104 protein-coding genes and 2 tRNA genes (1 of these 106 running past the window's edge) are annotated in these 115,343 nt (G+C 68.0%); 62 read left to right on the top strand and 44 right to left on the bottom strand.

Going from position 1 to position 115,343, the window contains the following annotated elements; genetic code table 11:
* Positions 1-21, top strand: the 3' end of a protein-coding gene (locus VPH46_RS02210) for a hypothetical protein (RefSeq protein ID WP_416608508.1). Its footprint begins 273 nt before the window's first position; 21 of the gene's 294 nt are visible here — the last part of the coding sequence; its start codon lies off the left edge, out of view; its stop codon occupies positions 19-21.
* Here VPH46_RS02210 and VPH46_RS02205 read toward each other — a convergent pair.
* The 4 genes from VPH46_RS02205 to VPH46_RS02190 form a co-directional block, all read right to left on the bottom strand.
* A complete protein-coding gene (locus VPH46_RS02205; protein WP_416608506.1) occupies positions 15-731 on the bottom strand; it encodes an esterase/lipase family protein in 717 nt (238 codons plus the stop codon). The genes VPH46_RS02210 and VPH46_RS02205 overlap by 7 nt on opposite strands.
* Positions 719-1,336, bottom strand: a complete 618-nt coding sequence (locus VPH46_RS02200) for a TIGR02117 family protein (RefSeq protein ID WP_416608504.1) — start codon at positions 1,334-1,336, stop codon at positions 719-721. Before VPH46_RS02200 ends, VPH46_RS02205 begins: the two co-directional genes overlap by 13 nt.
* Before the next feature lie 71 nt (positions 1,337-1,407).
* Entirely contained in the window at positions 1,408-2,346 is a 939-nt protein-coding gene (locus VPH46_RS02195; RefSeq protein ID WP_416608502.1) for a 50S ribosomal protein L11 methyltransferase, read from the bottom strand.
* 126 nt (positions 2,347-2,472) lie between these two features.
* Positions 2,473-3,171 carry an SDR family NAD(P)-dependent oxidoreductase gene (locus VPH46_RS02190; RefSeq protein WP_416608500.1) on the bottom strand — a complete coding sequence of 233 codons (699 nt, stop codon included), beginning with the start codon at positions 3,169-3,171 and terminating at the stop codon, positions 2,473-2,475.
* Positions 3,172-3,381: 210 nt separating this feature from the next.
* On the opposite strand from VPH46_RS02190, the gene sdhC reads away from it, so the two are divergent.
* From sdhC to lpdA, 12 genes are all read left to right on the top strand, one after another.
* Positions 3,382-3,795 carry a succinate dehydrogenase, cytochrome b556 subunit gene (gene sdhC / locus VPH46_RS02185; protein WP_125961772.1) on the top strand — a complete coding sequence of 138 codons (414 nt, stop codon included), beginning with the start codon at positions 3,382-3,384 and terminating at the stop codon, positions 3,793-3,795.
* Positions 3,795-4,181, top strand: a complete 387-nt coding sequence (sdhD, locus tag VPH46_RS02180; protein ID WP_239436021.1) for a succinate dehydrogenase, hydrophobic membrane anchor protein — start codon at positions 3,795-3,797, stop codon at positions 4,179-4,181. Before sdhC ends, sdhD begins: the two co-directional genes overlap by 1 nt.
* Positions 4,181-5,983 (top strand): succinate dehydrogenase flavoprotein subunit, encoded by a 1,803-nt coding sequence (gene sdhA / locus VPH46_RS02175; RefSeq protein ID WP_239436022.1) that lies wholly within the window; start codon positions 4,181-4,183, stop codon positions 5,981-5,983. The genes sdhD and sdhA overlap by 1 nt, the downstream gene beginning before the upstream one ends.
* A gap of 114 nt (positions 5,984-6,097) precedes the next feature.
* Complete coding sequence (locus VPH46_RS02170; protein ID WP_239436023.1) at positions 6,098-6,661, top strand: ATP-dependent Clp protease proteolytic subunit; 564 nt, start codon at positions 6,098-6,100, stop codon at positions 6,659-6,661.
* Between the two features lie 274 nt (positions 6,662-6,935).
* Positions 6,936-7,721, top strand: a complete 786-nt coding sequence (locus tag VPH46_RS02165; protein WP_125961780.1) for a succinate dehydrogenase iron-sulfur subunit — start codon at positions 6,936-6,938, stop codon at positions 7,719-7,721.
* Positions 7,722-7,849: 128 nt separating this feature from the next.
* A complete protein-coding gene (zapE, locus tag VPH46_RS02160; RefSeq protein ID WP_416608495.1) occupies positions 7,850-8,974 on the top strand; it encodes a cell division protein ZapE in 1,125 nt (374 codons plus the stop codon).
* Between the two features lie 248 nt (positions 8,975-9,222).
* Entirely contained in the window at positions 9,223-10,185 is a 963-nt protein-coding gene (gene mdh / locus VPH46_RS02155) for a malate dehydrogenase (RefSeq protein WP_416608493.1), read from the top strand.
* Positions 10,186-10,258: 73 nt separating this feature from the next.
* Positions 10,259-10,555, top strand: a complete 297-nt coding sequence (locus VPH46_RS02150; RefSeq protein ID WP_229363435.1) for a GIY-YIG nuclease family protein — start codon at positions 10,259-10,261, stop codon at positions 10,553-10,555.
* 55 nt (positions 10,556-10,610) lie between these two features.
* The gene (gene sucD, locus VPH46_RS02145) at positions 10,611-11,495 is read left to right on the top strand and encodes a succinate--CoA ligase subunit alpha (protein WP_317892677.1); all 885 of its coding nucleotides are present in this window, start codon (positions 10,611-10,613) and stop codon (positions 11,493-11,495) included.
* A 106-nt stretch (positions 11,496-11,601) separates the two neighbouring features.
* Complete coding sequence (locus VPH46_RS02140) at positions 11,602-14,577, top strand: 2-oxoglutarate dehydrogenase E1 component (protein ID WP_416608490.1); 2,976 nt, start codon at positions 11,602-11,604, stop codon at positions 14,575-14,577.
* A 49-nt stretch (positions 14,578-14,626) separates the two neighbouring features.
* Positions 14,627-15,859, top strand: a complete 1,233-nt coding sequence (gene odhB / locus VPH46_RS02135; protein ID WP_416608488.1) for a 2-oxoglutarate dehydrogenase complex dihydrolipoyllysine-residue succinyltransferase — start codon at positions 14,627-14,629, stop codon at positions 15,857-15,859.
* A gap of 130 nt (positions 15,860-15,989) precedes the next feature.
* Complete coding sequence (gene lpdA / locus VPH46_RS02130) at positions 15,990-17,384, top strand: dihydrolipoyl dehydrogenase (protein WP_416608486.1); 1,395 nt, start codon at positions 15,990-15,992, stop codon at positions 17,382-17,384.
* Between the two features lie 413 nt (positions 17,385-17,797).
* On the opposite strand, the gene VPH46_RS02125 is transcribed toward lpdA, so the two are convergent.
* Positions 17,798-18,442 (bottom strand): DUF1275 family protein, encoded by a 645-nt coding sequence (locus tag VPH46_RS02125; protein ID WP_416608484.1) that lies wholly within the window; start codon positions 18,440-18,442, stop codon positions 17,798-17,800.
* Between the two features lie 87 nt (positions 18,443-18,529).
* Between VPH46_RS02125 and VPH46_RS02120 the strand changes: the two genes are divergently transcribed.
* Positions 18,530-19,153 (top strand): trimeric intracellular cation channel family protein, encoded by a 624-nt coding sequence (locus tag VPH46_RS02120; RefSeq protein ID WP_125961858.1) that lies wholly within the window; start codon positions 18,530-18,532, stop codon positions 19,151-19,153.
* A gap of 69 nt (positions 19,154-19,222) precedes the next feature.
* On the opposite strand, the gene VPH46_RS02115 is transcribed toward VPH46_RS02120, so the two are convergent.
* The gene (locus VPH46_RS02115; protein WP_317892681.1) at positions 19,223-19,798 is read right to left on the bottom strand and encodes a GNAT family N-acetyltransferase; all 576 of its coding nucleotides are present in this window, start codon (positions 19,796-19,798) and stop codon (positions 19,223-19,225) included.
* Positions 19,795-21,687, bottom strand: coding sequence for a signal peptide peptidase SppA (sppA, locus tag VPH46_RS02110; RefSeq protein ID WP_416608481.1), 1,893 nt, complete (start codon positions 21,685-21,687; stop codon positions 19,795-19,797). The genes VPH46_RS02115 and sppA overlap by 4 nt, the downstream gene beginning before the upstream one ends.
* Before the next feature lie 256 nt (positions 21,688-21,943).
* Here sppA and groES point away from each other — a divergent pair, with 256 nt between their 5' ends.
* The 3 genes from groES (at position 21,944) to pepF (ending at position 26,088) form a co-directional block, all read left to right on the top strand.
* A complete protein-coding gene (gene groES, locus VPH46_RS02105) occupies positions 21,944-22,231 on the top strand; it encodes a co-chaperone GroES (RefSeq protein ID WP_125961798.1) in 288 nt (95 codons plus the stop codon).
* Positions 22,232-22,338: 107 nt separating this feature from the next.
* Positions 22,339-23,976, top strand: a complete 1,638-nt coding sequence (groL, locus tag VPH46_RS02100) for a chaperonin GroEL (RefSeq protein ID WP_416608478.1) — start codon at positions 22,339-22,341, stop codon at positions 23,974-23,976.
* A 237-nt stretch (positions 23,977-24,213) separates the two neighbouring features.
* A complete protein-coding gene (gene pepF, locus VPH46_RS02095) occupies positions 24,214-26,088 on the top strand; it encodes an oligoendopeptidase F (RefSeq protein WP_416608476.1) in 1,875 nt (624 codons plus the stop codon).
* Positions 26,089-26,232: 144 nt separating this feature from the next.
* Here the strand turns inward: pepF and VPH46_RS02090 are convergent, their stop codons facing one another.
* The 4 genes from VPH46_RS02090 to VPH46_RS02075 form a co-directional block, all read right to left on the bottom strand.
* Positions 26,233-27,342 (bottom strand): lactonase family protein, encoded by a 1,110-nt coding sequence (locus tag VPH46_RS02090; RefSeq protein ID WP_416608474.1) that lies wholly within the window; start codon positions 27,340-27,342, stop codon positions 26,233-26,235.
* Between the two features lie 90 nt (positions 27,343-27,432).
* Positions 27,433-27,573, bottom strand: a complete 141-nt coding sequence (locus VPH46_RS02085) for a hypothetical protein (protein ID WP_317892686.1) — start codon at positions 27,571-27,573, stop codon at positions 27,433-27,435.
* Positions 27,574-27,576: 3 nt separating this feature from the next.
* Complete coding sequence (locus VPH46_RS02080; protein ID WP_416608472.1) at positions 27,577-28,407, bottom strand: SPFH domain-containing protein; 831 nt, start codon at positions 28,405-28,407, stop codon at positions 27,577-27,579.
* 288 nt (positions 28,408-28,695) lie between these two features.
* Positions 28,696-30,852, bottom strand: coding sequence for an AsmA family protein (locus tag VPH46_RS02075; protein WP_416608470.1), 2,157 nt, complete (start codon positions 30,850-30,852; stop codon positions 28,696-28,698).
* Between the two features lie 183 nt (positions 30,853-31,035).
* On the opposite strand from VPH46_RS02075, the gene rpmI reads away from it, so the two are divergent.
* The 7 genes from rpmI to VPH46_RS02040 all read left to right on the top strand — a co-directional run bounded on the left by rpmI (position 31,036) and on the right by VPH46_RS02040 (position 37,831).
* Positions 31,036-31,239: a 50S ribosomal protein L35 gene (gene rpmI / locus VPH46_RS02070; protein WP_125961808.1), complete on the top strand. Its 204-nt coding sequence runs from the start codon at positions 31,036-31,038 to the stop codon at positions 31,237-31,239.
* A gap of 13 nt (positions 31,240-31,252) precedes the next feature.
* Positions 31,253-31,618: a 50S ribosomal protein L20 gene (gene rplT / locus VPH46_RS02065; protein WP_125961809.1), complete on the top strand. Its 366-nt coding sequence runs from the start codon at positions 31,253-31,255 to the stop codon at positions 31,616-31,618.
* A 105-nt stretch (positions 31,619-31,723) separates the two neighbouring features.
* A complete protein-coding gene (locus tag VPH46_RS02060; protein WP_416608467.1) occupies positions 31,724-32,344 on the top strand; it encodes a LysE family translocator in 621 nt (206 codons plus the stop codon).
* Positions 32,345-32,416: 72 nt separating this feature from the next.
* Positions 32,417-33,493 (top strand): phenylalanine--tRNA ligase subunit alpha, encoded by a 1,077-nt coding sequence (gene pheS / locus VPH46_RS02055; protein WP_416608464.1) that lies wholly within the window; start codon positions 32,417-32,419, stop codon positions 33,491-33,493.
* Positions 33,490-35,868, top strand: coding sequence for a phenylalanine--tRNA ligase subunit beta (gene pheT / locus VPH46_RS02050; protein ID WP_416608463.1), 2,379 nt, complete (start codon positions 33,490-33,492; stop codon positions 35,866-35,868). The genes pheS and pheT overlap by 4 nt, the downstream gene beginning before the upstream one ends.
* Positions 35,861-36,733, top strand: a complete 873-nt coding sequence (locus VPH46_RS02045) for an aldose 1-epimerase family protein (protein WP_416608461.1) — start codon at positions 35,861-35,863, stop codon at positions 36,731-36,733. Before pheT ends, VPH46_RS02045 begins: the two co-directional genes overlap by 8 nt.
* 66 nt (positions 36,734-36,799) lie before the next feature.
* Positions 36,800-37,831, top strand: a complete 1,032-nt coding sequence (locus VPH46_RS02040; RefSeq protein ID WP_416608459.1) for a glycosyl hydrolase family 43 — start codon at positions 36,800-36,802, stop codon at positions 37,829-37,831.
* A gap of 4 nt (positions 37,832-37,835) precedes the next feature.
* Here the strand turns inward: VPH46_RS02040 and VPH46_RS02035 are convergent, their stop codons facing one another.
* Both VPH46_RS02035 and VPH46_RS02030 read right to left on the bottom strand, forming a co-directional pair.
* Positions 37,836-38,075, bottom strand: coding sequence for a hypothetical protein (locus VPH46_RS02035; RefSeq protein ID WP_317892693.1), 240 nt, complete (start codon positions 38,073-38,075; stop codon positions 37,836-37,838).
* Positions 38,076-38,080: 5 nt separating this feature from the next.
* The gene (locus tag VPH46_RS02030) at positions 38,081-38,650 is read right to left on the bottom strand and encodes a lysozyme inhibitor LprI family protein (RefSeq protein WP_416608457.1); all 570 of its coding nucleotides are present in this window, start codon (positions 38,648-38,650) and stop codon (positions 38,081-38,083) included.
* A gap of 193 nt (positions 38,651-38,843) precedes the next feature.
* Here VPH46_RS02030 and VPH46_RS02025 point away from each other — a divergent pair, with 193 nt between their 5' ends.
* The 7 genes from VPH46_RS02025 (at position 38,844) to VPH46_RS01995 (ending at position 48,638) form a co-directional block, all read left to right on the top strand.
* The gene (locus VPH46_RS02025) at positions 38,844-40,130 is read left to right on the top strand and encodes a 3-methyl-2-oxobutanoate dehydrogenase (2-methylpropanoyl-transferring) subunit alpha (RefSeq protein WP_416608455.1); all 1,287 of its coding nucleotides are present in this window, start codon (positions 38,844-38,846) and stop codon (positions 40,128-40,130) included.
* Positions 40,131-40,180: 50 nt separating this feature from the next.
* Positions 40,181-41,185, top strand: coding sequence for an alpha-ketoacid dehydrogenase subunit beta (locus VPH46_RS02020; protein ID WP_416608809.1), 1,005 nt, complete (start codon positions 40,181-40,183; stop codon positions 41,183-41,185).
* Positions 41,185-42,549, top strand: a complete 1,365-nt coding sequence (locus VPH46_RS02015; RefSeq protein ID WP_416608453.1) for a dihydrolipoamide acetyltransferase family protein — start codon at positions 41,185-41,187, stop codon at positions 42,547-42,549. Before VPH46_RS02020 ends, VPH46_RS02015 begins: the two co-directional genes overlap by 1 nt.
* 62 nt (positions 42,550-42,611) lie before the next feature.
* On the top strand, positions 42,612-43,850 hold the full coding sequence (locus VPH46_RS02010; RefSeq protein WP_416608451.1) for a class I SAM-dependent methyltransferase: 1,239 nt from the start codon (positions 42,612-42,614) through the stop codon (positions 43,848-43,850).
* Between the two features lie 375 nt (positions 43,851-44,225).
* Positions 44,226-45,569 carry an MATE family efflux transporter gene (locus VPH46_RS02005; RefSeq protein WP_416608449.1) on the top strand — a complete coding sequence of 448 codons (1,344 nt, stop codon included), beginning with the start codon at positions 44,226-44,228 and terminating at the stop codon, positions 45,567-45,569.
* Between the two features lie 91 nt (positions 45,570-45,660).
* Positions 45,661-46,878: an argininosuccinate synthase gene (locus tag VPH46_RS02000; protein WP_317892699.1), complete on the top strand. Its 1,218-nt coding sequence runs from the start codon at positions 45,661-45,663 to the stop codon at positions 46,876-46,878.
* 146 nt (positions 46,879-47,024) lie between these two features.
* Positions 47,025-48,638 carry a hypothetical protein gene (locus VPH46_RS01995; protein WP_416608447.1) on the top strand — a complete coding sequence of 538 codons (1,614 nt, stop codon included), beginning with the start codon at positions 47,025-47,027 and terminating at the stop codon, positions 48,636-48,638.
* Positions 48,639-48,733: 95 nt separating this feature from the next.
* On the opposite strand, the gene VPH46_RS01990 is transcribed toward VPH46_RS01995, so the two are convergent.
* The 4 genes from VPH46_RS01990 to VPH46_RS01975 form a co-directional block, all read right to left on the bottom strand.
* Positions 48,734-49,867, bottom strand: coding sequence for a GNAT family N-acetyltransferase (locus tag VPH46_RS01990; RefSeq protein ID WP_416608445.1), 1,134 nt, complete (start codon positions 49,865-49,867; stop codon positions 48,734-48,736).
* A 62-nt stretch (positions 49,868-49,929) separates the two neighbouring features.
* A complete protein-coding gene (locus VPH46_RS01985; protein ID WP_416608443.1) occupies positions 49,930-51,264 on the bottom strand; it encodes a mechanosensitive ion channel family protein in 1,335 nt (444 codons plus the stop codon).
* A 4-nt stretch (positions 51,265-51,268) separates the two neighbouring features.
* A complete protein-coding gene (metC, locus tag VPH46_RS01980; RefSeq protein ID WP_416608441.1) occupies positions 51,269-52,477 on the bottom strand; it encodes a cystathionine beta-lyase in 1,209 nt (402 codons plus the stop codon).
* Positions 52,474-53,298, bottom strand: coding sequence for a sulfurtransferase (locus VPH46_RS01975; RefSeq protein WP_416608439.1), 825 nt, complete (start codon positions 53,296-53,298; stop codon positions 52,474-52,476). Before VPH46_RS01975 ends, metC begins: the two co-directional genes overlap by 4 nt.
* 131 nt (positions 53,299-53,429) lie before the next feature.
* On the opposite strand from VPH46_RS01975, the gene queF reads away from it, so the two are divergent.
* From queF to VPH46_RS01960, 3 genes are all read left to right on the top strand, one after another.
* Positions 53,430-53,876, top strand: a complete 447-nt coding sequence (gene queF / locus VPH46_RS01970; RefSeq protein ID WP_125961835.1) for a preQ(1) synthase — start codon at positions 53,430-53,432, stop codon at positions 53,874-53,876.
* 160 nt (positions 53,877-54,036) lie between these two features.
* Positions 54,037-56,304 carry a glycosyltransferase gene (locus tag VPH46_RS01965; protein ID WP_416608437.1) on the top strand — a complete coding sequence of 756 codons (2,268 nt, stop codon included), beginning with the start codon at positions 54,037-54,039 and terminating at the stop codon, positions 56,302-56,304.
* A 43-nt stretch (positions 56,305-56,347) separates the two neighbouring features.
* Positions 56,348-57,628: a glycoside hydrolase family 130 protein gene (locus VPH46_RS01960; RefSeq protein ID WP_416608435.1), complete on the top strand. Its 1,281-nt coding sequence runs from the start codon at positions 56,348-56,350 to the stop codon at positions 57,626-57,628.
* 362 nt (positions 57,629-57,990) lie between these two features.
* Here the strand turns inward: VPH46_RS01960 and VPH46_RS01955 are convergent, their stop codons facing one another.
* From VPH46_RS01955 to hflK, 3 genes are all read right to left on the bottom strand, one after another.
* A complete protein-coding gene (locus VPH46_RS01955; RefSeq protein ID WP_132882328.1) occupies positions 57,991-59,505 on the bottom strand; it encodes a Do family serine endopeptidase in 1,515 nt (504 codons plus the stop codon).
* Between the two features lie 94 nt (positions 59,506-59,599).
* A complete protein-coding gene (gene hflC / locus VPH46_RS01950) occupies positions 59,600-60,457 on the bottom strand; it encodes a protease modulator HflC (RefSeq protein ID WP_125961841.1) in 858 nt (285 codons plus the stop codon).
* On the bottom strand, positions 60,454-61,584 hold the full coding sequence (hflK, locus tag VPH46_RS01945) for a protease modulator HflK (RefSeq protein WP_416608432.1): 1,131 nt from the start codon (positions 61,582-61,584) through the stop codon (positions 60,454-60,456). Before hflK ends, hflC begins: the two co-directional genes overlap by 4 nt.
* Before the next feature lie 70 nt (positions 61,585-61,654).
* Here hflK and VPH46_RS01940 point away from each other — a divergent pair, with 70 nt between their 5' ends.
* Both VPH46_RS01940 and VPH46_RS01935 read left to right on the top strand, forming a co-directional pair.
* Positions 61,655-62,620 carry an Mrp/NBP35 family ATP-binding protein gene (locus tag VPH46_RS01940; RefSeq protein WP_416608430.1) on the top strand — a complete coding sequence of 322 codons (966 nt, stop codon included), beginning with the start codon at positions 61,655-61,657 and terminating at the stop codon, positions 62,618-62,620.
* Positions 62,621-62,624: 4 nt separating this feature from the next.
* Complete coding sequence (locus VPH46_RS01935; protein WP_416608428.1) at positions 62,625-63,059, top strand: CoA-binding protein; 435 nt, start codon at positions 62,625-62,627, stop codon at positions 63,057-63,059.
* A 239-nt stretch (positions 63,060-63,298) separates the two neighbouring features.
* Here VPH46_RS01935 and dapD read toward each other — a convergent pair whose 3' ends face one another.
* Positions 63,299-64,120, bottom strand: a complete 822-nt coding sequence (gene dapD, locus VPH46_RS01930; RefSeq protein ID WP_416608426.1) for a 2,3,4,5-tetrahydropyridine-2,6-dicarboxylate N-succinyltransferase — start codon at positions 64,118-64,120, stop codon at positions 63,299-63,301.
* Positions 64,117-64,782, bottom strand: a complete 666-nt coding sequence (locus VPH46_RS01925; RefSeq protein WP_416608424.1) for a pyrimidine 5'-nucleotidase — start codon at positions 64,780-64,782, stop codon at positions 64,117-64,119. Before VPH46_RS01925 ends, dapD begins: the two co-directional genes overlap by 4 nt.
* Before the next feature lie 95 nt (positions 64,783-64,877).
* Here VPH46_RS01925 and VPH46_RS01920 point away from each other — a divergent pair, with 95 nt between their 5' ends.
* The 6 genes from VPH46_RS01920 (at position 64,878) to VPH46_RS01895 (ending at position 68,072) form a co-directional block, all read left to right on the top strand.
* Complete coding sequence (locus tag VPH46_RS01920) at positions 64,878-65,876, top strand: LLM class flavin-dependent oxidoreductase (RefSeq protein ID WP_416608422.1); 999 nt, start codon at positions 64,878-64,880, stop codon at positions 65,874-65,876.
* A 42-nt stretch (positions 65,877-65,918) separates the two neighbouring features.
* Positions 65,919-65,994 (top strand) — tRNA-Val (locus VPH46_RS01915).
* A gap of 82 nt (positions 65,995-66,076) precedes the next feature.
* Positions 66,077-66,253: a hypothetical protein gene (locus tag VPH46_RS01910; RefSeq protein ID WP_416608420.1), complete on the top strand. Its 177-nt coding sequence runs from the start codon at positions 66,077-66,079 to the stop codon at positions 66,251-66,253.
* A gap of 76 nt (positions 66,254-66,329) precedes the next feature.
* Entirely contained in the window at positions 66,330-67,127 is a 798-nt protein-coding gene (locus tag VPH46_RS01905; RefSeq protein ID WP_416608418.1) for an SDR family NAD(P)-dependent oxidoreductase, read from the top strand.
* A 13-nt stretch (positions 67,128-67,140) separates the two neighbouring features.
* A complete protein-coding gene (locus VPH46_RS01900) occupies positions 67,141-67,686 on the top strand; it encodes a hypothetical protein (RefSeq protein ID WP_416608416.1) in 546 nt (181 codons plus the stop codon).
* Between the two features lie 80 nt (positions 67,687-67,766).
* Positions 67,767-68,072, top strand: coding sequence for a hypothetical protein (locus VPH46_RS01895; RefSeq protein WP_416608414.1), 306 nt, complete (start codon positions 67,767-67,769; stop codon positions 68,070-68,072).
* A 131-nt stretch (positions 68,073-68,203) separates the two neighbouring features.
* Here the strand turns inward: VPH46_RS01895 and VPH46_RS01890 are convergent, their stop codons facing one another.
* The 6 genes from VPH46_RS01890 to VPH46_RS01865 form a co-directional block, all read right to left on the bottom strand.
* Positions 68,204-68,656: a hypothetical protein gene (locus tag VPH46_RS01890; protein WP_416608412.1), complete on the bottom strand. Its 453-nt coding sequence runs from the start codon at positions 68,654-68,656 to the stop codon at positions 68,204-68,206.
* A 182-nt stretch (positions 68,657-68,838) separates the two neighbouring features.
* On the bottom strand, positions 68,839-70,161 hold the full coding sequence (locus VPH46_RS01885; protein ID WP_416608410.1) for a c-type cytochrome: 1,323 nt from the start codon (positions 70,159-70,161) through the stop codon (positions 68,839-68,841).
* The gene (locus tag VPH46_RS01880; protein WP_416608408.1) at positions 70,158-72,497 is read right to left on the bottom strand and encodes a molybdopterin cofactor-binding domain-containing protein; all 2,340 of its coding nucleotides are present in this window, start codon (positions 72,495-72,497) and stop codon (positions 70,158-70,160) included. Before VPH46_RS01880 ends, VPH46_RS01885 begins: the two co-directional genes overlap by 4 nt.
* On the bottom strand, positions 72,497-72,964 hold the full coding sequence (locus tag VPH46_RS01875) for a (2Fe-2S)-binding protein (RefSeq protein WP_125961247.1): 468 nt from the start codon (positions 72,962-72,964) through the stop codon (positions 72,497-72,499). Before VPH46_RS01875 ends, VPH46_RS01880 begins: the two co-directional genes overlap by 1 nt.
* 87 nt (positions 72,965-73,051) lie before the next feature.
* Positions 73,052-73,549, bottom strand: a complete 498-nt coding sequence (locus VPH46_RS01870; RefSeq protein WP_125961343.1) for a ferritin-like domain-containing protein — start codon at positions 73,547-73,549, stop codon at positions 73,052-73,054.
* Positions 73,550-73,649: 100 nt separating this feature from the next.
* Positions 73,650-75,326, bottom strand: a complete 1,677-nt coding sequence (locus tag VPH46_RS01865) for a sulfatase-like hydrolase/transferase (RefSeq protein WP_416608405.1) — start codon at positions 75,324-75,326, stop codon at positions 73,650-73,652.
* 329 nt (positions 75,327-75,655) lie between these two features.
* Between VPH46_RS01865 and VPH46_RS01860 the strand changes: the two genes are divergently transcribed.
* Entirely contained in the window at positions 75,656-76,495 is an 840-nt protein-coding gene (locus VPH46_RS01860) for a hypothetical protein (protein WP_416608404.1), read from the top strand.
* Between the two features lie 261 nt (positions 76,496-76,756).
* Here VPH46_RS01860 and VPH46_RS01855 read toward each other — a convergent pair whose 3' ends face one another.
* Genes VPH46_RS01855 through VPH46_RS01845 form a run of 3 tightly spaced genes read right to left on the bottom strand, consistent with a single transcriptional unit; the run spans position 76,757 to position 82,391 of the window.
* Positions 76,757-80,038, bottom strand: a complete 3,282-nt coding sequence (locus tag VPH46_RS01855; protein WP_416608402.1) for a type I restriction endonuclease subunit R — start codon at positions 80,036-80,038, stop codon at positions 76,757-76,759.
* Positions 80,035-80,751 carry a restriction endonuclease subunit S gene (locus VPH46_RS01850; RefSeq protein ID WP_416608400.1) on the bottom strand — a complete coding sequence of 239 codons (717 nt, stop codon included), beginning with the start codon at positions 80,749-80,751 and terminating at the stop codon, positions 80,035-80,037. Before VPH46_RS01850 ends, VPH46_RS01855 begins: the two co-directional genes overlap by 4 nt.
* A complete protein-coding gene (locus VPH46_RS01845; protein ID WP_416608398.1) occupies positions 80,748-82,391 on the bottom strand; it encodes an N-6 DNA methylase in 1,644 nt (547 codons plus the stop codon). Before VPH46_RS01845 ends, VPH46_RS01850 begins: the two co-directional genes overlap by 4 nt.
* A gap of 33 nt (positions 82,392-82,424) precedes the next feature.
* Here VPH46_RS01845 and VPH46_RS01840 point away from each other — a divergent pair, with 33 nt between their 5' ends.
* The 3 genes from VPH46_RS01840 (at position 82,425) to VPH46_RS01830 (ending at position 85,560) form a co-directional block, all read left to right on the top strand.
* Positions 82,425-83,021, top strand: a complete 597-nt coding sequence (locus VPH46_RS01840) for a hypothetical protein (protein ID WP_416608396.1) — start codon at positions 82,425-82,427, stop codon at positions 83,019-83,021.
* 98 nt (positions 83,022-83,119) lie between these two features.
* Positions 83,120-83,311, top strand: a complete 192-nt coding sequence (locus tag VPH46_RS01835; protein ID WP_416608394.1) for a helix-turn-helix domain-containing protein — start codon at positions 83,120-83,122, stop codon at positions 83,309-83,311.
* A complete protein-coding gene (locus tag VPH46_RS01830; RefSeq protein WP_416608392.1) occupies positions 83,308-85,560 on the top strand; it encodes a phage/plasmid primase, P4 family in 2,253 nt (750 codons plus the stop codon). Before VPH46_RS01835 ends, VPH46_RS01830 begins: the two co-directional genes overlap by 4 nt.
* Positions 85,561-85,788: 228 nt before the next feature.
* Here VPH46_RS01830 and VPH46_RS01825 read toward each other — a convergent pair whose 3' ends face one another.
* From VPH46_RS01825 to VPH46_RS01805, 5 genes are all read right to left on the bottom strand, one after another.
* On the bottom strand, positions 85,789-86,718 hold the full coding sequence (locus VPH46_RS01825; protein WP_416608390.1) for a hypothetical protein: 930 nt from the start codon (positions 86,716-86,718) through the stop codon (positions 85,789-85,791).
* A 2-nt stretch (positions 86,719-86,720) separates the two neighbouring features.
* Complete coding sequence (locus VPH46_RS01820; RefSeq protein ID WP_416608388.1) at positions 86,721-87,902, bottom strand: DUF3696 domain-containing protein; 1,182 nt, start codon at positions 87,900-87,902, stop codon at positions 86,721-86,723.
* The gene (locus VPH46_RS01815; RefSeq protein WP_416608386.1) at positions 87,899-89,059 is read right to left on the bottom strand and encodes a DUF262 domain-containing protein; all 1,161 of its coding nucleotides are present in this window, start codon (positions 89,057-89,059) and stop codon (positions 87,899-87,901) included. The genes VPH46_RS01820 and VPH46_RS01815 overlap by 4 nt, the downstream gene beginning before the upstream one ends.
* A gap of 64 nt (positions 89,060-89,123) precedes the next feature.
* On the bottom strand, positions 89,124-90,320 hold the full coding sequence (locus VPH46_RS01810) for a tyrosine-type recombinase/integrase (RefSeq protein ID WP_416608384.1): 1,197 nt from the start codon (positions 90,318-90,320) through the stop codon (positions 89,124-89,126).
* A gap of 163 nt (positions 90,321-90,483) precedes the next feature.
* Positions 90,484-90,570: transfer RNA gene (locus tag VPH46_RS01805), tRNA-Leu, on the bottom strand.
* A gap of 173 nt (positions 90,571-90,743) precedes the next feature.
* On the opposite strand from VPH46_RS01805, the gene VPH46_RS01800 reads away from it, so the two are divergent.
* From VPH46_RS01800 to gltB, 5 genes are all read left to right on the top strand, one after another.
* Positions 90,744-91,673 carry a complex I NDUFA9 subunit family protein gene (locus tag VPH46_RS01800; protein ID WP_125961263.1) on the top strand — a complete coding sequence of 310 codons (930 nt, stop codon included), beginning with the start codon at positions 90,744-90,746 and terminating at the stop codon, positions 91,671-91,673.
* Between the two features lie 20 nt (positions 91,674-91,693).
* Positions 91,694-92,494, top strand: coding sequence for an undecaprenyl-diphosphate phosphatase (locus VPH46_RS01795; protein ID WP_416608381.1), 801 nt, complete (start codon positions 91,694-91,696; stop codon positions 92,492-92,494).
* Between the two features lie 154 nt (positions 92,495-92,648).
* The gene (locus tag VPH46_RS01790; RefSeq protein WP_416608379.1) at positions 92,649-94,130 is read left to right on the top strand and encodes an NAD(P)-dependent oxidoreductase; all 1,482 of its coding nucleotides are present in this window, start codon (positions 92,649-92,651) and stop codon (positions 94,128-94,130) included.
* Positions 94,127-94,756, top strand: coding sequence for a DUF2059 domain-containing protein (locus VPH46_RS01785; protein WP_416608377.1), 630 nt, complete (start codon positions 94,127-94,129; stop codon positions 94,754-94,756). Before VPH46_RS01790 ends, VPH46_RS01785 begins: the two co-directional genes overlap by 4 nt.
* Entirely contained in the window at positions 94,756-99,291 is a 4,536-nt protein-coding gene (gene gltB / locus VPH46_RS01780; RefSeq protein ID WP_416608375.1) for a glutamate synthase large subunit, read from the top strand. Before VPH46_RS01785 ends, gltB begins: the two co-directional genes overlap by 1 nt.
* 78 nt (positions 99,292-99,369) lie before the next feature.
* Here gltB and VPH46_RS01775 read toward each other — a convergent pair whose 3' ends face one another.
* Positions 99,370-100,377, bottom strand: a complete 1,008-nt coding sequence (locus tag VPH46_RS01775) for an alpha/beta hydrolase (RefSeq protein WP_416608373.1) — start codon at positions 100,375-100,377, stop codon at positions 99,370-99,372.
* Between the two features lie 422 nt (positions 100,378-100,799).
* Entirely contained in the window at positions 100,800-101,381 is a 582-nt protein-coding gene (locus tag VPH46_RS01770) for a TlpA family protein disulfide reductase (protein WP_416608371.1), read from the bottom strand.
* A gap of 16 nt (positions 101,382-101,397) precedes the next feature.
* Here VPH46_RS01770 and argH point away from each other — a divergent pair, with 16 nt between their 5' ends.
* From argH to VPH46_RS01745, 5 genes are read left to right on the top strand one after another with little or no spacing between them, the layout of a single operon-like run.
* Entirely contained in the window at positions 101,398-102,777 is a 1,380-nt protein-coding gene (gene argH / locus VPH46_RS01765; RefSeq protein ID WP_416608807.1) for an argininosuccinate lyase, read from the top strand.
* Positions 102,774-103,019 (top strand): hypothetical protein, encoded by a 246-nt coding sequence (locus VPH46_RS01760; RefSeq protein ID WP_129341552.1) that lies wholly within the window; start codon positions 102,774-102,776, stop codon positions 103,017-103,019. The genes argH and VPH46_RS01760 overlap by 4 nt, the downstream gene beginning before the upstream one ends.
* Before the next feature lie 12 nt (positions 103,020-103,031).
* On the top strand, positions 103,032-104,294 hold the full coding sequence (lysA, locus tag VPH46_RS01755) for a diaminopimelate decarboxylase (RefSeq protein ID WP_416608368.1): 1,263 nt from the start codon (positions 103,032-103,034) through the stop codon (positions 104,292-104,294).
* Position 104,295: 1 nt separating this feature from the next.
* Positions 104,296-105,060: a siroheme synthase gene (locus tag VPH46_RS01750; protein WP_416608366.1), complete on the top strand. Its 765-nt coding sequence runs from the start codon at positions 104,296-104,298 to the stop codon at positions 105,058-105,060.
* On the top strand, positions 105,057-106,016 hold the full coding sequence (locus VPH46_RS01745) for a CorA family divalent cation transporter (RefSeq protein WP_416608364.1): 960 nt from the start codon (positions 105,057-105,059) through the stop codon (positions 106,014-106,016). The genes VPH46_RS01750 and VPH46_RS01745 overlap by 4 nt, the downstream gene beginning before the upstream one ends.
* Before the next feature lie 28 nt (positions 106,017-106,044).
* Here VPH46_RS01745 and VPH46_RS01740 read toward each other — a convergent pair whose 3' ends face one another.
* From VPH46_RS01740 to VPH46_RS01730, 3 genes are all read right to left on the bottom strand, one after another.
* Complete coding sequence (locus VPH46_RS01740; protein WP_416608362.1) at positions 106,045-106,707, bottom strand: hypothetical protein; 663 nt, start codon at positions 106,705-106,707, stop codon at positions 106,045-106,047.
* Between the two features lie 153 nt (positions 106,708-106,860).
* The gene (locus VPH46_RS01735) at positions 106,861-107,208 is read right to left on the bottom strand and encodes a hypothetical protein (protein WP_416608360.1); all 348 of its coding nucleotides are present in this window, start codon (positions 107,206-107,208) and stop codon (positions 106,861-106,863) included.
* 73 nt (positions 107,209-107,281) lie between these two features.
* Complete coding sequence (locus VPH46_RS01730) at positions 107,282-107,566, bottom strand: hypothetical protein (RefSeq protein WP_317894370.1); 285 nt, start codon at positions 107,564-107,566, stop codon at positions 107,282-107,284.
* A gap of 405 nt (positions 107,567-107,971) precedes the next feature.
* Between VPH46_RS01730 and VPH46_RS01725 the strand changes: the two genes are divergently transcribed.
* Both VPH46_RS01725 and VPH46_RS01720 read left to right on the top strand, forming a co-directional pair.
* On the top strand, positions 107,972-108,145 hold the full coding sequence (locus tag VPH46_RS01725) for a DUF465 domain-containing protein (RefSeq protein WP_125961282.1): 174 nt from the start codon (positions 107,972-107,974) through the stop codon (positions 108,143-108,145).
* A gap of 97 nt (positions 108,146-108,242) precedes the next feature.
* Positions 108,243-108,677, top strand: coding sequence for a hypothetical protein (locus VPH46_RS01720; RefSeq protein ID WP_416608357.1), 435 nt, complete (start codon positions 108,243-108,245; stop codon positions 108,675-108,677).
* A gap of 52 nt (positions 108,678-108,729) precedes the next feature.
* Here VPH46_RS01720 and VPH46_RS01715 read toward each other — a convergent pair whose 3' ends face one another.
* Positions 108,730-109,956 carry a Gfo/Idh/MocA family protein gene (locus VPH46_RS01715; RefSeq protein ID WP_416608355.1) on the bottom strand — a complete coding sequence of 409 codons (1,227 nt, stop codon included), beginning with the start codon at positions 109,954-109,956 and terminating at the stop codon, positions 108,730-108,732.
* 80 nt (positions 109,957-110,036) lie between these two features.
* The gene (locus tag VPH46_RS01710) at positions 110,037-110,576 is read right to left on the bottom strand and encodes an NADPH-dependent FMN reductase (RefSeq protein WP_239436717.1); all 540 of its coding nucleotides are present in this window, start codon (positions 110,574-110,576) and stop codon (positions 110,037-110,039) included.
* A gap of 114 nt (positions 110,577-110,690) precedes the next feature.
* Here VPH46_RS01710 and VPH46_RS01705 point away from each other — a divergent pair, with 114 nt between their 5' ends.
* From VPH46_RS01705 to VPH46_RS01690, 4 genes are all read left to right on the top strand, one after another.
* A complete protein-coding gene (locus VPH46_RS01705; RefSeq protein ID WP_132883979.1) occupies positions 110,691-110,900 on the top strand; it encodes a ParD-like family protein in 210 nt (69 codons plus the stop codon).
* Position 110,901: 1 nt separating this feature from the next.
* Positions 110,902-111,714: a type I methionyl aminopeptidase gene (map, locus tag VPH46_RS01700; protein WP_416608353.1), complete on the top strand. Its 813-nt coding sequence runs from the start codon at positions 110,902-110,904 to the stop codon at positions 111,712-111,714.
* An 8-nt stretch (positions 111,715-111,722) separates the two neighbouring features.
* A complete protein-coding gene (locus tag VPH46_RS01695) occupies positions 111,723-112,634 on the top strand; it encodes a LysR family transcriptional regulator (RefSeq protein ID WP_416608351.1) in 912 nt (303 codons plus the stop codon).
* Between the two features lie 84 nt (positions 112,635-112,718).
* Positions 112,719-114,704, top strand: a complete 1,986-nt coding sequence (locus VPH46_RS01690; RefSeq protein ID WP_416608349.1) for a TonB-dependent receptor domain-containing protein — start codon at positions 112,719-112,721, stop codon at positions 114,702-114,704.
* Positions 114,705-114,771: 67 nt separating this feature from the next.
* Here the strand turns inward: VPH46_RS01690 and VPH46_RS01685 are convergent, their stop codons facing one another.
* Positions 114,772-115,077 (bottom strand): TonB-dependent receptor, encoded by a 306-nt coding sequence (locus tag VPH46_RS01685; RefSeq protein ID WP_165890046.1) that lies wholly within the window; start codon positions 115,075-115,077, stop codon positions 114,772-114,774.
* Positions 115,078-115,343: the final 266 nt, after the last annotated feature.

Below are 115,343 nucleotides of genomic sequence, written 5' to 3'. Positions count from 1 at the left end.
CAGCGCGACCAGCCCTACTGATCGGCACCCTCCGCCAGGATGCTGGCGATCGCCCGGAGCACGTCGGGCCGCAACTGAACGCCCAGGTGGCTGCTGCGGATCTCGATCGCGCGGCAGTCGTCGCTCCGGCACGCGAGCCCGTTCACCAGCCCATCGCTCCGGCTCCAGATCGCGGTGGCGGGCACCGGCAGCGGACTTCGCACCAGTTCCGCCAGCGCCAGCGTCTCCGCCGCATCGATCCGGTCGCCGGTGATCCGCTGATAGGCACGCCACACCCGCGTCGCACGCGCGGGCCCCGCATAGGGGGAGGAAACGGTGATCACCTCCCGCACTCGGCCCGGCATGCGGTGCGCGGCCAGCCGCGCCATGATCCCGCCCAGGCTGACGCCGATCAGCGTGACGGGCGCACCTGCCCCTTCGGCCAGTTCGTCCACCCGCGCGAACAGCCGCTCGCCCTCCGCACCGATGGTCCGGCGACCCAGGTTGCGCTCCAGCCCCCAGCCGCTCGCCCGGTAGCCGAGCGCCGTCAGATGACGGACCATCATCAGGTTCGATCGATCGGAATTGAACAGCCCGGGCAAAACCATCACGGGCCGACCATCGCCGGCGCTACCGGTCACCAGCGCTCGCCATTCGATCGCCAGCTGCGCCACACCCCAGGCGGCGCGCGGCCATTCGACCAGCGTGTGGCGAAGCGGCGGCGGCCCCAGCGGCGGCCTCACCGCAGCCACGGCATCACCGTTGCCGAAAACGGCGTCCACGCCCCCATGCGCACGCCCGCATGGCGCAGCGCCTCACCGGTCCAGCTGTTGCAGGTGCGGATCGCGTTGTAGCGGCCGTGCGCCGCGTAAAAGGCGTCCGACCGCCCATAGCCCGGCACGCTTCCGGCGCGCCCGTCCGGGCCCACTGCAAAGCTTCCGCGAATGAAGCCGGCCAGCCGGCGATACTCCTCGGGCCGCAGCAGCACGGACCGGACGCTCGCCTCCTCCACGGGCTCTGCGAGATGGCCGACATGGAGCACCGTGTCCTCGCTGCCGACTGCCGCGCGCAGCACCGTCTTCGGGCTCAGCTCGCCCCAGGTCGGCGTGCCGATATAGAAGGCGCGATCCCCCCAGCCAATCGACAGGTGGCTGTGCCCGGCAAAGCGCGGGTCGCGCAGGTCCTGCGGCCGTACCAGATCCCGCCAGTCCACCCCCTCCGCCGCTACCGGCACGATGATGCTGGTGTGGATGCCATTGTCCTCCACCCAGACGCGCACGCCTGCCTCGGGCGGCACCCAGCCGCGGTTGAGCGCAAAGGCGCCGCCGACCAGCCCCGCCACGCCATAGCCGACCACCAGCGCGCCCAGCCATGCCAGCAGGAGCAGCAGGCCGCGCCCGGTGCGGCCGAGCAGGGGCGGGCTGGCGGTCAGATGTCCAGCGCCCAGCCGTCGCGCCCGGCCGGATCGATCGGCGCGGTCGGGACATAGCGTTCCGCGCCCGCGCGCAGCCGCAGGATCGTCCAGTCACCGCGATCGTCGCGCGTCTCCAGCGTGCAGCCGCACGCCGTGTACGCGCCGATCACCTCGCTCGCCTGCCGGCCGAGCAGCCCCGCCAGCACCACCGTCGCGTGCGGCGCGGCGATCGCCGCCACCTCCGGCGCCATCGACACCAGCGGCCCCGCCAGGATGTTGGCGATCAGCAGGTCATAGGGGGCGCGGTCGGTGATCGCATCGGCGAGCGCCCCGTCGGCGACCACCAGGTCGATGCCGGGCACCCCATTCACCTCGGCATTCTCGCGCGTGACGTCGACCGCGACGGGATCGATGTCGGTCGCCAGCACCCGCGCCTCGGGCCAGAGCTCGCGCGCGGCAAAGGCGAGCAGGCCCGTGCCCGTGCCGATGTCGATCACGTCGGTGAAGCGCTCGCCTGCCAACCCGTCGAGCATCGCCAGGCACCCGCTGGTGGTCTCGTGATGCCCGGTTCCGAACGCACGCCCCGCCTCGATCCGGAACACGCGGGCGCCCTCCGGCGGCGGCGCGTCCTGGGCGGCGGTGTGGACATAGAAGCGACCAACGTGAAGCGGCTCCAGCCCGGCCTGGCTCATCGTCACCCAGTCCTCGTCGTCCAGCTGCTCGATCGCGGGCGCACGGCCCCGCGCGCTCGGCACCAGCGCCTGCACAGCCGCAACCGCCGCATTGTTGGGCTCGACCTCGAAATAAGCGTCGAGGTGCCAGCGCTCGGCGTCGTCCTCGACGTCCTCGGTGGTCATCAGCACGGGCGCGGAGTCGAGCCCCAGGTCCTCGGCGGCGTCGATCGCCTCGGCCTCGGCGCGGGTGCACGGCAGGGTCAGTTTCCAGCTAGGCATGGGAGTCCTTCTTGGCGGTCCGGCGGTGCCGGACCATGGCGGCACCAGCCCGCTCCCCCACCCGGCCACCCATAGGATACTGGCGTCGGGTGACCGGGTGGGGGAGCGGACTGGTGCCGAACATATTCAACGCACGTAGCTCGCGCCGTTGATGTCGAGCACCGCGCCCGTCATCGACGGCGGGGCCTCCAGCGCCAGGAATCGCGCGGCGGTCGCCACCTCTTCCGGCATGGCGACTCGGCCCAGCGGAATGTCGGCCAGCAGCGTGTCGCCGCCGCGGCTCTCCAGATAGTCGTCGGCCATGCCGGTCATGGTGAAGCCGGGGCAGATCGCGAACGCCAGGATGCCTTGCGCCGCATAGCCGCGCGCGATGGTCTTGGTCATCGCCACCATGCCCGCCTTGGCGGCGGCATAATGCCAGTGCGCCGGGCTGTCGCCGCGATAGGCGGCGCGGCTGGCGACGTTGACGATGCGACCGCCGGTGCCGCGCGCCTGCCAGTGACGCACCGCCAGCCGGCAGAGCTCCGCCGCCGCCGTCAGGTTGATGCGCATCGTCCGCTCCCAGCCGGCAACCCAGTCGTCGTGCGGCAGGTCGAGCGGCGTCGCCTCGAACACGCCGGCGTTGTTGACCAGCACGTCGATGCGCCCATCGAGAGCCTCGAGCGCCTGCTCCCACAGGCGCGCGGGCGCGGCAGGTTCGGAGAAGTCGGCCGGGATGCCGCTCGCGGTGCCATGGCCGATCACGCGCAGGCCCGGCGCATCGAGCGCCCCCGCGATCGCGGCGCCGATGCCGCGCGAGCTGCCGGTAAGGAGGATGTGCGTCATGCCCCGGCGATAGAGGCTGGCCGGCCACCACGCCAGAGCCGCGCGTTCGCCGATCCACATCGGCGCTTTGGCGCCGGCGCAACTTGCCGTACAGAATTGGCGCACCACGATATTCGCCGTCGGGCCGTTTACGTCGGCATACCCGGGCTCTTGCGTCTTGCATCACACCGCCCCCCGGGTAGATAGGCGCGGTTCGCGAAAGGAACTGACTTGGCTTCCAAACCATATGCGCGCCCGCTGTCGCCACACCTCGGCATCTGGCGCTGGGGCCCGCACATGCTGGTCTCGATTCTGCACCGCGCCACCGGCGTCGCCAATTCCGTGGGCCTCGGCCTGCTGGTCTGGTGGCTGGCGGCGATCGCCGGCGGCGAAGACAGCTATGCCACCTTTGTCGACGTCTTCACGGTGTCGGGCGGCGGGCTGAACGTGATCGGCTATGTGGTCGGCATCGGCCTGACCCTCACCGTGTTCCAGCACATGGCGAGCGGCGTCCGCCACCTCGTGCTCGACATCGGCGCCGGCTATGAGCTGCGCAAGGGCAAGATGACGGCAATGGCCACCATGGTCTTCTCGCCGCTCGCGACGATCGCCTTCTGGGCCTGGCTGCTGGTGGGGAAGCACTGATGGGTAACGGTACGAGCATCGGTCGCGTCCGCGGCCTGGGATCCGCCAAGCAGGGCACCCATCACTGGTGGCACCAGCGGCTGACGGCAGGGTCGAACCTGCTGCTGCTCCTGTGGTTCCTCTTCTCGATCGCGATGCTGCCGTCCTACGACGTCGCCAGCCTCACGAAATGGCTGAGCTCGGGCTGGGCGGCGCTGCCGATGGCGCTGCTGATCGCCACCCTCTTCTATCATGCGCGACTCGGCCTCCAGGTCGTGATCGAGGACTATCAGCATGACGAGACGCGAGTCGTTCTGCTCGTCGTGCTCAACCTGCTCACTGCGCTCGGGGCCGGCCTCGCCATCTTCTCGATCCTGCGCATCGCTTTCACGGGGACGCCCGCCTGATGTCTGAAGCCTACAAGATCATCGACCACACCTATGACGCGGTGGTGGTCGGCGCCGGCGGCTCCGGCCTGCGCGCCACCATGGGCATCGCCGAGTCGGGCCTGAAGACCGCCTGCATCACCAAGGTGTTCCCGACCCGCAGCCACACGGTCGCGGCGCAGGGCGGCATCGCCGCCTCGCTCGGCAACATGGGTCCGGACCACTGGACCTGGCACATGTACGACACCGTCAAGGGTTCCGACTGGCTCGGCGACCAGGACGCGATCGAATATCTCTGCCGTGAGGCGCCTGCCGCCGTGTACGAGCTGGAGCACGCCGGCGTGCCGTTCAGCCGCACGCAGGAAGGCAAGATCTACCAGCGCCCGTTCGGCGGCATGATGCAGAACATGGGCGAAGGCCCGCCCGCGCAGCGCACCTGCGCCGCGGCGGACCGCACCGGCCACGCGATGCTGCACGCGCTCTACCAGCAGAGCCTGAAGTACGACGCCGACTTCTTCATCGAGTATTTCGCGCTCGACCTGATCATGGAGAACGGTCAGTGCCGCGGCGTGATCGCGCTGTGCATGGAAGACGGCTCGATCCACCGCTTCCGCAGCCATGCGACGGTGCTCGCGACCGGCGGCTACGGCCGCTGCTATTTCTCAGCGACCTCGGCCCATACCTGCACCGGCGACGGCGGCGGCATGGTGCTGCGCGCAGGGCTGCCGCTCCAGGACATGGAGTTCGTGCAGTTCCACCCGACCGGCATCTACGGTGCCGGCGTCCTCATCACCGAGGGTGCGCGCGGCGAAGGCGGCTACCTCACCAACTCCGAGGGTGAGCGCTTCATGGAGCGCTATGCCCCGTCGGCCAAGGACCTGGCGTCGCGCGACGTCGTGTCGCGCTCGATGGCGATGGAGATCCGCGAGGGCCGCGGCGTCGGCAAGGAAGGCGACCACATCTTCCTGCACCTCGACCACATCGATCCCAAGGTGCTGGCCGAGCGGCTTCCGGGCATTACCGAAACCGGCAAGATCTTTGCCGGCGTCGACCTCACGCGCCAGCCGCTGCCGGTCGTCCCGACCGTCCACTACAACATGGGCGGCATCCCGACGAACTTCCACGGCGAAGTCGTGCACAAGCGCGACGGCAACCCGGATGCGGTCGTCCCCGGCCTGTTCGCGGTGGGCGAAGCGGCCTGCGTGTCGGTGCACGGCGCCAACCGCCTCGGCTCCAACTCGCTGATCGACCTCGTGGTGTTCGGCCGCGCGACCGGCCTGCGCATCAAGGAGACGATCAAGCCCGGCACCGCGCACAACCCGCTGCCCAAGGGCTCGGAGGAAATGGCGCTCGGCCGCCTCGACCACTTCCGCAATGCCAAGGGCGGCACGCCCACCGCGCAGCTGCGCCTCGACATGCAGAAGACGATGCAGCGCCACTGCGCCGTGTTCCGCACCGACGAGCTGATGGCCGAGGGTGTCACCAAGATGGAGGGCATCTATGCGGGCATGCAGGACATCGGCATCACCGATCGCTCGCTGATCTGGAACACCGATCTGGTCGAGACCATGGAGCTCGACAACCTGATCGGCCAGGCGTTGGTGACGATCCGCGGCGCGATCAACCGCAAGGAAAGCCGCGGCGCGCACATGCACGAGGACTTCCCGGAGCGCGACGACGCCAACTGGATGAAGCACACCATCGCGACCTTCGATGGCTGGGGCGGCAAGGGCGGCTCGACCAGCCTCGATACGCGTCCGGTGCACGACTACACGCTCACCGACGAGATCGACTACATCAAGCCCAAGAAGCGCGTGTACTGATCCCGTCGAAACGACGAACCCGACAAAGGGGCGGACGGCAACGTCTGCCCCTTTTTCTTTGGGCGCGACTCGCGCGTCTTCGGAACCATCGGACAGCGCCTCGGTTAGCGCGCCATGACCGACGCCACCCAGTACCCGCTCCTCGCCGCGCCCCATGTCCATCTTGCCGGGCCGGTGGACCATTCCATGTACGCCAACTTCCGGCAGCAGATGGCCAACGCCCCTGCCGAAGGTTCGCTGGTGATCTCGATCTCCACCCTGGGTGGCGATCCGGAGGTCGCGCGCGCCATGGGCGACGACGTACGCCTGCTGCGCGAATATTCCGGCCGCGAGATCCTCTTCCTCGGCAAGGTCGCGGTCTACTCCGCCGGCGCCACCTTCATGGCCGCCTTCCCGGTCGAGACACGCTTCCTGACCAAGGGCACGCGCCTGATGCTGCACGAGCGACTCATGTCCAGCTCCGTCGAGCTCTCGGGGCCGCTCAAGACGCTCAGCTACACGCTCAAGGCCAAGCTCCACGAGATCGAGCATTCGATCCGCATCGAGGAAGAGGGCTTCCGCGATCTCGTCGCCGGCTCCGACGTGCCGTTCGAGGAGCTGGTCGAAAAGGCCCCCTCCAACTGGTACATCGAGGCGGAGGAAGCCAAGCGCCGCCGCCTGGTGCTCGACGTGATCTGAGGCGCGGACCTCTCACGCAGGCCCGTACCCCGGCGAAGGCCGGGGCCCAGTTGGGTAGCGGCTTGAGGCAGGCACCCGACCGGGAGTTCACCGCAACTGGGCTCCGGCCGCCAGGGTACCAGCTTGTGCGCGGTTCCCCCTCACCCCAATCCTCCTTGACCCCAGAAAAGCGCGCTTGCCGTTTGCGACAGCGGCGGGGGTCATGTATCGGAAGCCCAAATCGCCCCGGGGCCTGCGTCGCCCCACCGCATCCAGAGCTGACGGAATCCGCGCAATGGCCGAATTTTCCCTGCCCAAGAACAGCAAGATCACCGGCAAGTCCCGCGAGCACAAGGCGGCTGCGGACGCCGGCCGGGTCAAGAAGTTCAAGGTCTACCGCTACGACCCCGACACGGGCGAGAACCCGCGCTACGACAAGTTCGAGATCGACCTCGACGAATGCGGCCCGATGGTGCTCGACGCGCTCATCAAGATGAAGAGCGAGCAGGACCCGTCGCTCACCTTCCGCCGGTCGTGCCGCGAGGGCATCTGCGGCTCGTGCGCGATGAACATCGACGGCCGCAACGGCCTCGCCTGCACGACCGCGATCGAGGACATCAAGGGTGAGGTGCGCATCACGCCGCTCCCCCACATGGACGTGATCAAGGACCTGGTTCCGGACTTCACCCATTTCTACGCGCAGTACAGCTCGATCAAGCCGTGGCTGCAGACGGTCACCCCGGCCCCCTCGGGCAAGGAGCGGCTGCAGTCGCCGGAGGACCGCGCGAAGCTCGATGGCCTCTACGAGTGCATCTTGTGCGCCTGCTGCTCGACGTCGTGCCCCAGCTACTGGTGGAACAGCGACAAGTTCCTGGGCCCGGCGATCCTGCTCCAGGCCTATCGGTGGCTCGCCGACAGCCGCGACGAGATGACCGGCGAGCGACTCGACGAGCTGGAAGATCCCTTCCGCCTCTATCGCTGCCACACGATCATGAACTGCGCGAACGTCTGCCCCAAGGGCCTGAACCCGGCCAAGGCGATCGCCGAAGTGAAGAAGCTGGAACTCGAGCGCACGCTCTGATCCTCCGGGGCTGCCTGCGGGCGGCCCCTTTCCTTTTTGTCGGTCGCAGTCGCGACACCTAGCGCCCGTCTACGGCGCCCGACGCACCGTTGCCGACTGCGCGAACCGGCGGTGCGGGAGTGTCCCGCTTGGCCCAGGTTCTCGCCCGCTACGACTCGCTGATCGCCGCCGGCGAACTGCGCGCCGATCCCGACCAGCGCGCCGCCGCCGTCCGCCTGGATCGCCTCGCCACCGAGCTCGAGGCACCGCCGTCCCGCGGGCTGCTCGCGCGCCTCACCGGCCGTCACGCACCCAGCCCACGCGGCGTCTACCTCTGGGGCGGCGTCGGCCGCGGCAAGTCGATGCTGATGGACCTGCTGTTCCACTGCGTCGCGATTCCCGAAAAGCGCCGCGTCCACTTCCACGAGTTCATGCTGGAAGTGCACGACCGCCTGAACGTCGAGCGCAAGCGCGAGGCGGGCAACCCCGTGCCGCCCGTCGCCGCCGCGATGGCGGAGGGCCTGCGCCTGCTCGCGTTCGACGAGATGGTCATCAACAACACCGCCGACGCAATGGTGCTCTCGCGCCTGTTCAGCGAGATGATGACGCACGGCCTGACCGTGGTCGCGACCTCCAACCGTCCGCCCGACGATCTCTACAAGAACGGCCTCCAGCGAGAGAGCTTCCTGCCCTTCATCGCGCTGTTGAAGGAGCGGCTCGACGTGATGCCGCTCAACGGCCCCGTCGACTATCGCCGCGACCGCCTGGGCGTGATGGACACCTGGCTCGTCCCGAACGGGCCGGAGGCGACCGCCAAGCTCTCCGCGGCCTTCTTCCGCCTCACCGATTATCCGGTCGAGGATCGCGACCATGTGCCGAGCGAAGAGCTCGCCGTGCACGGCGGCCGCACCCTCCACGTTCCCAAGTCGCTGAAGGGCGTCGCCGTGTTCAGCTTCAAGCGGCTGTGCCGCGAGGCCCGCGGCGCGCCCGACTATCTCGCCATTGCGCGCCACTATCACACCGTCATCCTGGTCGGCATCCCGCGCCTGGGGCCGGAGAACCGCAACGAAGCCGCCCGCTTCGTCACCCTCATCGACGCGCTCTACGAGCACAAGGTGAAGCTGCTCGCCGCCGCCGACGCGCTTCCCGAGCACCTCTACGAGCAGGGCGACGGCGCGTTCGAGTTCGAGCGCACCGTTTCCCGCCTCAACGAAATGCGATCGGAAGACTATCTCGCCGCCGGCCATGGCGAGGCGGCGGCGGACGGCGCCTGACCCGAGCGGGGGCGTTCAACCGCCTCCCCAGCCCGGCCAGCGGTGCCGTGGACGGGGCAACCGTTTGCCGCCAAGCGCGTTGTTCATCCCGCTGCAAGCTTCGGTTTTCCGCGGCGCCTGATCCTTATTGCAATTGCTTCGCAGCTGCAAAGATAGTGGGTTTCCCGGGTTGTTCGGGCTCTCCAAAGGGAGTAATGCCCGCCCGATTGCGGTTCCCAATGAACCGCGGCATCCACACGGGAGGATTCATGGCCCGCAAGAAGATCGCGCTCATCGGCGCCGGTAACATTGGCGGCACGCTCGCCCACCTCGCAGCGCTCAAGAACCTTGGCGACATCGTCCTGTTCGACGTGGTCGAGGGCGTTCCCCAGGGCAAGGCGCTCGACCTCAGCCAGTGCGGCCCGGTCGAGGGTTTCGACGCCAAGATCACCGGCTCCAACGACTATGCCGACATCGCAGGCGCGGACGTGATCATCGTCACCGCCGGCGTCGCTCGCAAGCCGGGCATGAGCCGCGATGACCTTCTGGGCATCAACCTCAAGGTCATGGAGGCCGTGGGCGAGGGCATTGCTGCCAACGCCCCCGACGCATTCGTCATCTGCATCACCAACCCGCTCGACGCGATGGTGTGGGCGCTGCGCGAATTCTCTGGCCTGCCGCACAACAAGGTCGTCGGCATGGCCGGCGTGCTCGACTCCGCGCGCTTCAGCCACTTCCTCGCCGAGGAGTTCAACGTCTCGGTCAAGGACGTGAACAGCTTCGTGCTCGGCGGCCACGGCGACACCATGGTGCCCGTGCTCGAATATTCGACCGTCTCGGGCATCCCGGTCAGCGACCTGATCGAGATGGGCTTCTCGACCAAGGAGCGCATCGACGCGATCGTCCAGCGCACCCGTTCGGGCGGCGGCGAGATCGTCGGCCTCCTGAAGACCGGCTCCGCCTTCTACGCGCCCGCAACTTCCGCGATCGCGATGGCCGAGAGCTATCTCTACGACAAGAAGCGCGTCCTGCCGGCGGCAGCGAACCTGACCGGCCAGTATGGCGTGGACAACCTCTACGTCGGCGTGCCGATCGTCATCGGCAAGGACGGCGTCGAGAAGATCGTCGAGATCAAGCTCTCCGAGGAGGCTCAGGCCAACCTCACCGTGTCGGTCGACGCGGTCAAGGAACTGCTGGTCGCGTGCAAGGGCATCGACTCCAGCCTGAACTAAGGTCCATCCTGCCCATCTCCCGGCCTTCGCCGTACCCCGGCGAAGGCCGGGGTCCAGTTGGGAGCGGTTGGAAATGGATCGTGCCGGTTACGTCTACATGGTGGCGAACCGCCGGAACGGCACGATCTACATCGGGTGCACCAGCGATCTCGCGAAGCGCATCTGGGAACATCGCACCGGCGCCGTCGCGGGTTTCACGCGGCAGCATGGGTGCAAGCGCTTGGTCTGGTATCAGGCGTGCGAGGACATCGACGCTGCGAGGCTTCGCGAGCGGCAGATGAAGGAATGGAAACGGGACTGGAAGTTGCGGGAGATCGAAGGGCTCAACCCGGATTGGGATGATCTGTTCGAGCACATCGCCCGCCCCTGACCTTTCCCAACTGGGCCCCGGCCTCCGCCGGGGTGCAAGTGGAGCGAGAGACTAGATGAGCATCCTCGTCAACAAGAACACCAAGGTCATCACCCAGGGGATGACCGGCGAGACCGGCAGCTTCCATACCAAGGCGGCGCTGGAATACGGCACCCAGATGGTCGGCGGCGTGACGCCGGGCAAGGGCGGCACCGAGCATCTCGGCCTGCCGGTCTACAACACCGTTGCCGAAGCCAAGTCGAAGACCGGCGCCGACGCCTCGGTCATCTACGTGCCACCGCCCTTCGCGGCCGACTCGATCCTGGAAGCGATCGACGCGGAGATCCCGCTGATCGTCGCCATCACCGAAGGCATTCCGGTGCTCGACATGGTCCGCGTGAAGCGCGCACTGTCGGGTTCCAAGTCGCGCCTGATCGGCCCGAACTGCCCGGGCGTGCTGACGCCGGGCGAGTGCAAGATCGGCATCATGCCGGGCTCGATCTTCAAGAAGGGTTCGGTCGGCGTCGTGTCGCGCTCGGGCACCCTCACCTATGAGGCGGTGTTCCAGACCTCGAACGCAGGCCTTGGCCAGACCACGGCCGTCGGCATCGGCGGCGATCCGGTCAACGGCACCAACTTCATCGACGTGCTCGAGCTGTTCCTCGCCGACGACGCGACCGAGTCGATCATCATGATTGGCGAGATCGGCGGATCGGCCGAGGAAGAAGCAGCCCAGTTCCTCAAGGACGAGGCGAAGCGCGGCCGCAAGAAGCCGATGGCAGGCTTCATCGCCGGCCGCACGGCGCCTCCGGGCCGCCGCATGGGCCACGCCGGTGCGATCGTCTCGGGCGGCCAGGGCGGCGCCGAGGACAAGATCGCGGCGATGGAAGAAGCCGGCATCAAGGTTGCGGCTTCGCCCAGCGAGCTCGGCTCGACGCTGCTGGAAGTGCTGAAGGGTTAAGGACACCGCCGCGCGTTCCCATCTTGCGTGTTCGCCAAGGACACGCCGGAGCGCGCGGCACGTCCCTCGACGGTTTCTCGGGACGAACGGACGGACAGGACGCACCATGGGCTACGAAGGCCAGGATTTCTCCGATATCGCAGCCGGCGTCAGCCCGGCGTTCGTGGAGACGCTCTACACCCGCTACAAGGCGGATCCCGCCAGCGTCGACGCTGGCTGGCGCCAGTGGTTCGACGGGCTCGAGGGTGCGGTCTCCGGCCCCAGCTGGCAGAGCAAGCGCTGGCCGCTGACCGAAACCGACGCGCTCACCGCAGCGCTCGACCCGACCCAGATGGAGCCTGCGCCCAAGCCCGCAAAGGGCGGCGGCAAGCCCGCGCCGGCACCGGCCGCGGCTCCCGCGCAGGCCTCCACCGCCGACATCGCCAAGGCAGCCGGCGACGCGATCCGCGCGCAGATGCTGATCCGCACCTATCGCGTGCGCGGTCACCTGGCCGCCAATCTCGATCCGCTCGGCCTCTCGCCCCATCGCGAGCTGCCGGCCGATCTCACCACCGAATATTATGGCTTCAGCGATGCCGAGATCGACCGTCCGGTCTATCTGGGCGGGACGCTCGGCCTTGAGACTGCGACCATCCGCGAGCTGGTGACGATCCTGCGCGCCAACTATTGCGGCAACGTCGGTCTCGAATACATGCACATCGCCGACGTGGAGGAGCGCCGCTTCCTCCAGGACCGCATGGAGGGCAAGGACAAGGCCATCCAGTTCACGGTCGACGGCAAGAAGGCGATCCTCTCCAAGGTCATCGAGGCCGAGCAGTGGGAGAAGTTCCTGGGCCGCAAGTACGTCGGCACCAAGCGCTTCGGCCTGGACGGCGGCGAATCGATGATCCCGGCGCTCGAATCGGTGATCAAGTACGGCGGCCAGATGGGCGTGCGCGAGATCGTCTATGGCATGGCCCACCGCGGCCGCCTGAACGTGCTCGCCAACGTCATGGCAAAGCCGTTCCGCGTGATCTTCCACGAATTCTCGGGCGGCTCGGCCAACCCGGAGGACGTCGGCGGCTCGGGCGACGTGAAGTATCACCTCGGCACCTCCACCGACCGCAGCTTCGACGACATCACCGTCCACATGTCGCTGGTCGCCAACCCCTCGCACCTCGAGGCGGTGAACCCGGTCGTGCTCGGCAAGTCGCGCGCGATCCAGACGGTCCGCAATGACCTCGCCGATCATGAGCAGGTGCTGCCGGTGCTGATCCACGGCGACGCGGCCTTTGCCGGCCAGGGTATCGTCTGGGAGTGCCTCGGCTTCTCCGGCATCCGCGGCTACAACACCGGCGGCTGCGTCCACTTCGTCATCAACAACCAGGTCGGCTTCACGACGAGCCCGCAGTTCGCGCGCTCCTCGCCCTACCCGTCGGACGTTGCCAAGGGCGTCCAGGCGCCGATCCTGCACGTCAACGGCGACGATCCCGAAGCCGTGACCTTCGCCTGCAAGGTCGCGATCGAGTTCCGCCAGACGTTCAAGCGCGACGTCGTGATCGACATGTGGTGCTACCGCCGCTTCGGCCACAACGAGGGCGACGAGCCCTCGTTCACCCAGCCGCTGATGTACGCCAAGATCAAGACCCACCCGCCGGTCTCGGAAATCTATTCCAAGCGCCTGATCACGGAAGGCGTGGTCGACCAGGCGTTCGTGGACGGCAAGACGCACGAGTTCACGACGCTGCTCGAAGGCGAGTTCGAGAGCGCCAAGAGCTACAAGGCGAACCGCGCCGACTGGTTCGCGGGCCGCTGGTCCGGCCTGCACATGCCGGCCGATCCGGAGACCGCACGCCGCACCGCCGACACCGGCATCGAGCCCAAGCTGTTCGACTCGCTCGGCCGCACGCTCACCGAGATCCCGGCGGACATCGAGATCCACAAGACGCTCGGCCGCGTGCTCGAGGCCAAGCGGCAGATGTTCAAGACCGGCCAGGGCTTCGACTGGGCGACGGCGGAAGCGCTGGCGTTCGGCTCGCTGCTCTCCGAAGGCTTCGGCGTCCGCCTGTCGGGCCAGGACTCGGGCCGCGGCACCTTCTCGCAGCGCCACGCCGTCTGGGTCGACCAGAAGGACGAGCACAAGTACGTGCCGCTCCAGCAGGTCGAGCACGGCCGGTTCGAGGTGCTCGACTCGCCGCTCAGCGAATATGGCGTGCTCGGCTTCGAATACGGCTATGCGCTGACCGATCCCAAGACGCTGGTGCTGTGGGAGGCGCAGTTCGGCGACTTCGTGAACGGCGCGCAGATCATGATCGACCAGTTCATCGCGAGCGGAGAAGCCAAGTGGCTGCGCGCCAACGGCCTCGTGATGCTGCTGCCGCACGGCTATGAAGGCCAGGGTCCGGAGCACAGCTCCGCGCGCCCCGAGCGCTTCCTGCAGCTGTGCGCACAGGACAACATGCAGGTCGCCAACGTCACCTCGCCGGCGAACTATTTCCACCTGCTGCGTCGCCAGATGCATCGCAACTTCCGCAAGCCGCTCATCCTCATGACGCCGAAGTCGCTGCTGCGCCACAAGATGGCCGTGTCGACGACCGAGGAGTTCCTGGGCGACAGCCAGTTCCACCGCCTGCTCTCCGATCCCTCGGCCCCGGCCGACACGGAGGTCACGCGCCTGGTGCTGTGCTCGGGCAAGGTCGCCTACGACCTGATCGAGGCCCGCGACGCGGCGGGCGACAAGAACACCGCGATCGTGCGCGTCGAGCAGCTCTATCCCTTCCCGGGCGAGCCGCTGGTCGAGCGCCTGAAGCGCATGCCGAACCTCCAGGACGTGGTCTGGGCTCAGGAAGAGCCGAAGAACAACGGCTACTGGTTCTTCGTCGAGCCGCTGATCGAGGAAGCGCTGGAAAAGGCGGGCACCCGCGTGTCGCGCGCTCGCTACGCGGGCCGTGCCGCTGCCGCCTCGCCTGCGACCGGCCTCATGAAGCGCCACACCGCGGAACAGGGTGCGTTGGTCGCCGATGCGCTCGGCCACAACGTGCGCGAGGAAATCCGCCGCACGCGCAAGACCGACGACGCGCCCGTCGGCAAGCCTACCGCCTGATCCGAACCCAATGTCTGCGTCCCCTGGCGGGGAACCAAGAGGAAGACCCATGGCAACCGAAGTCCTTGTTCCCGTACTGGGCGAATCGATCACCGAAGCGACGCTGGGCGAATGGCTCAAGCAGCCGGGCGACCCCGTGAAGGCCGACGAGCCCATCGCCAGCCTTGAGACCGACAAGGTCTCGGTCGAAGTCCCCTCGCCCGTCGCGGGCGTGATGGGCGCCCATGCCGTCCAGCCGGGCGACACCGTCTCGGTCGGCGCGATGATCGCCACCATCGACGCGGGCGACGGCGCCCCGGCGAAGACGGCCGCGCCCGAGGCCGGCAGCACCGCCGCGGCTCCGGCTCCGGCAGCCGCCCCGCAGGAGGTCGGCGGCAACGTCGACGCCGCTGCGCTGTCGCCGTCGGTGCGTCGCGCGATCCTGGAGCATGGCGTCGATCCGGCGACCGTGAAGGGCAGCGGCAAGGACGGTCGCCTGACCAAGGAAGACATCGTCGCCGCGGCGTCGAACAAGCCGGCCGCAGCCCCCGCCGCGGCCCCGGCGGCCGCTCCCGCAGCGGCGCCCGTCGCTGCCGGCGGTGAGCGTCGCGAGGAACGCGTCAAGATGACGCGCCTGCGCCAGACCATTGCCCGCCGCCTGAAGGAAGCGCAGGACACCGCAGCCCTGCTGACCACCTTCAACGACGTCGACATGACCGCCGTCATGGAGGCGCGCGCCAAGTACAAGGACCTGTTCGAGAAGAAGCACGGCGTCCGCCTGGGCTTCATGGGCTTCTTCGTGAAGGCCGCGTGCATGGCCCTCAAGGACATCCCCTCGGTCAACGCCTACATCGAGGGCGACGAGATCGTCTATCACGACTATGCCGACATCTCGGTCGCGGTTTCCGCGCCGCAGGGCCTGGTCGTGCCGGTGATCCGCTCGGCCGACCAGATGTCGGTGGCGCAGGTCGAAAAGACGATCGGCGACTTCGGCAAGCGCGCCAAGGAAGGCACGCTCAAGATGGACGAGATGAAGGGCGGTACCTTCACCATCTCCAACGGCGGCGTGTTCGGCTCGCTGATGTCGACCCCGATCATCAACCCGCCGCAGTCGGCGGTGCTGGGCCTCCACCGCATCGAGGAGCGCCCCGTGGTCCGCAACGGCCAGGTCGTCGTCCGCCCGATGATGTACCTCGCCCTCAGCTACGACCACCGCATCATCGACGGTCGTGAGGCAGTGACCTTCCTCGCCGCGCTCAAGAACGCGATCGAGGACCCGACCCGCCTGCTGATCGACCTGTAAGAACACGCAATGGTACCCCGGCGAAGGCCGGGGTGCCATTGCAGCCGGTTTGCAACGAAGCGAGACGCGCACCAGATTCCGTCTCGAAACTGGGCCCCGGTCCCCACCGGAGCACAAGAAAGAGAAGAAAATGGCTGAATACGACTTCGACGTTCTCGTGATCGGTGCCGGCCCCGGCGGCTATGTCGCCGCGATCCGCGCGGCACAGCTCGGTCTAAAGACCGCCTGCGCGGAAAGCCGCGAGACGCTGGGCGGCACCTGCCTCAACGTCGGCTGCATCCCCTCCAAGGCGCTCCTCAACGCGTCCGAGAAGTTCGACGAGGCGGTTTCGGGCGTCCTCGCCAAGCATGGCGTGAAGCTCTCGGGCGTCGAGCTCGACCTCTCCGTGATGATGGCCGACAAGGACAAGGCCGTGAGCGGCCTCACCGGCGGCATCGAATATCTGTTCAAGAAGAACAAGGTCGAGTGGGTGAAGGGCCTCGCCACCTTCCAGGACGCGCACACCGTCCAGGTCGGCGACCGCACCGTCACCGCCAAGAACATCGTCATTGCCACCGGTTCGTCGGTGACCCCGCTGCCGGGCGTGACCATCGACCAGAAGGTCGTCGTCGACTCGACCGGCGCGCTGACCCTCGAGAAGGTGCCGGAGCACCTCGTCGTGATCGGCGGCGGCGTGATCGGCCTGGAGCTCGGCTCGGTGTGGAAGCGCCTGGGCGCCAAGGTGACCGTGGTCGAATATCTCGACCAGCTGCTGCCGGGCATGGACGGCGAAGTCCGCAAGGAGGCCGCCAAGATCTTCAAGAAGCAGGGCATGGAGCTCAAGCTCTCGACCAAGGTCACCGGCGTTGCCGTCGACGGCGGCCGCGCGACCGTGACGGTCGAGCCGGCAGCCGGCGGCGCTGCCGAAACCCTGGAAGCAGACGCCGTGCTCGTCGCGATCGGCCGCCGCCCGAACACCGAAGGGCTCGGCCTCGACAAGATCGGGCTTCAGCTCAACCAGCGCGGCCAGATCGAGACCGACCATGACTTCCGCACCGCCGTCGACGGCGTGTGGGCGATCGGCGACGTGATCCCCGGCCCGATGCTCGCGCACAAGGCCGAGGACGAGGGCGTCGCGGTGGCGGAGAACATCGCCGGCCTCACCGGCATCGTGAACCACGACGTCATCCCCGGCGTCGTCTACACCCACCCGGAAATCGCCGGCGTGGGCCTGACCGAAGAGCAGGCCAAGGAACGCGGCGAGATCAAGGTCGGCAAGTTCCCGATGATGGCCAACAGCCGCGCCAAGGCGATCGACGACACCGCGGGCTTCGTGAAGGTCATCGCGGACGCCAAGAGCGATCGCGTGCTGGGCGTGTGGATCATCACCTCGGTCGCCGGCACCATGATCGCGCAGGCGGCGCAGGCGATGGAGTTCGGCGCCACCAGCGAGGACATCGCCTACACCTGCCACGCGCACCCGACCCATTCGGAAGCGATCAAGGAAGCGGCCATGGCCGTGCAGGGCAAGCCGATCCACATGTGATCGGCGGAACTCTGGCCTAGAGAAATCGGCGTCGGTGGCACCCCACCGGCGCCGTTTTCGTATCCGGCCCTGTGCCCCTGCGCGGGGGCAGTCCAAGACGACAAGCGCCCCGTCCGCCGCCCTGGGCTCCTGCCTGCGCAGGAGCACGGCTGGGGGAGACGCCCGCCCGTATCCTCTCGCGGGCTCCTGCGCAGGCAGGAGCCCAGGGCCACCAGCGCTATCCTGGCGGCATCTCCGCAGACCACCAGTACCCCGGCGAAGGCCGGGGCCCAGTTGGGATAGCGGCTGAAGGGCGCGCCGTGATCGCCACGGCACCGCAACTGGGCCCCGGCCTCCGCCGGGGTACGAAGAAGGAAGCCGGCTGGCCGGAGGAGCCCGCTCGCACGCTGCTCCGACAGGCGGATTCTACGCCCTCACCCCTCCGCCGGCATCCGCGCCACCAGCAGGGTCAGCAACCCCGCCAGCACCGCCGCGATCCACACCGCGCCGTCGCCCGCCAGCTGGTACGCCCCCGCGCCGCCCAGCGTGCCGAACAGGAACCCGCCCCAGAACAGCAGGTCGCGCCACCACCCGGTGCGCGGTCCCACGCCCATCAGCGCATCCGCCAGCCGCTGGCCGAAGCGCACCAGCGTGCCGGTCATGTAGGTGAGCCCCACCTGCACCTCGCCGGTGCGGCTGAACACGGCGTTCTCCGCCCCCATCGCGCCTGCCAGCAGCACCAGCGCGAGCTGCCGCGGCCCGAACCCCAGGCACAGCGCCGCCAGCGCCAGCAGCGCCGTCACCAGCAGCATCACCGCCTCGCGACCCCGCACGCCGCCCGCGCGTGCCGCGATCGCACCCCCCATCACGCCGGAGACGAACGCCAGGATCAGCGAGATCGCCGTATGCAGTTCGGCCTGGAGCCCGGATGCGATCGCCACGCCCAGCCGGGTCGTGTTGCCGCTCATGAAGGAGGCGAAGAAGCCGGCGAAGGCCGAGAAGGCGATCGCGTCAACGAAGCCGGCCAGCGCCGCGAGCAGCACGGCGACCAGCAGGACGGAGAGCGGAAGACGTTGCATGGCCCCTTTTCCCTCCTTCGTCCGCCATCGCCAACCCCCGGGCTTCCGCAATCTGCGACGAACCGCTAGCGAGCGGAGGTCGTGCCGATGGAAACCCTCTCGCTCGGGCCCGTGCTGCAGGTCCTCAACCTGCTCGGCATCGCGGTCTTCGCCGCCACCGGCGCGCTCGCCGCGGCACAGCGTGCGCAGACGCTCGTGACCGCCACCTTCTTCGCGCTCATCACCGGTGTTGGCGGCGGCACGATCCGCGACCTGCTGATCGGCGCGCCCGTCTTCTGGGTCCGCGACGCGCAGACCGCCGCGCTCTGCCTGTCGGTCGCGGTGCTGATCTGGATCACCCCGCAACGCTGGTGGCGCCAGCAGGCGCTGGAATGGCTCGATGCGGCAGGGCTCGCCGCCTATGCGGTCTATGGCGTCGCCAAGGCGCTGGAGTTCGGCGTGCCGCCGATCCCGGCCGCGATCATGGGCGTGGTGACGGCCTGCGCAGGCGGCATCCTGCGCGACATGCTGGCGGGCGAGCCGTCGATCCTGATGCGCCCCGAGCTCTACGTCACCGCCGCAGCCCTCGCCTCCGGCCTCTATGTGGTACTGGTCTCGCTCGGGCTGCCGAGCTTCGCCTCGGCGCTCTGCGCTTCCGCCGCCGGCTTCCTGCTCCGGGCCGCCGCCATCCACTGGAAGCTCGGCCTGCCGACCTATCGCGGTCGGCACTGACGCCTCCGTGCTCCTGCGAAGGCAGGAGCCCAGGGCCGCGGGCATCGGCCTCTGCTCCTGGAACGAAGCCTAGCCCCGCACGACGCCGACATCGCGGAACGGCCGCGGCTCGGCGGGCGGCATGCCCGTGTGCGCCAGCTCGCACTGCCACAGGCCGATGTCGACCCACTGGCCCTGCTTGTAGCCGATCGAGCGGATCACGCCGGCGCGGCGGAACCCCACCGCCTCATGCAGCGAGATCGACGGCCCATTGGGCAGCGCGATCACCCCCATCGCCTGGGTGAAGCCCTGCGCGCGCAGCGTCACGATCAGCGCCTCGTAGAGCAGCCGCCCCGCGCCCTGCCCGTGTGCGCCACCCGCAAGGTAGATCGTCGTCTCGACCGAGAAGCGATAGGCGGCGCGCGACCGGAACGGCCCGGCATAGGCATAGCCCAGGATCTTGCCCGGCCCGGTCTCCCCCAGCGGATCGGTGCCGGTCGCGACCAGCCACGGATAGAAGCCGTCGTGCGCCGCCATCCGCTCGGCGATGGCGGCGGCGTCGGGCGGCTGCTCCTCGAAGCTGATCGTGCTGCCGGTCACATAGGCGGCATAGATCTGCGCGATCGCCTCGGCATCGTCAGCGGTCGCCGCCCGGATTGCGATCACAGGCCGAACCGCGCCAGCATCAGGTCCATCAGCCGCACGTCCTCGCGCGCCGGCAACACCGGACCGAGCCCGGCGCACTCAAGGCAGCGCGCCTGCATCGCAGCGCCACCCTTCACCAGCCGCCGGGCGTCGCCCAGCGCCTGCGCCAGCAACGCGCGCCGCTCCCCCGCCAGGCGGGAGACGAGATCGGTGGAGGCCGATCCGACGCGATCCTCGTCCTCCTCGCCCGCGTTCATCGCCGCCAGGAACTGCTCCAGCGCGCCCGGCTCCTTCTCCAGATACTCCGCATGGACCTTGGCCGGATCGAGCTTCGCGCGCCGCGCGGCTTCGGCCACCGCGTCGGAGAGCGTGCCGAACCGGTCGACCAGCCCCAGCTGCCGCGCGGTGCCGCCGTCCCACACCCGGCCCTGGCCGATCTGGTCGACCCGCTCCGGGCTCATCCGCCGCGCCTGCGACACCAGGCCGATGAACCGGCGGTATCCGTTCTCGATCGTCGCCTGAACCAGCGCGTCGAAGGTAGCGTTGGTGCCGCCCATCACGTTGGGCTGGCCGGTCAGCGGCGTCGTCTGCACGCCGTCCGTCGTCACGCCGATCTTGGCGAGCGTGTTCTCGAACGTCGGGATCAGCCCGAAGATGCCGATCGAGCCGGTGATGGTGTTCGGCTCGGCGAACACCACGTCGCCGGGCGTCGACACCCAATAGCCACCGCTCGCGGCCAGGCCGCCCATCGAGACGACGACCGGCAGGCCCTTCTGCTTGGCCTGCAGGATCGCCTGGCGCATCTGCTCGGACGCGAGCGCAGAGCCGCCGGGCGAATCGACCCGCACCACCAGCGCCTTCAGCTCCTTTTCGGCCAGCCCCTTGAGCAACAGCTTCGACACCGTGTCGCCGCCGGCGGTGCCGGAGCCGGAGTCCCCGTCAACGATCTCGCCCGCGATGGTCAGGATGCCGATCGCATCGCCGGTCTTGGGCAGCGGGTTGGCCGCGACCCAGTTCCGAAGCGGGATCGCCTTGAAGCTGCCGGCGATCTTCTTGTCGCCGATCCCGACGCCCTCCAGCTCGGCCACGCGCTTGCCGAACGCCACGCGGTCGCCCAGCCGGTCGACCAGCCCGGCCGCCAGATTGGCCTTGGCGATGTCGCCCCCGGCCGCGACCACCAGCTTGTCCGGCTGGGTCAGGAAGTCGGCGACCTTGGCCTTGGGGCGGGCCTTGGCCACCGCCTCGCGCCACTGGCCGAAGATCGCGCCGTAGAGCGCCTGGTTGGCGGCGCGCGCCGGCTCGGACTGGTCGGCGCGGGTATAGGGCTCCACCGCCGACTTGAACTCGCCGACGCGATAGACGTGCGCATTGATGCCAAGCTTGTCGATCAGCCCCTTGTAGTAGAGCTGCGCCCCGCCCGGCCCGGTGAACATCGCGCCACCCATCGGGTTGACCCAGATCTCGCTGGCATTCGCGGCCACCAGATAGCTGCTGTCGGTATAGCCGGTCGCATAGGCGAGCACCGGCTTGCCGCTCGCCCGCACCCGGCCGACCGCGGCGGCGACCTCCGCCACCACGGAAGGGTAGCCGCCGACGAAGCGGTCCAGGTCCAGCACCACCGCCGTCACCCGCTTGTCGTCGCGCGCCTTGTCCAGCGCGTGCACCACGTCGCGCAGCCGGTGTTCGCGCGCCACGCTCGCACCGCTCAGCGTCGCGAACGGGTCCATCTCGCTCGGCTGCTCGACCACCGTGCCGTCCAGCGCCACCAGCAGCGCGCCAGGCTTGATCGCCGGGTTGGGCTTGGCGGCCAACGCCGCGAACAGCAGGCCGAAGAACAGCAGCATCGCCAGCAGGACGAGCCCGTCCTTGACCGCGACCAGCAACTTCCAGGCACCCCGAACCAGTCTCACGCGCATCTTCCCCTTGTCAGGTCATGGCGGTGCTAAAGCAGGGCCAGAGGCGAGTAAACCGCGCGTCTCCCGGGTTCGGGGGAGGACGAGCCTGCCGCTCCGCAGGTGCCGCTCGCGTTTCCACCACGCACTGGCGCGGACCGCATTTTTTCGGCTCGGCGACCCGTTGACGAGGTGCGAGGGCGATCGCATATGCGGGCTGCTGGCACTCGCTGCGGGTGAGTGCCAATCACTGTTCACAGAAAGGAAAGCGCGCATGAACTTTCGTCCGCTGCACGACCGCGTGCTCGTTCGCCGCGTCGAAGCCGAGGAAAAGACCGCCGGCGGGATCATCATCCCGGACACCGCCAAGGAAAAGCCGCAGGAAGGCGAAGTCGTCGCCGCCGGCAACGGCACCAAGGCTGAAGACGGCAAGGTCACTCCGCTCGACGTCAAGGCTGGCGACCGCATCCTCTTCGGCAAGTGGTCGGGCACCGAGGTCAAGGTGAATGGCGAAGACCTGCTGATCATGAAGGAAAGCGACATCCTGGGGATCGTCGGCTGATTTCCTGACCCGGTTCGGTGCTCCTGCGCAGGCAGGAGCCCAGAGCCAAGCATCCAGAATCCTAGGTTCCTGCGTCTGCTGGAGCCTGAGCAAGAGGAATAGCCAACATGGCAGCCAAGGAAGTAAAGTTTTCGCGCGACGCGCGTGAGCGCATCCTCAAGGGCGTCGACATCCTGGCCGACGCGGTCAAGGTGACGCTTGGCCCGAAGGGCCGCAACGTCGTGATCGACAAGTCCTTCGGCGCACCGCGCATCACTAAGGACGGTGTCTCGGTCGCCAAGGAAATCGAACTCAAGGACAAGTTCGAGAACATGGGCGCCCAGATGGTGCGCGAAGTTGCCTCGAAGACCAACGACGTCGCCGGTGACGGCACCACCACCGCGACCGTCCTCGCCCAGGCGATCGTTCGCGAAGGCATGCGCTCGGTCGCAGCCGGCATGAACCCGATGGACCTGAAGCGCGGCATCGACCTCGCCGTCGGCAAGGTCGTCGAGGACGTGAAGGCGCGCTCCAAGCCCGTCGCTGGCACCCAGGAAGTCGCCCAGGTCGGCATCATCTCCGCCAACGGCGACCGTGAAGTCGGCGAAAAGATCGCGGAAGCGATGGAGAAGGTCGGCAAGGAAGGCGTGATCACCGTCGAAGAGGCGAAGGGTCTCGAATTCGAGCTCGACGTCGTCGAAGGCATGCAGTTCGACCGCGGCTACCTGTCGCCCTACTTCATCACCAACCCGGAAAAGATGACGGTCGAGCTCAACGATCCGTACATCCTGATCCACGAGAAGAAGCTCTCGAACCTGCAGGCGATGCTCCCGATCCTGGAAGCCGTCGTTCAGTCGGGTCGTCCGCTCCTGATCATCGCAGAGGACATCGAGGGCGAGGCTCTGGCCACGCTCGTGGTGAACAAGCTGCGCGGCGGCCTGAAGGTCGCAGCGGTCAAGGCGCCGGGCTTCGGCGATCGCCGCAAGGCGATGCTCGAGGACATCGCGATCCTGACCAAGGGCGAAGTCATCTCGGAAGACCTGGGCATCAAGCTCGAGTCCGTCACGCTCGGCATGCTCGGCACCGCCAAGCGCGTCACGATCGACAAGGACAACACCACCATCGTCGATGGTGCGGGTGAAGCCGACGCGATCAAGGGCCGCACCGACGCGATCCGCCAGCAGATCGAAGTCACCACCAGCGACTATGACCGTGAGAAGCTCCAGGAGCGTCTCGCCAAGCTCGCCGGCGGCGTGGCCGTGATCAAGGTCGGCGGTGCGACCGAGGTCGAGGTGAAGGAGCGCAAGGACCGCGTCGACGACGCGCTGCACGCAACCCGCGCAGCCGTCGAAGAGGGCATCGTCCCGGGCGGTGGTACGGCTCTGCTGTACGCGACCAAGGCACTCGCCGGCCTGACCGGTGCGAACGAGGACCAGACCCGCGGCATCGACATCGTTCGCCGCTCGCTGACCGCCCTGGTTCGCCAGATCGCGCAGAACGCCGGCCACGACGGCGCCGTCGTGTCGGGCAAGCTGCTCGACCAGGACGACACCTCGTTCGGCTTCAACGCGTCGACCGACACCTATGAGAACCTGGTTGCGGCCGGCGTGATCGACCCGACCAAGGTCGTCCGCACCGCGCTCCAGAACGCGGCGTCGGTCGCGGGCCTGCTCATCACCACGGAAGCAACCGTGGCCGAGCTGCCCGACGACAAGCCCGCAATGCCGGCAATGCCCGGCGGCGGCATGGGCGGCATGGACTTCTGATCCCGTAGCGGCCTGCGCCAGCCAAGCTGGCGCAGGCCACGCTCGGGATCGGCCGGCGGACTTCGGCCCGCCGAAGTCCGTCCGACGCCAGCACCGGCTTTGCCGGTGCCGTCCCAAGGAAAGGGGCCGGAGGGGAAACCTTCCGGCCCTTTTCTTTTCGCCCTCTTTCCTTCCGCCCCGCGAATCCCGATGATCGGCGCCAGGCGTCGTCCGACGCAGCCATCCACGGGAACCCGCATGACCGATCTCAGCCGCCGCGAAGCCCTCGCCACCTCTGCGCTTGCCGGGCTCGCCGCCGCCACCCCCGCCTGGGCCCAGCAGCCCGCAGCACCCGCCCCCGGCGCCACTGCCGCCGCCTGGGACCTGACCGAGCTCTATCCCAATGACGCCGCCTGGGACGCCGCCCGCGTGAAGGCGCTCGCCGATGCCAAGGCGCTCGCCCAGTGGAAGGGGCGGCTCGGCGAAAGCGCCGACGTGCTCGCCCAGGCGCTTTCCGCCCAGTCCGACGTCGGCCGCACCGTGTCGCGCATCTACACCTACATCAGCCTCAAGGCGGACGAGGACGTCCGCGTCGCCGCCAACCAGGAGCGCCGCGCCCAGGCGACCGACCTGTGGGTGGCACTCGGCGAGGCGACCGCCTGGACCGGCCCCGAGCTGATCGCGCTCGGCCGCCCCAAGATCGAGGCGTTCACCGCCCAGAACACCACGCTGCGCACCCGCTTCGCCATGGTGCTGAAGAACGTCCTGCGTCAGGCCGAGCACACGCTCAGCCCCGAGGGCGAGGCGCTGCTCGCCAGCGCGGGTGCCGCGCTGTCGGGTCCGGGCGAGACCGCCGAGCAGCTGCGCTCCTCCGACATGCCGCGCCCGACCGTCCAGCTTTCGACCGGCAAGTCGGTGCGGCTCGACGACCAGGGCTATTCGCTCAACCGCGACGCGCCCAACCGCGCCGATCGCAAGCAGGTGTTCGACGCCTTCTGGAAGAGCTACGGCGCGTTCGAAAGCTCGCTCGGCTCGGCCTATGTCGCCAAGATCAAGGGCGACATCTTCAACGCCCGCGCCCGCAAATACCCGAGTTCGCTGGCAGCGGCGGTGTCGGGCGGCAACATCCCGGAGGGCGTCTACCGCACGCTGGTGCAGGAGACCAACGCCGGCCTGCCGCAGCTCCACCGCTATTTCGAGCTGCGCCGCCGGATGCTCAAGCTGCCGGACATGGCCTACTACGACATCTACCCGCCCCTGGTGTCGCTCGACCGCCGCTTCACCCTCCCGGACATGCGCACCCTCACGCTGGAGGCGACCAAGCCGCTAGGGCCCGAATACGCCAAGCTGATCGCCGAAGGCACCGCCGCCCGCTGGATGGATCCCTTCCCCCGCACCGGCAAGCGCTCGGGCGCGTACATGAATCCCGGCGCGTACGACGTGCACCCCTATCTGCTGCTCAACCTCGGCGAGAACTACGAGGGGCTGTCGACCTATGCGCACGAATGGGGCCATGCGATCCATTCGCTGCTCTCCAACCGCGCCCAGCCCTATGACATGGCCGACTATCCGATCTTCCTCGCGGAGATCGCGTCGACCGCGAACGAGGCGCTGCTGGTCGACATGATGCTCAAGCGCGCCAAGACTCGCGAGGAGAAGCTCTTCTACCTCGGGCAGCGCATGGAGAGCATCCGCGGCACCTTCTTCCGCCAGGCGATGTTCGCCGAATTCGAGCTGGAGGCGCACGAGCTGGCCGAAAAGGGTGAGGGCGTGTCGGGCGCGCGCTTCACCGCGCTCTACCTCGACCTGCTCAAGCGCTACCACGGCCCCAAGGTCGCGATCGACCCGGCCTATGCAATCGAGTGGGCGTACATCCCCCACTTCTATTCCAACTTCTACGTCTATCAGTACGCCACCTCGATCACCGCGGCCGAGTATTTCGCCCGCTCGGTGCTGACCGGCGGCGCGGCGGAGCGCGACCGCTACCTGACGGTGCTGAAGGCAGGCGGATCGGACTATCCGATCGACATCCTCAAGCGCGCCGGCCTCGATATGACGAGCCCGGAGCCCTACCGGCAGCTCGTCCAGAGCTTCAAGGAAACGCTCGACCAGGCCGAGGCTCTGCTGGGGTAATGCTGCGAAGGGGAGGCGGCACGACGGCCTCCCCTCTGCCGCGCTTGGGCGCAACCTCTACGCCAGACCTAACCAGTACCCCGGCGAAGGCCGGGGCCCAGTTGCGAGAAGCTCGGATCGGGTCCTCGCTGTCGCCTCGCGGTTTCAGACCGTCAGATACGCAACACCTGGCACCGGAACGCCCTGAGACGTCGCCGCCCGCAACCTCCCGTCGCTCCCGACCCGCAGGCTCGCCACCGTGCCGGAACGCTGGTTCGCCACCAGCATCTCGTCCCGCTCTTCCAGCAGCAGGAACATCCGCGGCCAGTCTCCGCCGCACCCGACATGCTGGAGCAGCGTCAGCCCGCCGTCCCGGGCGACGGCGAACACCGCGATGCTGTTGTGCCCGCGATTGGAGACATAGAGTCGGTCCCCCCTGCGGTTGAGCGCGATGTGCCCCGCCGCCGAAGACCCGGCGAACCCCGCCGGCAACGTCGACACCACGCCCCGCCGACGAAAGCTCCCATCCCCCTCTGCGTCGAGGATCGTCACCGTGTTGGCGAGCTCCGCCACCAGATACGCGACCGGCAGCCGCGGATGCCGCGCCAGGTGGCGGGGCCCCGATCCCGGTTCGGCACGATAGGCGACCGTCGTCTTCGCCAGCGCGCCCGATCGCGGATCGAGGTGGTGGGCAAAGATCGCGTCGGCGCCCAGGTCCACCGAATGCAGCAGCGGCGCTCCCGGCGCAAAGCCGACCCAGTGCGCATGGGCGCCCGCCTGCCGCTCCCGGTCCGGGCCGCTGCCCGCATGGACGATGCGCGCCGCCTCGTCGATCGGCAGTCCGGTCGCGGGGTCGAGCTTCCAGACGGCCACGCTCCCGCTCGAATAATTCGCCACCGCCAGCGCACGACCGTCCGGGCTCAGCGCGACATGGCAAGGATCGGCGCCCAGCGTCGACACCCGCGCCAGCCGCCGGAAGTCGCGCCCATAGATTCCGAGCGCACCCTCCGCCTGCTCATCCACCAGATAGCGCACGCCGGTGCCGCCGCTTTGCACGCCGAACGAGGCGTTCGCGATCTCCGGCAGCGCCCGGCCCGCCGTCCAGCCGCCGTTCGACGGCTCCAGCGGCACGAGCCCGGCGCCGCCCTCCTGCACATAGGTGCCGGCAAGCACCCTGCGGCTTTGCTGCGCCAGAAGCCGGGTCGGAAACGCCGCAGCAGCGGCAGCGGCGGCGACGAGCGTCCGTCGCGACAGGGAAAGCGGGGAAGAAGCCATGCCAGCTTGATGGCGCAGGTTCATGCGCAAGGTCAAAGGCCCTGCACCGCCTCGATCCGAAATCGCTGTCCGCTGACGCCTCTTGCCGGCTTAGCGGGCACCCGCCCCGGCGGCCTGCTCCCGTGCGGCGATGTTCCTGCCGATGCCGTACCCTGACGCGAACAGGAACGCGACCAGCCCGACGATCAGGAAGCCCAGCAGCACCGCCTGCGCCGGTTGCGGCTTTTTCATGAACTACCCTCCCGCTTCGAGGCCATCGCGTCTGCGACCGGTGCCGCCGGCCTGGCCGAACCCGGCCGGCGCAATGGCGCCCTCTCCCAGGATGATGGTCGTCGATCCCTTCGTCGCCTCGATCGCCTGCAGCAGCCGCAGATTGGCAAGCGCCGGATTGTCGCTGACGAGCCGGGCGGCATTGGCGAGCACGCGAAGCGCAGCCTGCTCGCCGCGGGCGCGCTCGAGCGCACCCTGCGCCTCCATCTTCGCACGCTCCACGTCGGTGAACATCTTGCGGGTCTCGGGCGGCAGGTTCACCGCCGTCAGCAGCAGCCGGGAGATCGTCGCCCCGGGCACTGCGCCCCCGATGCGGGCGAGGATGTCCGCCGTCAACGCGGCGGGCGACGCCAGGATGTCCGCCAATGTCCGCTCGCCCGCCGCCTCCAGGGTCGCCGCCGCCACGGACGGGTATAGCGCAGGGTGAACGCCGCCACCCCCCAGGAAGTAGCCGATCGTCGGTGTATCGAGGCTTTGCTGCGACTCGGAATAGGCACGAGCATCCGTCACCGCCAGCGCCGGCGACAGGGTCAGGCGGAACGAGAACTGGTCCTTGGAAAGAACCGTCATCTCCGGAAGGGAGGCGGCCCGTTCGGTCACCGCAACCTGAACGACCCTTGAGCGCTTAAGCGGATCGAACCGGCTGTGCCGGCCAGGCGGCAGTTCCCGCTGAAACCGGCCATCCCGGTAGAGCAGCCCCACCATCGGCGGGTAGATGATGGTCGCTTCAAGGCACACCCACAGGGCGAGCCCGACAATCGCTACAACGAGAACGACCAGAAGAAGCGGAGTCATCAAGCACTCACTTTCCGACGCCACGGCGACGCGGCGGGAGCCCGAAGCTCGCAAAGCCGCGCCACGGTTGCCGATGGGCTGGCGCCGGAAAGCTTGAGTTGGAGCGCTTCACAGGCACTTGCTACCACAGCTAGGACATCTCTCATCTGTGCTGACCGCACCTTTCAGTGTCGCGTTCGAGAAATGCCCGGCGGGGAGTCGAACCCCACGAAGCAATGTTGGGGGCGACGCAGTCTTGCTGTCAAGCGAGCCTGAGAAGGTCTTCGCTCACACCGATGGATCGGAGCCTCAGAAGATCCCCAGGAACTTCTTGCGCTGCTTCTTCTTCTCCTCGCCCGAGGCCTTGCCATCCTCGTCCTTCGACGTGGTGCCCGCGCCGACGTCGTCGCGCGGCTTGCCCTTGGTGGTACGCTGCGCCTTGGCGGTGGCACCCGCGAGGATCGGCCCGCACGCGGCCGACTTGGCATCGCCCACGTCGACAAAGGCGAGCAGCCCGCCGATCGGGGTCGCAACCGCCGCCAGGCCCAGGCCGATGCCGGCGCGCCCGACCAGCTCCGGGCTGATCACGTCGAAGCCCGGCTCCGCGAAATAGCCGTTGATCCCGACCGGCGACTGGCCCGCGAACAGCGAGAACTTCTTGGAGTCCGCCCGGAACGCCAAGTCGATCGCCTCGGTCTTGAAGCTGAAGCCGCCACGGCCGAGCATGACGTTCTTCTGCGTGTCGATCAGGATCGGGTCGGCCGCCGCCACGCCGTTGCGCACGGTGAAGCCGATCAGCCCGCAGTTGATCTGTACCGGCTCCTTCAGCTTGTCCTCGAACATCTTCTGGATGAACGTGCCGACGTCGATTTCCGACAGCTGGATGTTGCGCGTCCAGAAGCTGCCCTTGGGCATGATGAAGGCGATGCGCCCGTTGGAGCTCGCCAGCGAGTCGTGCACGCTGTTGCCGCTGCCCGTCATCTTCACGCGCGCCGAAATCGTGCCGCTGGTGCCCGCCTCCGCCACGCCGAAGCCCGCGAGCAGCCGGCCCATCGGCGTCGGCGTCAGGCGGATGTCATAGTCGGTGAAGACCGGTGCCCGGCGCGCGTTGATGCTGATGTCCGACAGCACCGTGCCGCGCGCCATGGTGAAGTTGAGCGGCGAGAGCTTGAGCAGCCGGTCTTCGAGCGACAGCCCCAGCTTGATGTTGGAGATCGGCACGTTCTCCGACCGCACCTGCCGCACCGTCCAGTTGACCTTCGCGTCGAAGTTCTTGAGCGCGTCGACGTTGAGCGGCGTGTCCGGCAGCAGCCGCGGCGTGCCGCCCACCCGCGTCACCGTGCCCGCCTTGCCCTGCTTGTCCAGCCGGTCGGGATTGTAGCCGATGAAGGGCGCGACATCGATCATGTCCAGCCGACGGGTGGCGAGGTCGGCGGTCAGGTACATGCGCGGCTCGCGCTGGAACACGCTGAACGCGCCGCTGAGGTCACTGTCGCCGAACGTGCCGCGCAGCCCGGTGAAGCGCCACTCCTCGCCCCGCTTGGTGAGCGCGGAGGCGAGATGGTAGCGCCGCGTGTCGGGCACGGTCAGCCCGAACACCTCGAACAGGTTCGCCAGGTTGCGGCCGCGCAGGTCGACCTTCAGGTCCGATCCCTCGATCACCGTCGGCTCGGGCAGCGTGCCGGTGACGGTGCCCACCGCATCGACCGCCCGCACGGTCAGCGCCAGCTGCGTCTGCCCACCCGCCAGCGCCGCGTTGGGCGACAGCAGTGCGCCGGTCAGCGTGAAGGGGATGCCGCGCGCACGCCCATCTCCGTCGAATCGCACGGCGTTCGCGACCTTGCTGTCGCGCGCCTCCACGGTGCGGAAGCGGACGTTGGCGAGGATCCGCATCGACGGATCGCTGTAGCGCAGCCCTGAATTGCTCACCGCTGCCTGGCGGATCACCGGCATGTCGAACGGCTCGCCCTTGGCGTTGGGGTCGCCGAAGGTCCAGGTGTTGCGGCGGTGGTCGGCGTCCCAGGCCAGGTCGACGCGCGCGCCGTCCAGCCCCAGCCAGTTGATCCGCCGCTGGCCGAACAGGAAGGTGAAGGTGGCGATCTGGCTGTCGAACTTCCGCGCTTCCAGGAAATTGCCGCCGCCCGCCCATTCGGGATTGGACACGGTCAGCCCTTCGGCCAGGAACTTCAGGTTGATCGGGTTGAAATAGAATTGGAAGTCGCCGGCCACCCGCACCTGCCGCTCGGCCGAGCTTGAGGCGATCTTCTCGAACGTGCCCTTCAGGAAGCGGCCCTTGGTGATGAACAGGATCGCCCACACCAGGAACAGCGCGATGAAGATGCCGAGCACCACCCGCAGCAGGATCGTGAGCCAGCGCGGCCGCCCGCGTCGCGGCGGCGCCGCCGGAGTTTCGGCGGGCGGCGGCGGCACATCGTCCGCGACAGGGGGCAGTTCGCGATCAGCCATGCGGCCAAAAACTCGCCGCTGGCGTAACGAGTTCCCGCGCACCGCCCGCTGCGGTTGCGCATGCACCGCCATTGCGCTAAGCGCGCCGTCTTTCCACGACTCTTCGAGCCCGTCTCGAGGGATCGCCCGGCCAAAAGGGCTGCCGCGGCGATCTGCTGGGTCGTGACACACAAGGAGAAAAAAATGCCCAAGCTCAAGACCAAGAGCGGCGTGAAGAAGCGCTTCAAGTTCACCGCCACCGGCAAGGTGAAGCACGGTGTGGCCGGCAAGCGCCACCGCCTGATCAGCCACAATGCCAAGTACATCCGCCAGAACCGCGGCACCTCGGTGCTCGCCGACGCCGACGTCGCACACGTCAAGGCGTGGGCGCCCTACGGTCTGCGCTAAGGAGGTCTGACACATGGCACGTATCAAGCGCGGCACCACGACCCGCACCAAGCACAAGCGTATTCTGGATCAGGCGAAGGGCTATTATGGCCGTCGCAAGAACACGATCCGCATCGCACGTCAGGCCGTCGAAAAGGCCGGCCAGTACGCCTATCGCGACCGCAAGGTTAAGAAGCGGACCTTCCGCGGCCTCTGGATCCAGCGCATCAACGCCGGCGTCCGGGCCGAGGGCCTGACCTATTCGCAGTTCATGCACGGCCTGAAGCTCGCCGGCATCCAGCTGGACCGCAAGGTCCTGGCGGATATCGCGATGCACGAAGGTGAGGCATTTACCGCCATCGTCGCTCAGGCGAAGGCGGCGCTGCCCCAGGCCGCCTAAGCGACCTGCAGCGTTACGCGAACATGGGGCGTCGGTGGCAACACCGGCGCCCTTTTCGTTTTCGCCCTTGGCCATTCGGTGGCCAGGGCAAATGAAGAGGCACGAATGGCGATGCACCTCTGGTGGCTCTACGTCACCGCCGTGTTCCTGATCGCGGGCACCCCTGGCCCGAACATGCTGCACGTCATGGTGCAGAGCATCCACCACGGCCCGCGCCGCGCGGTCTTCTCCATGGCCGGGCTGATGAGCGCCAACCTGCTGTGCCTGCTCGCCTCGGCAATGGGACTTGGTGCGCTGCTCCAGGCGTCGCCCCGGCTCTACGGTGCGCTGCGCTTCGCCGGTGCCGCCTATCTGATCTGGCTCGGGATCAAGGCGTGGCGGGCACCCGTCTCGGGCGCTCCCAAGAAGGAAGGTTTCACCCGCAGCCGCCCCGGCGCGCTCTATGCGGCGGGCCTCGGCACCGGCCTCTCCAACCCGAAGCTGATCGTCTTCGCCGCCGCGCTGTTCCCGCAGTTCCTCGACCCCAGCCGCCCCTTCTGGCTTCAGCTGGCGATCCTGGTTGCGACGTTCGTGGTGATCGAGGGCGGCTGGTACGCCGCCTATGCGCTCGGCGGCCGCTCGCTCGCCCGCTGGCTCGCGCCGCCGCGCCGGCAGCGGCTGTTCAACCGTGCGACGGGGTCGCTCTTCATCGGCTTCGGCGGCCTTCTGCTCGCCGCCCGAGCGTGACGGACCCCGGAACGGCTTGACCTGAGCCGCCGACTAAGGTTCGGACCTCCCAATCTTGCGAACGGAATTTCAATGACCACCGATCTCGAACAATTGCGAGCCGACCTGCTGGCGGCGATCGACGCGGCCGCCGGGCTCGACGCGCTGGAGGCGGTGCGCGTCCATGCGCTCGGCAAGCAGGGTGCCGTCACCGGCCTCCTCAAGACGCTCGGCGGCATGACGCCCGAGCAGCGCCAGGTCGAAGGCCCGCGCATCCACAGCCTGCGCGAGGCGGTGACGGAGGCGATCGCCACTCGCAAGGCCGGGCTGGAGCAGGCGGCGCTCAACGCTCGCCTCGCTTCCGAAACGCTCGACATGACCCTGCCGGTCGATCGCACCGCCCCCGGCAGCGTCCACCCGGTCAGCCAGGTCATGGACGAGCTCGCCGAGATCTTCGCCGACCTCGGCTTCGCGGTCGCGACCGGCCCCGAGATCGAGGACGACTGGCACAATTTCACCGCGCTCAACATCCCGGAGACGCATCCGGCACGCGCGATGCATGACACCTTTTATCTGGCCGGGGAGCACGAGCGGCCGATGGTGCTGCGCACCCACACCTCGCCCGTGCAGATCCGCACGATGCTGTCGCAGAAGCCGCCGATCCGCATCATCGCGCCCGGCCGGGTCTATCGCTCCGACAGCGACGCCACCCACACGCCGATGTTCCACCAGATCGAAGGGCTGGTGATCGACAAGGGCATCACCCTCGCGCACCTGAAGTGGACGCTGGAGACCTTCCTCAAGGCGTTCTTCGAGCGCGACGACATCGTGCTGCGCCTGCGCCCCAGCTACTTCCCCTTCACCGAACCTTCGGCGGAGGTCGACATCGGCTACACCATGCAGAAGGGCAAGCGCGTGGTCGGCGGGTCGGAAGGCTGGATGGAGGTGCTGGGCTCCGGCATGGTCCACCCCAAGGTCATCGCCGCCTGCGGCCTCGACCCCGACGAGTACCAGGGCTTCGCCTTCGGCACCGGCGTCGATCGGCTCGCGATGCTGAAATACGGCATGGACGACCTGCGCGCCTTCTTCGACGGCGACCTGCGCTGGCTCAAGCACTATGGCTTCTCGGCGCTTGACGTGCCCACGCTGTCGGGGGGAGTGGGCGCATGAAGTTCACCCTTTCCTGGCTGCGCGAGCACCTCGACACCGACGCTTCGCTCGACGCGATCCTCGACGGCCTGACCCGCATCGGGCTGGAGGTCGAGGGCGTCGAGAACCCGGCCGCGCGCCTCAACGGCTTCCGCGTCGCCCGCGTCCTCACCGCCGAGCGCCATCCGCAGGCCGACAAGCTCCAGGTGCTGTCAGTCGATGCCGGCGACGGCCCGCTCCAGGTGGTGTGCGGCGCGCCCAATGCGCGCGCTGGCCTGGTCGGCGTGTTCGGCATGCCCGGCGCGGTCGTTCCCGCCAACGGCATGGAGCTGCGCGTGGCGGCGATCCGCGGCGTCGAATCCAACGGCATGATGTGCTCCACCCGCGAGCTGGAACTCGGCGAGGATCACGACGGCATCATCGAGCTGCCGGCCGACGCGCCGGTCGGCACGACCTTTGCCGACTATGCCGGCCTCGACGATCCCGTCATCGACGTGGCGATCACCCCCAACCGCCAGGACTGCATGGGCGTGCGCGGCATCGCCCGCGACCTCGCTGCCGCCGGCCTCGGCACGCTGCGCCCGCTCGAAGCGGTGATCGGCGGCCTGCCCGCGATCGTGCCGCAAGGCGCCGGCCCGGACGTGGCGACGCAGGACCCGGAGGGCTGCCCCGCCTTCTTCGCCCAGACCGTCGCCGGTGTCACCAACGGCCCCTCGCCCGACTGGCTGCAGCGCCGCCTGACCGCGGTCGGCCAGAAGCCGATCTCGGCATTGGTCGACATCACCAACTTCGTCATGCTCGGCCTCGGCCGCCCGCTGCACGTCTATGATCGCGCCAAGCTCCAGGGCGGCCTGGTCGCGCGGCATGCGACGGCCGGCGAACAGGTGCTGGCGCTCAACGGCAAGACCTACACCCTCGACGGCGGCGAGACCGTGATCGCCGACGATGCGGCCGTGCACGACATCGGCGGCATCATGGGCGGCGAGCATTCGGGCGTGTCGGAGACGACCACCGACGTGCTCATCGAATGCGCCTATTTCACGCCGGAGACGATCGCGCGCACCGGCCAGAAGCTCGCGCTCACCTCCGACGCGCGCCAGCGCTTCGAGCGCGGCGTCGATCCCGCCTTCCTCGACGAGGGGCTGGCGATCGCCACCCGCCTGGTGCTCGCCCTGTGCGGCGGCACCCCGAGCGAAGTCACCCGCGCCGGCGAGCCGCCGGCCGATCCGCGCCTCGTCGCCTACAATCCGAACCTCTCCGAGACGCTCGGCGGGCTCGCGGTCGCGCCCGAGCGGCAGCAGGAGATCCTCGAACGCCTCGGCTTCGTGGTCGACCTCGAATGGAACGTGGTAGTGCCGAGCTGGCGCCGCGACGTCGACGGCCCGGCCGACCTGGTCGAGGAAGTGATCCGCATCGAGGGCATCGACAAGGTCCCTTCGACGCCGCTGCCCCGCCCCGCCGGCGTCGCCCGCCCGACCGCCACGCCCGAGCAGAAGCTGGAGCGCCGCCTGCGCCGTTCGGCCGCTGCGCGCGGGCTCAACGAGGCGATCACCTGGAGTTTCATCGCCGAGGATGCCGCCGCAAGCTTCGGCGGCGGCGCCTGGACGCTCGCCAACCCGATCAGCGAGGACATGAAGGTCATGCGCCCCTCGCTGCTCCCCGGGCTGCTGTCGGCCGCGAACCGCAACCTCAAGCGCGGCGCCACCGGCGTGCGCCTGTTCGAGATCGGCCGCCGCTATCTGGCCGACGGCGAGCGCCTGACGCTGGGCGTCGTCCTCGCCGGCGAGCAGCGCAGCCGCGGCTGGCAAGCGGGCAAGGCTGCGCCCTTCGACGCGTTCGATGCCAAGGCCGAAGCCCTCGCGCTGCTGGAGGCCGCCGGTGCGCCGGTCGCCAACCTCCAGGTCATGGACGGGGCGGGCGACGCCTATCACCCCGGCCAGTCGGCGACGCTGCGGCTCGGGCCCAAGACCGTGCTCGCCGCCTTCGGCACGCTCCATCCGCGCCTCGCCAAGGCGTTCGACCTCTCCGGCCCGGTGGTCGCGGTCGAGCTGTTCCTGGACGCGCTGCCGGGCAAGCGCGGCACCGGCTTCATGCGCCCGGCCTATGCGCCGCCGGCGTTGCAGGCGGTGACGCGCGACTTCGCCTTCCTGGTGCCCGCAAGCGTCAGCGCCGATGCGCTGGTGCGCAGCGTGCGCGGTGCCGACAAGGCGACGATCGTCGACGCACGCCTGTTCGACGTCTTCACCGGCGCCGGGGTCGAGGAAGGCATGAAATCCCTGGCGGTCGAGGTCACGCTCCAGCCGGGCGAGAAGAGCTTCACCGACGCGGAGATCAAGGGGGTCGCCGACAAGGTCGTCGCCGCCGCCGCCAAGCTGGGAGCTACCTTGCGTGGCTGATCGGGTGGAGATCGGCAACGGCACGCTCACGGCGGCAATCGACCCGCTCGGTGCCGAGCTCGTGTCGCTGCGCGATGCGCAGGGCCGCGAGCTGATGACCGACGCCGATCCCGCCTATTGGACGGGCCACGCGCCGATCCTCTTCCCGATCGTGGGCCGGCTGGCGGGAGACCGCTACCGGCTCGACGGCCGCGACTATGCGCTGCCGCAGCACGGCTTCGCCCGCCGCCGCACCTTCACGCTGGCAGAGCAGGGCGCGGCGCACGTCCGCTTCCGCCTTGAGGACGATGCCGAGAGCCGCGAAGTCTATCCCTTCGCCTTCGCGCTCGACGTCACCCACGCGCTCGACGGCGCGACCCTCACCACCACCGTCACGGTCACCAACCGCGACACCCGCGACCTGCCGGCCAGCATCGGCTTTCACCACGCCTTTGCTTGGCCGCTCCCTTATGGCCGCCCGCGCGACGCCCACCGCATCACCTTCGCGGAGCACGAGCCGGCAAGCCTAGCCTCGATCGAGGAAGGCCTGATCGCCCCCGCCCCACGCCCGAGCCCGCTCCAGGACCGCGTGCTGCCGCTCTCCGACGACCTCTTCACCGAGGATGCGCTCGTCTGGCAGCAGCTCGAAAGCCAGTCGCTCCGCTACGACGCCGGCGAGGGCCCGGCGCTGGAGATCGGCTTCCCCGAAACCCCCATGCTCGGCATCTGGACCAAGCCCGGCGCGGCCTTCGTCTGCGTCGAGCCCTGGCACGGCATCGCCGACCCGGTGGGCTTCACCGGCGAGATCTGGGACAAGCCCGGCATGATGCGCGTCGCCCCCGGCGCCACCCGCAGCGCCATCATGTCGGTAACGCTGCTCCCCTGACCGGGCGACGCTGGACAAACCCGCCCTCTCCTATTTGTATGATCAAAAGATCATCGGGAGAGAGCCATGCGAGTCCTCTGGAAGCGCGGTGTCGTCGCGGCGCTCGCCGCCCTTGCCGCAGCCCTGCCCGCAATCGCGCAGGTGGCACCCGGCAGCCCCGTCACCCCATATGTCGATCCGGCCAGGGCCTATCTCTTCGCCCACATGACCAAGGAGCGCTACGGCGTCCTCTACTATTCGGTCAGCCTCGACGGCTTCCACTGGACGCGCCTCAACGGCGGCAAGCCCGTATCCGCCGACTATCACGGCCACGCCTCGATCGCCCAGGGCCCCGACGGGCGCTACTATCTGGTCGGCAACAACAGCGACGAAGATCCCCTGATCCGCTTCTGGGTCTCCGACGATCTCGTCCGCTGGACACCGTTCGGCACCTACCGTCCCGACCTCAAGGACATCCCGGGCCACCCGCACGCGATGCAGCGGATCGGCGCCCCCAAGCTCTATTTCGACAAGCCCTCGCGCCGGTTCCTGCTCACCTGGCACACGCCCAACGAGGACGGCAACCGTGAGGATCCGGAACGCTATTGGGCCAGCCAGCGCACGCTCTACGTCCAGTCCCCGGACCTCAAGACCTTCGCCGCCAGGCCCCGCCGCCTGTTCACCTGGGACATGGCCACCATCGACACCATCCTCCAGCCCGATCCCCGCGGCGGATACTGCGCGGTGATCAAGGACGAGCGTTACCCGTCCTACGAGTGGACCACCGGCAAGACGATCCGCATCAGCTGCGCCGCCAGCCTGCTCGGCCCCTACCCACTTCCGGGAGCCCCGCTCAGCCCGAACTTCCGCGAGGCGCCGACCCTGATCCGCTCGCCCGACGACAAGGACTGGTTGCTCTTCTACGAGCAATATGCCGGCACCAGCTACGGCCTCTCGATGGCGCCGACGCTGCAAGGGCCGTGGTTCCAGGTGTCGGGCAACAGCGGCGTTCCCGAATGGAACCGCTACGAAATGCCCGCCGGCACCCGCCACGGCTCGATGCTGCCGATCAGCCGCCGGCAGTATGACGCCCTGCGCGCCGCCTTCCCCGAAGGTTGAAGCGTCAGCGCGACTTGCGCCGCAAGAGGACCGCGCCGGCCACCAGCCCCAGGACCAGCAACAACGGCAGTTCGAACAGCCACCATCGGTCGTCGCCGTTCATCTCCCAGGGCCAGGCCGCCCGGCATCCGGTGGAGTTGGGTGCATAGCCGCACGCCATCGAACGCGCGAAGCTCGAGACCAGGAACGCCAGAACTGCGATGCCGCCCGCAAGCACGAACAGCAGGTTGGACAGCGCGCGCACGGCGATCAGCCCGCCATCGGCTGCAGCGTGATCCGCCGCCGCACCGTCTCGTGCAGCAGGCACATGGGCACCTCGACCATGTCGATCGTCCCGCCGGTCCGCTGCTCTTCGCACTCCGCGTCACGGCGCTTGATCCAGCCCCGCTCTTCGTCCCGCAGCTTCGCCTGCTCCGCCGGCCCGCGCTTGGCCATCGCCGACTTGTAGGCCGCGTTCAGCCGCGCGTCCTGCACCGCCAGTTCGTCCCGCACGCACGCCCCCATCGCCACCGACACGCCCTTGGCCGCATCGCCGGAGTTCAGGCACGCCTCCAACGCAGGCGAAAGCTGCGCCTCGACGTCCGCCTCGGTGATGTCGACCGCCGGCGGCTTCTGCGGCAGGGCCGTCGCGGTCGGCTCGGGCGAAGCTGCGGGCGCGGTGGCTGTCGGCACCGGTGCGACCGCCGCCGTCGCTTCCGGCACCGGCTCCGTCGCCGCATTGTCGGGTGCTGCCGTGCCCCCGCCGTTGCAGGCGGTGGCGAGCAGGATCAGCGCCAGGCCGAAGCCGCGCATCGGGAGGGGGTTGGAGAGCATGGCCATGCCGCTCCATAGGCCGCCACGGCCGCGAGGGCGAGCGAAGCGGGTGCACCTGCCGCCGGAAACCACCCGATCGCCGCGACGCTGCACCGCAGCGACGATCCTGGCTTCCGCCGGGCTTTGAAATTTTATAACACTCGCTTGAAACGAGTCTGCGCGGGGTTCCGGCCCCGGACGGCAGACCTAGGAGAGACGAGTGAGCGAAGAGTCGCTGCGACCCAATCTGCCGCCCCTGGCGCTGCACGTGCCGGAGCCCCGCTTCCGCCCCGGCGATCCCGTCGATTTCGCGGAGGTCGCCATCCCCCCCGCCGACGCGGCCCGCCGCCCCGACACCAGCGCGCCTGCGGCCGAGTTCCACGAGCTCGCCTACACGCTGGTGCGCGTGCTGGACGAGGACAATCAGGCGGTGGGTGCCTGGAACCCGCGGCTCGCGCCCGAGGTGCTGCGCCGCATGCTGCGCTCGATGGCCCGCACCCGCGCGTTCGACGAGCGCATGTTCCGCGCCCAGCGCCAGGGCAAGACGAGCTTCTACATGAAGTGCACGGGCGAGGAGGCGGTCGCCGTCGCCGCGACGCTGGCGCTCGACTATGAGGACATGTGCTTCCCCAGCTATCGCCAGCAGGGGATCCTCATCACCCGCGACTATCCGCTGGTCGAGATGATGAACCAGATCTACTCGAATAGCGGCGACAAGCTCCACGGCAAGCAGCTGCCGATCATGTATTCGGCGCGCGACACCGGCTTCTTCTCGATCTCCGGCAACCTCACCACGCAGTACCCGCAGGCGGTGGGCTGGGCGATGGCGTCGGCGGCCAAGGGCGACACCCGCATCGCCGCCGCCTGGTGCGGGGAAGGATCGACCGCGGAGGGCGACTTCCACTCCGCCTGCACCTTTGCCGCCGTCTATCGCGCGCCGGTGATCTTCAACGTCGTCAACAACCAGTGGGCGATCTCCAGCTTTTCGGGGTTCGCCGGGGCGGAGGCGACGACCTTTGCCGCGCGCGCGATCGGCTATGGCATCGCCGGGCTCCGGGTCGACGGCAACGATGCGCTCGCGGTCTACGCCGCCACCAAATGGGCGGCCGAGCGCGCCCGCACCAACCAGGGGCCGACGCTGATCGAGCATTTCACCTATCGCGCCGAGGGGCACTCCACCTCCGACGATCCCTCGCAGTACCGCTCTGCCGAGGAAGCGACCGCCTGGCCCCTGGGCGATCCGATCGCGCGGCTGAAGGCACACCTGGTCGCGATCGGCGAATGGGACGACGAACGCCACGCCGACATGGACCGTGCGGTCGCGGAGGAAGTCCGCGCCGCGCAGAAGGAGGCCGAGAAGAACGGCGTGCTCGGCCACGGCCTGCACCAGCCGCTCGACAGCCTGTTCGACGGCGTGTTCGAGGAGATGCCCTGGCACCTGCGCGAGCAGCAGGCGCAGATGCTCGCCGAAGAGGCCGCCTCCGGCCGGCCGTGGGCGCGCAAGTGAGCGAGGAAGCAGCGATGGCGGACACCTCCGCTCCGGGCGAAACCGCGCCCATGAACATGATCCAGGCGATCAACTCCGCGCTCGACGTCATGATGGCGCGCGATCCGGACGTGATCGTGATGGGCGAGGACGTCGGCTATTTCGGCGGCGTGTTCCGCGCGACCGCCGGGCTCCAGAAGAAGTACGGCAAGACCCGCGTCTTCGACACGCCGATCACCGAGACCGGCATCGTCGGCGTCGCGATCGGCATGGGCGCTTATGGCCTCAGGCCCGTCCCGGAGATCCAGTTCGCCGATTACATCTATCCCGCCCTCGACCAGCTCGTGTCGGAAGCGGCGCGCCTGCGCTACCGCTCGGCCGGCGAGTTCATCGCGCCGATGACGGTGCGCTCGCCGTTCGGCGGCGGCATCTTCGGCGGCCAGACCCACAGCCAGAGCCCCGAGGGCATCTTCACCCACGTGTCGGGCATCAAGACGGTGATCCCCTCCACCCCCTATGACGCCAAGGGGCTGCTAATCGCCGCGATCGAGGACAACGACCCGGTCCTCTTCTTCGAACCCAAGCGCATCTACAACGGCCCGTTCGACGGCCATTGGGACCGGCCGGCCAAAAGCTGGGCGGGCCATCCGGCCGCCACCGTTCCCACCGGCTACTACCGCGTCCCGCTCGGCAAGGCGGCGGTGGTCCGCCCGGGCGAGGCGCTCACCATCCTCGCCTATGGCACCATGGTCCATGTCTGCCAGGCCGTGGTCGAGGAAGCCGGCGTCGATGCCGAGATCCTCGACCTGCGCACACTCGTGCCCCTTGATATCGAGGCGATCGAGGCGTCGGTGAAGAAGACCGGCCGCTGCATGATTGTGCACGAGGCGACCCGCACCTCCGGCTTCGGCGCCGAGCTGTCGGCGCTGGTGCAGGAACGCTGTTTCTACCACCTGGAGGCGCCGATCGAACGCGTCACCGGCTTCGACACGCCGTATCCGCACAGCCTGGAATGGGCCTATTTCCCCGGCCCCGTCCGCATCGGCGAAGCGCTCAAGAAAGTGATGAGGACCTGATGGCACGCTTCAGCTTCCGCCTGCCCGACATCGGCGAAGGCATTTCCGAGGCGGAGATCGTCGCCTGGCACGTGGCCATCGGCGACCGCGTCGAGGAAGACGCACGCATCGCCGACATGATGACCGACAAGGCCACGGTCGAGATGGAAAGCCCCGTCGCCGGCATCGTGATCGAACTCGCTGGCGAACCCGGCGCCTCGATCCCGATCGGCTCGACGCTGGTGGTGATCGAAACCGAGGCGGAGACCGAGAGCGACACCGTCGTCGCGGAAAACCCCGGCGTGGAAGTCGCGACGGACGCCACCCCCGCCTGTCTCACCCCGCCCGAGGGGGAAGATGCGTCATCCTCCCCTTCTTCTGATCGTACCCCGGCGGAGGCCGGGGCCCAGTTGGGAGACGCCCGCGAGGAAAGCGCAGCACCCGCCACCAAGGACACCGATGCTGGGCCCCGGCCTTCGCCGGGGTACGAAAAGGGGCAAGGGCACAAGCACCCCATCCTCGCCTCCCCCGCAGTCCGCGCCCGCGCCCGCGATCTCGGCATCGACCTCGCACAGGTCCGCACCGAATCCGACCGCGTCCGCCACTCGGATCTCGACGCCCATCTCCGCTACGGCCAGTCCCAGGGCTATCACGCCCCCCACGCCAGCCGCGCACGCGACGACGAGCCGATCAAGGTCATCGGCATGCGCCGCCGCATCGCCGACAACATGGCTGCGTCCAAGCGCCACATCCCGCACTTCACCTATGTGGAGGAGGTGGAGGTAACCGCGCTCGAAGCCATGCGGGCCGACCTCAACGCCAACCGCGGCGACCGGCCCAAGCTCACCCTGCTGCCGCTGTTCATCGCCGCGCTCTGCCGCACGCTCCCCGACTTCCCGATGCTCAACGCCCGCTATGACGACGAGGCCGGCGTGGTCACCCGCCACGGGCGCGTGCACATGGGCATGGCAACGCAGACAGACGCGGGCCTGATGGTGCCCGTCCTCCGTGATGCGCAGGACAGGAACGTCTGGCAGCTCGCGGCCGAGATCACCCGTCTGGCCGAGGCCGCCCGCACCGGCAAGGCGCGATCGGAGGAGCTGTCCGGCGGCACCATCACCGTCACCTCGCTCGGCCCGCTGGGCGGCATCGCCACCACCCCCGTCATCAACCGCCCGGAAGTCGCGATCGTCGGCCCCAACCGCATCGTCGAGCGCCCGGTGTTCGTCGACGACGGCCGCGGCGGGGACATGATCCGGCGCGCCAAGCTCATGAACGTGTCGATCTCGTGCGACCACCGCGTGGTCGACGGCTGGGATGCGGCGAGCTTCGTCCAGGCACTCAAGAAGCTGCTGGAAACGCCCGTGCTGCTGTTCGCCGACTGAGCGGGAGGTATAATCGAACCGAGCGGTAGCTTTCCGCCCCCGAAACGATTAGCCTCGCCGCCATGGCACTGATCGACATGTTCTTCGCGCGGGCCGTTCAAAAGGGCCAGCTGACCGTCCACCATGCCAACGGGAGTACCGGCCGCTTCGGCACGCCGGACCCCGGCTTCCCCAACGTCACGATCCGCTTCACCGATCGCAAGGTCCTCGCCTCGATCGTGCGGGACCCGAGCCTCGGGGCGGCGGAAGCCTTCATGGACGGGCGGCTGGTGATCGAGCAGGGCGACATCCGCGACCTGCTGGTGCTGTTCAAGAAGAACAACCTCTGGGAGGCGGGGGAGAGCAAGCTCAAGGCGCGCGGCATGCGCCTCGTCGCCAACGCCGTGCTCCACCGGCTCGATCGCTACAACCAGGCCCGCCAGTCGAAGCGCAACGTCGCCCATCACTACGACCTGTCGGACCGGCTCTACGACCTCTTCCTCGACGTCGACCGCCAGTACAGCTGCGCCTATTTCACCGATCCCGCGGTCAGCCTCGAACAGGCGCAGGTCGACAAGAAGGCGCACATCGCCGCCAAGCTCGCGCTGCGTCCGGGCATGCGCGTGCTTGACATCGGTTGTGGCTGGGGCGGCATGGCGCTCTACCTCCACCGCAAGACCGGCGCGGAGGTGCTGGGCGTCACTTTGTCGGAGGAACAGCTCAAGGTCGCCCGCCGCCGCGCCGAGGAAGCGGGCGTCGCCGACAAGGTCCGCTTCGAGCTGATCGACTATCGCGCGGTCCAGGGCCAGTTCGACCGCATCGTCTCGGTCGGCATGTTCGAGCATGTCGGCCCGCCGCAATACCGCACCTTCTTCGCCAAGTGCCGCGAGCTGCTCACCCCCGACGGCGTGATGCTCCTCCACACCATCGGCCGCGCCGGCGGGCCCGGCGTCACCGACCATTTCACCGCCAAGTACATCTTCCCCGGCGGCTACATCCCGGCGCTGTCGGAGATCGTCCGCGCGCATGAGGGGAACAAGATGTTCCTCACCGACGTGGAGGTGCTGCGCCGCCACTATGGCTTCACCCTCGCCCACTGGTACGACCGCGCCGTCGCCGCCAAGCAGGCGATCGTCGACCTCTACGACGAGCGCTTCTTCCGCATGTGGACCTTCTATCTCGCCGGCTCTCAGGTCAGCTTCGACTATGGCGGCATGGTCAACTACCAGCTCCAGTTCGCCCGTTCGCGCGACGCCCTGCCACTGACCCGCGACTATATGCTGGAGGAGGAGCAGCGCCTGCACGAGGTGGCTGGCGCCTGAAGCAGACGATCATGCCCCTCCCCCACACCCGTTCGTGCTGAGTAGGAGCTGAGCCCGTCGAAGCCCCGTATCGAAGCACGTGGCGCGCGCCCCTTCGATACGCCATCTCGACTTTGCTCAATGGCTACTCAGGGCAAACGGAGCGATGGGGCAATCAGGGCAGGGTGTCCGGTCAACCCTCACCTCCCACCCCGTTTGTCTCGAGTAGGAATCGAGCTTGTCGAGAGCCCGTATCGAGAGAGCCACCACCGCCTTTCGATACGCCGTCTCGACAAGCTCGACGGCTACTCGAGGCGAACGGGGGAGGGAGGGCGGCTTAGCAGCGCGCCCATGCACCACTTGCACCCGGCCGCTCTACCATAGCACCCCACCCCCATGACCACGCCCACCCCGCTCACCCGCGCCTCGATCTTCCAACAGGCGTGGCCGATCATGCTCGGCCAGACCACCGTGCCGCTGGTCGGCATGGTCGACACGGTCGTCATTGGCCGCACCGGTGACGCCGCCGCCCTCGCAGGCGTCGCGCTCGGCACCACCGTCATCAACTTCCTGTTCTGGAGCTTCGGCTTCCTGCGCATGGGGATGACCGGCATGACCGCCCAGGCGCAGGGGGCGGGCGATACCGAGGAGGTGCGCGCCATGCTGCTGCGCGGCCTGGCGCTGGGCTTCGGGCTCGGCGTCGTGCTGTTCGCGCTCCAGCTGCTGCTGGTCCCGCTCGTCTTCGCGCTGCTGGCAGGCGGCGGCGCGCTCGATGCGGCGGCCAGCGGCTACGTCGGCGGCCGCTTCTTCGGCGCCCCTGCCAGCCTCGGCGTCTTCGCGCTCAACGGCTGGCTGCTCGGGCTCGGCCGCACCCGCGCGGCGCTGCTGCTCCAGATCGCGATGAACCTCGTCAATGCCGTGCTCGACATCTGGTTGGTCTGGGGGCTGGGCCTCGGCGCACAGGGCGTCGGCCTCGGCACCGCCTGCGCCGAATGGAGCGCGCTGCTGCTGGGTATCTTCCTCGCACTGCGCATCCTCGGCCCCGGCGCCCTCGCCGGCCTCAGCGCGCGGCTGTTCGATCGCGACAAGCTGCGCCGGCTGTTCGCCGTCAATGCCGACATCATGGTCCGCACCGTTGCGTTGCTGGTGCTGTTCGGCTGGTTCGCCAATGCGGGCGCGCGGCTCGGCGAAGTGCCGCTCGCGGCCAACCACGTGCTGATGCAGTTCGTCTCCGTCTCCGCCTTCGTGCTCGACGGCTTTGCCTTCACCGCCGAGTCGCGGATCGGCGAGGCGATCGGCCGCGGCGCCCGCACCGAGCTTCTGCGCGCCACCCGCCTCACGGGCGAGTTCACGCTCGCCGCCGGCGCCGCCTTCGCGCTCCTGATCCACGTCGCCGGCGTGCCGCTCATCGACGCCGTCACCGACAATCCGGACGTCCGCGCCCACGCCACCGCACTCCTGCCGTTCGCTGCCCTAGTGCCCTTGGTCGGCGCGCCCGCCTGGTTGCTCGACGGGGTGTTCATCGGCGCCACCGCCGGCAAGAGCCTGCGCAACGCCGCCGTCGCCGCCACCCTGCTCTACCTCGCCACCGATCTGCTGCTGCGCCCCTGGGGTGCACTCGGCATGTGGGTCGCGCTGCTCGCCAGCTACCTCTACCGCGCCGCCGGCCTCGGCCTCGCGCTCCCGCGGCTGGTGCGATCCGTCGGCCAACCGCTTGCGGAAGCGCCGCGCGAGGCATAGAGCGCGCGCGCAACCTGCCCGCGTGAGAAGCGCCGGCCCGCCCTGCCACCGGCACGCGGGCCCCGGTGAGGGCATTTCGGAGAATGAGCTGATGGCCGACAAGATCAATCGCGTGGTGCTCGCCTATTCGGGCGGCCTCGACACGAGCGTGATCCTGAAATGGCTGCAGACCGAATATCAGTGCGAGGTGGTGACCTTCACCGCCGACCTCGGCCAGGGCGAGGAGCTCGAGCCCGCCCGCAAGAAGGCCGAGCTGATGGGCGTGAAGCCCGAGCACATCTTCATCGACGACCTGCGCGAAGAGTTCGTGAAGGACTATGTCTTCCCGATGATGCGCGCCAACGCGCTCTACGAGGGGCTGTACCTGCTCGGCACCTCCATCGCGCGCCCGCTGATCGCCAAGCGCCAGATCGAGATCGCCAAGATGGTCGGCGCCGACGCCGTCAGCCACGGCGCGACCGGCAAGGGCAACGACCAGGTCCGCTTCGAGCTCGGCTATTACGCGCTCCAGCCCGACATCAAGGTGATCGCACCCTGGCGCGAATGGGACCTCACCAGCCGCACCGCGCTGATCGACTTCGCCGAGAAGAACCAGATCCCCGTCCCCAAGGACAAGCGCGGCGAGAGCCCCTTCTCCACCGACGCGAACCTCCTGCACACCTCGTCCGAAGGCAAGGTGCTCGAGGATCCGTGGGAAGAGGTGCCGGACTATGTCTTCTCGCGCACCGTCAACCCTGAGGATGCGCCCGACCAGCCCGAGGTCATCACCGTCGACTTCGAAGGCGGCGACGCGGTGGCGATCAACGGCGAGGGCCTTTCGCCCGCCAGCCTGCTCGCCAAGCTCAACGACCTCGGCCGCACCCACGGCATCGGCCGCCTCGACCTGGTCGAGAACCGCTTCGTCGGCATGAAGAGCCGCGGCATGTACGAGACCCCAGGCGGCACCATCCTGCACGCCGCCCACCGCGCGATCGAGCAGGTCACGCTCGACCGCGGCGCCGCGCACCTCAAGGACGAGCTGATGCCGCGCTATGCGGAGCTGCTCTACAACGGCTTCTGGTTCTCGCCGGAGCGCGAGATGCTGCAGGCCGCGATCGACTACAGCCAGACCAAGGTCACCGGCACCGTGCGGCTGAAGCTCTACAAGGGCGGCGTCCACGTCATCGGCCGCAAGTCGCCCTATTCGCTCTATTCGGAAAAGGTCGTTACCTTCGAGGACGACCAGGGCGCCTATGACCAGCGCGACGCCGCCGGCTTCATCAAGCTGAACGCGCTGCGCCTGCGCCTGCTCGGCCGCCGCGACCGCTAAGAGCTTCGTGGGGCCGGTGCACCCGCGCCGGCCCCGCTCCTTTCCTCCCCATGTCGCAGCTTCTGCCCCCCTCTTCGCCGCGCGCCGGGCGGCATGCCGACGCGCATTCGCTTGCCGCCGGGCAGATGCCGGGTAAAAGCGGGCCCATGCAGGGGAATGGGGCAACGCCACACTGGTGGCAGACGCGATGGTTCGTGTTCGCGATGGCGGTGCTGGCCGCCGTGCCGCTGATGTGGCCGGAGATCCCCCCGCTCGTCGACCTGCCCGGCCACATGGGCCGCTACCGCGTGCAGCAGACCATCGGCACCGGCGCTGCGCCCTGGCTCACCGACTGGTACAACTTCCACTGGAGCCTGATGGGCAACCTGGGGGTCGATCTCCTGATCGTGCCCCTCCAGCCGATCCTGGGCCTGGAACTTGCGGTCAAGCTGATCGTGATGGCGATCCCCGTGCTGACCGCGGTCGGCCTGTTGTGGATCGCGCGCGAGGTGCACGGCCGCATTCCGGCCACGGCGCTGTTCGCGCTGCCGCTGGTCTACAGCTACCCCTTCCACTTCGGCTTCGTGAACTTCGCGCTGTCGATGGCGCTGGCCCTCAACGCCTTTGCGCTGTGGCTGCGGCTGGGGCGGCTGGGCAAGCTCAAGCTGCGCGGGGTGATCTTTGTGCCGCTGGCGGCGCTGATCTGGCTCACCCACACCTTCGGCTGGGGGACGCTGGGCGTGCTTGCCGCCTCGGCCGAGCTGATCCGCGAGCACGACCGTCGCCGCAACTGGTTCGCCGCCCTCTTCCACGCCGGACTGCACTGCCTGGTACTCGCGCCCCCTGCGCTCCTCATGCTGCTGTGGCGCTCGGGCCATGTCAGCGGTCAGACCGCCGACTGGTTCAACTGGCGGCTCAAGATGCAGTGGGTCACCATGGTGCTGCGCGACCGTTGGCAGCTCTACGACATCGCCTCGCTCGCGGTGCTCTACCTGGTGCTGTTCAAGGGCGTGCGCGACCCGAACATCCAATATTCGCGCAACCTGGGCCTGTCGGCGCTGTTCCTGCTCGCCGTCTACCTCCTGCTGCCCCGCATCGTGTTCGGCTCCGCCTATGCCGACATGCGGCTGGTGCCCTATTTGTTCGGCATCGCGCTGATCGCGCTCCGTCCGAAGCCCGGCATGTCGATCCGCCATGCCGCGACCGTCGCGGCGATTGGCCTCGCCATCTTCGTCGGCCGCATCGGCGCGACGACGGCCAGCTACTGGCTCTACGACCGCGACTATGACCAGGAGCTCGCCGCGCTCCCGCACGTGCCGGTCGGCGCCCGCCTCATCACCTTCATCGGGGAGACGTGCCACAACGAATGGACGATGACCCGGCTGCAGCACCTGCCCGGCATCGCCCTCGAACGCCGCCTCGCCTATGCCAACGACCAATGGTCGATGGTCGGAGCCCAGCTGCTCACCACCCGCTACCCGGCGCGCGGCTTCTCGCACGATCCGTCGCAGATCGTGACGGACGTCCAGTGCCCGCGCGAATGGTGGCGCCCGGTCGCCGGTGCCCTGCACCGCTTCCCGCGCGACAAGTTCGACTATGTCTGGATGATCCGCCCGCCCAAATATGACCGGCGGCTGGAACAAGGCCTGATCCCGCTGTGGCGCAACGGCACCAGCGCGGTGTTCCGCATCGACCACCGCCAGCGCGCCGCGACGCTGATGCCCACCGACCTCTACGGCCCCGCCGGCCGCCGCATCGACCGCCCCACCCGCGAGTCCTGACGCCACCAGGGCGACTGTACCCCGGCGAAGGCCGGGGTCCAGTCGGGATGGCGGCAATAAGGGTGCGCGACGCCAGAGCGGCGCCTCAGCCGCCCTTACCCCCGCCGGAACGGCGTCAGCTCGCCCAGATACTCCTGCTCGTGCGCCACCGCCTCGCGCTCGCGCTGCAGATACTCGGCGACGGCGCGGCGGAAGTTCGGGTCCGGAAGGTAATGCGCCGACCAGGTCGTGACCGGCGCATAGCCGCGCGCCAGCTTGTGCTCGCCCTGCGCGCCGGCCTCCACCCGCTGGAGCCCGCGCGCGATCGCCGCCTCGATCGCCTGGTAATAGCATAGCTCGAAGTGCAGGAACGGCACCTCCTCCACCGCGCCCCAATAGCGCCCATAGAGCGCATCCGCTCCCACCAGGTTCAGCGCCCCCGCAATCGGCCGGTCGCCGCGATAGGCGAGGATCAGCAGCACCCGCTCGCCGAGCGCATCCGACAGCAGCGGAAAGAACGACCGCGTCAAATACGGCTGTCCCCATTTCCGGCTGCCGGTGTCCTGGTAGAATGCCCAGAACGCGTCCCAATGCGCCTCGGTGATCTCGGCGCCTGCCAGGTGGCGGATCGTCAGCCCCTCGACCGCGGCGGCGCGCTCCTTGCGGATTGCCTTGCGCTTCCGGCTGGCGAGCGCGCCCAGGAAGTCGTCGAACCCGGCGTAGCCCTGGTTCTCCCAGTGGAACTGGGTCCCCGCCCGCATCAGCCAGCCCGCCGCCTGCCAGCGCGGCAGTTCCTCGGCATCGACGAAGGTCGCATGCGCCGAGGACAGGCCGTTCTGGCGGGTGAGCGTCTCCAGCGCGGCGATCAGCGCCGGCGCCTGGGCAGGATCGCGCAGCAGCAGCCGCGGTCCCGGCACCGGCGTGAAGGGCACCGCCACCTGCAGCTTGGGGTAATAGTCGCCGCCCGCGCGCTCCCAGGCATCGGCCCAGGCATGGTCGAACACATATTCGCCCTGGCTGTGCGCCTTGGCATAGGCGGGGGCGATCGCGGCCGGGCGCCCGTCGGCCCCGTCCACCACCACCGGCAGCGGCTGCCAGCCGCTGCGCCCGCCAACCGATCCGGACCGCTCCAGCGCGGCCAGGAAGCCGTGGCTCAGGAACGGATTGCCCGGGCCGGCACAGGCGTCCCAGTCGGCGGCGGGGATGGACAGCACGCCCTCGGCGATGCGCGCAGTGACGGGGGTGCTCACCCCCGCAATCTAGGCACGCGCCCGGCTCCCTCCAAGCACCGGCCGAGCCGTTTTTGCCACGCTCAGGCGTCGGGGCCCGGGGTAGCCTGCGGCGGACCCGCATCCGGATCGACAGTACCTTGGACGGCAAACGCCGCTGCACCCGCAGGATCGCGCAGGATCATCTCGCGCCTGGGCACCGGGATGACGATGCCGTGCTCCTTGAACAGCAGCCACAGCCGGTTGAGCACGTCCGAACGCACGTTGCCGACGCCGCTTTCGGGATCGCTGATCCACACCAGGATGTCGTGCTCGGCGGCATAGTCGCCATAGCTGGTGAGCCACACATTGGGCTTGGGGCTCTTCAACACCCGCGGGCTCTCGCTCGCCGCGCGCAGCATCAGCGCCTGGGCGAGCTTCAGGTCGCTTTCATAGCCCACCTTCACCTGAATGCGCACGCGCACGTTCCGGTCGGTGAAGGACCAGTTCTCCACCTCCTGCGTCATCAAATTTTCGTTGGGGATCAGGTGCTCCTTGCCGTCGCGGGTGATGACAGAGACCGCGCGCACGCCGATCTTGTTCACCCAGCCGAAGCTCTCCCCCACCACGATCACGTCGCCCGGCTTGATCGACCGGTCCATCAGCAGGATGATGCCCGCGATCAGGTTGCCGACGGTCTTCTGGAGACCAAAGCCGATCGCCAAACCAAGCCCGCCGGAAAACACCGCAAAGGTGGTGAGGTCGATCCCCAGCAGGTCGATGCCGAAGAAGAAGGCGACCACCACCGCGCCGATCGCCGCCAGCTTCTGCGCCAGCAGCTTCTGCGTCGCGTCCAGGCTCTTGGCCCGGCCGATCGAATGGCTGACCAGCCGGTTGGCGAGCCGCACCAGCGCATAGAGGCCGACCGCCACCACCGCGACCGAGACCAGCGACAGCAGCGACAGCCGCCGCCGCCCGACATCGAAGCCGACCCGCTCCAGCGCGCCGGTCACATTGTCGAACCCGCCGAGCGCATTGCTCAGCACGCCCACGAAGATCACCGCGCCGATCGTCCACGCCGCCCAGCGCGGCAGGTGCAGCCCGCGCAAGATGTCGATCGCGAGTCGCGCGGTGGTCCAGCCGAGCACCAGGCCGATGGCGAACGCCGACAGCGGGTGCCAGCCATAGCTGCCGGCGACGATCGCCAGCAGCGCGGCGGCCACCGCATGGCGCGCGATCTGGCACAGGCGGGGGGCGATCCCCTCGCCCTGCCCGTCGAAGTGGTTGCGCCAGAAGCCGGCAATCCCCGGCCCGAGCCGCCGGCCGGCGAGCCAGCCGAGCGTCAGCGCCAGCAACACCAGCGCCGCCGCGAACAGCGCCTCGATGAGCGCCGGCGTGCCCGGAATGGTGATGCCGAATTCGGCGAGCCGGCTCACCACGCCGTCACCCCCGCGCCGCCCGGAAGCGGGCGAGCCCGGCGTCGAGGTCGGCGATCAGGTCGTCCACGTCCTCCAGCCCGATCTGCAGCCGCACCATCGGTCCCTCCGCCTGCCAGGGGGTGGCGCTGCGATAGCGCTCGGGATCGATCGGCACCGCCAGGCTCTCGAACCCGCCCCAGCTATAGCCGATCGCGAACAGCTCCAGCCCGTCGATCAGCGCCGCCCGCGCCGCCTCGTCCCCGCCGTCGAGGACGAAGGAGAACAGGCCCGAAGACCCGCGGAAATCCCGCGCGAAAATGTCGTGGCCCGGCGTTCCCGGCAGCGCCGGGTGCAGCACGCGGGCGACCCCCGGCTGCTCGCCCAGCCAGCGCGCGATCGCCAGCGCACTCTCGCCATGCCGGTCGAGCCGCACCGCCATGGTGCGAAGCCCCCGCGAGCCCAGATAGGCATCGTCGGGCGAGACATGCTGGCCCAGCTGATAGCTGGCGTTGCGCAGCGCCGCGAACTTGCCGGGCGCCGCCGTCACCGATCCCAGCATCGCGTCCGAATGGCCGACGACGTACTTGGTGCACGCCATGATCGTATAGTCGACGCCCAGTTCGATCGCCGGAAACAGCAGCGGCGTCGCCCAGGTGTTGTCGAGCAGCGTAGTGACCCCGCGCGCCTTGGCGGCCGCCACGATCGCCGGCACGTCCTGCACCTCGAAGGTCAGGCTCCCCGGGCTCTCCATGAAGATCGCGCGCGTGTTCGGCCCGATCAGCTCGGCGATCCCCGCGCCCACCATCGGGTCGTAGTAGCGCGTGGTGATGCCGAAGCGCTTGAGCAGCCCGTCGGCCAGGTGGCGCGTCGGATCATAGGCGCTGTCGACCAGCAGCAGCTCGTCGCCCGGCGACAACACCCCCAGCAGCGCGGTCGAGATCGCCGCCACGCCCGAGGGATAGAGCAACGTCGCCTCGGCACCCGGCTCCAGCTGGGTGAGCGCATCGGCCAGCGACCATTGGGTTGGCGTGCCGCGCCTGCCGTAGAACAGCTTGTGGTGGGTGTCCCGGCCGGCGGTGGCGCGCAGTTCCTCGACCGTGTCGTAGAGGATGGTCGACGCCCGCCACACCGGCGGGTTGACGATTCGCTGAGTCCATTCCGGCCGCCGCCCCGCACCGACGACGCGCGTACCGGCGCCCTTGTCCCCGTTTCGGCCCTCCCCCGCTCCGCTCACAGCGTCACCGTCGCCTTGGGCGTCGTCGGGTCCGATGCCCAGTCCGTCCAGCTGCCGTCGTACAGCGCCGCATCGCGCCCAAGCAGGTGGAGGCCAAACGCCAGCACCGCCGCCGTCACCCCCGAACCGCAGGTGGTGACGATCGGCCGGTCGAGATCGACGCCCGAATCCTCGAACCCCGCGCGCAGCGCCTCGCCCCGCTTCCATGTCCCATCGGTGGCGAACAGCTTGCCGTAAGGCAGGTTGAACGAGCCCGGGATGTGCCCGGTCGGCAGCCCGCGCGGGTCCAGTTCGGCACCAGTGAAGCGCGCGGCCGAACGCGCGTCGAGCAGCTGCTCGGCACCGCTGTCCAGGTTCCCGCGCACATCCGCCTTGGTCCGCATCCGGCTCGGATCGAAGTGCAGGTGGCGCGTCACCGTATGGGCCGCGCCATGGCCGGTCTGGAGCGGCCGCCCTTCCGCGCGCCACTTGGCGATCCCGCCGTCGAGCAGGCTCGCCGCCACGCCGTACCGCTTGAGCAGCCACCAGGCGCGCGCCGCGCTATGATAGGGGGAGTCGTCATAGAGGACGATCGTCGCGCCATCGTCGATGCCGAGCGCACCCAGCAGCCGGGCGACGCCGGCGGTGGCACCCTCGACCGCCGCCTGGGAGAGATGGCCGAGGTCGAGAAAGGCCGCACCCGGGATGTGCCCGGCGGCGAACTCCGTTGCCGCGTCGCGCCCCTCGGCACCCAGCGTCCCGAACCAGGTCGCGTCCAGCAGGTGAAGCCCGGGGCTTCCCAGCTGCGCCGCCAGTTCGTGTGTCGTCACCAGCGCGTCCATGCCGTCTCCTTCGCTGTCTCGCCTCGTGCTCTACGCATCGCCGCCCGTCCCGTCGAGGCATCGTCCCGTTGAGGCATCGGACGGCGGATCGCCCGTTCCCTTTCGGGGGTCGGCACCCTACATGCGCGCGCATGACACCAAAGCATCTGGGCCAGAGCAGCGGGCTTCCCGCATCGCCGGAACAGGCCGAACTCGATTATGTCCCCAACCCGCGGGAGGGCTCGCGCTATTGCGTGCGCTTCACCGTGCCCGAATTCACCTCGCTGTGCCCGGTCACCGGCCAGCCGGATTTCGCGCACCTGGTCCTCGACTATGTACCCGACGCCACCATCGTCGAATCCAAGTCGCTGAAGCTGTTCCTCGGCTCGTTCCGCAACCACGCCGCCTTTCACGAGGATTGCACGGTCGGCATCGGCGAGCGGCTGTTTGCCGAGATGAAGCCCTTGTGGCTGCGCATCGGCGGCTATTGGTATCCGCGCGGCGGCATTCCGATCGATGTGTTCTGGCAGTCGGGCGAGCCGCCCGCGGGCGTCTGGATCCCGTCGCAGGACGTCCCCGGCTATCGCGGGCGCGGCTGACGTTCCTGACGCGACGCAGCAGGAAAGAAGCGCGATCCGGCCTGCTGCGTCGGTTTTCCGATATTGCACCGCACCATCGGTGAAACTAACTTCCCCCTCACGCATTTGCCTGTTGTAGCCGGCGAGTGTTTCGCCGGCCATTCCAGCGTGAGGAACGTGGATGGCGCCGAGTATCGCCGCACCGGGTGGCATGGATCACATCGCCCTGATCGGCAACTTCCTGCCGCGCAAGTGCGGCCTGGCGACCTTCACCACCGACACCTACAACGCGCTCAAGCAGCGCTTCCCGGACCTCAAGGTCGACGTCTACGCGATGGACGACCGGCCGGGGCTGCACGCCTATCCGCCCGCGGTCACGCACAGCATCCCGCAGAACGACCGCGCCGCCTATAGCGAGGCTGCGCGCCGGATCGCGGAGAGCGGCGCAAAGGCGCTGTGGGTCCAGCACGAATATGGCATCTACGGCGGTGCGGCCGGCGACTATCTGCTGGCGCTGCTCGACCGGGTCACCGTTCCCGTCATCGTCACCCTCCACACCATCCTGGAGAAGCCGAGCGCCGACGAGCGTCGGGTGATGGATGCCCTGCTCCGCCGTGCCGCGCGCGTGATCGTCATGGCCGACAAGGGTCGCGAGATCCTGACCCGCGTCCACGGCGTCGATCCGCGCAAGCTCGTGATGATCCCGCACGGCGTTCCCAATCGCGCCTATGTCGAGCCCGCCGCCATGAAGGGCCGCTTCGGTTGGGCCGATCGCGACGTGATCCTGACCTTCGGCCTGCTCGCGCCCAACAAGGGCATCGAGACGATGATCGAGGCCATGCCGGCGGTGGTCGGCGCGCACCCGCGCGCGCTCTACGTGGTGCTCGGCGCCACCCACCCGCACCTCGTCGAGCATGAGGGAGAGGCCTATCGCGACCGGCTGAAGGCGCTCGCCGGCGACCGCGGCGTCGCCGACAACGTCGTCTTCGTCGACGCATTCGTCGAGCATGAGGAACTGCTCGACTATCTCCAGGCGGCCGACCTCTACATCACCCCCTACAGCAACCCCGCGCAGATCACCTCGGGCACGCTCTCCTATGCCGTGGGCATGGGCAAGGTCGTGATCTCGACACCCTATGTGCATGCCAGCGAGATCCTCGCCGACGATCATGGCGTGCTGGTGCCGTTCGGCGACAGCGGCGCCTTTGCGCGCGAGATCAACCGCCTGCTCGGCGACGCGAGCGCCCGCCATTCGCTTGCCGAGCGTGCCTATGCGCATGGCCGCACGATGCTGTGGCCGCGCCTGGCGGAGCGCGCCATGGCGGAGGTCGCCGATGCGGTCGCGGCCCTCCCCCACCGCATCCCGCGCACCAACGAGCTCGCCCCGCTCAAGCCCACCATCGCCGCCGTCGAGCGGATGAGCGATGCCACCGGCATGCTCCAGCATTCGATCTTTTCCATCCCGGATCGGCGCCACGGCTATTGCATCGACGACAATGCCCGCGCGCTGATCCTGATGCACCGCATCGACGAGCTCGACGAGGCGACGCGCGACAAGTGGACCAGCGTCTACGCAGCCTTCCTCCAGCACGCCTGGAACCCGGACACGCGGCGCTTCCGCAACTTCATGAACTTCGACCGCAGCTGGTGCGAGGACGAGGGTTCGGAGGATTCGAACGGCCGCGCGCTCTGGGCGCTGGGCGTCACCGCGCGCGAGGCGCGGGCGCGCAAGCACCGCGACTGGGCGATCGCGCTGTTCGATGCCACCGCCGGCATCGCGCTGGAACTCGGCAGCCCGCGGGCGCGTGCCTTTGCGATGCTCGGCGCCGCTGCGATGCTGGACGTCTATCCGGGCCACCCGCTCGCGCGCGACATCCTCACCCGCTTCGGCGAGGAACTGGTGGAGCTGCTGCACGAGGCACGCCGCCCCGAGTGGCAGTGGTTCGAGATCGTGCTGGCCTATGACAACGCCCGCCTGCCCGAAGCGATGATCCGCGCCGGCCAAACGCTGGAACGTCCCGACCTCCTCCAGGTCGGCTTGGAGACGCTCGACTGGATCGTCGCCCGCCAGACCTCGCCCGAAGGGCGCTTCCGCGCAGTCGGCACCGAGAGCTTCCACCGCCCCTATGCGGACCCGCTGCCCTTCGATCAGCAGCCGCTGGAGGCGCAGGCCACCATCGACGCCTGCATCGCCGCGCACGAAGTCACCGGCGACGAGCGCTGGGCGGGCGAGGCGATGAAGGCCTATCGCTGGTACCTCGGGGTCAACGACCTCGACCTGCCGCTCGCCTCCGGTGCGGACGGCGGCTGCTTCGACGGTCTGATGCCGCACGGTCTGAACCAGAATCAGGGCGCGGAATCGATTCTTGCCCTGCAACTCGCCTCCTGTGCGATTTCCCGTCTTTCAAAGCGCCCCCCGGTCGTGGCAGAGGGCCGCGCCGTCGCCTGAACGGGCGAACGCGCGCAATTCGAAGGCTTCCCAGAGGTTTCGCATGCTGAATCTGGTCACGCACCCGCTGCGGCTGCACGCCGATCCCTCGCGGGTGGTGGTTCGGCCCTTCCACATCGCCTGGCAGTCGAACGGCACCACGCCCAGCCGCACCGAGCGGATGGTCAACGCCGTGCTGGCGATGTCGCCGGAAGAGACCCGCCACCAGCTCGAGGTGGTGCTGAAGGACTTCGAGGCCCGCCACTGGCAGACGCGGCGCGTGTTCATGACCCGCTATGACGAGATCGAGGCGCAGCTGGGGCTCGACGGCAGCCAGATCGGCGACGAGAAGCGCCAGCTGATCGGCGCCTATTTCTGCCACGAATACAGCTATGCCGCCGCGGCGCTGATGAACCCCAGCGCCGTACCGCACTTCGACCAGACGGGCATGCAGCCGGGAAGCCTGCGCATCCTGATGTCGATGCGCGCGGTGGGCGAGGGCCACATCTCCTCGGTGGCCTTCCGCGAAGGCATCATCACCGACCAGAACGAGATGCGCCTCGCGCCCGAACCGCCGTTCGCGACCGCAACCGACGCGATCGGCGACGAGGAAACGGCGCCCTCCGGTGCGGTCACCGTCTACCGCCACCGCGACTCGACGCTGTCGGGTACGGTGATCTTCCCGATCACCCAGGCCCAGTCCAAGGGGCTGGAGGACATGCGCCTCGTCCACTTCACCCATGACGACGGGCAGCAGGAGTGGCTGGGTACCTACACCGCCTATAACGGCTCGCAGATCCAGTCGGAGCTGCTGCGCACCCGCGACTTCCGCGCGTTCGATCTCGTACCGATGACCGGCAGCGCGGCGCGCAACAAGGGCATGGGCCTGTTCCCGCGCAAGGTGAACGGCAAGTACATGATGATTGGGCGCCAGGACGGCGAGAATCTGTTCCTGATCGAATCGGACACCCTCACCCATTGGGACGAGGGGCAGCTGCTGCTCACGCCCGAATATCCGTGGGAGCTGGTGCAGATCGGCAATTGCGGCCCGCCCATCGAACTGGACGAGGGTTGGCTGGTGCTGACCCACGGCGTCGGCGCGATGCGGAAATATGCGATCGGCGCGGTGCTGCTCGACAAGCACGATCCTTCGAAGGTGATCGGCCGCACCCGCGAGCCGATCCTCGCCGCCGCCAACGAGGACCGCGAGGGCTATGTCCCGAACGTCGTCTATTCCTGCGGCGCGCTGCGCCACGGCGACAAGCTCTTCATCCCCTATGGCGTCGCCGACAGCTCCGTCGCCTTCGCCTTTGTCGAGATCCAGTCGCTGCTCTCGGTGATGTAAGCCGGCGGGAGGGGAGAGCCCCTCCCCCCAGTTCGCCGGGGCCCAGTTGGGGGACGACAGCGAGGGTCTCTACGCCCGTCCTGAGCCGCCACGGCGCACAAGAGCAACGCTCCTCAAGGCCGGCAACCCAACCGGACCCCGGCCTCCGCCGGGGTACGCCCGCAACTCCGGGCAACCCTCCCCCGATCACCCGTATCCCCGCGAAAGCGGGGATCCAGGGCTCCACAGAACAACCGGCACCGCCCGCCGCCCTGGGCTCCCGCCTGCGCGGGAGCCCGAAAGAGGGCGACCATTTCCCCCCAAACGCAAACGGCCCGCCGCTCCTGCGAGCGACGGGCCGCAATGCGATCCGAAGGACCGGCTCAGCCGCCGATGCGCACCGGCATGTAGATGCCCTGCCCGCGGCGCTGGACGAACAGCAGCACCTGGTCGCGACCGGCCGCCTTGGCCTGCGCCACCTGGCGGGCGACGTCGGCGGCGTTGGCGACCGGGGTCCGGTTGACCGAGACGATCACGTCGCCGCGGCGGATGCCCTTGCCGGCCGCATCGCTCGACGGGTCGGTGCCCGTGACCACCACGCCCTTCACCGCCGGATCGACGCCGATACTGCGCGCGATGGACGGGGTGAGCGGGGTCACGCCGATGCCCAGCGATGCCGCGCCCGTATCCTGGGGCGCCTCTTCCTGCGGCATGCCGCTGTCGTCTTCGGGGTTGAACTGCGCCAGCTGCTCCTCCGGCGGCCGCTTGCCGACGGTGACGGTCACCGTCTGGCGCTTGCCGTCGCGCAGCAGTTCGACCGGGATGCGGGTGCCCGGCGCGGTGTTCGCGACCAGGTAGCTCAGCGTCTGCTCCGGCGTCACTTCCTTGCCGTTGACGGCCACCACCACGTCGCCCTGGCGGATGCCGGCCTTGGCCGCCGCTTCGCCCGGCTCGACGCGCGAGATCAGCTCGCCGCGGTCCTTGGGCAGGCCGAGCGCCGCGCCGATGTTCTCGTCGATCGGCTGGATGCCGACGCCCAGATAGCCGCGCTCGATCGCCTGGCCGCGCATCAGCTTGTCGACGATCGGCTTGGCCTGCTCGGCCGGGATCGCGAGGCCGATGCCGATGTTGCCGCCGGTCGGCGACAGGATCTGCGAGTTGATGCCGATGACGTTGCCCTGCAGGTCGAACATCGGGCCGCCCGAGTTGCCGCGGTTGATCGCGGCATCGGTCTGGATGAAGCGGTCATAGGTGCCGCCGCCGGTCACGCGGTTGATCGCCGAGACGATACCCGCGGTCACCGATCCGCTCAGGCCGAACGGGTTGCCGATCGCGACCACCCAGTCGCCGACGCGCGCCTGGCGCGAATCGCCGAAGCGCACGAACGGGAAGGTCGCGCCCTCGATCTTGAGCACGGCCAGGTCCGATGCCGCGTCGCGGCCGACCAGCCGGGCCTTGAACTCGCGCCGGTCGGACAGGGTCACGGTGATCGACTCGACCACCGCGGAGGCGGTGCCGGCCGAGACGACGTGGTTGTTGGTGACGACATAGCCGTCCGCCGAGATCAGGAAACCCGAACCCAGCGACTGCGCTTCCTGGGTGCGGGGGCTGGCGCCGCCCCCGCGCGGGCCGCCGAAGAACTGCTCGAACGGCGTGCCGGCGAACGGGTTGCTCTGCTGCACCGTCACACGCTGGGTGGTGGAGATGTTGACCACCGCCGGCTGGAGCCGCGCGACCAGGTCGGCGAAGCTCATCGGCGCACCGGCGCGCGGCGCGGTGCTGGCGATCGCGCCGGGCTCGTTCTGCGCGGTCTGCGCGCCGGCGGGGGGCTGGAAGCTGAAGGCTGCCGCGGTGCCGCCGAGCAGCAGCGCAGAGGTAAGGGCGTAGGCGTAACGCACTAGGATAGGTCCTCTCTAAACGACAGGGATCGTTCGATCCCAGGCTATGTCCTTGATGCTGAACTTGATTTGAATGCCCCCCGGCACGGTCTCCTCAGCGTTCTCGACCCTGGAACTCCCGCAGATAGCCGTTGTTCGGCGACAGCACGATCGAGGTATCGCCGTTGTCCTCCCCCTTGGCAAAGGTCGTGCGATAGGATTCCATCGCGCGCCAGAACGCATAGAAGTCCGCGTCCTTGCCAAAGCTCTGCGCATAGATCTGCGCCGCCTGCGCCTCGGCATCGGCGCGGATGATCTGCGCCTGCTTCTGGCCGCGCGCCTGGATCGTCACCGCCTCCTGCTGCCGGGCCGAGCGCATCCGGTTGAGCGCGCTGGTGAGCGGGCTGCCCTCCGGCAGGTCGGCGTGCTTAATCCGCACGTCGACGATCTCGGCACCATATTGCGCGGCGGTGCGCTGAAGCGCCGTCTGGATATTCTCCATCACCTGCGTGCGCTCCGGGCTCAGCAGCGCCGCGAACGGCCGCTTGCCCAGCTCGCCGCGCAGGGTCGAGCCCAGGATCGGCTGCAACTGGTCGGCCACGCTCTGCTCGGACCCGGCCGTCACCACCATCTGCACCGGATTGACGATGCGGAAGCGCGCGAACGCGTCCACTTCCAGCCGCTGCTGGTCGCTGGAGAGCACCTGCTGGTTGTCGAGCTCTACGGCCAGCACGCGCTTCTCCACCCACACCAGCCGGTCCAGGAAGGGGATACGCAGCACGATGCCGGCACCGCTGCGGCCGAACGGCTGGCCCGGCTCATAGCGGTTGACGATGGCGATCGGCTGCTGGACGCGCAGGATCACCGCCTGCTTGGCCTCCGGCACGATCGCGATCGAGCTCACCGCCAGGATGGCGAGCACCAGCAGCGCGATCCCGATCGCCACGGGATTGCGGAACAGGCTGCGGCTCATCGTGCGGTCTCCATCGCCTCGGGCGTGGGCGGTTCGGGCGTCGTCGGGGCGGTGGCGCGGCGGCGCACCTCGGGCAGCGGCAGATAGGTCTGCACGCCCGGCTCGACGATCGTCTTGTCCGCGCCGCGCAGTACCTGCTCCATGGTCTCGTAATAGAGCCGGCGGCGGGTCACCTCGGGGGCGGCGCGATATTGTTCGTAGATGCGGTCGAACTGCGCGGCATCGCCCTGCGCCCGCTCGATCACCTGCTGGGCATAGGCGCGCGCGTCGTTCAGGTTCGACTGCGCCTGCTGCTGCGCTGCCGTCACCGCCTTGAACGCGTCGTCGACCGCGGCCGGGGCCGCCGCCTGCTTGATCGCCACGCCCAGGATGCGGATGCCCGATTTATATTCGTCGAGCAGCGCCTGCATGCGCTGCTGCACGTCGCCCTGGATGCCGATGCGGCCGGCACCGATCGCCTGGTCCAGCTCGACGTTGGCGATCTCGGCGCGCATCGCGCTCTCCGCCACCGCGCGCACCGTCTCGCGCGGGTCGGCGATCTCGAAGACGTAATTCTCCGGCGTCTTGATGTCCCACCGCACCGAATAGCCCAGGTCGACGATGTTCTGGTCGCCCGTCAGCATCAGGTTGGGCTGGTTGCCCGCCGGGAAGTTCTCGGTCCGCACTTCCTTCACGTCCACCATCTGGACGGAGGCGAAGGGCGTCGGCAGCGTCAGCTTGAAGCCCGGATCCAGCGTGCCGGTGTAACGGCCGAAGCTGGTGGCGACGCCGCGTTCCTGCGGGCCCACCACATGGACGCAGGTGATCAGCCACAGCCCCACCAGCACGATCAGGCCGATCAGCCACAGCTTGCCGGCGTTGGTCGGCAGGCTCGGCCCACCGCGACCGCCATTGCCGCCACCACCCCCGCCGCCGCGTGCGCGGCGCAGGAAATCCTCCAGCGAGGTCGCGGTCGCCGGGCGCGCGCGCCGGCCGTCGGGGGGCAGGTTCCACGGGTTGCGCGGGCCGCTCGGGCCGTCGCCGCCGCCGGATCCGCCTTCGGAACCGCCGCGCCCGCCCCAGGGACCCTTGATGTTGTCGTTCCTGAGCACGCCGGCGCGTGCGAACCAGCCGGAAAAGCTTCGCATCCCTTCTTTATAGGAGGACGGAGCGCAATTTACAGTGGCAAGACATTGCTGCGCGCCTATCTGCGACGCGATGACCGACCGTCCTGCCCTGCAAGCCGCCCTCGCCCCCGTCGCCGCCGGCCGCGCCACCGCGCGGGTGGAGGGCTCGCGGGCCAGCATCGTCCTCGACGTGACCGGGCTTCCCACCACCGCGCGCGACGCGCTGGAGGCCGACGTCCGCGCCGCAGCGCTCGCCACGCCCGGCATCGCCGAAGTGCGCGTCGCCCAGACCAGCGAGCGCGTCGGTCGCCGCCTGATCGCGGTCGCGAGCGGCAAGGGCGGCGTCGGCAAGTCCACGGTCGCCGCCAACCTCGCGATCGCCCTCGCCCGCGCCGGCCGCCGGGTCGGCCTGATCGACGCCGACATCTACGGCCCTTCGCAGCCCAAGCTGCTGGCGGTCGAGGGCACCCGGCCCGAAGCGCGCGAAAAGCAGCTGCTGCCGGTCGAGACGCCCTATGGCGTGCCGCTCCTCTCGATGGGCCAGCTCGTCCCCGCCGGTCAGGCGATCGCCTGGCGCGGGCCGATGGCGGGCGGTGCGCTCACCCAGCTGGCAGAGGCCGACTGGGGCCTCCACGACACGCTGGTGGTCGATCTGCCGCCCGGCACCGGCGACGTGCAGCTCACCATGATCCAGAAGCACAAGCCGGCAGGCGCGGTGATCGTGTCCACGCCGCAGGACCTGGCGCTCATCGACGCCACCCGCGCGATCGACCTGTTCGCCAAGGCCGAGGTGCCGGTGATCGGCCTGGTCGAGAACATGTCCGGCTATGTCTGCCCGCATTGCGGCGAGGCGTCCGAGCCATTCGGCCAGGGCGGCGCCGAGGCTGCGGCCGCCCAGCTCGGCATCCCCTTCCTCGGCCGCATCCCGCTCGCGATGGCGGTGCGCCAGGCCTCCGACGCGGGCACGCCGCCGGCCGCCGGGAACGGGCCGGAGGCGACCGCGTTCCACCAGATTGCCGCTTCCGTCGGCGAATGGCTGGACCGCAAACAGGGATAACCGCATGCCGCTGACCCGCGACGAGGACATCCGGACGCTTCTCGAAAACGCCCGCACCATCGCGCTGGTCGGCGCCTCCGATCGCCCCAGCCGGCCGTCTTATGGCGTGATGGCCTATCTCCGGGACCACGGCTATCGCGTGATCCCGGTCAACCCGCAAATCACCGGCGAGCACGTCCACGGCGAGTTCGTCTTCCGCGAGCTCGCCCAGATCGGCGAGCCGATCGACATCGTCGACATCTTCCGCAACTCGAACGCCGCCGGGGATGCGGTGGACGAGGCGATCGCGGTGGGTGCCAAGGCGGTGTGGATGCAACTCGGCGTCATCAACGAAGCCGCCGCCGCCCGCGCCGAGGCAGCTGGCCTGCAGGTGATTATGAACGCCTGCCCGGCCATCGAAATCCCCAGGCTCGGCATCCCGCGAATCGCAGACGCGTAACGCCCCTTTCAGTACCCCGGCGAAGGCCGGGGCCCAGTTGGGAGACCTCCCCGCATCTCACGCGCCGCCCGCACCTGGACCCCGGCCTCCGCCGGGGTACGAGGAGGTAGATACTGGCTCACCAACCGTGCTCCTGCGAAGGCATGAGCCCAGGGCCACAAACGCCAGCGCTCGACGCCCTGGGCTCCCGCCTACGCGGGAGCACAAGTGTACGTCAGCTGCGCCTTAACGCCCGGCGATCAATCCCGCAGCAGCTCGTTGATCCCCGTCTTCGCGCGCGTGCTCTCGTCCACCCGCTTGATGATCACCGCGCAGTAGAGCGCCGGCTTGCCCTCGCCGCCGCCCAGCGACCCGGGCACCACCACCGCGTACGGCGGCACTTCGCCCATCGTCACTTCGCCGGTCGCGCGGTCGACGATCTTGGTCGACTTGCCCAGGTACACGCCCATCGACAGCACCGCGCCCTCGCCCACGCGCACACCCTCGGCCACTTCGGCGCGCGCGCCGATGAAGGCACCGTCGCCGATGATCACCGGGTCCGCCTGCAAGGGCTCCAGCACGCCGCCGATCCCCGCACCGCCCGACAGGTGCACGTTCTTGCCGATCTGCGCGCAGCTGCCGACCGTCGCCCAGGTGTCGACCATCGTCCCCTCGCCGACATAGGCGCCGATGTTGACGAAGCTCGGCATCAGGATCGCGCCCTTGCCGACGAACGCACCCTGGCGGACGACGCTGCCCGGCACCGCGCGGAAGCCGGCGTCGCGGAAGCGCGCCTCGTCCCAGCCCCGGAACTTCGACGGCACCTTGTCGAACCAGTTGGCGCCACCCGGCCCGTCCATCACCGCATTGTCGTTCAGCCGGAACGACAGCAGCACCGCCTTCTTCAGCCACTGGTTGACGCGCCAGCCGCCCTGGCCGTCCGGCTCGGCGACGCGCGCGGTGCCGGCATCGAGCTGCGCGAGCGCCTCGGTCACTGCCTCACGCACCGCACCGGTGGTGGAAAGGCCAAGCTCCGCGCGCGCGTCCCAGGCGGTGTCGATGGTGGTCATGAGGTCGGTCACGCGGGTGTCTCCAGGATGGTGTCGAGCCAGTCGCCCAGGTCGGCGACGGTATAGTCGATGAAACTGCGGTCGGCGCCCGGCCCCTGTTCGGAACCGTTGTCGATCCACACGGTGGTCATGCCGATCGCCTTGGCGGGCTTGAGATTGCGGGCAAGATCCTCGACGAACAGCGCCGTCGTCGGGTCGATCGCATAGGCGTCGCACAGCCCCTGATAGGCGACCGGATCGGGCTTGGGCCGGTATTGCGTGGCATGCACGTCGTGCACCGCCTCGAACGCGTCCGCCAGGCCGATGCGGTCCAGCACCCGCGCCGCATAGGTCGCGTCGCCGTTGGTGAAGACCAGCTTGCGCCCCGGCAGCGCCGCGATCCGCGCGGCGAGCCCTAAATCCTCCAGCACGTCCATCTCTACGTCGTGGACATAGTCGAGGAAGTGGTGCGGGTCGGTACCATGCTCGGCCATCAGCCCGGCGAGCGTCATGCCATGGGCATGGTAGTATTGCTTCTGCAGCGTGCGCGCCGCCGCCGGCTCCATCCCCAGATGCTCCGCGATATAGGCCGTCATTCGCGCGTCGATCGCCGGAAACAGGCTCACGCTCGCCGGATAGAGCGTGTTGTCCAGATCGAAGATCCAGGTGCGGATGGGGGCGAGCGCGGGGGTCATGGACGGCGCCCGTTTAGGCACCGGCCCTCCGCCGGGCAAGCCGCAGCATCGGCCGGATGGTTGGCGCGCGGCGCATGCGTCCCCATCTCTGGTCCATGACCGATTATTCGCTGCTCGACCTGGTTCCGATCGTCGCCGGGGGCGACGCGGGCACCGCCCTCGCCAACGCCGCCGATCTCGCCGCCCATGCCGAGGGACTCGGCTACAAGCGCTACTGGGTCGCCGAACACCATGGCATGCCCGGCATCGCCAGCGCCGCCACCGCCGTCGTGATCGGCCATGTCGCCGCCGCCACCCGCACCATCCGCGTGGGCGCAGGCGGCATCATGCTCCCCAACCACGCGCCCCTCACGATCGCCGAGCAGTTCGGCACCCTCGACGCGCTGTTCCCCGGCCGCATCGACCTGGGCCTCGGTCGCGCGCCCGGCTCCGACCAGCGCGTCGCCCGCGCGCTCCGCCGTACCCTAGACAGCGATCCCAACGCCTTCCCGCAGGACGTGATGGAGCTGCAAAGCTACTTCGCGGCCGACGGCCGCACCGGCATCGAGGCGGTTCCCGGCGGCGGCGCCAACGTGCCACTGTGGATCCTGGGCTCCAGCCTGTTCGGCGCGCAGCTCGCCGCCGCACTTGGCCTGCCCTATGCCTTTGCCTCGCACTTCGCGCCGGCAGCGCTCGACCAGGCGCTCGCCATCTACCGCCGCGACTTCCGCCCCTCGGCGCAGCTCGACAAGCCCTATGCGATGGCCGCGTTCAACGTGCTCGCCGCAGACACCGACGAGGAAGCCCGCTTCCTCGCCAGCTCGACCGAGCAGTCCTTCGTCGCCATCCGCACCGGCAATGCCATCCAGATGCCGCCGCCCGTCGCCAACTATCGCGACTCGATCGGCCCGCAGGGCTCCGCAATCCTCGACCAGGTGCTCGAATGCTCGGCGATCGGCGGCCCCGAGACCGTCGAGCGCGGCCTCGCCGCCTTCCTGGAGCGGACCAAGGTCGACGAGGTGATGATCACCGGCGCCATGTACGACCCCGCCGACCGCCGCCGCAGCACCCGCATCGCCGCAGAAGCGATGCAGCGCCTCAACGCCCGCGGCTGACCCTTGCAGCCGGCACGCCATTCGCGTACCGGCACGGCCACCGGGCGCTTAGCTCAGTTGGTAGAGCATCTCGTTTACACCGAGAGGGTCGGCGGTTCGAGCCCGTCAGCGCCCACCATGCGTCGATCCGGCGCATTCCCGGACCTTCCCGCGCCGCCGCACGGCTTGGCCGCGCTCCTTCCCCGGCCTATGCCCGGCGCATGATTGCGGTCGGATGCCTGTCGCTCGTCGTGCTGCCGCTGCTCGGGCTGGTGCTCGGCGGCCTCGTCGCGGGGCCGGATGGCGCGACCTGGGGAGCCGTCGCGGGGCTGGTCGTGGCGGTCGCGATCAGCGGCGTCATGGGCTATGCGCTGGTGAAGATCGGCCGCCGCCGCTAGCACCCGCCGACGGGGTGCGCAGCCTTTCGCCTCGTCGCCCGTTCCTGGATGCGCCCCGCATCAAGGAAGCCGATCGATGACAGACACCGCCCCCCGCCCCTTCGCCGTCGTGACCGGCGGCTCCAACGGCATCGGCCTCGAACTCGCCCGCCAGTTCGGCGAGAACGGCTACGACCTGCTGATCGCCGCGCAGGACGAGGCCCATCTGCGCGCCGCCGCGGCCGAACTCGCCGGCACCGGTGCGCGGGTCGACATCCATGCCGGCGATCTCGGCCAGGAACAGGCGGTCGACGCCCTGTATCGCGCCATCGTCGCCACCGGCCGCCCGGTCGACGTGCTGTGCGTCAACGCCGGCATTGGCCTGGGCGGCCCGTTCGTGGAGACCGACCTCCAGACCGAGCTCCAGATGATCGACCTCAACGTCCGCGGCGCGGTGCAGCTCACCAAGCTCGTGCTCAAGGACATGGTCGCGCGCGACAGCGGCAAGCTGCTCTTCACCTCCTCGATCTCCGCGACCATGCCCGATCCGTTCGAGGCGGTGTACGGCGGCACCAAGGTGTTCCTGCGTTGGTTCGGCGAGGCGCTGCGCAACGAGCTGAAGGATACCGGCATCACCGTCACCGTGCTGATGCCGAGCATGACGGAAACCAACTTCTTCCACCGCGCCGACATGGACGACACCCGCGCCGGTCAGGCGAACAAGGACGATCCTGCCGTCGTCGCCAAGGCGGGATTCGATGCGCTGATGGCCGGCAAGGACAAGGTGCTGCCGACGCTCAAGAACAAGGTGCTGGGCGCGATCGCCGACGCGCTGCCGGACCGGGCCGCCGCACAGGCCCATCGCGGCCTGTCGGAGCCGGGCTCCGCCGGCTGACCGCGGCGCGCCCATGGCCCGCGCCGCCAAGCTCAAGGTGTTCCGCACCCCCATCGGCTTCCACGACGCCTATGTCGCCGCGCCCAGCCAAAAGGCGGCGCTGGAAGCCTGGGGCAGCGACCACGACCTGTTCGCGCGCGGCGTCGCCGAACGGGTCGAGGATCCCGAGCTCACCCGCGAGCCGCTGGCGAACCCCGGCACCGTCATCCGCCGCCTGCGCGGCACCACCGCCGAGCAGATCGCCGCCCTGCCCAAGGACCCGCCCCGCCGGGCGCGCGCGGCGCCGGAGGCAGAAAAACCCTCCGGCGCGCCCAAGGCCAGGCCCAAGCCGAAGCCCAAGCCGGACCGCACGCCGCTGCACGAGGCGGAACAGGCACTCGCGGACGCGCAGGCCCGCCACGCCAAGGAGCAGGAAGCGCTCGCCCGGCGCGAAGCCGAGCTCGCGCGCGAACGCCGCGCCCTGGAAAAGCGCCAGGCGGCCGAGCAGGCACGGCTCGAACGCCTGCGCGACCAGGAACGCGATCGCTACGATCGCGCCATCCGCGACTGGCGCGGCTGACGCGCTTTTCGTCGGACAGCGGGGAACAGCACCGCCGCCGCGTGGTTGGTCTGCCGAAGATCGAAGTGGAGCGCACATCCGTGACCGACAAGAGAACCGGCATCCCCCTGGATCGCGAGGGCAATTCGGACCAGCAGGCGCAGGGCGTCTCGGGCTTCCGCGGCGAGCGCGGTGGCGATCCCTCGGCCGGGCATCCGGAACAGCGCCGCACCGTGCCGACCGAGGACGGCGCGATCGTGGTCGAGGAAAGCTCCGGCACCAGCTTCGCCGAGGCTCGCGGCACCGGCCAGCGCGCGCCGCAGGCACCGGAGGCGGGCACGCCCGAGACGGACGCACGCAACCTGCCGCCCGAAGCGCCGGAGGACGATCCCGACCGGATGGCCTGATCGGCGCTGCCGCGAAGAACACGCAATGCCGCGGAAGGCCTCGCTCTTCCCGGGCGAGTTACCCCTTTCGGCCCCCACCGAACCCCTCGGGCCAGCGCTTCTACCGAACGCGCTGGCCTTTTCTTTGTTCGTTACGGGCGCGGCCTCGAAGCATCTCCAGATGCCGGCGCGGTCGCTTGCTGCGCCGCCTGCGCACGCTCCGGGGACCGGCTCGACTGCGAGTAGATCTCCATGCTGAGGAATCCGGCAGCGGCACCGATCATCGCCATCGCGACCTGAACGTCCAACCTGCTGCGGCGCAGGACGGCCTTGCGATGGAAGATCCCGTCGATCAGCCGGACGTTGCCGCCGACCGCGGTCAGTGCCGCCAGCCCGAAGAAGACCACCGAGATCCAGACCGACCCCGGTGCCCCTTGGAGCAAGCTTCCGATCAGCGTGATGGCCAGTCCCGCTCCGGCCACGCTCACCGTCGCAAGCTGGTCCAGCAGCTTCGACTGGAGCTCATAGGCCAGGTCCGGCGACACCTCGGCCGGCCGTTCCTGGCTGACCTCCTCAGCCGATTCTCGATCCGATCGTCGAAGCAAGCGCCGCACCGTCTTCCCCCCAACCGCACGCAGACCGTCTGATCTATGGCCTGGGGTGGTCGATCCGTACAGATGCTGGGCTTCATCCTCGGCAAGAGCGAGCCGCGCCCCGCTCGAATCCTGCCTTCAGGGCCAAAGGGGGCAGGAACGAGCCCCACCCCCCTGATGCCCGCGTGGCGCCGCTATTCCCCCTCGCGCCGAGCCTTGGCCACGCGCTCGGGCGTCACGGTTGCCGCCTTGCCGCCGAAGTGGCGCAAAACATAGTTTGCCACCGCCGCGATCTCGGCATCGTTATAGGCGCGGCCGAACGAAGGCATCGACGCCCCGCCCTGCGGCGTCCGGATCTCCGATCCATGGAGGATCACCTGGACCAGGTTGGTCGCCTCGGGATCGTTCACCGTCTGCGCCCCGCGTAGTTCGCCATAGGGGCTGTGCGTCCCCGTACCGTCCCAGCCGTGGCAGCTGGCGCAGGCGCCTTCGAAGATGCGCAGCCCGACGGCGTCCGGGCCCACTTCCGCCCGCGCCGGCGCGAACGGGGTGGAGGCAGCCATCAGCGGCGGGTTCGGGTTGACCTTGGACCCCGGCGTGCCGGGCTTGGGCGGAATGGTCTTCAGATACACAGCCATCGCGCGCAGGTCCTGCGGCGTCAGCCGGCTGAGACTCAGGCTCACCGCCTCGCCCATCGATCCGGCCGCAGCCCCGCGGCCCGGCGTGTGCCCGGTCGCCAGGTAGCGCGTGATCTCCTCCACCGACCAGTCGCCGATCCCCGTCTCGGGATCGCTGGTGAGGTTGTACGCCTTCCACCCCTGGGTCGTCGCACCCGCGAACTTCTGCCCGCTCTTGAGGCCATACAGCAGGTTGCGCGGCGTGTGGCACTCGGCGCAGTGCCCGGCACCCTCCACCAGATAGGCGCCCCGGTTCCATTCGGCCGACTGGTTCGGGTCCGGCCGCAGCGGCTGCTTGGGCATGAACAGCAGCTTCCACGCGCGCATCAGATAGCGTTGGTTGAACGGGAAGGAGAGCTGGTTGACCGCCACCGCCTGGTTCACCGGCCGCAGCGTGTTGAGGTACGCGCGGATCGCGAGCACGTCGTCGGTGCTCATGTGGGTATAGGCGGTGTAGGGAAACGCCGGATACAGCTGCTGCCCGTCGTTGCGCACGCCGTGGCGTACCGCGCGCACGAACTCCGCATCGCTCCACGCGCCGATGCCGTTCTTGGGATCGGGCGTGATGTTCGACGAATAGATGGTGCCGAACGGCAGCTTGAACGCCAGGCCGCCGGCAAAGGGCTCGCCGTTCGGTGTCGAGTGGCAGGCGACGCAGTCCGCCGCGGTGGCGAGGTAGCGCCCCTTCTCCACCAGCGCGCGGCCGGTCGGCTGGGCGGGGCTCGGCGCCACCGCCTCCAGCTTGGCGGGCCAGGCGAAGAAGGCGATCGCCGCCACCAGCAGCAGGCCGGCGACGATCAGCGCGATCAGGCCGAAACGCCTGAGGCGAGAGCCCTTCATGCCGCGCCTCCCGTGTCGCTACCCCAGGCGAGCGCCGCCGCGCCCAGCCCGAGTGCCACCGCCGGCGGCGCGATCACGCGCTTGTGCGCGTCCTTCTCCATCAGCGCCGCGCGGTCGATCGGCAACCGCCGCAGCCGGATGCCGGTCGCCGCGAAGATCGCGTTGGCAAGCGCGGGCGCCGCCGACACGGTGCCCGCCTCGCCCACGCCACCGGGATCGTCGGTGCTCTGGACGATGTGCACCTCGAACGGCGGCGTCTCGTTGATGCGCAGCTGGCGATAGTCGTTGAAGTTGCTCTGCTCGACCTGACCTTCCTTGATGGTGATCGCGTTGTAGAGCGCGGCCGAGAGGCCGAACAGCACGCCGCCCTCGATCTGCGCCTGAACGCTGTTGGGGTTCACCACCTGGCCGCAGTCGATCACCGCCACCAGCCGGCGCAGCCGCACCTCGCCCGCCGGGGTCACATGCGCCTCGCACACCAAGGCCAGATGGCTGCCGAAGCTGTCGTGCAGCGATACCCCGCGCCCGGTACGCGGCGGCAGCGGTTTGCCCCAGCCGGCCCGGCGCGCCGCCATCTCCAGCACCCGGTGCGAGCGCGGATTGTCCTTCAACATCGCCAGCCGATATTCCACCGGATCGCGCCCCACCGAATGCGCGCATTCGTCCAGGAAGCTCTCCACCACATGGACGTTGTGGGCCGGGCCCACCCCGCGCCACCAGTTGACCTTGATCGGCGGGTCGCGCCGGATCCAGTCCACCCGCACCGCCGGGATCGAATAGGGCGTCCGGTCCGCGCCCTCGACCGCGTCGGTGTCGAGCGTTCCGTCCGGAAGGCCGGTCGGCAGGTAGCTGCCCAGCACCGATCCGCCGGTGATCCGGTCGGTCATCACCTTCACCAGCCCGTCCGGGCCGAGCCCCGCGGCAATGCGGTCGTAATAGGCCGGGCGAAACAGGTCGTGGCGGATGTCCTGCTCGCGCGTCTGCACCACCTTGAGCGGATAGGCCACCTGGCGCGCGAACTGCACCGCCTGGGTGACGCTCTCGGCCACCAGCCTCCGGCCGAAGCCGCCGCCGATCAGGTGGTTGTGCACCATCACCCGTTCGGGCGGGATGCCCAGCACCTTGGCGGCCGCCCCCTGCACCGCGGTCGGCGCCTGGGTGCCGACCCAGATGTCGCAGCCGTCGGGGCGCACATGCACCGTAGTGTTCATCGGCTCCATGGTGGCGTGCGCCAGGAACGGCAGCTCGTACACCGCCTCGACCCGGCTGTGCGCGTCGTCCATCGCCTTGTCGGCATCGCCCAGCTCGCGGCCCAGGATCGGCTTGCCGTTCTCGGACGCATGCTTCAGGTCGGCGAGGATCCGCTCGCTCGACACCTTCTCGTGGCCGGCGAAGTCCCAGCGCAGCTCCAGTTGCTCCAGCCCCTTCTTGGCCGCCCAGAAATGGTCGGCGACCACCGCCACCGCATTGTCGATGCGCAGCACGTCGACCACGCCCGGCACGCTGCGCGCGCCGCGGTCCTCCATCGACCGGAGCCGGCCGCCTTGGGCGGGGCAGATCTCCATCACCGCCACCTTCATGTCCGGCACCTTCACGTCGATGCCGAACACCGCCGTGCCGTTGACCTTGGACGGCGTGTCCACCCGCTGCAGCGATCGCCCGATCAGCTTGAACTGCCCCGGCTGCTTGAGCGGCACGTTCTTGGGCACCGGCTGGTTGCGCACCGCCTGCACCAGTGCGCCATAGGGCAGCGACTGGCCGTTGGCGCGGCAATAGACGCGGCCCTGGTCGGCAAAGCAGGTGTCGGGCGCGACGTTCCAGCGCTGGGCGGCGGCCGCGATCAACATGGTGCGCGCGGCCGCACCCGCCTGGCGCAGCGGGCCCCAGGCGCCGCGCGTCGAGGTCGATCCGCCGGTCGCCTGGCTCTTCAGGATCGGCTGGCTGTAGAGCAGCTCGTTGGGCGGGGCCGGCACCACCTCCACCTGCTCGAGCGTGACTTCCAGTTCCTCGGCCAGCAGCATCGCCTCGCCGGTGTAGATGCCCTGCCCCATCTCGGTCGACGGGATGATGAAGGTGATCTTGCCCTCGGGCGGAATGCGGATGAAGCCGCCCGGCGCAAAGCCGTCGAAGGCGGCGCCGCTTTCCGGCCCGCCGGGCGTGATCGCGCGCAGCGAGGGCTCCTCGCCCTGGCTCTGCGCGGCCGCCTTGCCCGCGCGCGCGAGCACCGCGAACCCGAACATGAACGTGCCCGCCTTCAGGAACCGGCGGCGTGAGGCGACGCTCAGGTCCTCGGGCTCCAGCACGCCATAGGCGGGCCGGCCGATCGGTCCGTGCATCAGACGGTCTCCGCCGGCAGCCCGGCCGCGCGCTTGATGGCGGCGCGGATGCGCGGATAGGTGGCGCAGCGGCAGATGTTGCCCGACATGGCCGCGTCGATCGCGGCATCGTCGGGCGCCGGGTTGCGCCCCAGCAGCGCCGCTGCCGACATGATCTGGCCCGATTGGCAATAGCCGCACTGGACGACCTCGACGCCCAGCCACGCCTCCTGCACCTTGCGGCCGATCTCGGTCTCGCCCACCGCCTCGACGGTTGTGACCGCCCGGTTGCCGACGGCGGAGACCGGCAGCACGCAGCTGCGCGCCGGCTTGCCGTCGACATGCACCGTGCAGGCGCCGCACTGGGCGATGCCGCAGCCGAACTTGGTGCCGGTCAGGCCGACCACGTCGCGCAGCACCCACAGCAGCGGCATGTCGGGCGGCACGTCGACCTCGCGGGCCTCGCCATTGATCAGGATCGTCGTCACTCGTGTCTCCGCATCGCGCCGCCTGTTCCGCGGCACGCAATGCGGCGAGCGCTACGCCCGCGCTTCCGCGCCGTGCAACAACCCAGGTCAGCCTTCCTGCAACGCCTCTTGGTTGATCTCGGCATCGGCGATCGCGGTCAGGTCCTCGTCGGTCTGCGACTCTTCCTGCAGCGTCTCGTCGAGCAGCGCCACGGCGTCCTTCAGGCCGAGCACGCCGGCCCAGCGCTTGAGCGTGCCATAGCGGGTGATCTCGTAATGCTCGACGGCCTGGGCCGCCGCCAGCAGCCCCGCGTCCAGCGCCGGAGTATCCTTATACTCCTCCATGATCTCCTCGCCCTCGGCCAGGATGCCCTCGATCGCGTCGCAGGTCTTGCCGCGCGGGGCCTTGCCGATGATCTCGAACACCTGCTGCAGGCGCTCGATCTGGCCTTCCGTCTGCTCCTTGTGCTTTTCAAACGCGGCCTTGAGCGCCTCCGACTGCGCCGCCCGCTTCATTTTGGGCAGCGACTTCAGGATCTTGCGCTCGGCGTAGTAGATGTCCTTGAGCGTGTCGTGAAACAGGGTGTCCAGGGTCTTTTGCGCCACGGCTTGGTCCTCCAGCTGGTCCGACTGAAACCGCACGGCCCCGGGAAGGTTCCTGCTCCCCCGCGCCCGGCGGTGATCCGCAGGCGGGGCACGGCAACCCTCACTCGATCACCAGCCGGACATCCCAGCTCTGCAGGCCGCTCATGGGCAGGAAGCTGCCGTCGTCGCGGCCGATCTCGCGCGCGATGATTGCGTTCAGCTTCGCGTTCAGCGCCTCGATCAGGTCCAGATGGGCGTCGCCGTCCGTCGCCAGGTTGTGCAGTTCGCCCGGGTCCTCGACCGTGTCGAACAGCTCCAGGTCGTTGTAGGACGTCAGCGCCTCGACCGTCTCCGGGAGATTGTGCTGCCGGAGCGAGAAGTAGCGCGCGAACTTGTACCGGCCGTCGTAGAGGCAGCGGATGCCGGACCGTTTGGTCAGGTCCATCGGCACCTTGCCGATCGCCAGCTGCTTCCCTTCTGCGGTCAGCGCGTCACTTCGCCGGATCGCCTGGACTTTCCCGAGGTAATCGCCGTCGGCATAGGTGAACATGCTGAAGCAATAGAGGCTGTCCGCCCGGATCGCGTCGACGGGCGCGGCTTCCGGTTGGGACAGGAGTGGAGAGAAATCCACGCCCTGCCGCTTGCCCAGGATGGCCTCGCGCTGCTCGGCGGCAAGGCCGGTCAGCGCCAGCAGCGTCGGCGCCACGTCCAGGTGGCAGGTCAGCGCCTCGCATGCCGATCCGCCCGGATAGGCCGGGTGCGCCACGATCATCGGCACGTTGATCTGCTCGCGGTACACCGACGATCCCTTGCCATGCATGCCGTGCGACCCGCCGAGTTCGCCGTGGTCGGAGGTGAAGACCACGATGGTGCTCTTCGTGAGCCCCAGGCTGTCGAGCTCGTCCAGCACGCGCGCGACGTGGCGGTCGCTGTCGCGGATGCAGTTGAAATAATAGTCCTGCAGCTTGCGCCAGCGGCGGTCCTCGTCCGCGGAGTCGCCGACCAGCGCCGCGCGGGCGCGCTGGTACTCCGCATGGGCCTGCGGACGGCCCGGCTCGTCGAATCGCTGGTGGCGGCTGGCGGGCAGCGGGACGTCGGCCCACTCCGCCCTGTAGAGTTCGTTCTCCGGCGGTTGCGCCGGGTTCATCGAGACGCCGCCCTCGTTGATCGCGCCCGTCCACTGGACCTGCTCGTCCGGCCGGTCGGTGTCGATGAACATGACGTCGTGCGGATTGACCAGGTTGAGCGCGAGGAACCAGTTGCGCCCTGCCCGGCGCAGCGTCTGGCCGGTGCCGCGAAGCCAGTTCACCGTCTGGGCGGCGATGATCTCGTCGTACAGATAGCCGCCTTGCGACCAGCCGATCGCATCGCCGATGCCGTGATAGTCGCTGAACCCGTACCGCTCCATCACCTGGGCAAGCCGGGGTTCGGTGTGGATCCCCCCTTCGAACGCGGCCGTCAGGTGCCATTTGCCCTTGTAGACGGCGTAATAGCCCGCCTGCCGCATCAGCGACCCCAGCGTGCCGAGCGCCGGATCGAGGTCGTTGGTCATCCACGGCAGGCCGAAGTTGTCGAACATGCCCGTCACCGGCATGTGCCACCCCGTATAGAGCACCGAGCGGGAGGACGTGCAGACGTTGGAGCAGTTCTGGTGCCGGTTGAAGCTGGTGCCCTCGCGGATCAGCCGCTCGCGCGCCGGCACGGGGAACGGATAGCGGCCGAAGTGCCGCTCCTGATCGACCACCACCAGCAGGATGTTGTAGCCACTGGGAGGGGAGGCGGGCGGATGGATCGTCATGGGCGCTCCGATGCGAGGGGCACGCTCCCGGCTGGCGGAGCGGCGCCCGGGGAAAGACAATCCACCGCAACCCGGCGCCTTCGTTCCGCCGCCTCGCCGGTGGTTTTTTGTGTACGACGCACGCCCCGGCCAGCCGAGGCGGCTGCCCCGCGCGACGGAGGCGGTGCGAAGCTGAAGCAGCGGGGCGGCCTCGGTTATCGGGCGTTTCCACCAAATGTCGGGCGAGCAACCCCCAGCTAGTCAGGCCGGAACGCGCCGCGATACACCCGATGCCGTCGGGGCCGGCGACCTGCGCCGCGCCTCTTCGACCCTGCGGGTGGAGTTGCATCGTGACGCTGCATTGCGCATCCTGGCTCGGTTCGATGGTCGCCGCCGCGGCGCTGGCGACGCTGGGCTGCACCGCGGCCCACGCGCAGGATCAGGACCAGGACCACCCCTCCACCGACATCGACGAACTGGCCCGCAGGGTCTCGAATCCCGCGTCCTTCATGATCAGCGTTCCGGTCCATTCGGAACTCAGCATCGGCGGCGACGAGACCGGCAACTCCCAGCACTATCTGCTGGACGTGGAGCCGGTGCTGCCGTTCCGGCTGACTGCGGACTGGAACCTCATCTCGCACACCGACTTCCCGCTCGCCTATGCCGATCCGGCGGGGCCGCGCGGGGGCGTCTTCGGGCTCGGCGACATCAACCAGACGATCTCCTTCACGCCGGCGAACCACAAGGGATTCATCTGGGCGGTCGGCCCGCAGGTCAGCCTGCCCACCGCCACCAGCAGCAAGCTCGGCTCGGGCAAGCTTGCGATGGGGCCGTCGGTATTGCTGCTGAGGCAGAGCGCGACGATGACCTTCGGCCTCTCCGCCGATCACCTCTGGTCGGTCGCGGGCAAGGACGACCGCGAGGATATCAGCGCCACCGAAGTGCAGCCCTTCGTCGCCTGGCACATCGGGCAAGGCCGCACGATCTCGACCAACGTCGACGTCGGCTACGACTGGAAACACAAGCAGTGGGAGCTGCCGGTCTCGCTTTCCTATTCCAAGGTGCTGAAGATCGGCGAGCAGGCGCTGAGCATGTCGATCGGCGGCAAATACTGGCTGGAAAGCCCGACGGGCGGATCCGATTTCGGCCTGAGGATCGGCGCCGTCCTGCTGTTTCCTCAGAAACGCTGAGCCAGGCCGGCCGGCCAGGTGAGCCGGACTCGCCCAGAAGAACAGCCGGTCCTCCGGAGAGTATGCCAGGGGCCCGAAGCCGGACCTTCCCGGACGCACGTAGCGCGGGAAGAGTGGTGCCAGAAGAGGACTCGATATCGCCATCTATCCCGTTGATAAATAACATGAATTTCGCTTCGGAGAAGCGCTTGGCCCCCGAAATGGCCCCCAGCAGCATTTCCTAACCGCAAAAAGTTGGCAATCAGTTAGCCAATCCGCGAATCAGGTCCACTCGCCAGCCAATGCTTCTGCTTGCTGTAGCACAGTTTGAACAGCCGCATCCTGAAGGTCGGGCGGATATCCGTATTTGCGCAGAAGCCGTTTCACCAGCCGCCGAATGTTGGCGCGTGTCGATGTGCGGTGCACCCAATCGACGGTCGCGTTCTCGCGCACCAGTCCGACGAGTTCATGCGCAATGACACGCAGCGCCGGCTCACCCATCGCCTCACACGCGCTCTCGTTCTCCGCGAGCGCGTCGTAGAAGGCGACTTCCTCATCGCTCAGGCCGCTTTCCTCGCCCCGTTGCCGGGCTTCACGGATTTCCTTTGCGAGCCGGATCAGCTCATCTAGCACTTCGGCAGTCGTCAGCGCGTTCGCATGATAGCGGGCGATGGCCGACTCCAGCCGTTCGGTGAACGCGCGCGATTGGGTGACGTTCGCCTTGCTGCGCGCTTTCACTTCCCCATTGATGAGCTTGCGTAATGCCTCAATCGCAAGGTTCTTTTGCGGGTTGTCGCGCACTTCGGCGAGGAAGGCATCCGACAGGATTGAGATGTCAGGCGACTCGATGCCGGCCGCCCGCATGATGTCGATTATGTCGGTCGAGACAACGGCACGGCTGACGATTTGCTGGATCGCCATCTCGCGATCGGCGGCGCTGCGCTTACCCGATGTTGCCGTGCTCTTGGCCAGGGCCGCGCGGATCGCCTGAAAGAATCCCACCTGATCGCGTATCACGGCTGCTTCCGTGGTGGCCGATGCGAGAGCAAATGCCTTGGAGAGCGCAATCACAGCATCGGGATAGCGTCGATGCGCAGCCTTCTTCGCCTCTTCCGTTGTCGCCTTTGCCGCGTCGGCTTGGTGCAGCTCCAATATCCAGTTCATCGAACCGGCCATGATCGCCAGCCGCTTGCCGGAAGTTGCTTCCGGCGAGAGCACCGGTCGATAATCGAAGCCGCCCGGCTGATCCGGTCGGAACATCGACCGCACCACCTCATATTTCTCCTGCATCATGCGCACCGCTTGCGCTTCGTCGATGCCAGTCTGTTCGCGGTCGCCGCCGGAATACTGCTCCAGTGCCGCCTTCAGATTCTGTGCAATGCCGATGTAATCGACCACCAGCCCGGCCGGCTTGTCGCGGAACACGCGATTGACGCGGGCGATGGCCTGCATCAGCCCATGCCCCTTCATCGGCTTGTCGATATACATCGTGTGCATCGACGGAGCATCAAAGCCCGTCAGCCACATATCGCGCACGATCACCAGCTTTAGCGGGTCGGCCGCATCCTTTGCTCGCTTCGCAATCAGTTCGCGCCGCGCCTTGGGGCGCTTGCCGATGTGCTTCTGCCAGGCGGGGGGATCGGAGGCCGCGCCGGTCATCACGACTTTGACCGCGCCGAATTCGTCATCGTCGCTATGCCATTCCGGGCGCAGCTTCACGATCGCATCATATAGGGCCACAGAAATTCGGCGGCTCATACAGACGATCATTGCCTTGCCGTCCAACGCCTCGATCCTTGCCTCAAAGTGGCGGACCAAATCGTCGGCGATCATCTCCAGCCGCTTGTCCGAACCGACAACGGCTTCGACGCTGGCCCACCGACGCTTTAGACGTTCCTGTTCGCTGTCCGCTTCCTCTTCGGTCAGGTCGGCGACTTCGGCATCAATCTTGGGCTTTTCGTCTTCGTCCAGTTCGATGCGCGCCAGGCGGCTTTCATAGTAGATCGGCACCGTCGCACCGTCCTCAACCGCGCGCGCGATGTCGTACACGTCGATATAGTCGCCGAAGACGGCGCGCGTGTTCACATCCTGCGCTTCAACGGGCGTCCCGGTAAAGCCGATGAACGATGCGTTCGGCAGAGCATCGCGCATGTATTTGGCGAAGCCGTAGGAGACATCGCCCTCCTTCGACACCTTGGCGCGCAAGCCATATTGGCTGCGGTGCGCTTCGTCGGCGATGACGATGACGTTTCGCCGGATCGTAAGCGCGTCGATTTCGCCACCCCCTTCGGGCGCGAACTTCTGCAATGTCGTGAAAATTACGCCACCGGACTGCCGATCGAGCAGGCGCCGCAGATCGGCGCGATCGGCGGCTTGCTGTGGCGTCTGACGCAACAGTTCGCGTGCCATGCCAAATGTTGCGAAGAGCTGATCGTCAAGATCGTTGCGATCCGTCAGCACCACCAGCGTTGGGTTGGCCATCACCGGATGCTTGACGATCAAGCCGGCATAGAAGGCCATCAACAGGCTCTTGCCCGATCCCTGTGTGTGCCAGATCACGCCAATGCGCTTGTCGCCCGGCGGATGATTCTCAGCAGCGGGCAGACCATAGCAGCGCGGATTCTCGCGTGCCGATCCGCCTTGCGTTGCCGATATCGGAACCGCGCCCGGTTTCGGCTTTGGCGCAAACATGCCGACTTCGACGCCCGGCAATGCACGTACCGTCGCTTCAACTGCGCGCAGCGCGGCATGGAATTGATGATAGCCGGCGATGATCTTGATCGTCGTCTCGCCGGTATCGGCGAACAGCGTGAAGCCGCGGATCAGCGTCAGGAAGCGCGTCGGATCGCACATGCCCTTCAGCACTGTTTCCAGTTCAGGCGATCCCTTGGGTTCAATTTCCTCGCCGTCAATCGTCCGCCAGGGCATGAACCGCTCGCGATCGGCCGTCAGCGATCCGACGCGGGCGGCTAGGCCGTCCGAAATCACCAGCGCCGCATTGGTGCGAAAAAGCGACGGGATTTGCTCACGGTACGTCTGGAGCTGATTGAATGCGCCATCCAGGGTGGCGTTTTCATCCCCCGGATTCTTTAACTCGATCACGCCCAAAGGCAGGCCATTGACGAAAAGCACCACATCCGGCCGGCGGTTCGCCTTGTTTTCAATCACCGTAAATTGATTGACTGCCAGCCAATCGTTAGCGAGCGGGTCTTCCATATCGACCAGCAGCGCCTGTTCGCCGCCGATACTGCCATCCGGCCGCCGCACCTCGATCGGCACGCCCTCCACCAGATAGCGGTGCAGCCGCCGGTTCTCCTCCATCGGTGAAGGCGATTCTGCCTGAAGCACTTTGGCGAGAACGCTGGTGCGATCGTCGGGGGAGAGCGCCGGATTCAATTGCTCGATCGCCGCCATCAGCCGTCCGGCAAGCACCACCTCGCCGTAGCTCTCGCGTTCCGGCTCGGGGCCATCTGGGCCGATCAGAAAGCCGTTCGCAGTGACCCAGCCGCATTCCGCCAGCCATTCGAGCGCCGCTTCCTCGACGTGGCTTTCGGCGAACTTCATGCGGCGGCTGCCCCGCCGGAAGCTTCATGAAAACGCGTGGCTTCGGGCAGCGGAAATGTTGGAGTGGCCTCGATCAGCAATTTGCGGATAATCGGCTCCGCGATCGCGTCAAACTTTTGCACCACGTCGCTGGGCGGTACGATTATTGGCAGCTCTTTGACTGCCGTCGAATTGAGGCCCGGAATAGCGACGCCAGTACCTCTTCTCCGCATTTCCTCCATCATGAGCGGCGTCGTCAGCCAGAAATACAGGAAGGCTTGAGTCAGCGGCGGTTTTACTCGCGCGCGATAGACATGCTCGTTGATCGATGCTTGCTCGTAGGGAAACCCCGCCCCGAATATCGAAATATGTGGTTCGAACTGCCCGGGCTTGCCGCCATCCTTGTAAACGAGGACATCCATATCCTGTATGTGGCCGCGTCGCATCTTTTCAAAGAATGAGACTGGAACAAATTTGGTTTTCGCGTAGTCGAACTTTCCCAGCCCGATGATACTTTCTGCGCCAATGCTCGGCATACCGGAGTTAAATTCCTTCACTCCACCGGCAGGGCGCGAGCCGGTTTCGAGCACATCTAACAGCTCGCCCAGTTCGCATACTCGCCAGCCATGCGGCACATCGCCGAGTTCGCTCTCGTCAAATCGTGAGCATCCTTCGAATTTGACAAACTGCGATCGGAAGATGGTAACCGCCAACTCTTCGAGAACATTCTTCATACTTTGATATCCAAAGCACCGAGCGCCGCACTGAAACTTGTTTCAAGAGAGGCTACATGGATTTTCTTATCTTGATACTCGGCCAATAATCTTTTTATCCTGTCGCCGGTTGGTTCCGTGCTGTCCAATTCATCCACAAATCCAACATAGCGGCCGGGCGCGAGGGTATACTTATGCCGCTTGATATCTGCGATTGTTGCCGATTTGCAGAAACCAAGCTTGTCGACATAGTCTGCAGAACACTGGGACCATGCCCGGAATGTGCTGGAGATTGTCTTGATATCATCTACCTCCAGCTCGCGGTGAGTCTGGCTCGTCATCCGTCCTAGCGATCTTGCATATATGAAGAGGCACTGGTCAGGCCTTTTCCAATCGGCGCGCTTTCGAGATATGATCCAGAGCGAAACAGGAATCGGCGTCGAATAGAAGAGCTGGCTAGGAAGTTCGACGATGCAATCTAGATACCCGCCCTCGATCAGCCGCTGCTTGATCGAAAGCTCGGCGGACAGCTTTGTGGTCAACGCGGCCGTTGACAGTACCACGCCAGCTCTACCGCCGGGCGCGAGATGATGGAGAATATGCTGTAGCCAGGCGTAGTTTGCGTTGCCGACAGGCGGCGTTCCGAACGTCCATCGAGCATCCTCGCGCAACCGCTCGCCGCCCCAGTCGGACACGTTGAAAGGCGGGTTTGCGAGCACATAGTCGAAGCGAAGGTCTTTCAATTCGTCCTTGTGAAAGCTGCCTTCGTTATTCCACCGAATATCGGAATCGATCCCGCGCACGGCGAGATTCATTTTCGCCAGCCGCCACGTGGTGTAGTTGCTTTCCTGCCCATAGATGGCGATGTCGCCCACCCGGCCGCCGTGGCTTTCGACGAACTTTTCGGATTGCACGAACATGCCGCCCGATCCGCAGCACGGATCATACACGCGGCCCTTATACGGTTCGATCATCTCGACCAGCACGCGCACTACCGATTGCGCGGTGTAGAATTCGCCGCCGCGCTTGCCTTCCGCGCCGGCAAAGCCACCCAAGAAATACTCATAGACGCGGCCCAGCAGGTCGCGCGCTTGCTCGCCGGGCGCGTCGACCACGATGTTTGAAATCAGGTCAATCAATTCCCCCAGCATCACCTTGTCGAGCGCGGGGCGGTTGTAATCCTTCGGCAGCACGCCCTTAAGATTAGCGTTGGCATCTTCGATCGCCTTCATCGCTTCGTCGACCAGCTTGCCGATCGTCGGCTGACGCGCGCTCGCCTGAAGGAAAGACCACCGCGCTTCGGCCGGCACCCAGAAGATATTGTCGGCCAGATACTCGTCCGGGTCTTCAGCCGCGAGCGCGTCTTCCTCCAGCAACTCCGCATGCCGAGCCTCGAACGCGACCGAGATGTGCCGCAGGAAAATCAGGCCTAGCGCGACATGCTTGTAATCGGATGGCTCCAGATTCTTGCGGAGCTTGTCAGCGGCTAGGAAAAGCTGCGCCTCGAAACCCAATGTCGCGCCGTTGGACGCCTTCTTCTGCGCCGGCGCAGCATCCTTGCGCGGCCGTCCCCTCGGCATGTGTTCTGGCCCCCAATAACTTCGTTGCAACGCTTGGAACTGTAATGCCTTTCGAGTCCCGTTCGCAACGGAAACGGGCATCGGCTTGTCGCGAGGCAAAGCGAGGGTGTGGCGTTGAAGTTACTTCCGATTGAGACCGTCAATGCGGTGTGGCGCGCTGCGCTACCTAATCGCGTTCCGTCAGAACGGCAGGCGGAGGTTGTCGGCGAATGGCTTGCCCGCGCGCTTGAACGGGCGGAGCGCAATACCGCCCGCGACAAGAGAGTCGCCCTCACGCGCAAAGACGTGAGCAAGGTGGAAAGCGCGTACAAGCGATTCCAAACCACGCTGCTTAGCCTTCAGGATCGCGACTACCCGCCTCCAATGATCCCCGAAACCGAAGGCGTGACGGACTGGGAATACTGGATCGGATCGAACAATCTTGATTTCAAGCGCGGTCGCGATGCGGAATATGATTGGACGCTGATCGGCGTACTGCTTCAGCTTTATGAGGCGATCACCGGCAATGCCGCATCCGGCGCGGCTGAAGGTGGCCCGACAATGCGATTTCTGGACAATGCGTTGGAAGCGCTCTCCCGGCTCGCGACGCCAGAGAGCCAACACGCTTTCCAATCGCCATCCGGCGATGCCGTCGATCGAGAGCTGAAGAATCTAAGGTCCATGTGGAACGGTCTCCGGCATCCCCACTTGCGAGGGCTACGTGACATTTAGGGGATCAATTCGCCCTAAATTGCTTGAATTGCTCCCGATCGCCGGACGCTCCGGTCGGCAATGTTCGCCTGTGCTCACTACCGCACAGGAGAACGGACATGGAACGCACCCCTGAAAATCTGACGATCGGAGAAGCGATTATCCACTTCGGCATCGGGCGAACGAAGCTCTACGCACTGATCCACTCCGGCGACATCGAAGCAATCAAGCTTGGCCGCCGCACGCTCATTCGCACCGACAGCGCTCGCGCCTTCATCGATCGCCTCCCTCGCTTCGGCGGGCTGGCATGACGGGGAAGCGGCGAGCTTCGCTCATCGGTATGCGGATCGGCCTCGCGAAGATCGGTGTACCGACTTTTCTGGTGCATGGCATCGATGAGTTCGGCGATTGCGGGTGTGGCAAGGCAAACTGCACGCGACCGGGCAAACATCCGGTCGCGGCAGGAGCCGACCGGGGAGCCACCCTTGATTTCGATCAGATCAGGCAGGAGACCAACTGCGGGGATTGGAATCTTGGTCTTCATTGCGGATTGGCGAAGGTCGTCGTGTTGGATGTCGATCCCCGTAACGGAGGCAGGGAGACCTTTGCCGACCTGCAAGCTGCATACGGTCTAGAAACGGCGGTAATCGCTGAAACAGGTGGCGGTGGCGAACACTACTATTATCGCGCGGAGCCGGGAGCCGCTTACCCAGCCAGCCTTGGTCCAGGCGTCGATGTCCTCAGTGGAAACAAATATCCCGTCATCGCACCCAGCCGCCATGCGTCAGGGGGGCAGTATCGCTGGCGAAAAGGTTTTGAGCTAATCGGTAACGAGTTTCTTCTCACCCATCTGCCGAAGCCATTACTGCCATCCGGCCGCACCGCACATGCCAACCGCCCAACCACCACCGAGTTTGTCGAGTGCGATGCGGAGGTGGCGCGACTAGGTTCTGCGCTGGAATTTATTTCGGCCGATTGCTCACGCAATGAATGGCGCGATACGATTTTCGCAATTCACGACACCGGCTGGAGCTGCGCCGAAGAGTTTGCACGCGCATGGAGCCTAACCGTGCCCGATCGATGGTCGGAAGAGGCATTCGATAACATCTGGGACAGCGCAAAGCGAGGGCTGGCGGGCGGGCGAACCATCGCCAGCATCTATTTCGACGCCAAGCGAAACGGTTGGACTGACCCAGCTTCGCCCGCGCGCTTGGAAACCTTGGGAGACATCGACAACGGGCGGCGGTTTGCCAGCCGCTTTCGCGGTGAATTGCTTTTTGATCGCGCCAGCCGCCAGTGGCGGCGCTACGACAATGGCATCTGGAAACCGTGCGACACGGGCGAGCACGTCGCCGCCGGGAAGTCAGTTGTCGATGAAATTGTGCTGGAGGCCGGCAAACGGCTGGCAGAAAATCCGACCGATGCGAACCGGGCTTCTCACACTCAAGCCGTCAAAGTTCACCGATCAATGCCACGCGTAATGGCAATGCTGGAGATGGCGGCGGCCGAACCGGGGATGAGTGTGGCAGATTCGTCGGCATTCGACGCGAACCCCTACCTCCTTGGCGTTGAAGGCGGTGCGATCGATTTGCGCACCGGGAAGTTACTTCCGCCCTCGCCGACCAATCGAATTAGCAGGTGTGTCGGCGTGCGATACGATCCAACCGCGACCTGCCCCCGCTTTGAAGCCTTCATTTCGGATATTCTAGCCGACGAGGAGGAGGTGAAATTCGCGCAGCGCTTTGCAGGATACACGCTCACCGGCTCCGTCGCTGAAGAGAAACTGCTTTTCATGCAGGGCGGCGGAGCCAACGGGAAAAGCGTGCTGGCCAACATCCTATCAGGCGTCATGGGCGACTATGCTGTGACGGTCGGGTTTGAACTGTTGGCGGTCACGAAACACGAGGGGGAAGTCTCCCGCCATAAGGTCCGATTGCGCGGAGCGCGAATGGTGCTTGTGAATGAGGTTGGCCAGAACGATGCGTTCAACGATCAACGCCTGAAGGAAGTAACTTCCAGCGAAGCGATCCCCGCCCGCTATCTATACGGTGAAGCCTTCGATTTTGACCCGACCCACAAGCTATGGGTGCGAGGCAATCATCGGCCGGCCGTTCTCGACTCTGGCGACGGCATGTGGCGGCGACTGATTCTGCTTCCGTTTCAGCGCAAGTTTGCGCCACACGAACAGGTGCACGGACTCGACCGCGAGATTCTTGAGGAAGAGGGCAGCGGCATTCTCAATTGGTGTATCAGGGGCTGCCTGCAATGGCAGAAGCACGGACTGAATATTCCCAAATCCATTTCCCGCGAGACCGCTCAATATCGAGCGGATACCGATGTAGTCGGCGAATGGATCGAAAATGACTGCGAAATTCGGCCGGGTCTGCGAGGTCGAACCACGCCGCTCTATGAGTCTTACCAAGAGGCTATGGAGCGAGCGGGTATGACCCCGAAGTCGCAACCGGCCTTCTCGCGAATGATGTCTGCGCGAGGCTTCCAGCGCGACAGCAGTAACGGGAAGTCATTTCTGCACGGAATCGATTTGGCGGGCGACATCTGAACGCAGTGCGGAAAGGGCATGAATTTCTCGAATTCCCCAAACTATGCTCGAACGGTGAAATAGGGCATCGTTCTGGCCAGAGGTAGAAAAGTCGCCCTTTTCGCACTGGGTCCATACGCATTTCGGCAAGAAATCGCGCAACGCGGCTCCGCGCCCCCGCAGCGGCTTCTCTCCGATCGAAAGGGACCCGGTCCATTCATCGTGAGCGCCCTAACGTGCCCTCCGCCCCTAGTTCTCCCGCACAATCGGAAGATGAGGTCCGATATATCCGATCTCAATGCGGCGCGAAGCCATGATTTCGCGGAGATGCAGTCTAAATCCGCCAGCCAGTCTAGCGTGCAACTCAAACGTCTCATCCGACCCGGTAGCTGAGCGAAAGATGCGATAAGCTCCGTACTTATCCATCGTCGCGCCTGACTCACCAGTAACCTTCGACAAGTAAGTCGGGCTTGCGTGTTCAGCCTCCCAGTTTCCACTTGCCTTATCGAGTTCTCGCAAGCGAGACACTGCCGATCCATATTGCAACGCTCCCAGGTCCGCGAGATCACGCTCTACACGCGGCGCAAAGTCCACGTTCGGAAAGAGCTGCAATCGGTCTCTCCATAGCTCTGCCGGCGTTGCCGTAGCCACAAACGCCGCGATCAATCGGGCCGAGAGTGCCGCAGCACTCGCAGCGGAAAACACGTTGTCGATTTCGACATTTGTCGTTGCAGCAGGCTTAGCCGGGTCGGTGGCCACTACCAGCGTAAGTGGGTCGATCGTCCAATTTAGATCGTCACTGATCGTGACTGCGATTCGTCCGGAGCGGGCACACAGAAGCAACGAAAGCGACTGAGGGTGAGCTGGGATAGACCACTCCACCAACGCAGCAAGCTCGTCATCCGCCACATCATCTTCGACCGGGTATTTTGTCGCCAGGCGAGTTAGAAGGCGACCGCCTGTCGTGTGTCGCAGGAGATGCATCAGCACGTCGGCTAACGTTACACCGGGCGATATCAACACCTCCCCCGTGCTGGAGGTTAGTCGCATGGTGGACACGGCATGGCCAGCCGCAATCAGGTCAGCCAGTCCGCGCTCGATGTCCTCAGCCAGCGTCGCCGCGTCGCCTATGGACAATGCACCACCGAGGCAAGCGTCATTGAGGACGAGTTCGCGCACCTTTAGCGGATCGGTGCTAGGAGCCGAACTAAGTTTTCGTCGCGCTCATCAAAGAAGCCGGAGGGCCACTCGGTCAAACTGCCGTCAGAGCGAATCACAGGACTAATCACAGCCGCTTCAGCTCCGTGGCGGGTGAAGTAATGAACTCTCGCAGCCGCCGGATCAATGACGCGGTTACGAATTGCGACGCGAACGCCATCAAGAAAATGGTCGCTATGCGTTTCGATTATCAGCTGTACTCCGGCAGCAGCGGCGCGAGATGAAAGTTCGCCCAGCTTCGTTTGCCCCCTTGGATGAAGATGTGCTTCCGGGTTTTCGATGATAACCAGGTCATCCGGGCGCGCAGAAATAAGCGCCGTCAGGACGGGGAGTACATAGGATAATCCGAAACCAACATTAGTCGCGCGGAAAGGGCGCGAAGGCACGTCCCCACGCCTTTGGTAAGCGTAGCGCGCAGCGTAAGCGTCGATGTCTCTCAACTCACTAATGTCTAACATTGAGCCGGGACTGGTTTCTTGCAACCAAGCCGTGACCTGCCCCTCGACTGTCTCCTTGGCGTCGGTAGACGTTAGGCGCGGGTCCCCCTCTCTGAGCGGCTCTCTCCCATAGCGGGCGAGAAATGCCAGCACATGCTCTCCTTGATTACCCAGTGAGCGGCGAGCGACTTGCTCCTCCGACCACGGAAGCATTTTACGTGGTCCGAGCCGTTCCGCAGCGAGATATTGGAAACGTGAGTTAAGCAGAAGCGAAGGAGGTCGAAAGTGAACACCGACCCGCTCGTATGGCTCCCACATCCCGCCATCGGTTAGGATTGAGCGCTGAACAACGTTTCCAAACCGGCTATCTCTGTGCCGAGCTGCCAACGAGTTGCTCCGCCTGTCATACTTAAACTGATAATCGTACCGAATCTTTCTGTCGAACTCTAAGGTAAAGCCCAGATCATCTTCATCGGCGAGGTCGAAAAACACGTCTGCGCCCGTGCCTAGGTCGGCAAGCTCTCCCGAGAGTTTCAGTCGGCGAGATCGACCGTCGAGGAAAGATTGTCGTAAAAGCAGCAACGCTTGAATTGCGCTGCTCTTTCCCATGCCATTAAGGCCAGAGAGAACCGTAATACCGCCAAACTCAATGGGTTGGCGGCGAAAGCATTTGAAATTCCGAAGATCAAGTGCGCTGAGCATTGTCATGCAGACAAAACCTCTACCACGAGCTGCTCAATTGCGAGAAATCTCTTGTGCACCCTCCCCGGGGAGCCTGTCGAATATGAAACGGCGACCTCAAATTCACGATCGTTAACCATTAGGTCAATGAAGGACCGCTTCACCACGTTGCGGCGTGAAACGAGTGCGGAGCGCTCATCATCCGTCAAGCCTGCGAACGTTACCGACCAAGCTTCAAAGAGCGCTTTGCTGATCGGGTTACGGGGAGCATCGACGTCGTACCGCTTTCTGAACGCATCATTCTGAAAAATCGCGGTAGCGGTTTCCATCGACCGATCGAAATCGGCGCGAAGCTCCCGAAGCTCCTGCGTGCTCAGATTATTCAAACGCTGCATCGCGGCGTTTAGAAAACCATCCAGATCATTGGTGCTGTATTCACGCCAGTCGGTGAGGCGAAATGCAAGAAAACGTAGCGCGCACTCGCGACCAGCCATCCTAGTATCACTGACGCTCTCACTTGTAGCCCGGAGAAAGGAACGAGATTGGGCCAAATCCTTCAAGAATGATCGCGCAGGGCCCTTGTTAAGCGCATGACGAATTTCTTGACCATTCAGCGTAAGCCCCCCCGTATTAATGCGTGAGAATATGTTGAACATCACTTCTTCCGGAGTGCCTGGTTGAATGATGTTGATAACCAGCTCGGTCTCTTCAATGCGCCGTTGCATGCTTCGGGGCAATTCTGAAAAGCGATTGCCATTGAATTGAACCAAATATTCAAGGCCACTAAGTCCAAATGCACCATTCATAAAGTCATGGATCGTGGTTAGGCGCTGAAGGCCATCGACCACCGCCCAAGTCTCCTGCATGTCACTGGCAACGTAGAAAACGGGCAACGGAATGCGAAGGAGTATCGATTCGATAAGGCGGCTTTTGCGGCCATTGTCCCAGATACGGGCACGCCGCTGAAATTCGGGAGCAAGATCAATCTCGCCGTGATCAATACGCGTTGTCAGTAGTGAGATGGTCTTACTCTCACGCGCGACCTTAATCTTGTCAGGGTCGAAAGGGCGCTCGATACCTATCGCCGCCCCGGTCGGGTCCGGACGTTCTGTTTCGATTCCAAGCGCCTCGCTTCCTTCGCGCTCTTCTTCGATACCGATATGGTCAGTCGCATTCGTAGCCATAGTGCCTCCTCGATGAGGACTATCCGCAAAAATCTCCAGAAGCGACCCCGGCGTGTGTCGGCCTTCAGGTCAGACGAACGGTTCGAAGATGATCGAGATAGTCTGACCACCATTGCGCCATTTCGACGCGCTCAGCCCAATGCGCTCCCCGGTGATATGCGCCGCGCACGCCATCCGCTGCTTTGTGCGCTAAGGCGCGTTCGATCGCGTCGGGATTCCACTTCCCACTTTCGTTCAACAGCGTGCTCGCCATCGCACGGAAGCCGTGCGCCGTCATTGCGTCGCCCGCATAACCCAGCCGCCGCAACGCTGCGTTGATCGTGTTTTCCGACATGGGGCGCGCGCCGGGATAAAGCGATGCGAACACATATCGATGGCGGCCGGCCAACGCTTGTGCCGCCCGGAAAATGTCGATCGCTTGGCGGGATAACGGCACCATGTGCGGCTGGCGCATCTTCATCTTCTCAGCAGCGATCTTCCACACGCCCGCCTCCAGATCGATTTCCGACCATTCGGCTTGCCGCAGCTCGCCCGGCCGCACGAACACATGCGGCGCGAGCTTGAGGGCGAGTTGCGTCATCGGCTGGCCTTCGTATCCGTCGATCGCACGGAGCAGCGCGCCTACGCCCTTAGTGTCGAGGATGGCGGCATGATGCGTCGCCTTCGGAGCCACCAAGGCACCGCGCAAAGCGGCGGCAGGATCAGCGGCAGCGCGCGATGTGGCGACAGCGTAGCGGAACACGCGACCTGCGAACGATCGCATCCGCCGCGCCGTTTCCAGATGCCCCCGCGCCTCAACCTTTTTCAGTGCCGCCAGCAGCTCAGCCGGGCTAACTTCGTCGATCGGCCGCGTGCCTAGGGCGGGTTCCAGCAACGATAGCAACCATCGCGCCTTGCCTACTGTCACATCGGCGCGGCCCTCACGCTCGCACTTCTCGATATACTCGTCCGATACCGCCTTGAACGTGGTTGCCGCCTTCAGCGTCGCGTCCAGCCGATCGATCCGCTTCTTCTCCGAAGGATCGACACCAGCCGCGATCAGCTTGCGTGCTTCAGCGCCCCGTTCGCGCGCTTCCTTCAGCGCCACATCTGGATAGCGGCCCAGCGACAGCTTCTTCTCTTTGCCTGCGATCCGATACTTCAGCCGCCACAGCTTACCGCCCGAAGGCTGCACCAGCAGGAACAGGCCGCGCTCATCGGAGAGCTTGATCGGTTTGGGGCCGGGCTTGGCAGCGCGGATCGCAACGTCATTCAGGGGCATGGGGGCCACTCCAGAAGCACATTTTGAAATGGCCCCCAACGTGGCCCCCAAAAGTGCCCGGCTGTGGGCAAACGATGGCGGACGGCAGCGACCAGGTCGTGCCGATTTATCGCAGATTTCCGCGGTTTTCTCAACTGTTGGCGGGCTTCCGCGAACAGGGAAATGGTGCCCAGAAGAGGACTCGAACCTCCACGACCTTGCGATCGCCAGCACCTGAAGCTGGTGCGTCTACCAATTCCGCCATCTGGGCACGGGGTAGGCCGGCGCCTCTACGGGTCCCCGCCGGGGGTGTCAACAGCCCCGTTACGACTTTTTCCGGGGCGCTGCGTTTTTTCGCACCGGCCCGCGCTCCCTTGCCCTTCGGGGCTGGGCGCGGCATGGGCTGGACTTGCGAAAAAACCTGGGCAGACCAAGGCAAGCACGATGAAGAACAAGGTGATCACGCTGATCGGCGGCGGCGGGTTCGTCGGCCGCTATGTCGCACAGGCCCTGCTGCGCCGCGGCGCGCGGGTGCGCATCGCGCAACGCGATCCGCGCCAGGCCTATTTCCTGCGCACCCAGAGCGCGCTGGGCCAGACCCAGTTCATCGCGGCCGACGTCCGCCGCCCCGACACCATCGCCCGCGCGATGATGGGCGCCGACGCGGTGGTGAACCTCGCCGGCACGCTCGGCAGCGATGCGGACGCCGTCCAGGCCAAGGGCGCCGCCGCCGTGGCAGAGGCGGCCCGCGCCGCCGGGGTCGAGGCGCTGGTCCACTTCTCGGCGATCGGTGCCGATGCCCAGGGCGAGACCCCCTATGCCCGCTCCAAGGGCGAGGGCGAGGCGGCGGTGCGTCAGCACTTCCCCAACGCCACCATCCTGCGCCCGTCGCTGATCTTCGGCCGCGAGGACCAGTTCGCCAACCGCTTCGCCCGCATGGTGGAGAAGCTGCCGGTGGTGCCGGTGATCGCGCCCAAGACGCGCTTCCAGCCGGTCTATGTCGTGGACGTCGCCGCCGCCGCGGTCGCAGCGCTCGAGGATCCGGAGCGCTTCGGCGGCCGCACCTTCGAACTCGGCGGCCCGGACGTGCTGTCGATGGCGGAGCTGATCCGGCAGATCGCATCGCTGCTCGATCGCAAGATCCGCACCGTCGAGCTCGGCACCGGCACCGCCGGGCTGGTCGCGGCGCTTCCCGGCACGCCGATCACCCGCGACCAGCTGCGCATGCTCGGCCACGACAATCTGGTGTCGCCGGGCGCGGAAGGGCTGGTCGAGCTCGGCGTCACGCCGACCCCGTTCGAATCGGTGGCGCCGCAGTGGCTGGTCCAGTTCCGCCGCTACGGCCGTTTCTCGCGCCACGCGCACACGGCCTGAGGGCCTTTGACGGGACGCTCATGACCGATCTCCTGACCATCATCCTCCTCGGCATCGTCGAGGGGGTCACCGAGTTCCTGCCCGTCTCCTCGACCGGCCACCTGATCCTCGCCGGGGCCCTGCTGGGCTTCAAGGGCGAGGCGTCGGGCACGTTCGAGATCGTGATCCAGCTGGGCGCGATCCTGTCGGTGATCGTGCTCTACTGGCGGCGCTTCTGGGACGTGTTCGTGGGGCTCGGCCGGCGCGATCCGCGTGCCATCGCCTTCACCCGCAACGTGGCGCTCGCCTTCCTGCCCTCCGCCGTCATCGGCCTGATCGTCTACAAGATGGTCAAGGCGATGCTGGAAAGCCCGATGACGGTCGCGGTCGCGCTGGTCGTCGGCGGCATCGCCATCCTGGTGATCGAACGGCTGGTCCGCGCGCCCAGGGTGACCAACGTCGAGCAGATGAGCTGGAAGGTGGCGCTCGGCATCGGCCTCATCCAGTGCCTGGCGATGATCCCCGGCGTCAGCCGCTCGGGCGCCACCATCATGGGCGCGCTGGGACTGGGCGTCGATCGCAAGACCGCGGCGGAGTTCAGCTTCTTCCTCGCCGTCCCCACCATGCTCGCGGCCTCGGCCTATGACCTCTACAAGAATGCGGAGTCGATCGGCAGCGACGGCTGGCTCGCGATCGCGATCGGCTTCGTCGTCTCGTTCGTCGTCGCGCTGCTGGTGATCCGCTGGTTCCTCGGCATCGTCACCCGCCACGGCTTCACGCCCTTCGCCTGGTATCGAATCGTCGCCGGCGGCGTCGCCATCGTCTGGCTGTCGCAGCTGTAGGTCCGGATCGGCCACATCTTCTTCGCTGAAGATGCGAGCGTTTCGCAACTCCCGCACTCTCTGCGAAGAACAAGGTCAGCACTGCTGACCTAACGACAGAATATTGCGTGACTTGGCCCTCTGGCTGTGCTTTTCGCACACGCCGGAGGAAGTCATGGCTGCTGACCAGATGCTCAAGTTCGTTGCGCGCCCCCAGGCCTATCCGGCCAAGCGGGAGCCGGAATTGCGCGCGGAGGACTTCCGCGAGATCGCGGACCGCTATGCAACGCCTGCCGCAGAGGATCAGGCCGGCCGCTGCTCGCAGTGCGGTGTGCCCTATTGCTCGGTGCACTGCCCGCTCCACAACCACATCCCCGATTGGCTGCGCCTGACCGCTGAAGGGCGGCTGCGCGAGGCGTATGAGCTGTCCAACGCGACCTCGGCCATGCCAGAGATCTGCGGCCGCATCTGCCCGCAGGACCGGCTGTGCGAGGGCAATTGCGTCATCGAATTCTCCGGCCACGGCGCCGTCACCATCGGATCGGTGGAGAAGTTCATCACCGACAAGGCCTGGGACGAGGGCTGGGTCGAGCCGGTCGCCGTCGGGCCGGAGCGCGGCCAGTCCGTCGGCATCATCGGCGCGGGGCCCGCAGGGCTGTCGGCCGCCGACTGGCTGCGTACCGCCGGCTATGAGGTGCATGTCTATGACCGGCACGATCGCGCCGGCGGCCTGCTGACCTATGGCATCCCCGGCTTCAAGCTCGAGAAGCACGTCGTCACCCGCCGTGTGCAGCGGCTGAAGGACGCCGGCATCGTCTTCCACGAAGGCTTCGACGTCGGCCGCGACGCGACCATGGAGCAACTGCGCCAGCGCCACGACGCGCTGCTGGTCGCAACCGGCGTCTACAAGCCGCGCGCCATCAAGGCGCCGGGCGTCGCCACCGACGGCGTGGTCGACGCGCTCGACTATCTCACCGCCTCCAACCGCAAGAGCTTCGGCGACGCGGTCCCCGCCTTCGACGGCGGCGCGCTCAATGCGGAGGGCAAGAAGGTCGTCGTGATCGGCGGCGGCGACACCGCCATGGACTGCGTCCGCACCGCCATCCGCCAGGGCGCGACCTCGGTGAAGTGCCTCTATCGCCGCGACCGCGCCAACATGCCGGGCTCGCAGCGCGAGGTCGCCAATGCCGAGGAGGAAGGCGCCGAGTTCGTCTGGCTCTCCGCCCCCGCCTCGTTCGAGGGCGAGGGCAAGGTGACCGCCGTCCGCGCGACGGCCATGCGCCTGGGCGCCCCCGACGCCACCGGTCGCCGCGCGCCCGAAGTCGATCCCGGCAGCGAGTTCGTGCTGGAAGCCGATCTCGTCATCAAGGCGCTCGGCTTCGATGCGGAGGACCTGCCCACCCTGTTCGGCAGCCCCGACCTCGGCGTCACCCGCTGGGGCACGCTGCGCGTCGACGGCAAGTCGATGATGACCAGCCTGGACGGCGTGTTCGCCGCCGGCGACATCGTGCGCGGCGCCTCGCTGGTCGTCTGGGCGATCCGCGACGGCCGCGACGTGTCCGAACACATGCACCGCTACCTGCGCGAAAAGGCCAAGGCCGCAAAGGCCGGCGCCGCCCCCGTGCCCGAGCGCCAGGCGACGATGGTCGCGGCATGATGCGTGCGCTCTGCCTGGCAGCGGCGGTGCTCGCGGCCCCGGTCGCGAGCGCGCAGACCGCAGCGCCGCCCGCGACCGGGTCGACCGCAGTCGATCCCGCGCGCCGCGCCGCCGCCGAGCGCACCGTGGCGCTGCTCGTGCCGCAGGGCATCTATGCGCGGATGATGCGCGAGCAATATCCGCGCATGATGGAGGCGATGCTGACCAGCATGGGCGGAATCTCCGCGGAGGATGCCGGCGGCAGCGCGCCCGGCAGCATCCTGGACGCCGCCCGCGCCAAGGACCCTGCCTTCGACGAGCGCATACGGATCATGACGAAGGTCATGGGCGACGAACTGGCGCCGATCATGACGCAGGTGGAACCGCAGGTCCGCGCTGGCCTCGCATCCGCCTTCGCGCGCCGCTTCACCGTGGCCCAGCTCGCCGACATGAACGCCTTTTTCGCGACCTCCTCGGGCAAGGCCTTCGCCGACAATTTCCTGTCGCTGTTCGCCGATCCCGACATGCTGCGCGAAATGTCCAAGACGACCCCGCTGCTGATGCGGGCGATGCCGCAGATCATGAAAAAGGTGGAAGCCGCCACCGCCCACCTGCCCCCGCCGCCCAAGCCCGAAAGCGCCGACTGATGCCCACCCTCGAATCCGAACGCCTCCGCCTCGCTCGCGAAGGCATGTACCGCCCCGAGTTCGAGAGCGACGCGTGCGGCGTCGGCCTGGTCGCCGCCACCGACGGCACCAGCTCGCGCCGCGTCGTCCAGTCGGCGATCGATGCCCTGCGTGCCGTCTGGCACCGCGGCGCGGTCGATGCCGACGGCAAGACCGGCGATGGCGCCGGCTTGCACGTCGATCTCCCCACCCGCTTCTTCGAGGATGCGGTCGCGGTCGCAGGCCACCGCATGCGTCCGAACCGGCTCGCGGTCGGCATGATCTTCCTGCCGCGTACCGACCTCGGCGCACAGGAGACCTGCCGTACCATCGTCGAGAGCGAGATCATCGACGCCGGCTACACCATCTACGGCTGGCGCCAGGTGCCGGTCGACGTGTCCGTCATCGGCCTCAAGGCGCAGGCGACCCGTCCGGAGATCGAGCAGATCATGATCGCCGGGCCGCTGCCCGACGACGTGGACGCGGCCGAGTTCGAAAAGAACCTCTATCTCGTCCGCCGCCGGATCGAGAAGCGCGTGATCGCAGCGCAGATCAGCGGCTTCTACATCTGCTCGCTGTCGTGCCGGTCGATCATCTACAAGGGGCTGTTCCTCGCGGAGTCCCTCTCGGACTTCTACCCGGACCTGAAGGACGACCGGTTCGAAAGCCGCGTCGCGATCTTCCACCAGCGCTATTCCACCAACACCTTCCCGCAATGGTGGCTGGCCCAGCCGTTCCGCTGCCTCGCCCACAATGGCGAGGTCAACACGATCCGCGGCAACAAGAACTGGATGCTCAGCCACGAGATCAAGATGGCGAGCCTGGCGTTCGGCGAGCGTTCTGAGGACATCAAGCCGGTGATCCCGGCCGGCGCCTCCGACACCGCCGCGCTCGACGCCGTGTTCGAGGCGATCTGCCGCTCCGGCCGCGACGCGCCCACCGCCAAGCTGATGCTGGTGCCCGAAGCCTGGCAGGAGAATGAAGACCTGCCCGCCGGACACCTGGCGATGTACGAATATCTCGCCTCGGTGATGGAGCCGTGGGACGGCCCGGCGGCGCTGGCGATGACCGATGGCCGCTGGGCGGTCGCCGGCATGGACCGTAATGCGCTACGCCCCTTGCGCTACACCCAGACCAACGACGGCCTGCTGATCGTCGGCTCCGAAGCCGGCATGGTCGTGGTGCCGGAGGCGACCGTGCTCGCCAAGGGTCGCCTGGGGCCGGGCCAGATGATCGCCGTCGACCTGCACGAAGGCCGCGTCTTCGACGATCGCACGATCAAGGACCAGCTCGCGGCCGAGGCCGACTACGCGTCCATGATCCAGAACTTCCTGACCATCGACGATCTCGCACCCGTAGCCGGCGAGCAGCTGCCCCGCTACGACCGCGCCGAGCTCGCGCGCCGTCAGGTCGCCGCCGGCCAGACGCTGGAGGACATGGAGCTGATCCTCTCGCCGATGGTCGAAGGCGGCAAGGAAGCGATCGGCTCGATGGGCGACGACACGCCCCTCGCCGTCATCTCGGACAAGCCGCGGCTGGTCAGCCAGTTCTTCCGCCAGAACTTCAGCCAGGTGACCAACCCGCCGATCGACCCCTTGCGCGAGCGGCACGTCATGTCGCTGCGCACCCGCTTCGGCAATTTCTCCAACATCCTCGACACCCGCGGCCGCCCCAACGCGGTGCTGGTGCTCGACAGCCCGGTCCTCACCAGCGAGGACTGGCTGCGGCTCAAGCGCTATTTCGGTGCCCAGTCGGCCGAGATCGACTGCACGTTCGAGGCCGGCGACGACCATGAAGTGCTGCGCGCCGCCATCCAGCGCATCCGTCAGGAGGCCGAACAGGCCGTACGCGAAGGACGCAGCGAGCTGTTCCTGACCGACGAGAATGTCGGCCCCGATCGCGTCGCCATCCCGGGCGTGCTCGCGGCCGCCGCCGTCCACACCCATCTCGTCCGCCGGGGCCTGCGCGCCTATGCGTCGGTCAACGTCCGCACCGCCGAATGCCTCGACACGCATTATTATGCGGTACTGGTCGGCGTCGGCGCGACCACGGTGAACGCCTATCTGTCCGAGGCCGCGATCGCCGATCGCCACGCCCGCGGCCTGTTCGGCGACATGACCCTCGACCAGTGCCTCGGCCAGCATCGCCATGCGGTGAACGAGGGCCTGCTCAAGATCCTGTCGAAGATGGGGATCGCCGTGATCTCCAGCTATCGCGGCGGCTACAACTTCGAGGCGGTCGGCCTGTCGCGCGCGCTGGTCAACGACCTCTTCCCCGGCATGCCGGCAAAGATCTCGGGCGAAGGCTATCACTCGCTCCACTACAGCGCGATGCTCAAGCACCAGGCGGCGTTCGACCGCGGCGTGGCGACGCTGCCGATCGGCGGCTTCTACCGCCAGCGCGACGGCGGCGAGACCCACGCCTATTCGGCGCAGCTGATGCACCTGTTGCAGTCGGCGGTCGCCCGCGACAGCTTCTCGACCTACATGCAGTTCTCGCGCGGGGTGCGCGACCTGCCGCCGGTCTATCTGCGCGACCTGCTCGAGTTCAACTATCCCGACGAGGGGATCGCGATCGAGAAGGTCGAGGCGATCACCGAGATCCGCAAGCGCTTCGTCACCCCGGGCATGTCGCTGGGCGCGCTGTCGCCGGAAGCGCACGAGACGCTGGCGATCGCGATGAACCGCATTGGCGCCAAGGCGGTTTCGGGCGAGGGCGGCGAGGACAGGGCGCGCTACCAGCCGTACGAGAACGGCGACAACGCCAACTCGACGATCAAGCAGATCGCGTCCGGCCGCTTCGGCGTGACGGCGGAATATCTCAACGCCTGCGACGAGATCGAGATCAAGGTCGCCCAGGGCGCCAAGCCCGGCGAGGGCGGCCAGCTGCCCGGCTTCAAGGTGACCGAGTTCATCGCCAAGCTGCGCCACGCGACGCCGGGCGTCACGCTGATCTCGCCGCCGCCGCACCACGACATCTATTCGATCGAGGATCTCGCGCAGCTCATCTACGACTGCAAGCAGATCAACCCGCGCGCCCGCGTCTGCGTGAAGCTCGTCTCCTCGGCCGGCATCGGCACGGTCGCGGCCGGCGTCGCCAAGGCGCATGCCGACGTGATCCTGGTCTCCGGCCATGTCGGCGGCACCGGCGCCTCGCCCCAGACGTCGATCAAATACGCCGGCACGCCCTGGGAAATGGGCCTGTCGGAGGTCAACCAGACGCTGACCCTCAACGGCCTGCGCGGCCGCGTGACGCTGCGCACCGACGGCGGTCTCAAGACCGGCCGTGACATCGTCATCGCCGCGATCCTGGGGGCCGAGGAGTTCGGCATCGGCACGCTTTCGCTGGTGGCGATGGGCTGCATCATGGTGCGCCAGTGCCATTCGAACACCTGCCCGGTGGGCGTGTGCGTCCAGGACGAGAAGCTGCGCGCCAAGTTCACCGGCTCGCCCGAGAAGGTCATCAACCTGATGACCTTCATCGCCGAGGAAGTGCGCGAGATCCTGGCCCGCCTCGGCGTCTCCAGCCTGGACGAGGTGATCGGCCGCACCGAGCTGCTCCGCCAGGTCAGCCGCGGCGCCGAGCATCTCGACGACCTCGACCTGAACCCCGTGCTCGCCAAGGTCGACGCGACCGACGCCGAGCGGCGCTTCTCCTTGAACACCTTCCGCAACGAGGTGCCCGACAGCCTCGACGCGCAGATGATCAAGGACGCGGCCGCCGTCTTCTCGCGCGGCGAGAAGATGCAGCTGACCTATTCGGTGCGCAACACGCACCGCGCGGTCGGCACGCGCCTCTCCAGCGAGATCACCCGCACCTTCGGCATGTCCAAGCTATCCGACGGCCACGTGACCATCCGCCTGCGCGGCACCGCCGGCCAGTCGCTCGGCGCCTTCCTGTGCAAGGGCATCACGCTCGAAGTGTTCGGCGACGCCAACGACTATGTCGGCAAGGGGCTGTCGGGCGGCGTCATCGTCGTGCGCCCGATGGTGAGCTCCAAGCTCGTCAGCCACCACAACACCATCCTCGGCAACACCGTGCTCTATGGCGCGACCTCGGGCCGGCTGTTCGCCGCCGGCCAGGCGGGCGAGCGCTTCGCGGTGCGCAACTCGGGCGCGACCGTCGTGGTTGAGGGCTGCGGCGCAAACGGCTGCGAGTACATGACCGGCGGCGTCGCGGTGGTGCTGGGCGACACCGGCACCAACTTCGGCGCGGGCATGACCGGCGGCATGGCCTTCGTCTACGACGCCGAGGACCGCTTCCCCCGCCACGCCAACCCGGAAAGCATCGTCTGGCAGCGCCTCGACTCGGCGCATTGGGAAGGCATGCTGCGCGACCTGGTCGAACAGCACCACCGCGCCACCGACAGCCGCTGGTCCGGCGAGATCCTGGAAGACTGGGCGCGCAGCCGCGGCCGTTTCTGGCAGGTAGTGCCGAAGGAAATGCTCACGCGGCTCGCGCAGCCGCTGTCCGACAGCCCGGCCGAGGCATCGGAGGAAATGGTGGCGGCGGAGTGATCCGATCCCCGGTCCGGCCCCTCGCCGGACCGGGGACTACCCACCCGGCCGACACGAGATGCATACCGCCTCAGGACGTTACAGCATGCCGAGGTTGTGCAGCCACTGCTTGACCTGGCCGGGCCATTCCCGCGAAATCGGATCGGCCGTCGGCCGCTTGCCAAAGGCATGGCCTCCCTTGGCATAGATCCGCATGTCCACCGGCACACCTGCATCATTGAGCGCCAGCGCATAGGCCAAAGGCTGTCGGATCGGGTCCATGGGATCGTTCATCGCATGCAGGATCAGCGTCGGCGGTGCCTTGGGACTGATGGTCACCCAGGGCTTGAGCTCGAGACTGTTCCTGCCCTTGCTGTCGTCCAGCATACGCGCCGTATAGGCGATGATCGCGAAGTCGGGCCGGGGCGATTGCTGGTCCGCGGCGTCTGCAAGCGGATAGGTGCGCGCTTCGGTGTTGCTCATGTTCGCCGCCAGATAGGCACCCGCGGAAAAGCCGATCACGCCGATCCTGTGCGGATTGATCCCGTAGGAAGCAGCCCGCTGCCGCAGCAGCCCCATCGCGCGTTGCGCATCCTCCAGGCCCAACAGCACCTTGGGCCGCTGCTGCTTCCCGTTCTCCCTCGGCCACGCTTGCGGCACCCGATATTTCAGCACGGCACAGGTCATTCCCTGCTGCACCACCCAGTCGCAGATCTCGGTGCCTTCCAGATCGGTCGCGACGACGTGAAATCCGCCCCCGGGCAGGACCAGCATGGCGGTCCCGTTGTTGCCTCCCTTCGGGCGATACAGGGTCATGGTCGGCCGGGTGACATAGCTTGCCCAATGCCATTTGCGCCCTCCCACGAGCCCCGTTCCGTTGCCGGTCCCCTCCGGCCGATCGCCCGAGTCCGGCTTGGCCAGAGGCGTGCTCGCGGGCCAGAGCGGCATCTGAACCCCGCCGGCAGGAGGCTGCCATACGCCCGCACGCTCGTTCTTCGGGAGGACGACCTCCGCAGGCACTTTGTCGGTCCCGCCGCTCTGACCGCAGGCCGCGCCAGCGAAGCCGAGTGTGAGGAGAAGGGGCACGACGAACGGGATCCGCGACAAACCGTATCTCCTGCTTCGAGGACGCGCCTCGGCACCAGCAGGAGCAAAGGGTAACGGCGCGATGCCACCGCGCAACCAGCAGCTTCCCGGCCCGCAAGATTCATGGGGACCAAGCCCCACCGCCCTCCCGCACCACCGTGCTCCTGCGCAGGCAGGAGCCCAGGGTTCCGCACGCTGCCGGCGGTTACGCTGCGTCGCCCTGAATCCCCGCCTGTGCGGGGCCTCTGCGAAAGGCGCGACAATCGCCCCTAAACCTTCCGCATCCCTGCGCAGGCAGGGATCCAGGGCCAAGCAGAACAAGCACGTGCGGCGCTTGTGGCCCTGGGCTCCCGCCTGCGCGGGAGCACGAAAAAGGGTTTCGCAGAAATCTCGCCTGCGCGGGATACGGACGTGGCCGCAGGGCAGTTCCGTCCGGCGCCCGCTCAGCCCGCCGCTTCACCCAACAACGCCCGCGCCTCGGCGCCCGTCCACTCCATCGCCCCCTGCACCCGCCACAGCTCCTTGCCCGCGGCATCGTACAGGATCGTCGTCGGCAGGTTCGCGTTCAGCCCCGTCGACAGCCCCAGCTTGGGATCGGCATAGGCGGCCAGGTTCTTCCAGCCGTTCTTGGCGAGGAACGGCGCCGCCGCCTTGCCGCCCTCCAGGTCCTGGCTCACCGCCACCACCTTCAGCTTCCCCTCGCCCGCCAGCGCGTCGAGCGTCGGCATCTCCTGGATGCACGGCGCGCACCAGGTCGCCCACAGGTTCACCAGCACCGGCTTGCCGCGGAACGACGCCAGGCTCGTCGGGGTGCCGTCCGGCCGCTCGAACTGCACGTCCGGCGCCGCCTCCCCCTTGTGGCTGCGATCGGCCGCACCCGCCTTTGCCGGTACCTCGCCGCCGCCGGTCGCAGCGACTTCGGGAACCGTGCCGGCTTCGTCTTGCCCGTCAGGCTGGGGTCGCCTATCGCAAGCCCCGGTCAGCAGCAGCGTTGTGGCAAGGAGAAGCGCGATTACCGAGCGCAAGGCAGGCTCCAATTCGATGTGGGGCGGGCGCTTCGCCGAGGGTCCCTCGGCCGTGATGCGGGAGATAAATGCCTCCATCCCGTTCGACAAGCGAATGTGGCAGCAGGACATCGCCGGATCGCAGGCCCATGCCGCGATGCTGGCCGCCCAGGGCATCCTGACGGCGGAGGACGCGGCCGCGATCCGCACCGGCCTCGACGGCGTCGCCGAGCACTATGCGCGCGAAGGCGTGGCCGAGGATCTCGCGCTCGAGGACATCCACATGCAGACCGAGGCGCGGCTGGCCGAGGCGATCGGCCCCGCCGCCGGTCGCCTGCACACCGCGCGCTCACGTAACGACCAGGTCGCGACCGACTTCCGCCTGTGGGTGCGCGACGCGATCGATTCGGTCGATGCCGCGCTCGGTGGTCTGCAGGACGCGCTGATCGCGCGCGCCGACGAGCATGCCGAGACGGTGATGCCCGGCTTCACCCACCTCCAGGTCGCCCAGCCGGTGACGCTCGGCCATCACCTGATGGCGTACAATGCGATGGTCGCCCGCGACCGCGGCCGCTTCGCCGATGCCCGCGCGCGCCTCAACCGCTGCCCGCTCGGCGCCGCGGCCCTCGCCGGCACCGGCTTCCCGATCGATCGCGAGGCGACGGCCCGCGCGCTCGGCTTCGACGGGCCGACCGACAACTCGCTCGACTCGGTGTCCGACCGCGACTTCGCGATCGAGTATCTCACCGCCGCCGTGCAGGCGTCGCTGCACCTGTCGCGCATGGCCGAGGAGTTCGTGCTGTGGGCGTCGCAGCCGTTCGGCTTCGTCTCCCTTTCGGACGCCTGGTCGACCGGCTCCTCGATCATGCCGCAGAAGCGCAACCCGGATGCCGCCGAGCTGGTGCGCGGCCATTCGGGACGCATCCTCGGGTGCATGACGGCGCTGATGGTCACCATGAAGGGCCTGCCGCTCGCCTATTCGAAGGATATGCAGGACGACAAGCCGCCCGTGTTCGAGGCGACCGACCTGCTCGCGCTGTCGATCGCGGCGATGACCGGCATGGTCGAGAGCGCGACCTTCCGCCCGGCCCGCATGCGCGCCGCGTTGGAGGCCGGCTTCCCGACCGCCACCGACCTCGCCGATTGGCTGGTGCGCGAGGCGGGGCTCCCATTCCGTGAGGCGCACCATGTCACCGGCCGCACGGTGAAGCTCGCCGAGGAGCGCGGCATCGCGCTCGACGCGCTGCCGCTCGCCGATCTCCAGGCCATCGACCCGCGCATCACCGACAGCGTTTACACCGTGCTGACGGTCGATGCTTCGGTGCGCAGCCGCACCAGCTTCGGCGGCACCGCGCCCGATCGCGTACGCGCTGCCGTCGCCGCGGCCCGCGCCGCTCGAGCCAAGGAAGCCGCATGACCCGTCGCCCGCTGCTGCTCGCCGCCCTTGGCCTCGCGCTCGCCGGCTGCGGCGCGCGCCGCGACCTGCGGCCTGCCGAGGGCGAGGCGCTGCCGCCGCCGCCCTATGGCGCGACCGCCACGCCCACGCCCGGCGACCTGCTGACGCCCACCACGCAGCAGCGCCCCACCCGCAGCGACGAGCTGCTGCGCGAGTCGACGGAACGCCAGGACGATCCGTTCGACATCCCGCCCCGCAACTGAGCCCCCGAACCCATGGACAATTTCCAGCTGCGCGACGGCGCGCTCCATGCCGAGGACGTGCCGCTGGCGGCGATCGCCGACGCGGTCGGCACCCCCGTCTATGTCTATTCGACCGCGACGCTCGCCCGCCACGTCGCCGTGTTCCGCGAAGCGCTGGCCGGCCTCGACGACCCGCTGATCGCCTTTGCGGTCAAGGCCAACCCCAATGGCGCGGTGCTCGCCACCCTCGCCCGCGCCGGGCTCGGCGCCGACGTCGTCTCGGGGGGGGAGCTCGCGCGCGCGCTCCATGCCGGGGTGCGGCCCGTCGACATCGTCTTCTCCGGCGTCGGCAAGACCGCCGAGGAAATGGCGCAGGCGCTCGACGCGGGCATCGGCCAGTTCAACGTCGAGTCCGAACCCGAGCTCGACATGCTCTCCGCCGTCGCGACGGCGCGCGGCGTCACCGCACCGGTCGCGATCCGCGTCAATCCGGACGTGCTCGCCGGCACCCACTCAAAGATCTCCACCGGCGGCGCCGACAACAAGTTCGGCATCCCCTATGATCGCGCACTCGCCGCCTTCGCCCATGTCGCGGCGCTGCCCGGCCTGGAGGTACGCGGCGTCGCCGTCCACATCGGCAGCCAGCTCACCGACCTCGGCCCGCTGGAGGCAGCCTTCGGCCGCGTCGGCGCGCTGATCGCCGAGCTGCGCGCGGCCGGCCACAGCATCGTTACCGCAGATTTGGGCGGCGGCCTCGGCGTCCCCTACGATCCCGCCAAGCCCGCGCCGCCCTCGCCAGCCGCCTATGGCGCAATGGTCCGCCGCGCCACCGCCGGCTGGGACGCGCGCCTGATCTTCGAGCCCGGCCGCCTCATCGTCGCCAATGCCGGGGTGCTGGTGTCCCGCGTGATCCGCGTGAAGCAGGGCGCCAACGCCCCGTTCGTCATCGTCGACGCGGCCATGAACGACCTGCTGCGCCCCAGCCTCTACGACGCCTATCACGCGATCGAGGCGGTGGCGCCCACTGGCCAGCGCGAGACCGTCAACGTCGTCGGCCCCGTGTGCGAGACCGGCGATACCTTCGCCACCGGCCGCACCATGGACCACGTCGTGGCGGGCGATCTCGTCGCCTTCCGCACCGCCGGCGCCTATGCCGCGTCCATGTCGAGCACCTACAACTCGCGCGCGCTCACGCCCGAGGTGCTGGTCTCGGGCGATCGCTTCGCCGTGGTCCGCGAGCGCCCGTCGATCCGGTCGATGGTCGAGGCGGACGTGCTGCCGGACTGGCTCGCCTGACATGATCGGCCTGCCGGTCCTGCTGCGGCTGGCCGGCAGGCCGGTGATCCTGAAGGGCGTCGGCCCCGCCGCCGACGCCAAGCGCCGCCTGCTCGAACGCGCCGGCGCGCAGGTGGTCGAGGATCACCCCGCCGCCCGCCTCGCGGTCGTCGCCCTCGCCGACGAGACGCAAGCCCACGCCGCCATCGCCGCGCTCCGCGCCCGCGGCATCCTGGTCAACGCCGTCGACCGGCCCGAGCTCTGCGACTTCACCCTGCCGGCGATCGTCGACCGTGATCCGCTGCTGGTCGCGGTCGCCACCGGCGGCATCTCCGCCGGCCTCGCCGCTGCCGTCCGCCAGCGGCTCGAGACGCTGCTCCCCGCCGGCCTCGGCCGCCTTGCCGAGCAGCTCCACGCCGCCCGCGCTGCCTTGCGCCAGCGCTTTCCCGACGGCGACGCCCGCCGCCGCGCGCTCGGCACCGCGCTCTCCGCAGGCGGTGCGCTCGACCCGCTGACGGCACATGATGACGACGCCGTCGCCCGCTGGCTCGACACCGCCGAGGCGCCGCCGTCCGAGCACGTCCGCATCACCCTGCGCTCGCCCGACCCCGACGACCTCACCCTGCGCGAAGCCCGCCTGCTCGCCCGCGCCGACCGGCTGGTCCACGCCCCCGACGTGCCCGCCGCCATCCTCGACCGCGCGCGCGCCGATGCCGATCGCCTGGCCGGCGACACCCCCCCGCCCGACGCCCCGGGCCTTACGATCCTGCTGGAGATGCTGCGTTGAACGGCTTTGCGATGCAGGTGAAGGACGGCACGGCCCGCACCATCTCCCTGGAGGATGCCGTCACCGCAGACGGCGCGCTGGTGTGGATCCACCTCCATGGCGAGGAACCGGCGCTGCGCCCCTGGCTGGAGGGCGTCGCCGGCCTCCCCGCCTGGGTCATCGACCCACTGGTCGCGGTCGAGACGCGCCCGCGCTGCACCGCCATCGAGAACGGCGCCTTCGTCAACCTGCGCGGCCTTTCGCCCGACGATCTCGCCACCTCCGATCCGCTGGCCTCGGTGCGCCTCTACGCCGCCGCGGGCCGGGTGTTTTCGGTCACCCGCCACCGCCTCACCGCGATGCCTGCGGTCCGCGAAGAGGTCGAACAGGCCCGGGTCGCCGACCCGGGCGACCTGATCGTCGCCTTCGCCGAGGAGATCACGGGCGAGCTCGACCCGCTCGTCGCCGACCTCGGCGACACGCTCGACGACTGCGAGGGGGAATTGAGCGCCGACCGCGTCTTCGAGCTGCGCCGCATCGTCAGCCGCGCCCGCATTCAGGCGATCGGCTATCGCCGCTTCCTCAGCCCGCAGCGCGCGGCGCTCGAAAAGCTCTCGGCGCTGCCCGGCGACTGGCTCGGCGCCGACGACCGCCTCCACATCGCCGCCGCGGCCGATCAGGCCGCGCGCATGGCGGAGGAACTGGAGGCGATCCGCGAACGCGCCGCGCTGATTCACGAGACACTCACCGATCTGCGCGCCGAACAGATCGACCAGCGCTCGCTCCAGATCGCGATCGTCGCGATGGTGTTCCTGCCGCTGACCTTCCTGACCGGCCTGCTCGGCATGAACGTCGAGGGGATCCCCTTCGCCCACGAACCCTGGGCCTTTGCCGGCGTGATCGGCGTCTGCGTCCTGCTCGCTGCCGGCATCACCGGCTGGTTCGTCCACCGCCACTGGCTGAACCGCGCAAGCTAGGCGCGACGCCGCCGTCCGCCCTCTTGGGCTAGCCTGCGGCTGCCGAGGTCCGGCTCGCCTCGACGATGCGATAGGAGGCGGTGGCCAGGATCGCCCGCAGCCCCGGATAGTTGAAGCGCGCCGTCTGCCCCTTCGCCATGCACGTCTCCACCACTGGCGTGAGGGTGCGGATCGCCGCGCGTTCCGCCTCGCTCGCAACCGGCGTCGCGAACAGGGCCGCGACCTCGCGGGAGGCCGTGCGCGCGACGCAGTTGGCCGTCCGGTCGGTCTCGCCCAGTGTCTTCACCGCCGTCTTGGCCGGGTCATAGGCAAGCGCCTCCGGCAGGTTGCCGGCATGCGACAGCAACTCCTCCGCGACCGCGCCCGCAAACAGCACCCCGGCGAACCGGCCCTGTTTTCCGGGCGAGCAGCTGGCGTTGGACAAGGCGAGCTTCCGGAGCGCCTGCTGATATTGCGGCGTCGTATAGTCCATCTGCAGCAGCGCCGCCGCCTTGGCGGGCGCGCGTCGCGCCGCACAGCGCCCGAACGCCTGCATCTCCGCCAGCGAGGCCGGGTCCGCCGCCGTCCGCGCGCGCGCCGGGCGTGCGGTCTCGCCGGCGAGGTTCGGGGATGCCGAGGCGAGCGATGGCGCGCGCTCCTGCGGAACCTGGGTCTGCCCCAGCAGCAGCGCGGCGATCACGGCCGCGATCACTGCACGCCTCCCCGGCCCACCGACTCACCTGCCTTTGCGATGCTGACGTGCATTCGGCCGCCTCCCTCAAAGCGCGACGTTCCGTGCCTCGGCGCAGGAACGCCTTCTGCGCAAAGCTGATCGCAAATCCCGCTCGGCGCAAGCAGGATCGCTCTAGCGCCGCGTTCCGCGCCGAAGCCGCGCCGCCAGCGCCGAAACCGCCGCCGCCGGCAGCGCCAGCGCACCCAGGATCAGCACCCCGGCGACCCAGAGCCCGCCGCTCTCCCCGTTTGCGATCCACAGCACCGGCAGCTGGGCAAGGGTGATCAGCACGCCGGCCGGCCACCCCGGCTTCCGCCAGAACCATCCGGCGACTGCCGACAGCGCAAGCGACGTGGGCACCCACAGCCGCCAATAGGCTTCCGCATCCCACGGCTCGCGCACCCCTGCCAGCCGGCACGCGCCGAGCCAGCAGAGCGCGCTTGCGACCACCAGCAGGAGCGCCTTCAGCCAGGTCGGCACGGGTGCCCCTCGCACGAGGTCAACGCCTAACCGGCACCGGCTGCCTCCTGCCCGACCGGCGGGAGGCTCGGGGCTATGCTGCCGAGAACAGCGCCAGCGCCACGAGCGCCGGCACCCCGATCAGCAGGATCATCAGCACCAGGCTCAGCGCGCCCGGTTCGTCGCGCGTCGGGGCGGCGCGGAACGATGCCAGCGCCTCCTCGCGGCCGGCGTCGGTGCCCTCCATCTCCAGGTGGAAGGTGTTGGAAAAGAAATGCTCCGGCCGCATCACCAGCTCGCGCGGCGCGGGCTCGGCGTGGATCTGCGACGCATCCGCCACCGGACGGCGCGCCGGGGTCATCGAAACTGCTTCGGTCATGACAGGGATTCCGCTTACTCGAGGACCGGGCGCGCAGGGCGCGTCCCGACGTTCGGATCGAATAAGTCCCGGGCCCGGGCGGCACGCCGCCGAACCCGGGCTACGCGCGCGCGGCGAGTTGGCCGGCGTGGTCGCGGAAGCGCTGATATGTCGCCTGTGCGGACATGGACGAAGGGTGATCCCGCCGGCCGGCTTTGTCAACCAGACCCACTTTGTTACACGCCAGTGCCTTGACGGAGGCGCACCGCACCCTAGCTTGAGGGTGCGGGCCGGGCCCCTCTGGCGCTTCTCCTTCGGGAGAAACGTGATGTCGGACCGCATCGGGTGATCTCGATGTTGGCCTGGCTTCCTGCCCCCTTTCATCGCCGATCATCCGATCTTTCAATCTCGGATTGGAGAGAGGCTTTGAACACCTTCGTCTACAGACTCACCCAGCTGCACCAGCGGCTCGACGAGCAGATCCGCGCCGAAACGAAGCGGCGCACCCCCGACACGCTGAACCTGCTGCGGCTGAAACGGCTGCGCCTGCGTGTGAAGGATCGGCTGCACGCCATGAGCCGCCGCCCGCAGCCCGCCTGACCGGGCCCGCCGCATCCACCCCGCCGGCGGCCCGCGGGCGATGGCATCAGTCAGCGCCCGCCCCCGGCCCCTTTTCAGACGATCCGGAAGTCTCATCATGTCTCTAGCAATCGGAGCGATGCTCCTAGCCGCCGCCACCCCGGCGGGCGCGCATCAGGTCACCGTCCAGCACCCCTCCGGCCCCGTGCAGGCCGACTATCGCGGCACGGTTCAGGTCGAGCACCGCCAGCTGGGCACGGTCGCCCCAGGCGGGCGTCCCTCGACGCTGCGCTGCGCCTGGACCGCGCACCTCTCGGTCGATCGCGCCGCGACGCGCGGGCAGGACGCCTCCTTCTCGCGCAGCTTCGTCCGCAACGACGTGGCGAGCGGCAGCCGCCCGGGCTGGTGCAGCACCAATCGCGACGCGATCGCGCGCGACGTCGCCGCACGGGTCGGCGACACCGGCCGCCACCTCGCGCTCGCAGCGGGCGAGGACCGGCCCATCCTCGATGCCGAGCTGGACCGGCTGCCCCCGGCACGGTCCACCAGTTGATCCGGGCGCGGATCCCGGGCCGCCGGCAGGAACCGGCGGCCCGTGAGCCCGATCAGCCCCGCATGCGTCCGTCCGGCGCCAGCTTCACCGTCTGGCCGCGCTCCGCCGACGCGTAGATCGCCTCCATCAGGCGGAGGTCGCGCAGCCCCATTTCTCCTGGCGTCCGGATCGGCGAGCCGGTGCGGATGGCGTCGGTGAAATGGTCGAGCTGCCCCGCGAACTGCACCTCCGGGTCGCCGGGGGCGAACTCGCGTCCCCCGCGCCCTTCGATCCACATCTTCTGGCCCGAATAGCTGGTCGCCGGGTCCATCTTCAGCACGCCCTCTGTGCCGCGCACCTCGGCGAAGTTGATGCCGGCCGAGTCATAGGACGTCACCAGCTGTGCGACCGCACCCGACGGGAAGCGCCATTGCGACGACACATGCGCCAGGATCTCGGCAAAGCGCGGGTCGCCTGAGGGGCGGAAGGTCGTGGCGCTGATGCTCTCCGGCATCTCGCCGGTCAGGTAGAGCGCCGACTGCAGGCCATAGATGCCGTAGTCCTCCAGCGGCCCGCCGCCCGCCAGCGCCCGGTTCGCGCGCCAGTTCTCGGCCGGGCTCGTCGGCCCCATGCGATAGGATTGCTCGGTGCGCAGCAGCCGGATGGTGCCCACCGCCTTCTGCCGCATCAGCCGCATCGCCTCGACGTTGTACGGCTCGAAGTGGGATCGATAGGCGATCATCAGCTTGCGGTTGGCGCGCTTGCCCGCCGCGATCATCCGCTCGCACTCCGCGCTCGAAAGCGCCATCGGCTTTTCGCACAGCACATGCTTGCCCGCGGCAAAGGCGCGGATCACCCATTCGGCATGCAAGCCGGTCGGCAGCACGACATAGACCGCCTCGATCCGCTTGTCGGCGGCGATCCTGGCGAAGTCGTCATAGGAATAGCGCGCGTCCGCGGGCACGCCATAGGCATCGCCCACCTGGCGCAGCTTCTCCGGATTGCCCGAGACGATCGCCGCGACATGCGCCCGCTTCGCCTGGGGAAAGCGCGGCATCATCTGGTTGAGCGCATAGCCGCCCAGCCCCACGATCGCGAAGCCGACGCTGTCGGCGGCCTTGCGCGCCGGCGGCGTGGCAGGAAGCTTCGCCCCGCCCGGCAGCGGCTGTCCCGCCAGCTTTGCGCCGCCGCTCCCCTGGACAAGCGTGGTCGCCGGACCTGCCGCGGCGACCAGCGAGGCGGCCGCCACGCCTCCCCCGGCCTGGAGCAACCCTCTTCGCGTCACCACGCTCTCCACCATCGCCTGTCTCCTTGTCGGGAACTGCTGTGTCGGTACGTCCTGCCTTGCGAATGTCGTGTCGATGTACGTGAAGCGCTGCCTCAGCCGCGCCCCACGAAGCCCATGATCTGCCCCACCATGGTCGCGATCTGCGGCTCGGCCTCGTGGATCGCATTAGGGCTCGCCAGCGTGTTGATCGCAACCCCCATCGGCGTCGGCCAGCCGCGCAGCGCGTGCGCCACCGTGCGCAACGTCCCCAGCGTCGCCACCGCCGCCTGCCAGCCTGCCGCCGTCGCGATGATCCCCACCGGCAGCCCGTCGAAATAGACGCGCTCGTCGCTGCGCATCAGCTCGACATGGTCGAGCGCGTTCTTGACCAGCCCCGACAGCGTGCCGTGGTATCCCGGCGATCCGATCACGATCCCGTCCGCATCGCGCAGCGTCGCCAGGAACGCCGCGATCACCGGGTTCTCCAGCGCGCTTTCGGGCTCGTAGTTGGGAAAGTCGATCGCCGCCCCGGTCAGCAAGGTGGTGCGCGCCCCCAGGCTCTCGGCCTGGGCGAGCGCGATCTCCAGCGCGCGGGCAGTGCCCGAGCTGGCGCGGAGCGTTCCGCCGATGGCGACGATATGCGGCTGCTTCATGGTCCCGGCGCTACCGCAAAGCCGCACCGCATGCCAGCCGGCGGTGCCCTCCGGTTGACCGGCCGATATACGATCCATATACGCTTCGCATATCCACTACCGCAAAGGACCCCCATGGGCATCGTGAAGATCGACGACCACCTCCATGCAGAGGTGCGCCGCGCCAGCACCGTGATGTGCCGCTCGATCAACGCCCAGGCCGAGTTCTGGATGAAGATCGGCATGCTCGCCGAAGCCAATCCCACCCTCTCCTTCAGCGACATCGTGAAGGCAGAACTCGCCGCCGCCGTCGACCTGCCGCCCACCCACGCCGCGGCCGCCTGAAATGGTGAAGACCCCGGCAGAACTCGCGCTGATGCGCATCTCGGGCAGGCTGCTCGCCTCGGTGTTCGAGATGCTCGACGGCCAGGACCTCGCCGGCATGTCCACCCTCCAGGTCAACGACCTGGTGGAGCGCTTCATCACCGACGACCTCGCCGCCCGCCCCGCCAGCAAGGGTCAGTACGGCTTTCAGTACGTCCTCAACTGCTCGATCAACGAGGTGGTCTGCCACGGCGTCCCGAGCACGCAGGACATCATCCGCGACGGCGACATCATCAACCTCGACATCACGCTGGAGAAGAACGGCTTCATCGCCGATTCCAGCAAGACCTACATGGTCGGCACCGTCAATCCGGCCGCGCGCCGGCTGGTGCGCGTCGCGCAGGAGGCGATGTGGGAGGGTATCCGCCAGGTCCGCCCCGGCGGGCACCTGGGCGACATCGGCGCCGCGATCGAGCGCCATGCCAAGAAGAACGGCTATTCGGTCGTGCGCGAATATTGCGGCCACGGCATCGGCCGCGAGATGCACGAGGAACCCTCCGTCCTCAACCACGGCCGCCCCGGCACTGGCCCCAAGCTGCGCGAAGGCATGACCTTCACCGTCGAGCCGATGCTCAACCAGGGCAGCCGCCGCGTCGCCACCGCCGACGACGGCTGGACCGTCGTCACCGAGGACGGCCGCCTCTCCGCCCAGTTCGAGCACACGGTCGCGGTGACGCGCACCGGCGTCGAGGTGCTGACGCTGCGCACCGACGAGACGGCCAGCACCGGCAGCCGAAAGGACGCCCGTGTTGCTATCGACAGCCGTTCGCAATAACGGGGTTTGTGCACCTCCCCTCGCTCGACCTCAACCTCCTGGCCATGTTGGCCGTGCTGCTGCGGACGTGCAGCGTCACCGCCACCGCCCGCAAGCTCGGCCTCAGCCAGCCGACGGTCAGCCGCTCGCTTGCCCAGTTGCGCAGCGCGATCGGCGATCCGCTGCTGGTCCGCGTCGGCAACCGCATGTGCCGCACCGCGCGCGGCGACGCGCTGCTGGAGCCGGTCAGCAGCTGGCTGGAGTCGGCCGCCGTCCTGATCGAGTCGCCGGAATTCCAGCCGGCCTCGCTGCGGCGGCGCTTTCGCATCGCCGCCACCGACTTCGGCGTGATGGCGGCGATCACTCCGGCGCTGCCGGCGATCCTGAAGGCCGCGCCCGAGGCCGCGATCGACATCGTGCCGCTGCCGTTCGAGCCCGCGGCGGCGCTTGCCGCGGGCGACATCGACCTCGCCGTCTCCGGCCTCGACTATAACCCCGCGCAGCTGCACGGGCGCGCGCTGTTCACCGACAGCTTCGCCTGCCTGATGCGGCCGGAGCATCCGCTCGCGACCGGGGACGGCGCGCTGACCCTGGACCAGCTGCTCGGCTGCGCCCACCTCGGCATCACCGTCAGCGATGCCGAGGTGGAACGGCTGGACCATGTGCTGGGGGAGGTCGCGCGGGCGCGCAAGGTCAGCGCCCGCATCCCCTATTTCCACGCCGCGGCCGGGGTCATCGCCGGCAGCGACCTCCTCATGATGCTGCCGCTCCGGGCAGCCCGCACCTTTGCCCGCGTCCACGGCCTCGCGCTGCGGCACGCCCCGGCCGAGGTCGGCACCCTCCACTACACCCTCCTTTGGCACGAGCGGAGCGCACAGGATCCGGCGGTCACCTGGCTCGCCGACCGGCTGGGCACCGCCTGCCATTCGTCCAGCGAATAGCCGATATACGCTGCGGACCCCTTGGCGAACGGCGCCGCTGCCGACAATGAGCCTGCGACTTATTCGCAATAGCAGGGGGAATGCATGTCTCGCTTTGGGTGGCTCGCCGGAACGGCGACCCTGACGCTCGCCGCAGCGGTCGCCGCGCCGCTCCACGCCGAAGAGGTGCCCGCCGGGCAGCAGAGCCTCAACACCGACGAGATCGTCGTCACCGCCACGGCCCGGGAACAGCAGGTCAAGGACGCGCCTGCCTCCATCAGCGTCATCACGCGGGAGGATCTGGAGCGGCTTCCCTATCGCGAGGTGACGGACGCGCTGCTGGAAATCCCCGGCGTCACCGTCACCCCGGGCGAGGGCAACAGCCGCGACATCTCCATCCGCGGCATGGCACCGCAGTACACGCTGATCCTGGTCGACGGCAAACGCCTGTCCTCGCGCGAATCGCGCACCAACGGCGGCAGCATCAGCGAAGGCGGCCTGCTCCCCCCGCTCGAGGCGATCGAGCGGATCGAGGTGGTCCGCGGGCCGATGTCCTCGCTCTACGGCTCGGATGCGATGGGCGGCGTCGTCAACGTCATCACCCGGGCCATATCGGATCGCTGGCGCGGCAGCGCGCGCGTCAACGGCACGCTCCAGCTCGGCGACGACTTCGGCAACGTCTATGACGGCAACTTCTACCTGTCCGGGCCGCTCGCCGGCGACGCGGTCGGCATCCAGCTCCAGGGTTCGCGCAACCGGCGCAGCGAGGACGACGTGATCGGCGGCACGCCGGAGCGCCACGACGATTCGATCGCGGGCAAGCTCGGCTTCGATGCCGGCGCCGACCACCGCTTCCTGGTGGAGGGCGGCTATTATCGGCAGAAGACCATCTCCACCGCCGGCAAGACCGTCGAGGCGAGCGACACCGTGCCCGAGGGCACCCAGGACACCATGACGCAGAAGCGCTGGGTCGCGTCGCTCAGCCACAGCGGCAAGTGGGGGTTCGCCGCGTCCGAAAGCTACCTCCAGTATGAGGATGCCGAGCACGTCGAGGGTGAGAAGCGGATCAAGAACACGGTCGGCCAGTCGATCTGGACGGTCCCGCTGCCCTCCAACATGCTCAGCATCGGCGCCTTCTACCGCAACGAGGACCTGACCGACCTCACCGGCAACCGCCTCAACGGATCGACCCGCACGGGCGCCAGCCGCACCAACTGGGCGCTGTTCGCCGAGAACGAGCTCGCGGTGGTGGACGGGTTCAAGGTCACCGGCGGCCTGCGCATGGACGACGACGAGCAATATGGCACCCACTGGACGCCGCGCGTCTATGCGGTGTGGAACCTGACGCCCGACTTCACGCTCAAGGGCGGCTATTCGCAGGGCTTCCGCGCGCCCAACCTGCGCCAGACGCTCGAGGACTGGGGCCAGACGAGCCGCGGCGGGACGATCTACGGCAACCCCGATCTGGAGGCGGAGACCTCGCGCACCTTCGAGGCGTCGCTGCTCTACGACGGCGACGGGTTCCAGGCGAGCCTGTCCGCCTACGACACCCGCTTCAAGGACAAGATCACCCGCGTCACCTGCGAGGAAGCGGCCGCCTGGTGCGTCGATGAACCGCTGAGCACGATCGGCCGGCCGCCGACCACCTATGTCAACGTGGACCGCGCGCGGGTTCAGGGCATCGAGGCGACGGTGGACGTGCGCCTCACCCCGACGCTGCGCCTCAACGCCTCGGGCACGCTTACCGATTCCGAGCAGCTGAGCGGCGCGAACGCCGGTGCCGCGCTCAATGACACGCCCAAGCAGCAGGCCAGCGCCTCGCTCAACTGGAAGCCGGCGGGCGGCTTCAGCGGCTATGTCCGTGCCATCTTCCGCGGCGAGGAGGCCGTGACGGAGGCGCAGATCAGCGGCGAGAACGTCGTCGCCGCCTCCTACACCACCGTTGACATCGGCGGCAGCTACCGGCTGACGGAGGCCGTGACCCTCCACGGCGGCATCCAGAACCTGTTCGACAAGCGGCTGGACTATGCCGACTATGCCTATGTGATCGATCCGGCCCGGCTCTGGCTGGGTCTTGCCGCGCGCTTCTGATCGCGCCGGCAGGGAAGCGCCATGGGCGCGGCAGGCCGGCTTCCCCCGGCCGCCGCGCGCGCGGTTCTCAGAAGAACAGCTTGCGCACGCTGATCCGCACCGTCCGCCCGAGCGGATCGAGGAACCCGCCCTGGTAGCTCAGCGGCACCGTCCCTTGTGCGCTGGTCACTTCCTGGCGCTGGTTGAAGATGTTGTCGACCGACAGCGTCACCCGCGTACCGCGCAGCCACGGATGGTCGCGCACCAGTGCCGGCTGCTGGCCCAGGTTCGCGAACAGCCGCAGGTCGGCGGTGGCGAGCGAGCCGAAGCGAAGCTGGTCGTTGCCGGTCGTGCCGCCGTTGACCTCGGTCGCGCTCTGCCAGTTGGCGCTCACGCGCGCGCCCAGCCCGTTGACGACATAGCCGCCCTGCAGCTGGATCTGGTGGCGCGGCTGGCCGCCGCGGCTTCCCGATGCAGAGCCGTTGAGCAGGTCCAGCTCGGGCAGCCCCTCGCGGATCAGGATCGAGTTTTCGAACTGCCAGGTGTGATAGGCCGCGAACTGCAGCCGCCCGCCGGCCCCGCCGCCGCCGCGCGGGCCGGCGCGGAGAGAGTGTAGGTCGCGGTGGGGGGCGTGTCAGTAGGGGGGGGGGGGGGGGGGGG

It is taken from the genome of Sphingomonas sp. MJ1 (PH-R8) (assembly GCF_048058635.1).
Taxonomy (GTDB): Bacteria; Pseudomonadota; Alphaproteobacteria; order Sphingomonadales; family Sphingomonadaceae; genus Sphingomonas.
This window is presented reverse-complemented; position numbering and strand designations above follow the sequence as displayed.

Coding starts and splice junctions, on each gene's coding strand:
- VPH46_RS02195 (WP_416608502.1), bottom strand. CDS start 2,346: ATGCCTAGCTGGAAACTGACCCTGCCGTGCACCCGCGCCGAGGCCGAG.
- VPH46_RS02190 (WP_416608500.1), bottom strand. CDS start 3,171: ATGACGCACATCCTCCTTACCGGCAGCTCGCGCGGCATCGGCGCCGCG.
- sdhD (WP_239436021.1), top strand. CDS start 3,795: ATGGGTAACGGTACGAGCATCGGTCGCGTCCGCGGCCTGGGATCCGCC.
- sdhA (WP_239436022.1), top strand. CDS start 4,181: ATGTCTGAAGCCTACAAGATCATCGACCACACCTATGACGCGGTGGTG.
- VPH46_RS02170 (WP_239436023.1), top strand. CDS start 6,098: ATGACCGACGCCACCCAGTACCCGCTCCTCGCCGCGCCCCATGTCCAT.
- VPH46_RS02165 (WP_125961780.1), top strand. CDS start 6,936: ATGGCCGAATTTTCCCTGCCCAAGAACAGCAAGATCACCGGCAAGTCC.
- mdh (WP_416608493.1), top strand. CDS start 9,223: ATGGCCCGCAAGAAGATCGCGCTCATCGGCGCCGGTAACATTGGCGGC.
- VPH46_RS02150 (WP_229363435.1), top strand. CDS start 10,259: ATGGATCGTGCCGGTTACGTCTACATGGTGGCGAACCGCCGGAACGGC.
- sucD (WP_317892677.1), top strand. CDS start 10,611: ATGAGCATCCTCGTCAACAAGAACACCAAGGTCATCACCCAGGGGATG.
- VPH46_RS02140 (WP_416608490.1), top strand. CDS start 11,602: ATGGGCTACGAAGGCCAGGATTTCTCCGATATCGCAGCCGGCGTCAGC.
- odhB (WP_416608488.1), top strand. CDS start 14,627: ATGGCAACCGAAGTCCTTGTTCCCGTACTGGGCGAATCGATCACCGAA.
- lpdA (WP_416608486.1), top strand. CDS start 15,990: ATGGCTGAATACGACTTCGACGTTCTCGTGATCGGTGCCGGCCCCGGC.
- VPH46_RS02125 (WP_416608484.1), bottom strand. CDS start 18,442: ATGCAACGTCTTCCGCTCTCCGTCCTGCTGGTCGCCGTGCTGCTCGCG.
- VPH46_RS02120 (WP_125961858.1), top strand. CDS start 18,530: ATGGAAACCCTCTCGCTCGGGCCCGTGCTGCAGGTCCTCAACCTGCTC.
- groES (WP_125961798.1), top strand. CDS start 21,944: ATGAACTTTCGTCCGCTGCACGACCGCGTGCTCGTTCGCCGCGTCGAA.
- groL (WP_416608478.1), top strand. CDS start 22,339: ATGGCAGCCAAGGAAGTAAAGTTTTCGCGCGACGCGCGTGAGCGCATC.
- pepF (WP_416608476.1), top strand. CDS start 24,214: ATGACCGATCTCAGCCGCCGCGAAGCCCTCGCCACCTCTGCGCTTGCC.
- VPH46_RS02090 (WP_416608474.1), bottom strand. CDS start 27,342: ATGGCTTCTTCCCCGCTTTCCCTGTCGCGACGGACGCTCGTCGCCGCC.
- VPH46_RS02085 (WP_317892686.1), bottom strand. CDS start 27,573: ATGAAAAAGCCGCAACCGGCGCAGGCGGTGCTGCTGGGCTTCCTGATC.
- VPH46_RS02080 (WP_416608472.1), bottom strand. CDS start 28,407: ATGACTCCGCTTCTTCTGGTCGTTCTCGTTGTAGCGATTGTCGGGCTC.
- VPH46_RS02075 (WP_416608470.1), bottom strand. CDS start 30,852: ATGGCTGATCGCGAACTGCCCCCTGTCGCGGACGATGTGCCGCCGCCG.
- rpmI (WP_125961808.1), top strand. CDS start 31,036: ATGCCCAAGCTCAAGACCAAGAGCGGCGTGAAGAAGCGCTTCAAGTTC.
- rplT (WP_125961809.1), top strand. CDS start 31,253: ATGGCACGTATCAAGCGCGGCACCACGACCCGCACCAAGCACAAGCGT.
- VPH46_RS02060 (WP_416608467.1), top strand. CDS start 31,724: ATGGCGATGCACCTCTGGTGGCTCTACGTCACCGCCGTGTTCCTGATC.
- pheS (WP_416608464.1), top strand. CDS start 32,417: ATGACCACCGATCTCGAACAATTGCGAGCCGACCTGCTGGCGGCGATC.
- pheT (WP_416608463.1), top strand. CDS start 33,490: ATGAAGTTCACCCTTTCCTGGCTGCGCGAGCACCTCGACACCGACGCT.
- VPH46_RS02040 (WP_416608459.1), top strand. CDS start 36,800: ATGCGAGTCCTCTGGAAGCGCGGTGTCGTCGCGGCGCTCGCCGCCCTT.
- VPH46_RS02030 (WP_416608457.1), bottom strand. CDS start 38,650: ATGGCCATGCTCTCCAACCCCCTCCCGATGCGCGGCTTCGGCCTGGCG.
- VPH46_RS02020 (WP_416608809.1), top strand. CDS start 40,181: ATGAACATGATCCAGGCGATCAACTCCGCGCTCGACGTCATGATGGCG.
- VPH46_RS02015 (WP_416608453.1), top strand. CDS start 41,185: ATGGCACGCTTCAGCTTCCGCCTGCCCGACATCGGCGAAGGCATTTCC.
- VPH46_RS02010 (WP_416608451.1), top strand. CDS start 42,612: ATGGCACTGATCGACATGTTCTTCGCGCGGGCCGTTCAAAAGGGCCAG.
- VPH46_RS02005 (WP_416608449.1), top strand. CDS start 44,226: ATGACCACGCCCACCCCGCTCACCCGCGCCTCGATCTTCCAACAGGCG.
- VPH46_RS02000 (WP_317892699.1), top strand. CDS start 45,661: ATGGCCGACAAGATCAATCGCGTGGTGCTCGCCTATTCGGGCGGCCTC.
- VPH46_RS01995 (WP_416608447.1), top strand. CDS start 47,025: ATGCAGGGGAATGGGGCAACGCCACACTGGTGGCAGACGCGATGGTTC.
- VPH46_RS01975 (WP_416608439.1), bottom strand. CDS start 53,298: ATGGACGCGCTGGTGACGACACACGAACTGGCGGCGCAGCTGGGAAGC.
- queF (WP_125961835.1), top strand. CDS start 53,430: ATGACACCAAAGCATCTGGGCCAGAGCAGCGGGCTTCCCGCATCGCCG.
- VPH46_RS01965 (WP_416608437.1), top strand. CDS start 54,037: ATGGCGCCGAGTATCGCCGCACCGGGTGGCATGGATCACATCGCCCTG.
- VPH46_RS01960 (WP_416608435.1), top strand. CDS start 56,348: ATGCTGAATCTGGTCACGCACCCGCTGCGGCTGCACGCCGATCCCTCG.
- hflC (WP_125961841.1), bottom strand. CDS start 60,457: ATGAGCCGCAGCCTGTTCCGCAATCCCGTGGCGATCGGGATCGCGCTG.
- hflK (WP_416608432.1), bottom strand. CDS start 61,584: ATGCGAAGCTTTTCCGGCTGGTTCGCACGCGCCGGCGTGCTCAGGAAC.
- VPH46_RS01940 (WP_416608430.1), top strand. CDS start 61,655: ATGACCGACCGTCCTGCCCTGCAAGCCGCCCTCGCCCCCGTCGCCGCC.
- VPH46_RS01935 (WP_416608428.1), top strand. CDS start 62,625: ATGCCGCTGACCCGCGACGAGGACATCCGGACGCTTCTCGAAAACGCC.
- VPH46_RS01925 (WP_416608424.1), bottom strand. CDS start 64,782: ATGACCCCCGCGCTCGCCCCCATCCGCACCTGGATCTTCGATCTGGAC.
- VPH46_RS01920 (WP_416608422.1), top strand. CDS start 64,878: ATGACCGATTATTCGCTGCTCGACCTGGTTCCGATCGTCGCCGGGGGC.
- VPH46_RS01910 (WP_416608420.1), top strand. CDS start 66,077: ATGATTGCGGTCGGATGCCTGTCGCTCGTCGTGCTGCCGCTGCTCGGG.
- VPH46_RS01905 (WP_416608418.1), top strand. CDS start 66,330: ATGACAGACACCGCCCCCCGCCCCTTCGCCGTCGTGACCGGCGGCTCC.
- VPH46_RS01900 (WP_416608416.1), top strand. CDS start 67,141: ATGGCCCGCGCCGCCAAGCTCAAGGTGTTCCGCACCCCCATCGGCTTC.
- VPH46_RS01885 (WP_416608410.1), bottom strand. CDS start 70,161: ATGAAGGGCTCTCGCCTCAGGCGTTTCGGCCTGATCGCGCTGATCGTC.
- VPH46_RS01880 (WP_416608408.1), bottom strand. CDS start 72,497: ATGCACGGACCGATCGGCCGGCCCGCCTATGGCGTGCTGGAGCCCGAG.
- VPH46_RS01865 (WP_416608405.1), bottom strand. CDS start 75,326: ATGACGATCCATCCGCCCGCCTCCCCTCCCAGTGGCTACAACATCCTG.
- VPH46_RS01855 (WP_416608402.1), bottom strand. CDS start 80,038: ATGAAGTTCGCCGAAAGCCACGTCGAGGAAGCGGCGCTCGAATGGCTG.
- VPH46_RS01850 (WP_416608400.1), bottom strand. CDS start 80,751: ATGAAGAATGTTCTCGAAGAGTTGGCGGTTACCATCTTCCGATCGCAG.
- VPH46_RS01845 (WP_416608398.1), bottom strand. CDS start 82,391: ATGCCCGTTTCCGTTGCGAACGGGACTCGAAAGGCATTACAGTTCCAA.
- VPH46_RS01835 (WP_416608394.1), top strand. CDS start 83,120: ATGGAACGCACCCCTGAAAATCTGACGATCGGAGAAGCGATTATCCAC.
- VPH46_RS01830 (WP_416608392.1), top strand. CDS start 83,308: ATGACGGGGAAGCGGCGAGCTTCGCTCATCGGTATGCGGATCGGCCTC.
- VPH46_RS01820 (WP_416608388.1), bottom strand. CDS start 87,902: ATGACAATGCTCAGCGCACTTGATCTTCGGAATTTCAAATGCTTTCGC.
- VPH46_RS01815 (WP_416608386.1), bottom strand. CDS start 89,059: ATGGCTACGAATGCGACTGACCATATCGGTATCGAAGAAGAGCGCGAA.
- VPH46_RS01810 (WP_416608384.1), bottom strand. CDS start 90,320: ATGCCCCTGAATGACGTTGCGATCCGCGCTGCCAAGCCCGGCCCCAAA.
- VPH46_RS01800 (WP_125961263.1), top strand. CDS start 90,744: ATGAAGAACAAGGTGATCACGCTGATCGGCGGCGGCGGGTTCGTCGGC.
- VPH46_RS01795 (WP_416608381.1), top strand. CDS start 91,694: ATGACCGATCTCCTGACCATCATCCTCCTCGGCATCGTCGAGGGGGTC.
- VPH46_RS01790 (WP_416608379.1), top strand. CDS start 92,649: ATGGCTGCTGACCAGATGCTCAAGTTCGTTGCGCGCCCCCAGGCCTAT.
- VPH46_RS01785 (WP_416608377.1), top strand. CDS start 94,127: ATGATGCGTGCGCTCTGCCTGGCAGCGGCGGTGCTCGCGGCCCCGGTC.
- gltB (WP_416608375.1), top strand. CDS start 94,756: ATGCCCACCCTCGAATCCGAACGCCTCCGCCTCGCTCGCGAAGGCATG.
- argH (WP_416608807.1), top strand. CDS start 101,398: ATGTGGGGCGGGCGCTTCGCCGAGGGTCCCTCGGCCGTGATGCGGGAG.
- VPH46_RS01760 (WP_129341552.1), top strand. CDS start 102,774: ATGACCCGTCGCCCGCTGCTGCTCGCCGCCCTTGGCCTCGCGCTCGCC.
- lysA (WP_416608368.1), top strand. CDS start 103,032: ATGGACAATTTCCAGCTGCGCGACGGCGCGCTCCATGCCGAGGACGTG.
- VPH46_RS01750 (WP_416608366.1), top strand. CDS start 104,296: ATGATCGGCCTGCCGGTCCTGCTGCGGCTGGCCGGCAGGCCGGTGATC.
- VPH46_RS01730 (WP_317894370.1), bottom strand. CDS start 107,566: ATGACCGAAGCAGTTTCGATGACCCCGGCGCGCCGTCCGGTGGCGGAT.
- VPH46_RS01720 (WP_416608357.1), top strand. CDS start 108,243: ATGTCTCTAGCAATCGGAGCGATGCTCCTAGCCGCCGCCACCCCGGCG.
- VPH46_RS01715 (WP_416608355.1), bottom strand. CDS start 109,956: ATGGTGGAGAGCGTGGTGACGCGAAGAGGGTTGCTCCAGGCCGGGGGA.
- VPH46_RS01710 (WP_239436717.1), bottom strand. CDS start 110,576: ATGAAGCAGCCGCATATCGTCGCCATCGGCGGAACGCTCCGCGCCAGC.
- VPH46_RS01705 (WP_132883979.1), top strand. CDS start 110,691: ATGGGCATCGTGAAGATCGACGACCACCTCCATGCAGAGGTGCGCCGC.
- map (WP_416608353.1), top strand. CDS start 110,902: ATGGTGAAGACCCCGGCAGAACTCGCGCTGATGCGCATCTCGGGCAGG.
- VPH46_RS01690 (WP_416608349.1), top strand. CDS start 112,719: ATGTCTCGCTTTGGGTGGCTCGCCGGAACGGCGACCCTGACGCTCGCC.